This is a genomic window from Pseudomonas macauensis, from assembly GCF_047902425.1.
Classification (GTDB): Bacteria; Pseudomonadota; Gammaproteobacteria; order Pseudomonadales; family Pseudomonadaceae; genus Pseudomonas.
In genome coordinates, this window is the sequence record NZ_CP138377.1 from 3506463 (window position 1) to 3619838 (window position 113376).

A 113376-nucleotide genomic window follows, 5' to 3' on the forward strand; every position below is an offset into this window, starting at 1 on the left:
GAGATCATCGGCACCAAGGTCGACTCCAAGCGCCTGGGCAATGGCCTGCGCGCGGACATGGCCTCCAGCGTCATCGCACCGATCTTCGGTTCCTTCACCCAGAGCGCCTTCGCCCAGAACGTCGGCCTGGTGGCCGTGACCGGCGTGAAGAGCCGTTACGTGGTGGCCACCGGCGGCCTGATCCTGGTCGCCCTCGGCCTGCTGCCGGTGATGGGCCGCGTGATCGCCGCCGTGCCCACTCCGGTCCTCGGCGGCGCCGGCATCGTGCTGTTCGGCACCGTGGCGGCCAGCGGTATCCGTACCCTGTCGAGCGTGGACTACCGCAACAACATGAACCTGATCATCGTCGCCACCTCCATCGGCTTCGGCATGATCCCGATCGCAGCGCCGAGCTTCTACGAGCACTTCCCGAGCTGGTTCGCCACCATCTTCCACTCGGGCATCAGCTCTGCCGCCATCATGGCCATCGTCCTGAACCTGCTGTTCAACCACCTCAAGACCGGCAACTCGGACCAGCAGTCGGTGTTCGTCGCCGCCGAGGAGCGCACCCTGCGCTACCGCGACATCGCTGCGCTGAACGAGGGTGACTACTTCCAGAACGGCAAGCTGTTCGACTGCGACGGCAAGGAGGTCCCGCTGATCAACGACGATCACGATGACCACCACGTTCCGGGTCATAAACGACAGGTACGCGAGGCGGAAAACAGCCACGTCTGACCTGGCGACTCCCACGAAAAAGCCCCGCACCTGCGGGGCTTTTTCTTTTCCGCTCCCTCGCTACTACAGGCTGGCATTCGCACTACCGGTGATCGTACGCCGCCATTTCCTCCTCGATGGGCGCCCTCAGGGCTACCACGGTAGGAGTATCGATCGCGGTTACCGGCTCGCCGACCGGCAGCAACAAGGGTGTCGAGGGCCCGCCGCCGGGGGGCGGATTGACCACCACCACGGCCAGGGGCCCCGCCTCGACCACATCGTCAGGCAATAGCTGGAAGGCCAGGCGGGTGCTGTCGGAGATCATCGTCTCGCGGTCCTCGCCGTTTACCTGCACCCGCGCGCCACGGGCGAACCCCATGCCGCGCAGGCAGATGTAGGTGGCGCGAGTGCCGGCGACCGGCGGTTGGGCATCGCCGATGCAGGCGACGGGGTTTTCCAGCTCGTCCTTGCGCCTGATGTCGCCCGCCACTGAGCGAGTGCGGAACAGGGCGTCGAAAACCTCCGCAAGCTTGTCGGTGGCCTGCTTGGAGACCATGCCGGCCAGGCAGGCGATACCGATCACCACATGCAGGTTGACGCTACTCGCCTCGCCGGTAGTGCTGACGGTGAAAAAGGCGCCACGAATGAACAGGTAGAGGATCACCGCGAGGATCATGCCGATGAAGGGCTTGAGCACGTACCACCAGATCCAGCTGACCATGAAGCGCTCGTTGCCGACGAAGTCGCCGAAGGACTTGGCGAGGTGCACGAAGCTGCCGAGCCCGCCGGCCACCATGACCATCGCCAGCAGCCGCGCGTCCGGCCCAGGACACCAGCCGGCCAGGCACTGCACACCGGGGTCGCCCACCGAGCCCGGTGGCGGGAAATTCGGATAGAGCTGCGGCCACAGCCTGACCAGCAGGCAGGCCAGCAACAGCGCGAGGCAGACCAGCCCCGCGCCCATGGCACCGATCTGGAATGAGTTGGCACGGCGGCTCTTGCTGCGAGTGTCCATCATGCGCTCCGGGCGATGGCCCAACGGGAGGAAAGCGCCCTGCCGCGAAGAGCGTTTGCCGCCTTCGCACGACGGACAGAGAAACACACGTTAGCGCAGCGCGATGGCTCTGCAAGAGGCAATTGCGAGTATTTCGCGACTGTCTCCGCGCTGATACGTAGCGCCGCTGAAACAGCGCCCGGAAAAGCCCGTCCTCAGGCCACTTCAGCCTCGGGCCGGGTTTCGTCCAGTAGTCCGATAAAAGCACGCAGCGCCGGCGTATCGGTACCCCGCCGCCAGAACAGCCAGGTGGTGGCGTTGGCGTGGTGCGGCGCCAGGCGATGAATGGTCACGTTGCGACCTCCGGCGAGGCTGTCGAACATCGCCCGCGGGATGATCGCCACCCCACCGCCCGCCGCGATGCAGGCGAGCATGCCGTGGTAGGACTCCATCTCGACGATCTTGCCCGGCACCACCCGGTGCTCGGCGAACCAGCCTTCCAGGCGCTTGCGGTAGGAGCAGGTATCGCGGAAGGCGAACACCGTCTCCCCCGCCACGTCCCGCGCGTCGCGCACCGGCGGGTGGGACTTGGCGCTCATCAGCACCAGCTCCTCACGGTACACCGGCTGACCGTCCAGTTGCGGGTGGTTGGCCGGGCCGTCGGCGAAAGCGGCGATGAAGCGGCCGGACAGCACGCCGTCGATCATCTCGCCGGACGGGCCGGTGGACAGGTCCAGCTGCACCTTCGGGCAATGCTGGTGATAGCGCGCCAGCATCTCGGGGATGCGCACGGCGGCTGTGCTTTCCATCGAGCCCAGGGAAAAGCTGCCGTGGGGCTCAGCGCCCACCGCCACCTGCCTGGCCTCTTCCACCAGCGCGAGGATGCGTTCGGCATAGTCCAGGAAGCTGCGACCGGTCGGCGACAGGCGCAGGCGCAGCTTCTCGCGGATGAACAGCTCGGTGCCCAGCTCGGCTTCCAGCTGCTTGATCCGCGTGGTCAGGTTCGATGGCACGCGATGCAGACGGGCGGCGGCGGCGGTGATGCTGCCCTCCTGGGCAACGGCGCGGACGATTTCCAGCTGGGTGAGGTCCATGATTCTCTCCGAGAGAAAGAGTCTTTCTTGATTATTCATTTTACATGAATGAATCCGCATCTTAATTTCTGCTCCATCCCGGCGCCAGAGTGCCCGGACGAACGACCGGCCTTGCGGCCTCACAGAACAAGCAGGACTCACCATGAACCAGATCGCCGCCATCCCCGCTGCCATCTCCCGCAGCCCCGCCACCGGGCAGGAACTGGCCCGCTACACCTTCGAAGACGCCGCCCAGCTGGAAGCCTCGCTGGCCCGCACCGATGCCGCCTTCCGCCAGTGGCGTGAAACCAGCATCGCCGAGCGTGTCGCCGTGCTGCGCAAGATGGCCGAGGTGCTGCGCGCCAACGTCGAGCCGATGGCCCGCATGGAAGCCCAGGAAATGGGCATGCCGGTCACCCAGGCCCGTGGCGAGATCAACAAGTGCGCCAACCTGTGCGACTGGTACGCCGAACATGGCCCGGCCATGCTCGAAGACGAGAAGACCCCGATCGAAGGCGCGTACATCTCCTACCTGCCGCTGGGCCCGGTGCTGGCCGTGATGCCGTGGAACTTCCCCACCTGGCAGGTCATGCGTGGCGCGGTGAGCATCATCCTGGGCGGCAACACCTACGTGCTCAAGCACGCGCCGAACGTCATGGGCTGCGCCTACCAGCTGCGCGACGCCTGGCTGCAGGCCGGCCTGCCCGAGGGCGTGTTCGAAGTGCTGAACGTCGAGCCGCCGCTGGTTTCCAAGGCCATCGCCGATGACCGCATCGCCTCCATCGCCGTGACCGGCAGCGTGGGCGCGGGCGCCGCCATCGCCTCCCAGGCCGGTGCCGCGCTGAAGAAGTGCGTGCTGGAGCTGGGCGGTTCCGACGCCTTCATCGTGCTGGCCGACGCCGACCTGGACGCCGCCGTGAAAGCCGCCGTCGCCAGCCGTTTCGGCAACTGCGGCCAGGTGTGCATCGCCGCCAAGCGCATGATCCTGGAAGAATCCATCGCCCCGGCCTTCACCGAGAAGCTGCTGGCTGCGGTCAAGGCACTGAAGATCGGCGACCCGCTGGCGGACGACACCTTCGTCGGCCCCATGGCCCGCTTCGACCTGCGCGACGAGCTGGACGGCCAGGTGCAACAGGCCATCGCCGACGGCGCCACCCTCCTGTTGGGCGGCCACAAGCTCGAAGGCGAAGGCAACTACTACGCGCCGACCGTGCTGGCCGACGTGAAACCGGGCAACACCGCGTTCAAGAAGGAAATCTTCGGCCCCGTCGCTTCGCTGATCGTCGCCCGCGACGCCGAGCATGCCCTGGAGCTGGCCAACGACAGCGAGTTCGGCCTCTCCGGCGCCATCTGGACCGCCGACAAGACCAAGGCTCAGCAGATGGCTCGCCGCCTGGTCAGCGGTGGCGTGTTCATCAACGGCTTCTCCGCCTCCGACCCCCGCGTACCGATCGGCGGCGTGAAGAAGAGCGGCTTCGGTCGCGAGCTGTCGCACTTCGGCCTGCGCGAGTTCCTCAACCCGCAGACCGTCTGGGTCGACCGCAAGTAAGGCCACCTTCGCCCGTCAGCTCCACCCATCCTGCGGTCGTGCGGACTCTTCCATCCGCCGGCCGTTTGGATCGATTGGGCGTAAAGGCTTATCCTCAGCCTTTCGTCCTACGCCGCTCTCCTCGGCGCGGGCGTCGTCCGCCCCGGCACTTCGCCGGGGCGTTCCACTCAAGGAGGCTCCATGATCGAGTTGTATTACTGGCCCACTCCCAACGGCCACAAGATCACCCTGTTCCTCGAAGAAACCGGCCTCGACTACCGCATCCACCCGGTCGATATCAGCGCCGGCGACCAGTTCAAGCCCGAATTCCTCGCCTTCTCGCCGAACAACCGCATGCCGGCGATCATCGACACCGCCCCCGCCGACGGCGGTGAGCCGATTACGGTGTTCGAGTCCGGCGCCATCCTCGTCTACCTCGCGGAAAAGACCGGGCAATTCCTACCCGGCGACGTGCGCGGGCGCAAGACGGTATTGGAATGGCTGTTCTGGCAGGTCGGCGGCCTCGGCCCGATGGCCGGGCAGAACCACCACTTCGTGCAGTACGCGCCGGAGAAGCTGCCCTACGCCATGCAGCGCTACATCAACGAGACCAACCGCCTGTACGGCGTACTGGACCGGCGGCTGAAGAAGGTACCCTTCCTCGGCGGCGAGCAGTACAGCATCGCCGACATGGCCAGCTATCCGTGGGTGGTGCCGTGGCAGCGCCAGCAGCAGAACCTCGACGACTTCCCGCACCTGAAGCGCTGGTTCGAAACCATCGCCGCCCGCCCCGCCACCGTGCGGGCCTACGAGAAGGGCCAGCCGTTCCAGTCGCGGCCCTCGGTCACCGAGGAAGGCAAGAAGATCCTGTTCGGGCAGACGGCGGCCAGTCTGGGCAAGGACGACTGATCCGCGCCGGAGTGGCTCCCGTAGGGCGTATAACGCTCCGCGTTATACGCCGATTGGCCTTGGCCAGCCCCATCGAGATCGGCCTGGAAACCACCGTAAAGATTGACCACGACGCTGACGAAAGCATCGGTGTATCGGCGTACAACCGCGAACGGTTGTACGCCCTACGCTCCCGGCCGATACCCTTGCGTCAGCAACCAGCCCTGGAACGCTCGACGCCGCTCCGGCGGCAAGTCCGCCAGCACCCGGGCTTCGGGCTCCTCGCGAAGACGCCGCAGCCACGGCGCCAACTCCAGCCCATCGAGGTGCCAGATACCCAACGGCTGATCGGCGCTGACCACCACCTCCGCCTCATCGACGAAGTCCCCGCGCAGCACCGGCGCACGCTCGATGCGCAGGCTGGCGAAATCCGCCGGCGCGTGGCTGGGCTGCTCGTCCGGCCAGGCGCGACGAGCCTGCCAGAAGGGCTGGTCGGCCCAGCGCTCTTCGCTGGCGTAGAAATCACGCCCGACACGGGCGAAGCGCAGGAACAGTTGCTCAACCCGCTGCTGATGGAAGCGTTTGGCCAACTCCGCGCGCTCGGGTGCGCGCAGCAGGGTGTTGATCACCACCGGCGCCTGCAGGGCAGACGACAGCGACTGGAAGATGCCGTTGCCCGACAGCGGGTCCACCGCCATCGCCGCATCGCCGACGCGAATCCAGTTGTCGCCGCAGGCTTCCAGGCAGAGGATCGCCGTACTGCTGCGGGCGTGCAGGTCCAGTTCGCGCCCCTCGCCAGCACCGAAAAATTCCCGCACCCGTTGCGAGGCGCCACGGCGTTCGCGGCAATAATCGAGCAATTGATCACGCGGCGGCAATTGACTGCTGGCCACATCCAGGGTCATTTGCCAGTAGCAGCGGCCATCCTCCAGCCGCGCCATCCAGGCCCAGCCATCGGGCAGGCTTTCCACCGCGCTGGCCAACGGACCGGGTTCGCCCTGCCAGCGGTTGAGCAGGCTCAGGGTTTCCGGGCCGCGCCGGGCCTTTTGACCTTTCTGGTTCAGCGGCGCCTGGCGGCCACGGGCTTCGACGAGGAAGGTGCCCTGCACTTCCCGGCCCCCTTCGAGTTTCACGCGCCAGCCGGAATCCTCCGGTTCGACGGCCAGCGCCTGGGCTTCGATCAACTCGACGCCCGCTGCTTTCAGGTCCTCGCGCAGGCCGGCGTCGAAACGCGGACGGTCGAGGATGCATTCGAAGTTCTGCGCGCTTTCGTTGCCGTTCCAGTGCACGCGACGCTGCGATGGGGGCGCGGCGCAGCTCAGGGCGTAATTCAGCCCGGCACTGCGCAGCCCCTCCAGTACGCGCAGGGAGACACCCTCGACGGCGGCGAAACGCCGCCATTCGCTGATGACGGTGACGGGATGGCCGAGGCGGCACAGGCCCAGGGCAACCGCTGCACCGGCGGGGCCGGCGCCGAGGATCAGGATGGGGGCTTCGGTCATGCCTGGACGGGAAGGCGCTCGACCTTTACTCATAACCCACCTTCCGCTCGATGCCATGATAAGGAGCCCGCTCGCGCATCTGCTCGATCAGTTCCAGATTCGACAGCTCCGGTCGCTCCGTCAGCATCGACGCCAGGTGCCCACTGAACGCCGCGCATCCCAGGCTGGCCCCCGAACGCCCGGCCACGCTCACCGCTGCGCCGAAATCCGCCTGCGAACTGTCCAGCCAGGACCACTCCCGCTCACGGCAACGCGCGTCACCGGTCACCCGGATCACCCCCGGATAGCTCGCCGGAAACACCGGCTCGCCCCGCGCCGGGCTCGACGCGCAGACCAGCACGCCCGCCGCCACCAGGTCGGCCACGGCATCGTGCAGGATCGGCCGATCCTGCCGCACGCCAAGGCTCAGGTTGATCACCCGCACGCCCTGCTCGCCCAGCCAGCGCAACGCGGCGGCGAGCTGCAACGGGCTGGTCACGCCACGTTCATCGAATACCTGGGCGACGCACAGGCGCGCCTCGGGCGCCCGCGCAAGAATCGCCTCGCAGACGGCGCTGCCATGGCCGAGGCGATCATGCGTCAGTGGCAGTTCGTCCAGCCCATCATTGGACAGGCAGAAGCGTCGCCCGCCGACCACGAAATTCACCTGCCCGTCAGCATGCCCACTGTCGACCACGCCGATGCGCACCTCAGGCCTCATGTCGCTGCACCGGCCGGGCCTCACGCACGCGCATCTGTCCATCCTGCAATTCCAGATGCAGGTCGGCGGCGGCCAGCGTCGAAGTACGGTGGCTGATCAGCAGCCGCGTACGGCTGGCGAACAGTTGGTCGATGGCGGCGATCACCTCGCGCTCGGTGCTTTCGTCCACCTGCGAGGTGGCTTCGTCGAGCACCAGGATCAGCGGGTCCTGCAACAGCGCGCGGGCGATGGCGATGCGCTGCTTCTGCCCGCCGGACAGCTGCTGGCCGCGTTCGCCCAGCGGGCTGTCGAACCCCTCGGGCAGGCTGGCGACCAGGCTGTCGAGCTGCGCCGCGCGGGCGGCTTTCTCGATGGCCTCACGAGTGGATTCCGGGGCGCTGTAGGCCAGGTTGTCGGCGAGACTGCCACGGAACAGCACGATGTCCTGGCTGACCACCGCCACGCGCCGGCGCAGGGCGTGCAGGTCGAGCTCGCGCAGGTCGATGCCGTCGAGCAGGATGCGGCCCTGGTCGGGATCGTAGAAGCGTTGCAGCAGGTCGATCAGCGTGCTCTTGCCGACCCCGGACGGCCCGCTCAGCGCGACCTTGAGACCGGCAGGAATCACCGCCTGCACATTCTGCAGAACCGGCTGGGCGCGGCCCGGCCAGGCATAGTGCAGGTTCTCCAGGCGCAGCTCGCCCACCGACGGCATCGGCCGTGGCGCTACCGGCGAAGCGATACTGGCTTCCTCACCGCGCAGCTCCATCACCCGGCCGAGGCTGACGGTCATGCGCTGCAATGCCACGTACAGGCCTAGCAGGCTCTGCACAGGCCCGATGGCCATGCCCAGGTAAGTGGAAAAGGCGATCAGCGAACCCAGTTGCCAGGTGCCCTGCACCACCCAATAGCCGCCGACCAGGAAGGCGCAGGCACGGGACAGCGACATCAGCGTGCCGGGCACCGCCTGGGTGAAGAACTCGGTGAGTTGCAGGCGCAGCAGTTGACCAAGGTAGCCCTGCCCCAACCCTTCCAGGCGCCCGGCTTCACGGTTCTGCTGGCCGGCGGACTGGATGAACTTCATCGCCGGCAGCGTCTCGACGAAGAACGACGAGAGGTCCGCCGAGCGTTCACGCAGGCCGCGCGCCTCACGCTCCACCTTGCGCCGCATCCAGCGCAGCCAGAGCACGTCCAGCGGGATCAGCAGCGCCACCAGCAGCGAGAGCTTCCACGACAGGGTGAGCAGCAATACCAACGCGCCGACCAAGCCGATCACGCTGGAGACGGCGGAGAACAGCGAGTCCACGGCGAAGCGCTGGATTTCGGCGACATCGCCATCCAGCCGGGACATCAGGTCGCCGATGCGCCGGCGACCGAAGAAGCTCGGCGAGAGGGTCTGCAGGTGGCGGTACAGCGCATCACGCAGGGCGAACAGGATGCGCCCGGACAGCCGCGTGTGCAGGTAGCGGTTGAGGCCGGACAGGGCCGTACCGACGAGGCCGACGACGATCATCGCGCCGGCCACCATCACCAGTACCGGGAAGTCCTTCGCCAGCAGGCCGTCGTCGATCAGCAGCTTGGTCAGCCAGGGCTGCGCCAGTACCAGCAGGGATGCGCAGAACGACAAGCCGAGCAGGCCGGCAATCGCTGCCCGGTGCGGTCGCACAAAACCGTACAGCCAGCGCAGCGACGCCTTGAGCGCCTGGGGGTCGTCGCTCTCGATCAGGCGGGTGAAGAACATCAGCCCACCTTGAGTTGCTTGAGCTTGCGGTACAGCGTGGCGCGGCTGATGCCCAGCGCGTCGGCGGCGGCGGAGACGTTGCCCTGGTGGCGTTCCAGCGCCTGGCGGATCAGCTCCAGTTCGTTCTCGCGGATGCTGCCGCTCTGCGGGCGCTCGCCGGCGCTGAGTTCGTCCAGGGTGCTATCGGGCAGATGGTCCAGCCCGAGCACGTCCTCGCCCTCCTCGCGCATGGCCAGCGCGGTGCGCAGGACCATCTCCAGCTGGCGGATGTTGCCCGGCCAGTGGTACTCGCGCAGCAGCCCGAGCAGTTCGGCGGAAAGTTTCACCTTCGGCGCACCCATACGCGCCAGCAGGCCGGCGGCCAACTCGGCGAGGTCGTCGCGCTCGCGCAGCGCCGGCAGCTTCACGCTGATGCCGTTGACGCGGTAGTAGAGGTCCTCGCGGAACTGTTTTTCCTCCACCAGGCGCTTGAGGTCGCGGTGGGTGGCGCAGATCAGCGCAACGTCGATGTCCTGTTCCTCGCCGGCGCCCAGCGGCGCCACCTTGCGCTCCTGCAGCACGCGCAACAGGCGCGCTTGCAGGGCCAGCGGCATGTCGCCGATCTCGTCGAGGAACAGCGTGCCGCCATGGGCCTGCTGTAGCCGGCCGACCATGCCGCCACGCCGCGAGCCGGTGAAGGCGCCGTCGCGGTAGCCGAACAGTTCGGACTCGATCAGACCTTCGGGAATCGCCGCGCAGTTCACCGCGACGAAGGGCTTGTCGCTGCGCGCGCTGGCCTGGTGCAGGGCGCGGGCCACCACTTCCTTGCCGCTGCCGGTTTCGCCCAGCAGCAGCACGGGCAGTTCGTTGACCAGTCCCTGGCGCGCCATGCGCAGGGCGCGGGCGTAGCGCGGGTGGTTACCGGCGAGCGCTTCGAGTTCCGGGCCCGCAGCCGGGCGCGGCGCGCGGTTGCTGACGGGTACACCATGGCTGCGCAGCGGCGCCTGGAGGGTCTTGTAGAACAGCTCGCCCTTGGGCGTCTGCAGGCTGCCGACGCCGCCCTGGTAGAGCCGGCCCAGCAGTTGGTCGCCGCGCAGACCGAGGAGGTCTTCGCTGCGCCGGCCGACCAGGCTTTCGCGGGTGGCGCCGAGCAGCTGGCAGGCCTGGCCGCTGACGGCCAGTACCTTGCCGTCCAGCCCCAGCGCCAGCAGGCCCTGCCAGGCGGAGTCCAGGTACTGGCGGCGGTAATGGAAGGCGATCACCACCTGCCCCGGATGGCTGACGGCGAACAGCCGCGCCTCGATCTGGAACACCGCAAGGCTGAGCAGCGAGAGGCTTTCCCGCGGGCCGGAGAGCGGGCCTTCGCGGGTCATGTCGAGCACGCCGAGCAGCGTGCCCTGCGGTCCTTCGATGGGCACCGAGGTGCAGGAGAAACGGCTCAGGCGGTCAAGGAAGTGCTCACCGCAGTCGATCTGCGTGGCGCGCTTTTCCACCAGCGCGGTGCCCAGGGCGTTGGTGCCGCGCGAAGCTTCACTCCAGCAGGCGCCCTGGACGATGTCGGCCAGGCCTTTGCTCTGCATGTGATCGCGAGCGCCTTCGACGGAGAGGATGGTGGCGTCGGCGTTGGCCAGGATGATCACGCCATCGTGGCCCTGGCGCTGTTGCAGGTAGTCGAGTTCGGGAGTGGCTGCATCGAGCAGCAGGCGATTACCGGCCAGCAGCACGTCGGGTTTGACCCGCGTATCGAGGCCATGCTCGGTGCCGCTGGCGCAGTCCAGGCCATGGCCAAGGCTGCGCCGCCAGGAGGCGTCGATCTCCTCGCGGAGCACACCGCTGGGCACTTCGCCCTCCTGTTGCAGGCGTTCACGGGCCAGGTGGGCTTCGCGCAGCAGGTCGCTGCTTATTGTTCTTGTGGTCATGCATCGCTCCGGTAGGTTCCATGACTAGCTTCAGCATGGAACTCGCAGGCTGGTCAGGGCTGTGTACACCCGCGGGCGGCGTCCGTAAAGGGGAAGCCCCTGGTCGGAAAGGTCAGATACGAGCGCGAGGCAATTCCTGCGCCATCTACCCGTCCTACGCCGCCTTCGAGGTGTGTTGACAGTGACTCGAGGCAGGTTTACGTTAACGTAAAGGTAAACGACCGAGCAAGAAGATTCCCATGCCCACGACCTACACCATCTCCGAGCTGGCCCGCGAACTGGACGTCACCACCCGCGCCATCCGCTTCTACGAGGAGCAAGGCATGCTCAGCCCCGAGCGCCGCGGCCAGGAGCGCATCTACAGCCCGAAGGACCTGGTGGCCCTGAAGCTGATCCTGCGCGGCAAGCGCATCGGCTTCTCGCTGGCCGAGTGCAAGGAGCTGATCGACCTCTACGACCCCAGCAGCGGTAACCGCAAGCAGCTGGAAACCTTCATGGGCAAGATCGCCGCCCGGCGCGCCCAGCTGGAGCAGCAGATGCTCGACATCGAGCAGATGAAACTGGAACTGGACACCGCCGAGGAACGCTGCCTGGCGGCCCTGGACGAGACCGAGAAGAAGCAACGCGCCTCCGTGTGAGCGCCCTCCCCCTGATTCCAAGTACAAAAAAGGTGCAGACCATGAGCTATCCGTCCCTCAACTTCGGTCTCGGCGAGACCATCGACATGCTGCGTGATTCCGTCCATCAGTTCGCCCAGGCCGAACTGGCCCCGCGCGCAGCGCAGATCGACCGCGACAACGAGTTCCCCATGGACATGTGGCGCAAGTTCGGCGACATGGGCCTGCTGGGCATGACCGTGGAAGAGGAGTACGGCGGCACCAACATGGGCTACCTGGCCCACGTGGTGGCGATGGAGGAGATCAGCCGCGCTTCCGCCTCGGTCGGCCTGTCCTACGGCGCCCATTCCAACTTGTGCCTCAACCAGATCCGCAAGAACGGCACCCACGAGCAGAAGCAGAAGTACCTGCCCAAGCTGTGCTCTGGCGAGCACATCGGCGCCCTGGCCATGAGTGAGCCCAACGCCGGTTCCGACGTGGTGTCGATGAAGCTGCGAGCCGAAAAGAAGGGCGACCGCTACGTGCTCAACGGCAACAAGATGTGGATCACCAACGGCCCGGATGCCAATACCTACGTGATCTACGCCAAGACTGACGTCAACGCCGGCTCGCGCGGCATGACCGCGTTCATCGTCGAGCGCGACTTCAAGGGTTTCTCCCGCCACCAGAAGCTGGACAAGCTCGGCATGCGCGGCTCCAACACCTGCGAACTGGTGTTCGAAGACGTCGAAGTGCCGGAGGAGAACATCCTCGGCGCCGAAGGCCGTGGCGTGGCCGTGCTGATGAGCGGCCTGGACTACGAACGCACCGTGCTCTCCGGCGGCCCGACCGGGATCATGACCGCCTGCATGGACGTGGTGCTGCCCTACGTGCACGAACGCCAGCAGTTCAAGCAATCGATCGGCGAATTCCAGCTGGTGCAGGGCAAGCTGGCCGACATGTACGCCGGCATGAACGCCTCCAAGTCCTACCTGTACAACGTGGCCAAGGCCTGCGACCGCGGCGAGGAATCGCGCAAGGACGCCGCCGCGGTGATTCTCTACACCGCCGAAATGGCCACCAAGATGGCCCTGGACACCATTCAACTGCTCGGCGGCAACGGCTACACCAACGAGTACCCGGCCGGCCGCCTGCTGCGCGACGCCAAGCTCTACGAGATCGGCGCCGGCACCAGCGAAATCCGCCGCATGCTGATCGGCCGCGAGCTGTTCAACGAGACCCGCTGAACCTATCCGCATCCGTCCCTGTAGGAGCGAGCTTGCTCGCGAACCAGCCCCCGCAGCGGAGGTTGTTCGCGAGCAAGGGCTAGGCGCCCCCCTCGCTCCTACAAAGAATCCCGCTCGTGGAGACGCCATGACCATCCTCGGCACCCAACTCAACACCCGTTCCCCGGAATACGCCGCCAACGCCGCGGCCATGCTGGAGAACGTCCAGGACCTGCGCGCCCTGCTCGACCACGTCCACGAAGGCGGCGGCGCCGCCGCCCAGGCCAAGCACGCCGCACGCGGCAAGCTGCTGGTGCGTGAGCGCATCAACCGTCTGCTCGACGCAGGCTCGCCCTTCCTCGAAGTCTCCGCCCTGGCCGCCCATGGCGTGTACGGCGAAGATGTCGCCGCCGCTGGCGTGGTCGCCGGCATCGGCCGCGTGGAAGGCGTGGAATGCATGATCGTCGGCAACGACGCCACGGTGAAGGGCGGCAGCTACTACCCGCTGACCGTGAAGAAGCACCTGCGCGCCCAGACCATCGCCCAGCAGAACCGTCTGCCGTGCATCTACCTGGTGGACTCGGGCGGCGCCAACCTGCCGCGCCAGGACGAGGTCTTCCCCGACCGCGAGCACTTCGGCCGGATCTTCTTCAACCAGGCCAACATGAGCGCCCAGGGCATCCCGCAGATCGCAGTGGTGATGGGCTCCTGCACCGCCGGCGGCGCCTACGTGCCGGCAATGAGCGACGAGACCATCATGGTGCGCAACCAGGCCACCATCTTCCTCGCCGGCCCGCCGCTGGTGAAGGCCGCCACCGGCGAGGTGGTGAGCGCCGAGGACCTGGGCGGTGCCGACGTGCACTGCAAGACCTCGGGCGTCGCCGACCACTACGCCGAGGACGACGAGCACGCGCTGGCCATCGCCCGCCGCTGCATCGCCAACCTCAACTGGACCAAGCAGGGCAAGCTCAACACCCTCGCCCCGCGCGCGCCGCTGTATGCCAGCGAAGAGCTGTACGGCGTGATCCCGGTGGACAGCAAGCAGCCCTTCGACGTGCGCGAGATCATCGCGCGCCTGGTCGACGGCAGCGAATTCGACGAGTTCAAGGCGCTGTTCGGCACCACCCTGGTGTGCGGCTTCGCCCACCTGCACGGCTACCCGGTGGCGATCCTCGCCAACAACGGCATCCTCTTCGCCGAAGCCGCGCAGAAAGGCGCGCACTTCATCGAACTGGCCTGCCAGCGCGGCATCCCGCTGGTGTTCCTGCAGAACATCACCGGCTTCATGGTCGGCCAGAAGTACGAGGCCGGCGGCATAGCCAAGCACGGCGCCAAGCTGGTCACCGCGGTGGCCTGCGCCCAGGTGCCGAAGTTCACCGTGATCATCGGCGGCAGCTTCGGCGCCGGTAACTACGGCATGTGCGGCCGCGCCTACGACCCGCGCTTCCTGTGGATGTGGCCCAACGCGCGGATCGGCGTGATGGGCGGCGAACAGGCCGCCGGCGTGCTGGCCCAGGTCAAGCGCGAACAGGCCGAACGCGCAGGCTCTGCGCTGTCCGCCGAGGACGAGGCGAAGATCAAGGCGCCTATCCTCGAACAGTACGAGCGCCAGGGTCACCCCTACTACTCCAGCGCCCGCCTGTGGGACGACGGCGTGATCGACCCGGCGCAGACCCGCGACGTGCTCGGCCTCGCCCTCTCCGCCTCGCTCAACGCGCCCATCGAAGCGACCCGCTTCGGCGTCTTCCGCATGTAAGGCCGCCGCCATGACCGACTTCCAGAACATCCAACTCGACATCGACCCGCGCGGCGTCGCCAATCTCTGGCTGAACCGCCCGGACAAGAACAACGCCTTCAACGCCCAGACCATCGCTGAGCTGATCCTGGCGCTGGACGCCGTGGCTGCCGACGACCGCGTGCGCCTGCTGGTGCTGCGCGGACGCGGCAAGCACTTCTGCGGCGGCGCGGACCTTTCCTGGATGCAGGAATCCGTGCAGCTGGACTACCAGGGCAACCTGAACGACGCCCAGCAGCTCGCCGAACTGCTCTACAACCTGCACCAGCTGAAGAAGCCCACCCTCGCCATCGTGCAGGGCGCGGCCTTTGGCGGCGGCGTTGGGCTGGTCTCCTGCTGCGACATGGCGCTGGCCGCCGAGGACGCGCAGTTCTGCCTGTCCGAAGTGCGCATCGGCCTGATCCCGGCCACCATCGGCCCGTTCGTCACCAAGGCCATCGGCCAGCGCGCCGCCACCCGCTACGCCATGACTGCCGAGCGTTTCAGCGGCATTCGCGCCCGCGAGCTGGGCCTGGTGGACGAGCACTACCCGGCCGCCGAGCTGGACGAGAAAGCCGACGCCTGGATCGCCAACCTGCTGAACAACAGTCCGGCGGCGCTGGTGGCCTGCAAGGCGCTGTTCCATGAAATCGGCGCCGGCGAGCTCAAGCCCGAACTGCGTCGCTACACCGAAGCGGCCATCGCCCGCATCCGCATCAGCCCCGAGGGGCAGGAAGGGCTGCGCGCCTTCCTGGAAAAACGCAAACCGGCCTGGCAGGAGCAAGTCTGATGAGCAAGATCGATACCCTGCTGGTGGCCAATCGCGGCGAAATCGCCTGCCGCGTGATGCGCACCGCCAAGGCCCTGGGCCTGACCACCGTGGCCGTGCACAGCGCCACCGACCGCAACGCCCGCCACGTCGAAGAGGCCGACATCGCCATTGACCTGGGCGGCGCCAAGCCGGCTGAAAGCTACCTGCGCGCCGACGCCGTGCTGGCCGCTGCCAAGGCCGCCGGCGCCCAAGCCATCCACCCCGGCTACGGCTTCCTCTCGGAGAACGCCGGCTTCGCCCGCGCCTGCGAAGAGGCCGGGCTGGTCTTCCTCGGCCCGCCGGCCAGCGCCATCGACGCCATGGGCAGCAAGTCCGCCGCGAAAGCGCTGATGGAAACCGCCGGCGTGCCGCTGGTACCCGGCTACCACGGTGAAGCCCAGGACTACGCCACCTTCCAGCGCGAAGCCCAGCGCATCGGCTACCCGGTGCTGCTAAAAGCCGCCGCTGGCGGTGGCGGCAAGGGCATGAAGGTGGTCGAGCGCGAGGCCGAACTGGCCGAGGCGCTGGAATCCGCCCAGCGTGAGGCGCAGTCCGGTTTCGGCGACTCGCGCATGCTGGTGGAGAAGTACCTGACCAAGCCCCGCCACGTGGAAATCCAGGTCTTCGCCGATAAACACGGCAACTGCCTGTACCTCAACGAGCGCGACTGCTCGATCCAGCGCCGCCACCAGAAAGTGGTGGAAGAAGCGCCGGCGCCGGGCCTCTCCGTCGAACTGCGCCAGGGCATGGGCGAGGCCGCCGTGCGCGCCGCCCAGGCCATCGGCTACGTCGGCGCCGGCACCGTGGAGTTCCTCTACGACGAAGGCAGCGGCCAGTTCTTCTTCATGGAGATGAACACCCGCCTGCAGGTGGAGCACCCGGTCACCGAAGCCATCACCGGCCTCGACCTGGTGGCCTGGCAGATCCGCGTCGCCCGTGGCGAGCCGCTGCCGCTGACTCAGCAGCAGGTGCCGTTGATGGGCCACGCCATCGAAGTGCGCCTCTACGCCGAAGACCCCGAGGGCGGCTTCCTGCCCGCCAGCGGCCACCTCGCGCTGTACCGCGAACCCGCCGCCGGCCCCGGCCGCCGGGTGGACAGCGGCATCCGCGAGGGCGACGACATCTCGCCGTTCTACGACCCGATGCTGGCCAAGCTGATCGCCTGGGGCGAGAACCGCGAGGAAGCGCGCCAGCGCCTGCTGTCGATGCTCGGCGAAACCGCCGTTGGCGGCTTCAAGACCAACCTGGCCTTCCTGCGCCGCGTGCTGGCCCACCCGGCGTTCGCCGAGGGCGAGCTGGATACCGGCTTCATCGCCCGCTACCAGGACACCCTGCTGCCCGCCCCCAGCGCCCTGCCCGAGCGCTTCTGGCAGCTCGCCGCAGAAGCCTGGGTGCAGAGCGAAGCCGCCCGCGTGCGCGGCGACGACGCCCATTCGCCCTGGTCCGCCCGGAGCGGCTGGCGCAGCGGCCTGCCGGGGGAAACCGACCTGCACCTGCTGGCCAAGGGCGAATCCCACGTGGTGCGCCTGCGCCATGCCGACGGCCAGCGCATTGCCCAGCTCGACGGTCAGTGGCTGGATGTGAAGGATGGCGAGATTCGCCGCCGTCACCAGGTGATCCGCCGGGGCGACAGCCTCTATCTGGAATGGAACGGCGAGCTGGTGGCCGTGCAGCGTTTCGACCCCATCGCCGAGGCCGAAGCGGCCCACGCCCACCACGGCGGCCTGGGCGCGCCGATGAACGGCAGCATCGTGCGCATCCTGGTCGAACCGGGCCAGAGCGTCGAAGCCGGCGCCGCGCTGGTGGTGCTCGAAGCCATGAAGATGGAACACAGCATTCGCGCGCCGCACGCTGGCGTGGTGAAATCGCTGTATTGCAGCGAAGGCGAGCTGGTGTCGGAGGGTACGGCGCTGGTGGAGCTGGAGGAGGCGTCGGCGTAACGACCAAAAGCCCCTCTCCCCCGCCCTCTCCCTGAAGGGAGAGGGAGTATCCGTGCCACGCGGACCTTCCGTGTGAGCCGGAAACCTCCCGCCGCTCAGGACAGTCCCCTCTCCCTTCAGGGAGAGGGTTAGGGAGAGGGTGCCGAGCATTGCGCACCCTCCTCCATGGAACACTACGAGGACCGCAAATGACCCTGCCCCAATCCGTCCGCCTGGTCGAAGTCGGCCCGCGCGACGGCCTGCAGAACGAGAAGCAACCCATCGCCGTCGCCGACAAGGTACGCCTGGTGGACGACCTCACCGCCGCTGGCCTCACCTACATCGAAGTCGGCAGCTTCGTCTCGCCCAAGTGGGTGCCGCAGATGGCCGGCTCGGCGGAAGTCTTCGCCGGCATCCAGCAGAAAGCTGGCGTCACCTACGCCGCCCTGGCGCCGAACCTGAAGGGCTTCGAGGCCGCGCTGGAATCCCAGGTCAAGGAAGTCGCGGTGTTCGCCGCCGCCTCCGAGGCCTTCTCGCAGAAGAACATCAACTGCTCGATCAAGGAGAGCCTGGAACGCTTCATCCCGGTGATGGAAGCGGCGCGCCAGCACGGCGTGCGCGTGCGCGGCTACGTCTCCTGCGTGCTCGGCTGCCCGTACCAGGGCGAGGTGGACGTGGCGCAGGTCGCCGCCGTCGCCGAGGAACTGCACGCCATGGGCTGCTATGAAGTCTCCCTGGGCGACACCATCGGCGTCGGCACCGCCGGCGCCACCCGCCGCATGTTCGAAGTCGTCGGCCAACGCGTGCCCCGCGCGCAACTGGCCGGGCACTTCCACGACACCTACGGCCAGGCCACCGCGAACATCTACGCCAGCCTGCTGGAAGGCATCGCGGTGTTCGACAGCTCGGTCGCAGGCCTGGGCGGTTGCCCCTATGCCAAGGGCGCCACCGGCAACGTCGCCACCGAAGACGTGCTCTACCTCCTCAACGGCCTGGGCATCCACACCGGCATCGACCTCGACAAGCTGATCGACGCCGGCGCGCGCATCTGCGCCGTGCTCGACAAGCCCAACGGCTCGCGTGTGGCCAAGGCGCAGTTGTCCAAGCGCTAAAGCATGCCTGTACCTGCCCGATACAAGTGCGCTCGGAGCGGCCCTCACCCCAACCCTCTCCCAGAGGGAGAGGGGGCTGATTGTGCCGGCTGACACAGTAGCTTCATCCTGAACCGAACGGTCCCCTCTCCCCTTGGGAGAGGGTTAGGGTGAGGGAAAGCACAGGCACGGATTTCAGAAGCCACACACAGACCGTAGGGCGCATAAGGCGGAACGCTTTCCGCCGCCAGGCCATCGGCGCACAACGCCTGTGGCGTTATGCGCCCTACCGGCTGACGGTGAACCCGACCTGTAGGAGCGAGCTTGCTCGCGAACCGCCCCGGCTGCGGAGCCTGTTCGCGAGCAAGTTCCAGGCGTCCCCCTCGGTCCTACAAAGAGCCCTCACATCCCGGTACAGTGCGCCCTCTGCCCTCCCCGCGCACGGCCCGCCCATGACCGATACCGACAGCCTCAAGGACTACCCCAGCGTTCGCCAACTGGCGATCCGCTCGCTGTTCGAGATCTTCGAGCAGTTCAGCGAAGGCACGGTGATCGTCGACCGCGAGGCGCGCATCGTCTGGATCAACCAGCGCTACGCCCAGCGCTTCGGCCTGGACCGCGCCGAGCAGGCCATCGGCCGCCCGGTGGAACAAGTGATCCCCGGCAGCCTGATGCGCGAAGTGGTCAGCAGCGGCCGGCCGATGCTGCTGGACATTCTCGACATGGCCAAGGACCCGCTGGTGGTCATGCGCGTGCCGATCCGCGATGACTCCGGCGTTGTCATCGGCGGCATCGGCTTCGCCCTGTTCGACGAACTGCGCGCGCTGTCGCCGCTGCTCACCCGCTACCAACGCATGCAGGCCGAACTGGCCTCGACCCGTTCGCTGCTGCAGGCGCGCCAGGCCAAATACAGCTTCGGCCATTTCATCGGCACCAGCCCGGCCAGCCTGGAAGTAAAACGCCGCGCCCGCCGTGGCGCGGCCAGCGAGGCGCCGATCCTGTTGCTGGGCGAGACAGGTACCGGCAAGGAACTGCTCGCCCACGCCATCCACGCGACCTCGCCGCGCGCCGACAAACCCTTCGTCAGCCTCAACGCCGCCGCCATTCCCGAGACCTTGCTGGAGGCCGAATTCTTCGGCACCGCGCCGGGCGCCTTCACCGGCGCCGACCGCAAGGGCCGCGCCGGCAAGTTGCAGATAGCCCAGGGCGGCACGCTGTTCCTCGACGAGATCGGCGATATGCCGCTGACCCTGCAGAGCAAGCTGCTGCGCGTGCTGCAGGAAAAGGAATTCGAGCCGGTGGGCTCCAACGAGGTGCTGCGCAGCGACATCCGCCTGATCGCCGCCACCTCCATCGACCTCGACGCCGCCGTGCGCGAGGGGCGATTCCGCGCCGACCTGTTCTACCGCATCAACGTCCTGCCGATCGAGATCCCGCCGCTGCGCGAGCGCCTGGAGGATTTGCCGGCACTGTGCGAAGCCATCCTCGATGGCCTGCGCGACGACCGCCAGACACTTTACGAGCTGGACGCCGGCGGCCTCGCCCTGCTCGCCCGGCACGCCTGGCCAGGCAACGTGCGCGAGCTGCGCAACCTGCTGGAGCGCACCGTGCTGCTGGGCGACCGCCCGCAGATCGACGCCGCCGCCCTGCGCTCGGCGCTGGGCGAACTGCAACCGCTGCCGGCCACCTCGACGGCGCCAGCAGCCAAGCTGGCCGAAGGACAGGATTTCTACGCCGCGCGGGACGCCTTCGAGCGTGAACTCATCGCCAATACCCTGGCCGAACATGCCGGCAACGTCGATGCAGCCGCGCAACGCCTGGGACTGGGGCGCTCGACGCTCTACAAGAAGATGGCGGCGCTGGGTCTTCAATCCTGAAAAAGAGACGAGTCTCAAAAAAGAGACAATCACTCAGAACTCTTGATTGAAAGCCCCCAGGCGATTCAATCCGCCGCCTTGTCTCCAACTAGAGACAAACCGTTTATCCCCACTCATGAAAATCTCAAAATAAGACTTACAAATCAAATAGTTACAATCCTGGCACGGTCCTGGCTATGTCGCCTCTCGCGGCCCTCGCGCCGCACAGCCGACATAACAACAATCAGCGCTGCCCGAACGCGAACACACCCCAGCGGACACCACGGCCAGTCCCGCTTCGCACACGGCGCCGCGTCAGGAGATCACCCGATGAGCCGTTCCACGCTCAATCATGCCGCCATTCTGACCGCCCTCGGTTCCACCCTTGCCCTCTCGCCCCAGGCCTTCGCCGAATTTCTAGCAGGCAGCAAGGCCAGCGTCGAGCTGCGCAACTTCTACTTCAACCGCGATTTCCGCCAGGACAACGCCGCGCAATCCAAGCAGGAAGAGTGGGCGCAGGGCTTCCTGCTGCGCTACGAATCCGGCTACACCGAAGGCACCATCGGCGTGGGCGTAGACGCCCTCGGCCTGCTGGGCGTGAAGCTCGACTCCAGCCCCGACCGTGCCGGCTCCGGCCTGCTGCCGCGGGATAAGGAGAAGGTCAACGGCGCGCCCGATGACTACAGCGAACTGGGCCTGACCGCCAAGCTGCGCGCCTCGAAAAGCACGCTGAAGATCGGCACCCTGCTGCCGAAGCTGCCCACCGTGCTGGCCAACGATTCGCGCCTGCTGCCGCAGACCTTCGAAGGCGCCCACCTGAACTCCACCGAGTTCGCCGGCCTGACCTTCGACGGCGGCCGCCTGCGCCAGGTGAGCCAGCGCGACTCGTCCAACCGCGAGGACATGACCGTTACCAGCGGCAGCGCGCGCGGCATCGTCGCCACCGACACCAGCGACCAGTTCGACTTCGCCGGCCTGAGCTACAAGTGGACGCCGCAGCTGACCACCGGCTACAGCTACGCCAAGCTCGACGGGCTCTACGACCAGCACATCGTCAACCTGGTGCACGTGTTGCCCATCGCCGCCGGCCAGGCGCTGAAGACCGACCTGCGCTACGCCCGCTCGGACGAAGACGGCCACAGCAACGTCGACAACCGCGCCTTCGGCGCCATGCTCACCTACACCCTCGGCGGCCACGGCTTCGGCGCCGGCTACCAATCGATGAGCGGCGACACCGGCTTCGCCTACATCGGCGGCACCGATGCCTTCCTGGTCAACTTCGTGCAGATCGGCGACTTCGCCAACCGCGACGAGAAGTCCTGGCAGGCCCGCTACGACTACGACTTCGCCGCCCTCGGCATTCCCGGCCTGACCTTCATGACGCGCTACCTGTCCGGCGACAACATCGACCTGGGCGCGAACAGGCCCGAAGGCGGGGAATGGGAGCGCGACACCGACATCGGCTACGTGGTGCAGAGCGGCCCGCTGAAGAACGTCGGGGTGAAGTGGCGCAACGCGACGGTGCGTTCCAGCCATTTCGGCAACGACCTGGACGAGAACCGCCTGATCCTCAGCTACGTGCTGCCGCTGTGGTGATCATCTGATCGTCAGGCAATCCCACTACAACAAGAATGACGCGCGGCTCGGAGCCGCGCGACAACTGGAGATACTTCGATGAGCGTGGTCATCGCCCTCGCGGCCCTTGCCCTGCTGATGCTCGCGGCCTACCGCGGCTACAGCGTGATCCTCTTCGCCCCCATCGCCGCGCTGCTGGCAGTGCTGCTGACCGACCCGTCCGCCGTGGCGCCGGCCTTCACCGGCGTGTTCATGGAGAAGATGGTCGGCTTCGTCAAACTCTACTTCCCGGTGTTCCTGCTCGGCGCGGTGTTCGGCAAGCTCATCGAGCTGTCGGGCTTCTCGCGCTCCATCGTCGCCGCCGCCATCCGCCTGCTCGGCACCAGCCAGGCAATGCTGGTGATCGTGCTGGTCTGCGCCCTGCTCACCTACGGCGGCGTGTCGCTGTTCGTGGTGGTGTTCGCGGTTTACCCCTTCGCTGCCGAGATGTTCCGCCAGAGCGACATTCCCAAGCGGCTGATCCCGGCGACCATCGCCCTGGGTGCGTTCAGCTTCACCATGGACGCCCTGCCCGGCACCCCGCAGATCCAGAACATCATCCCCACTGCCTTCTTCAACACCACCGGCTGGGCCGCGCCCTGGCTGGGGCTGATCGGCAGCCTGTTCGTCTTCACCGTGGGCATGCTGTTCCTGCGCCGCCAGGCAGGCAAGGCGCGCGCCGCCGGCGAAGGTTACGGCACCGAGCTGCGCAACGAGCCGGAAACCGCCGACGACATCAAGCTGCCCAACCCACTGCTGGCGCTCTCGCCACTGGTGCTGGTGGGCGTCGCCAACCTGCTGTTCACCCACTGGATTCCCCAGGTCTACGGCAAGACCCACAGCCTGCAACTGGCCGGCATGGCCGCGCCGGTGGCCAGCGACGTGGCCAAGCTGACCGGCATCTGGGCGGTCCAGGCGGCGCTGCTGCTGGGCATCCTGCTGGTGCTGGTGAGCAGCTTCGCGGTGATTCGCAGCAAGATTGCCGAGGGCAGCAAGACCGCCGTGTCCGGCGCACTGCTGGCGGCCATGAACACGGCGTCGGAATACGGCTTCGGCGCGGTCATCGCCTCGCTGCCGGGCTTCCTGGTGCTGGCCGATGCGCTGAAGAAAATCCCCGATCCGCTGGTCAACGAAGCGATTACCGTCACCAGCCTGGCCGGCATCACCGGCTCGGCGTCGGGCGGCATGAGCATCGCCCTGGCCGCCATGTCCGAGCAGTTCATCGCCGCCGCCCACGCCGCCAACATCCCGTTGGAAGTGCTGCATCGGGTCGCCGCCATGGCCTCCGGCGGCATGGACACCTTGCCGCACAACGGCGCGGTGATCACCCTGCTCGCGGTCACCGGCCTGACCCACCGCGAAGCCTACAAGGACATCTTCGCCATCACCCTGATCAAGACCCTCGCGGTGTTCGTGGTGATAAGCACCTTCTACGCCACCGGGATCGTCTGAGAATCCGCTTGTGGCTAGCTGCGCGTCGGCATAACTGCGTCAAAAGCAGGCGATGACTGCTCATTGACTACACGTCAACTCCGCGTCCTCGCCTGCTTTTTCCTTGTTCTGCTCTAGCTCGCAAGGCCACAAACGAATTCTGGGCAGCCCTATGAATTGATAGTCGCAGCAATGCGAGCAACCCGTTCCAGAGGAGATTTGCATGACACTCAAGGGCAAGACCGCACTGGTCACCGGCTCCACCAGCGGCATCGGACTGGGCATCGCCGCGCGGCTCGCGCAGGCGGGCGCCAACGTGGTGGTCAACGGCTTTGGCGACATCGACGCGGCCGTGCGCGAACTGTCGGTACACGGCACGCGCATCGGCCACCACGGCGCGGACATGGCGCTGCCGGAACAGATCGCCGAGATGATCGCCTACGTCGAGCGCGACTTCGGCGGCCTCGACATCCTGGTCAACAACGCCGGCATCCAGCACGTCGCGGCGCTGGAGGACTTCCCCGTGGAACGCTGGAACGCGATCATCGCCATCAACCTCTCCTCGGTGTTCCACACCACGCGCCTGGCGCTGCCGGGCATGCGCCAGCGCGGCTGGGGACGCATCCTCAACATCGCCTCGACCCACGGCCTGGTCGCCTCCGCCGGCAAGAGCGCCTACGTGGCCGCCAAGCACGGGGTGATCGGGCTGACCAAGACCACCGCCCTGGAAACCGCCACTACGGCCATCACCTGCAACGCCATCTGCCCCGGCTGGGTGCTGACGCCGCTCGTCCAACAGCAGATCGATGCGCGCCTCGCCGCCGGCGCCAGCCCGGAGCAGGCGCGCCACGACCTGCTGGCGGAAAAGCAGCCGTCGCTGGAGTTCGTCACCGCCGACCAGCTCGGCGAACTGGCACTATTCTTGTGTAGTGAGGCCGCCGCGCAGGTCCGGGGCGCAGCCTGGAACATGGATGGTGGCTGGATCGCGCAATGACCTGAGGGTTCCTACGGCGCTTCGTGACATGATGCGTAGGCACCGTCCGTCGGCGGTGCCCTTCGCCCACAAGAACCAGCTGGAGTCGTAGTCGATGAACCAGGCGCTCTGGAGCCCCTCCCCCGAACGCATCGCCGCCACCCGCATGGACGCCTTCCGACGCAAGGTGGCGCAGGAGCACGGGCTGGACCTTCCCGACTACGGCGCCCTGCATGCCTGGAGCATCACCGAGCGCGAGGCGTTCTGGCTGGCCATCGTCGATACTTTCGGCGTGCAGTTCCACGAAGCGCCCAGCGCAGTGCTCGAAGAAGGTCCGGAGATGCCCGATGCGCACTGGTTCCCCGGCGCCACGCTGAACTTCGCCGAACACCTGCTGCGCCGCCGCGATCATCACCCCGCGCTGATCGCCATCAGCGAGGACGAACAGCGCGAGGTGCTCAGCCATGCCGACCTGGCCGCCCAGGTCGCCGGCCTGCAGCTGGCCCTGCGCGAGGCCGGCGTGGGCGTCGGCGACCGTGTCGCGGCCTTCATGCCCAACACCTGGCAGACGGTGGTCGGCATGCTCGCCACCACCAGCCTGGGCGCCACCTGGTCGAGCTGCTCGCCGGACTTCGGCACCCAGGGGGTCATCGACCGCTTCGGCCAGATCGAACCCAAGGTGCTGATCGCCTGTGCCGGTTACCGCTACGCCGGCAAGACCCTGGACCTGACCGCCAAGCTCAACGAAATCCTCGCCCAGCTGCACAGCCTGGAACAGCTGGTGATCGTCCCCTACGCCCGCCCCGACGCGCGGCCGGGCGACTATCTGACCCTGGCCCGGGTCGACCTCTGGCAGGACTTCTACCAACCCGGCGGCGAACCCGTGTTCACCCCGGTGCCCTTCGACCACCCGCTGTACATCCTGTACTCCTCCGGTACCACCGGCGTGCCCAAGTGCATTGTCCACGGCACCGGCGGCGTGCTGCTGCAGCACCTGAAGGAACACGGCCTGCACGCCGACCTGGGAGCGAACGACACGCTGTTCTACTACACCACCTGCGGCTGGATGATGTGGAACTGGCTGGTCTCGGGCCTGGCCCAGGGCGCAAGCCTGGTGCTCTACGATGGCTCGCCCTTCCACCCCGGCCCGGAGCGGCTGATCGACCTGATCGATGCCGAGGGCATCAGCGTCTTCGGCACCAGCGCCAAGTACATCGCCGCGCTGGAAAAAGCCAACGTGCGGCCGCGCCAGACCCATTCGCTGGAGCGCCTGAAAGCCATTCTCTCCACCGGTTCGCCCCTGGCCCACGAGAGCTTCGACTACGTCTATCGCGACATCAAACCCGACCTCTGCCTGTCGTCGATTTCCGGTGGCACCGACATCGTCTCCTGCTTCGCCCTGGGCAACCCCGCCGCGCCGGTGTGGCGTGGCGAACTGCAGTGCAAGGGGCTTGGGATGGCGGTCGAGGTCTGGGATGACGCCGGCAGGCCGGTGCGAGGCGAGAAAGGCGAGCTGGTCTGCGTGCGGCACTTCCCGTCGATCCCGGTGGGCTTCTGGAACGACGAGAACAACGAGAAGTTCCTCGATGCCTACTTCGCCACCTTCCCCGGCGTCTGGGCCCACGGCGACTATGCCGAGGAAACCGAGCACGGCGGCCTGGTGATCCACGGCCGCTCGGATGCCGTGCTCAACCCCGGCGGCGTGCGCATCGGCACCGCGGAAATCTACCGCCAGGTGGAGAAGATCGAGCAGGTGCTGGAGTCCATCGCCATCGGCCAGGACTGGCAGGGCGACGTGCGCGTGGTGCTGTTCGTGCGCCTGCGCGAAGGCGTCGTGCTGGACGATGCCTTGCAGGAACGCATCCGCCAGACCATCCGCGCCAACACCACGCCGCGCCATGTGCCGGCAAAGATTCTGGAAGTGACGGACATTCCGCGCACGTTGAGCGGCAAGATCGTCGAACTGGCGGTGCGCAACGTGGTGCACGGCCGACCGGTGAAGAACACCGATGCGCTGGCCAATCCGCAGGCGCTGGAGCTGTTCAGGGATCGGAAGGAGTTGGACAGCTAGAGGACTTCATCCAGGCCAATCGTAGGGCGTACAACCGTTCGCGGTTGTACGCCGATACACCTGTCTCATCGCTCACTTCATGGTCGAGCTTGGCCAATGGCCCCCAGCTCAACCTTGAGCGAGACAGGATCAAGGCCAATCGGCGTATAACGCGGAGCGTTATACGCCATACGGGAACAGCGCCGCCCGAATGCGTGGTCCGGGCGGCGCCTGCGCGGACGTCAGGCGTCGTCCAGCGACTCGGTGCCCAGCTCGTCCCATACCGCCTCGGCGAGGTGGAAAGTGGCATTGGCGGCCGGGATGCCGCAGTAGATTGCACTCTGCAGCAGCACTTCCTTGATCTCCTCGCGACTCACGCCGTTGTTGCGCGCAGCACGCAGGTGCAGCTTGAGTTCGCCTTCGCGGTTCATGCCGATGAGCATGGCGATGGTGATCAGGCTGCGGGTATGGCGCGGCAGGCCGGGGCGGGTCCAGATATCACCCCAGGCGTGGCGGGTGATCATTTCCTGGAATTCCTCGTTGAAGGCAGTGCGATTCTGCAGGCTGCGGTCGACGTGGGCATCGCCCAGCACCGCGCGGCGGACCTGCATGCCGGCTTCGTAGCGTTCTTTTTCGTCCATCTCAAACTCCAAATCGGAACCTTGTAGGAGCGAGCTTGCTCGCGAACGAACCCGGCTGCCGGGCCAGGTTCGCGAGCAAGCTCGCTCCTACACACAAAGCGTTCAGGCGCGCAGGAAAGTCAGCACGCGCTGGCTGAAGGCATCGCCGGCCTGCACGTTGGACAGGTGCGCGGCGCGCAGCTCCACCAGTTCCGCACCGGGAATGCGCGCCTGCAGGAAGCGGCCGTCCTCGGTAGTGGTCACCGGGTCGGCGGCGCCGCAGACCACCAGGGTCGGCGCGGTGATCGCACCGATCTCACCACGGAAATCAGCATCGCGAACGGCCGCGCAGTTGGCGGCGTAACCTTCCGGCGAAGTCTGCGCCAGCATGCCGACAATGGGCGCGACCTTGCCCGGCTGGCCTTCCGCAAAGTCAGCGGTGAACCAGCGCGAGATCGACGCATCGCGCAGGTTGCGCATGGCCTCGGCACCGCCGCTGAGCACGGTTTCGATGCGCGGGTTCCAGACTTCCGGGGTGCCGATCTTGGCGGCGGTGTTGCACAGCACCAGGCGCGAGAGGCGCTCCGGCGCATGGATGCCCAGCCACTGGCCGATCAGGCCGCCCATGGACAGGCCGCAGAAATGCGCGCGCGGGATATCCAGCGCATCCAGCAGGGCCAGCACGTCGCGGCCGTTCTGCTCGATGCTGTAGGGGCCGGGGGTGACCAGCGAGGCGCCGTGGCCGCGGGTGTCATAGCGCAGCACACGGAAGTGTTCGGTGAAGGCCGGGATCTGCGCGTCCCACATGTGCAGGTCGGTGCCCAGGGAGTTGGAGAGCACCAGCACCGGAGCGCCGGCGGGTCCTTCAAGCAGGTAATTCAGGTCGCCATCGGCGAGACGTACGGCAGGCATGCAAAGGCTCCTATCGCAAAACTTGGTTATGTTCGGCCAGCGCGCGCTCGACCCAGCGGCGCGCCTGGCCCAGGTAATGGGCGGGATCGAGCAGGCGATCCAGTTCCTCGACATCGAACTGAGCGGCAACCTCTGCGTTGGCGCCGAGCACCTCGCGCAGGTGCGCGACCTCCTTCACCGCCTGCTTGCAGCATTGCTCCACCAGATGGTGCGCGGCGTCGCGGCCGATGCGCTGGGCCAGGGCGATGCTCACAGCTTCGGCGAGCACCAGCCCGCGAGTGAGGTCGAGGTTCTCCAGCATGCGCTGGGCATCCACTTCCAGCCCCGGCACCAGCACCAGCGCCTGTTGCAGCGCGCCGGATACTAAGCAGCACAGCTCCGGCAGGCTTTCCCATTCGGCGTGCCACAGGCCGAGGCTGCGCTCATGTTCCTGGGGCATCGCGGAGAACAGGGTCGCGACCAGTCCCGGCGCGCGGGTGGCTGCGCCGATCAGCACGGCGGCACCCACCGGATTGCGCTTGTGCGGCATGGTGGACGAACCACCCTTGCCCGGTGCGGAAGGCTCGAAGACTTCGCCGGCCTCGGTCTGCATCAGCAGGCTGAGGTCGCGGCCCAGCTTGCCGAGGCTGCCGGCGATCAGGCCGAGCAGGCTGGCGAACTCCACCAGGCGGTCGCGCTGGGTGTGCCAGGGTTGCTCGGGCAGTTGCAGGTTCAGCTCCTGCGCCAGCGCTTCGGCCACGGCGAAGCCCTGGTCGCCGAGCGCGGCAAGGCTGCCGGAGGCGCCGCCGAATTGCAGGCATAGCAGGCGCGGCTTGAGTTCGTTCAGACGCTGGCGATGACGGGTGATCGCGCCCAGCCAGCCGGCGATCTTCATGCCGAGGGTGACGGGCGTGGCGTGCTGTAGCCAGGTGCGGCCGACCATGGGCGTGCCGGCGTGGGCTTTGGCTTGGGTGGCGAGTGCATCGGCCAACTGGGCGAGGTCGCTTTCCAGCACTTCGATGGCGGCGCGCAGTTGCAGGACCAATCCGCTGTCCATCGCGTCCTGGCTGGTGGCGCCCAGATGGACGTAGCGCTCGGCTTCGGCGTCTTCGCTAGCGATGCGCTTGCCCAGCGCCTTCACCAGCGGAATCGCGGAATTGCCGGCGCTGCAGATGGCCTCGGCCAGGGCGTCGAAATCGTAGAGTTCGGCTCGGCAGGCGGCGGCGATGGGCGCCACGGCGCTGGCCGGTATCACACCGACACGGGCCTCGGCACGGGCCAGCGCGGCCTCGAAGTCGAGCATGCCCTGCACCCGGCCGTGGTCGCTGAAGATCGCGCGCATGGCGGGCTGGGTGAAGTAGGCGTCGAACAGGTGGTTGGTGCTCACTGGGCGGCTCCGGAGATCGGCGGCTTGGTCGGGACAGTATGGCGTGTTGGACGGCCCTCACCCCAGCCCTCTCCCAGAGGGAGAGGGAGCCGTCTGCTGCAGCAAGATAATTCAGCGCAGGGACGGCCGGAGGTGAACCTGTAGGAGCTATACGCGCTCGACGACCAGCGCCACACCCTGCCCTACGCCCACGCACATGGTGCACAGGCCGAACTTACCGCCAGTCTTCTGCAACTGGTGCACGGCCGTCAGCACCAGGCGCGCGCCGCTGGCACCCAGCGGATGGCCGAGGGCGATGGCGCCGCCGTTGGGGTTCACCCGCGCGTCGTCATCGGCGATGCCGAGTTCGCGGGTCACCGCCAGGCCCTGTGCGGCGAAGGCTTCGTTCAGCTCGATGACGTCGAACTGATCGACCGACAGGTTCAGGCGCTCCAGCAGCTTGCGTACCGCCGGGACCGGGCCGATGCCCATCACGCGCGGGGCGACGCCGGCGCTGGCCATGCCGAGCACTTTCGCGCGCGGCGTCAGACCGTGCTTCTTCACGGCTTCGGCGCTGGCGAGGATCAGCGCGACAGCGCCGTCATTCACGCCCGAAGCGTTGCCGGCGGTGACGGTCTTGCCTTCGCCGTTGACCGGCTTCAGCTTGGCCAGCGCTTCCAGCGTGGTGTCCGGGCGCGGGTGTTCGTCGGTATCGACAACGGTCTCGCCCTTGCGCCCCTTGATCACCACCGGGACGATTTCCTCGGCGAAGTAACCGGAAGCCTGGGCGACGCCAGCGCGCTGCTGGCTGCGCAGGGAGAAGGCGTCCTGGTCGGCACGATTGACCTGGTAGTCGTCGGCCACGTTGTCGGCGGTCTGCGGCATGGCATCCACACCGTACTGGGCTTTCATCAGCGGATTGATGAAGCGCCAGCCGATGGTGGTGTCCTCGATCTTCTGGCCGCGGCCAAAGGCGCTGTCGGCCTTGCCCATCACGTAGGGCGCGCGGGACATGGACTCGACGCCGCCGGCGATGACCAGCTCGGCCTCGCCGCTGGCGATGGCGCGGAAGGCGGTGCCTACCGCGTCCAGGCCCGAGGCGCAGAGGCGGTTGAGGGTCACACCCGGCACGCTTTCCGGCAGGCCCGCCAGCAGCAGCGCCATGCGTGCCACGTTGCGGTTGTCCTCGCCAGCCTGGTTGGCGCAGCCGAGGTAGACCTCGTCCAGCGCAGCCCAGTCGACCTGCGGGTTGCGCTCCACCAGTGCCTTCACCGGCACGGCGGCGAGGTCATCGGCACGTACGCCGGAGAGCGAGCCGCCGAAGCGGCCGATGGGCGTACGTACGGCATCGCAGATGAAGACGTCGCGGCTCATTCCTCACCTCCCAATTGGCCGTGGGCGGCCGCGGTGCGAGCTTCCAGGGCGCGCAGGGCTTCGAGCTCGACGTCGGTCGGTGCGACGGTCTCGGCCACCTGCTCGGCAAAGCGGATCGCCCAGCCGGTGTTCTCGATCACCTGCTCGCGGGTCACGCCCGGGTGCAGCGAGGTGACGATGAATTCGTTGCTGCCGGCTTCCGGCTCCATGATGCAGAGGTCGGTGATGATCGCCACCGGGCCCTTGCCCGGCAGGCCAAGCTGCTGGCGGTGGTCGCCGCCCTCGCCGAAGCCAACCGAGGTGATGAAGGCCAGCTTGTCGACGAAGGTGCGGTGGGACTGCTTGAGGATGATCAGCACTTCCTTGGCGGAACCGGCGATCTCCGGCGCGCCGCCGGCGCCGGGCAGGCGAACTTTCGGCTTGTGGTAGTCGCCGATGACGGTGGTGTTGATGTTGCCGAAGCGGTCGACCTGGGCGGCGCCGAGGAAGCCGACGTCGATGCGTCCGCCCTGCAGCCAGTAGCGGAAGATCTCACCGGTGGGCACCACGGTGTCGGCGGTTTCGGCCAGCTCGCCGTCACCGATGGACAGCGGCAGCACGCTGGGCTTGGCGCCGATGGGGCCGGATTCGTAGATCAGGACCACGTCAGGCGATGCGGTCAGGCGCGCGAGGTTGGCGGCCTTGGACGGCAGGCCGATGCCGACGAAGCAGACCGCGCCGTTCTTCAGGCGGCGGGCGGCGGCCACGGTCATCATTTCATTGGTGCTGTAGGCGCTCATTATTTGCCCTCCGCGAGTTTGGCTCGGAACTCGCTGAAATCTTTCGTGCCGCGGATGTAGGTATCGATCCAGGCGTTGAAGGTGTCGCGGTCGCGGGCGATCGGGTCCCAGGCCTGGTAGAAGCGGTTGTCGCGCTCGGAGTAGCCATGGGCGTAGGACGGATGCGAACCACCGGGCACCAGGCAGACGGCGGACAGCGCCCAGGTCGGCAACACGCAGGCGTTCATCGGCGCGTTGAGGTCGTCGACGATTTCTTCCACGGTGACGATGCAGCGCTTGGCGGCCAGGGCGGCTTCCTTCTGCACGCCGAGGATGCCCCACAGCAGCACATTGCCCTTGCGGTCGGCCTTCTGCGCGTGGATCACGGTGACGTCCGGGCGCACCGAAGGCACCGCGGCCAGTTGCTCGCCGGTGAACGGACAGTTGATGAACTTGATGTTCGGGTTGACCTTCGGCAGGTCGGAGCCGGCGTAGGCGCGCAGCACGGCGAACGGCAGGCCCGAGGCGCCGGCGACGTAGGAGTTGGCGAGGTCGGCGTGGCTGTGCTCGTCGATCTCAAGCTCGCGCGGCCAGCCCTTCTCCACCGCGTCACGCAGGCGATGCAGCGAACCGACGCCGGGGTTGCCGCCCCAGGAGAAGGTCAGCTTGCGCACGCAGCCGGCGCCGATCAGCAGGTCGTAGACCAGGTCGGGCGTCATGCGCACCAGGTGCAGGTCTTTCTTGCCCTGGCGGATCAGCTCGTGGGAGGCGGCGGTGGGGATCAGGTGGGTGAAGCCTTCGAGGGCAACGGTGTCGCCATCGTGGACGAAGCGCTCGACCGCTTCGCGGAGAGTCAGGAGTTCAGCCATTTTCGGTCTCGTTCTGGTGGTCTGTGCCGATGGGAAAACACTACCGTCGGGGGGATGGGCGAACAATGCGATAATCGACTATTGGTGCGAATATCGAACACTTCTCTTAGGGGGCTAACGGACCTCCACTCGCTCGGTGGCAACCCCAAAACGTAGGAGCGGACTCCGTCCGCGATAGCCCCGAGCACAAGAGCATCGCGGACGGAGTCCGCTCCTACGGGTGTTCCGGGTGGGCGTGGCGCTATCGGCGGGCGGATCTGTTGTAGGAGCGAGCTTGCTCGCGAACCCGCCCAGCACCGGAGCGGCCGTATAGCTTGGTTCGCGAGCAAGCTCGTTACAGGGTCAGCACCGCGCGGGACTCACGCTTCCTGCAGCGCGCGGGGACGGTTGCTGCGGTCTTCGGCGTCGGCGGAAACGGCCTGCTGCAGCTGGAAGTCGAACTCGATCTCGGCAAAGTGCCCTTCCACACCGCGTTCCTTGGCGGCGGCCGCGTCCTCGACGAAACGTACCTCGCCGATCAGCCCGTCACGGGTGGCGTAGGCGAAGTCGTCCCACAGGTACTGGTCGCCGGCAAGGTTGATCTGCGTGGTCAGGTGGCGATGCCCCGGCGCGGAGATGAAGAAGTGGATGTGCGCCGGACGCTGGCCGTGACGACCGAGCTGGTTCAGCAGTTCCTGGGTCGGACCGTCCGGCGGGCAGCCGTAGCCGCTAGGCACGATGCTGCGCGCCTTGTAGCGGCCTTCGGCGTCGGTGACGATGCGGCGGCGCAGGTTGTACTCGGATTGGGTGCTGTCGAAGTACGAGTAGGTACCCTGGGTGTTGGCGTGCCAGAGGTCGACCACCGCACCCGCCAGCGGTTTGCCTTGCGGATCGAACACGCGGCCGGAGAGGAACATCACGGTGCCGGCGTCCTGGCCGTCGTCCATGCGCGCTTCGCCTTCGGACAACGGTGCGCCGGCCACGTACAGCGGGCCTTCGATGGTACGCGGGGTGCCGCCGCCGATGCCGGCGGCGGCATCCTGGGCGTCCAGCAGCAGGTCGAGGTAGTGCTCGATACCCAGGCCGGCAACGACCAGGCCGGCTTCCTGGCGGGCGCCGAGGCGGTTGAGGTAATCCACGGCTTTCCAGAACTCGTCGGGGGTGACATTCATGTCTTCGATGAGCCTGGCGGTGTCCTGCAGGATGCGCAGGACGAGGTTCTTCACGCGCGGGTTGCCCTGATCGTTCAGGGCGCCGCTGGCTTCTTCGAAGAACTTCTGGATGTCGGCAGTGTGGGAAATCTTCACGGTCATGATGCGGTCCTCAAGTCTTGTTCTTGTCGAGTCGTACGGATCGAAAATCAGCGGTCGTCAGCGTGGATCGAGGACGGATGGCGGCAGAGCCCGTCGACCTCGATGTCCATGTAGGGGAACAGCGGCAGCTGCATCAGGGTGTCGTGCAGCTCCTCGACGCTGGCGAGGTCGAACACGCTGTAGTTGGCGTAGTGCCCGGCGATGCGCCACAGGTGGCGCCACTTGCCCTCGCGCTGCAGGCGCTGGGCCAGTTCCTTCTCGTCGGCCTTGAGCTGGGCGGCCTTGGCCGGGTCCATGTCGACGGGCAATTTCACGGTCATCTTCACGTGGAACAGCATTGGGATTTTCCTCCGTTAGTGGCGGGCGAAATGCTTCAGGCGCTCCTCGTCGAGCGTCAGGCCCAGGCCGGGTGTGCGCGGCACGTGCAGCTGGAAGTCGCGGTAAACCGGCGGCTCGGTGACGATTTCTTCGGTGAGCAGCAGCGGCCCGAACAGCTCCGTGGCCCAGGTGAGTTTTTCCAGGGTGAGGAAGGCATGGGCCGAGGCCAGGGTGCCGACCGCGCCCTCGAGCATGGTGCCGCCGTAAAGCGCGATGCCGGCCGCCTCGGCGATCTGCGCAGTGCGCAGCACGGCGCGCGGGCCGCCGTTCTTGGCGATCTTCAGGGCGAAGATGCTGGCAGCGCCGTCGGCGGCGAGGCTGAAGGCATCGGCTACGCTCTCGATGGATTCGTCGGCCATGACCGGCGCCGGACTGCGCTGGTTCAGGCGCACCTGGCCGCTGCGGTTGATGCGCGAGATGGGCTGTTCGATCAGGTCGATGCCGTTCTCGCCCAGCACCTGGCAGCCACGAATGGCCTGGGATTCGTCCCAGCCCTGGTTGACGTCCACGCGCACGCTGGCGCGCTCGCCCAGGGCCTTCTTGATCGCCACCACGTGCTTGAGGTCCTGATCCAGCGGGTTGGCGCCGATCTTCAGCTTGAAGATGCGGTGACGGCGAATGTCCAGCATCTGCTCGGCTTCGGCGATGTCGCGGGCGGTGTCGCCGGAGGCCAGGGTCCAGGCCACTTCCAGGCTGTCGCGCACGCGGCCGCCAAGCAGCTCGCTGACCGGCAGGCCCAGGCGCTTGCCCTGGGCGTCGAGCAGCGCAGTTTCCACCGCCGAGCGGGCGAAGGTGTTGCCCTTGATCGCCTTGTCCAGGCGCTGCATGCAGGCGTTGATGTTGCTGGCATCCTGGCCCTTGAGCAGCGGCGCGAAGTGCGCGTCGAGGTTGGCCTTGATGCTTTCCGGGCTCTCGTTGCCGTAGGCCAGGCCGCCGATGGTGGTGGCTTCGCCGATGCCTTCGACGCCGTCGGAGCAGCGCAGGCGGAGGATCACCAGCGTCTGCTGCTGCATGGTGTGCATGGCCAGCTTGTGCGGGCGGATGGTCGGCAGGTCGACGATGATCGACTCGATGCGTTCGATGACGGGGCTACTCATGGACGGCGTTCCGTTCTGGGATTGCTGGATGAATCGGGCAGCGCACTGGCGATACCCGGAAGGTCTATTCACGGTTGAAGAAGGATTGCGCTGGGCCGTGCGGCCAGTCCAATATCGTTGCCATCTTGTTGCATACCCTGGAGGTATCATGGAGCTGAGACACCTGCGCTACTTCCGTGAAGTGGCCGGCACCCTCAACTTCACCCGCGCCGCCGAGCGCCTGCACATCGCCCAGCCGCCGCTGAGCCGGCAGATCCAGCAGCTGGAAGAACTGCTCGGCGTGCCTTTGCTGGAACGCGGTCGCCCGCTGCGCTTGACCGACGCCGGACGCTACTTCCACGAGCAGACCGGCACCCTGCTGGCACAGCTGGAGAGCATCTGCGAGAGCACCCGGCGCATCGGCCGAGGCGAGCGCCAGTGGTTCGGCATCGGCTTCGCGCCCTCGACGCTGTACGACGGCCTGCCTGAGCTGATCCGCGAGCTGCGCGGCGACGCCGGGCTGGAGCTGGGCCTGCAGGAAATGACCACGGTGCAACAGGTCGAGGCGCTGAAAAGCGGGCGCATCGACATCGGCTTCGGGCGCATCCGCATCGACGATGCGGCCATCACCCAGCAGGTCCTGCGCGAGGAACCGATGGTCGTGGTGCTGCCTGCCGGACACCGTCTGCTCGGTGCGCCGCTGAGCCTGGAGCAGTTGGCCGGCGAGGATTTCGTGCTCTACCCCGCCAACCCGCGCCCGAGCTACGCCGACCACGTGCTGGCGCTGTTCGCCAACCACGGCCTGAGCGTGCGCGTCAGCCAGTGGACCAACGAATTGCAGACCGCCATCGGCCTGGTCGCCGCCGGCCTGGGCGTGGCGCTGGTACCGGCCTCGGTGCAGCAACAGCACCGCGCCGACATCGGCTACGCCACACTGACCGACGCCGAGGCGGTCTCGCCGATCATCCTCAGCCAGCGCCGCGGCGACGTCAGCGCGCCGCTGCAACGCTGCCTGCAGCTGATCGGCGCGAGCCTGCCCTGAGCGGTTCATGGCGGCGCCTCAGCCCAGGTCGCCGCCACCCACCGGCAGGGTCACGCCGGTGATGTAGCTGGCTTCGTCGGAGGCAAGGAAGAGGATCGCGCCGACCTGTTCGTCGATGGTCCCGTAGCGCTTCATCAGGCTGCTGCTGACGGTCTGGTCGACGATCTGCTGGTACCACTCCTTCTCCTGCTCACTCTGTTGCGCGGTATTGCGCGGAATGCGCCGGGGCGGCGCCTCAGTGCCGCCGGGTGCGGTGGCGTTCACCCGTACGCCGCGCTCAGCGGTCTCGAAGGCCAGGCAGGCGGTCAGCGCGTTCACCCCGCCTTTCGCCGCGCCATAGGGCACGCGGTTCACCCCGCGGGTGGCGATGGAGGAGACGTTGACAATGGCACCGGCGCCCTGCTCCAGCATCGGCACCAGCGCCGCGCGGCAGCACCAGAGCGTGGGGAACAGCGAGCGGCGCACCTCGGCTTCGATTTCCTCTTCGGCATAGTGCTCGAAGGGTTTGGCCCAGATGGTGCCGCCGACGTTGTTGATGAGGATGTCGAGGCGGCCGAAGCGCGCGAGCGCCTGCCCGACCACGCCCTGGCAGTCGGCGAAGCGCTCCAGGTCGGCGGTCAGGGTAAGGACTTCGCCGTGCTGGCCGAGGGTGTCCTGCAGTTCATGGACGATCTCGGAGCGGTCCACGGCGATGACCTTGGCGCCCTCTTCCACCAGCCGCTCGGCGACGCGCCGGCCGATACCCTGGGCGGCGCCGGTGACGAGGGCGATCTTGTTGTCGAAACGGGACATGATGTTCTCCTTTCAATGCGCAGCCACGAGGCCGCCCGAAGGCTTCTCGCTGCCGCGTATGAGGGCCACGGCGACCAGCGCCAGCAGCAGGGGGACGGCCAATGCCAGATAGAAGCCGGCGACGCCGCCCCATTCGAGGAAGGTTCCGCCCAGGGCCGAACCGATGATGGCGCCCACGCGGCCCAGGCCGATGGCCCAGCCGGTGGCAGTGGCGCGCAGGCTGGTCGGGTACGCGGAAACCACCAGGTAGTTGAGGGCGATCTGCTGCCCGCCGATGCCCAGGCCCGCGGCGCCCGCCAGCAGGAACACCAGCGCCCAGTTGTCACCGCTCAAGGACAGGCCGAGGCTGACCAGCACGCCGAGGGCGAACAGGCCGAGCAGCACGTTGCGGGTATTCAGGCGCGGCAGCAGGATCGACAGCGGGATGGCGCAGAGGATGAACACCGCGTTGACCGTGACGGTGCCCAGCGGCGCCTGTTGCACCGGCAGGCCGGCAGTCTTCAGCACGGTGGGCAGCCAGGAGAGGAACATGAACCAGGCCACCCAATTGAACAGGTAGGTCAGCCACACGGCGAGGGTGTTGCGTGCCAGCCCCGGCCCGAACAGGGCACGTACGCTGGTGCGGGTGGCGGCTTCCGGTACGCTGAAGCGCACGTCTTCGGCGAGCGGCCGCGAACTGATGCGCGCGAGAATACGGCGTACCTGCGCCGTCTCGCCCGAGCGGGTGGCGAGGAACTGCAGCGATTCCGGCAGCGCAAAGTACAGCCCTGCCAGCAGCGCCAACGGCAGCAGCCCGCCGGCGAGGAAGATGCCCTGCCAGCCGATCAGCGGCATGACCTGGGCGGCGAGCAGCCCGCCAAGCATGGCGCCGGCCGGTAGGCCCAGTAGGATGCCGGTGACGATGGCGCCGCGCAGGCGCGCTGGGCCGTACTCGGAAGCCAGCGCCAGCAGCACGGGCGTGGCGCCGCCCATGCCGAGGCCGGCAAGGAAGCGCAGCACGAGGATCTGCTCGGCACTGGTGGCGAAGGCTGTGGCCAGCGTGGCGAGGGCGAACAGCGCCACCGCGCCCATGACGCTGGGACGACGGCCGAAGCGGTCGCCGAACAGACCCAGCGCCATGGCGCCCAGGGCCATGCCGACGATTCCGGCACTGAGGATCGGCGCCAGGCCGCCGGTGGACAGCTTCAGGGTCTCGATGATCGCCGGGCCGGTATAGGCAATGGCCTGGGTATCGAAGCCATCGAAGATGGCGACCAGGAAACACAGGACAAACACCCGCCACTGGAAGGAACTCAAAGCGGCGTGATCTATCACGTCGGGTATGTTGCACGTCTGGCTCATGGGGTCTCCGCTGCGAGGGCGATGCCTCGCTGATTGTTGTTATTCAGGCCCGGTCAGGGCCCAACCCGGAGGCTAGGGCGCGGTGGCGTGTAGGAAAAATACTTTGTCGGCATGCCTGCATACCCACCGGGTATGCAGGCGCGTTCCGGGCTCAAGCGGCGCTGGCCGCAAACTTCTCGTAATAGAAATTCGCCGGCGTGATGCCCTGCTCGCGGATGTACTGGCTCACCGCCTCGACCATCGGCGGCGGGCCGCAGAGGTAGAGGTCCACCTCGCCGTCGTTCAGGTGCGCGGGCTCGATGTGCTGGGTGACATAGCCCTTGCGCGGGTAGCTGCTCTCCGGGCTGGCCACGCAGGCGCTCCAGGTGAAGTTGGGGATGCGCGCGGCGAAGGCTTCCAGGCGATCCATTTCCACCAGGTCGAAATCGTGAGTGACGCCGTAGATCAGGTGCAGCGGATGCTCGCTGCCACGTTCGGCGATCTGTTCGAGCATCGCGGTGAAAGGCGCCAGCCCCGTACCGCCGGCCAGCAGCAACAGCGGGCGCTTGATCTCGCGCAGGTAGAAGCTGCCCAGCGGGCCGGCCAGGGTCATGGCGTCGCCGGCCTTGGCCAGGCCAGTGAGGAAGCTGCTCATCCGCCCGCCCGGCACGTTGCGGATCAGGAAGCTGACTTCGCCGTCCTTCTGCAGCGAGCTGAAGGAATAGGCGCGGGTCTGTTCGCTGCCGGGCACCTGCAGATTGACGTACTGCCCGGGCAGGAAGGCCAGCTTGCTCAGGGCTTCGCCCTTGATCGACAGCGAAATGGTGCTCTCGGACAGCTGGCGCACCGCGCTGATGCTGGCCTCGAAACTGCCCTGGGCGGTCTTGCAGACCTGCGAGGAAGCCGGCACGCGCACCACGCAGTCGCTCTGCGCGCGCATCTGGCAGGTGAGTACGTAGCCCTGCGCGGCTTCATCCTCGGTCAGCGCGTCCTCGATGTAGTCCTGGCCCAGATCGTAGCGACCGGCTTCGGCGAAGCACTTGCAGGTGCCGCAGGCGCCGTCGCGGCAATCCAGCGGGATATTGATGCCCTGGCGGTAGGCCGCATCGGCCACGGTTTCGCTGGGACTGGCGTCGATGAAGCGGGTAACGCCGTCTTCGAAGTTAAGGGCGATCTTGTGGTTCATGGCGTGCACCTCGGCGCCGCGCAGGCAGCGTCGCGCGCGGCGAATCCACGCGCGCGACGCACTGCCCTGCCGGCTTGATCAGATGTGATAGATGTCGATGACTTGCCGTACGTAGTCGTTCTTCAACACGACCTTCTTCGCCTTCACCAATGGCTGCTCGCCACGCACGTCGAGGGTGTAGAAGCTGGTGCCGAAGTAGCTGTCGACCGTCTTGTAGCGGAAGCTCAGGGTGTGCCAGTTGAAGCGCACCTGGCACAGGCCGTTTTCCTCGCCCAGCACCTCGATGTTGCTCAGGTTGTGCGAGGTGCGGGTGTCCGGGAGAGTCGCGCTGGAGCGCTCGGTCTTGATGCGGAACACGCGGTCTTCCAGGCCGCCCCGGCTGCCGTACCAGATCAGCGAGATCTCCCGCTGCGGGTCTTCGGTGAGCTGGTCGCGGTCGTCCCAGGAGGGCATCCAGAAAGTGGCGTCGGCGGCGTACAGTTCCAGCCAGGCGTCCCAGTCCTTGTCATCCAGGTAACGGGCTTCGCGATAGAGAAAGTCGCGGACGGTCTCGTAGCGGCTCATCACACGCCCTCCTCTTTCAGCGCGATGCGGTTGGCCTGCTCGGCGGCCAGCGCGTCGATCATGGTCTGCTGCCAATACTGGTGCTGCAGCACGAACAGGCCTTCGTCCTCGGTGCGCACGCCGGAGAGCGCCGGCGCCAGGTCGATTTCCCGTGCCGCATCGTCGGCGCCCTGCACCCAATGTTTCGCCCCGCGCGACATGTCGTTCCAGCCGCCGGCACTGCCCTGGTAGGCCTGCTGGCAGGAGCGGAATTCCTCCAGGTCGTCCGGCGTGGCCATGCCGCTGACGTTGAAGAAGTCCTCGTACTGGCGGATACGCTGGGCGCGCGCCTCGTCGCTCTCGCCCTTGGGCGCGATGCAGTAGATGGTGATCTCGGTGCGGTTGACGTCGATGGGCCGCGCGATGCGGATCTGCGAGCTGAACTGGTCCATCAGGTAGACGTTGGGGTACAGGCAGAGGTTGCGCGAATTGCCGATCATCCAGTCAGCGCGGGCCTGGCCGTGGTCGCGGGCCAGCTCGTCGCGGCGCTCGAACGCCGGGCGCGCCTCGGGGTTGGCCCAGCGGGTCCAGAGCAGCAGGTGGCCGTGGTCGAAGGAGTAGAAACCGCCACCCTGCTTGGCCCAGCCGCCGGCGCTCATGGTCTTCACTTCCTCGCCCGCCTCGCGCTGCTGGCGCTGGTTCTGGGTGGCGGCATAGTTCCAGTGCACGGAGCTGACGTGGTAGCCGTCGGCACCGTTCTCGGCGGTGAGCTTCCAGTTGCCTTCGTAGATGTAGCTGGAGGAACCGCGCAGCACTTCCAGGCCTTCGGGGGACTGGTCGACGATCATGTCGATGATCTTCGCCGACTCGCCCAGATGCTCCACCAGCGGCTTGACGTCGGCCTTCAGGCTGCCGAAGAGAAAGCCGCGGTAGGACTCGAAGCGCGCCACCTTGGTCAGGTCGTGGGAGCCTTCACAGTTGAAGCCTTCCGGGTAGCCGGCCTCGGCCGGGTCCTTGACCTTGAGCAGCTTGCCGGAGTTGTTGAAGGTCCAGCCATGGAACGGGCAGGTGTAGCTGGAGCGGTTGCCGGACTTGTGCCGGCAGAGCATGGCACCCTTGTGGCTGCAGGCGTTGAGGAAGGCGTTGAGCACGCCGTCCTTGTTGCGCGCGATGAAGATCGACTGGCGGCCGATCATGGTCGTCAGGAAGTCGTTCTTCTCGGGGATCTGGCTTTCATGGGCGAGGTAGACCCAGTTGCCTTCGAAGATGTGCTTCATCTCCAGGTCGAACAGGCGCGGGTCGGTGAACATCTCCCGCCGGCAGCGGTAGACGCCCTTCTCGGGGTCTTCTTCGAGCAGCGAACGCAAGTAGTCGATACCCAGGGACATGGCCGGGGCCTCCGTTGTTATTGTTCAGGCAGGCTCAGGTTAGGGCTGGGTTGGCGGGGGCAATATCCGCTTTGTGCAGAGTGCTATCCAGTTTCTGCATGCAGGAGAGCTGGCGGCCCCGAGGAGCCGCCAGGAAGGTGCTCAGAGGTGGAAGACGACGCCGTATTCACCGGCGACCTGCACCGTCTTCGGAACATCCACCGGGCCGGGCGGCACCTCGCGATCCAGGGCGCGGAACATCTCGATGGCCTGGCTGCCGGCGCCGGTGACTTCGAGCATCTCGCCACCGCCGGAGCCGAAGTTGAAGCCGTGGAGGGTACCCGCGGGGATATGGATCAGGGTGCCGGCGTGGCAGGCGGCAGTGCGCCCGGCAACGGTGAAGACCACCTCGCCCTGCAGCACGTAGAAGGACTCGTCCCAATCGTGGGTATGCAGCGGCGGACCGGCTCCTTCGCCGCCCGCCTGATAGGTGATCCGTTGCGCCGCCGAATCGGTATCGGACACCAGGACGTTGATGCGGATACCGACGACGTTGAGGGCCGGGCTCCGTTCGCCCGGGTCGAGAATGAACGGGTTGGAACTCATGGACATGGCCTCCCCTGGGGCGGCGCAAAATGCACACGCCTCTTTTCAGTAGAGTTCATCGGCGAAGGCCAGGCGGGGAATCGGAAGAACGGCAGGGGCCGATCAGGACGAACGTGGGGCTTTCGTAGGAGCGGATCTTATCCGCGATTCGCCGGCAGGGACGTTTACGCGCAAACCATGGGAGTCACCTTGAGCGCCCTATTCCGCCGCGATGGATTTCGCGGACAAGGGCTAGGCGCCCCCGTCTCTCCTACGGGGAATACCGTGCCGTGCGGTTCGCGAGCAAGCTCGCTCCTACGAAGAGCCCATATCTCCGGCTTTTGCTCTGAAGACTTCCAGTGAAACATCCGCGCACTCCGAACGGCCCCTTTCAGGAGGCCGAGCGGAGTCGGAGTTTCAGGGGTTGAGCGGCATGGATGCCGCGAGAGCGTCGTTGAGCCATGGATGGCCCGTCGACGCGGGCCCCTGAAACTTCGATGGAGCGAGGGCATTTTTCGCCTAAGCGAAAAACCGTATGACAGGGGCAAGACCTTTGCCTTCTTTGGGGCGTTTGCCAAAGAAGGTCGCCCGAGGGGGCGAAACAAAATCTCTCAGAGCACACCGACGCGGCGCAGAAACACCCAGAACCAAACGCATCGCGGACGAAGTTCGCTCCTACGGCTCCGAGTCAGACGCGACGCTTGAGCGTCTCCGACGGCAGCTCACCGAACTGCTGGCGATAGCTCTCGGAGAAGCGCCCCAGGTGCAGGAAGCCATAGTCCAGCGCCAGCTCGGTGACGCTGCGCACCGGGCACGCCGGGTCGCCCAGGCAGGCGCGGATGCGCTCCAGCTTCAGGCGGCGGATGTACTGGCGCGGAGTAGTGCCGGCCTGGCGCTCGAACAGCGCATAGAGCGATCGCAGGCTCATGGACGCCTGGTGGGCCAGGGCCTCGATGTCGATGTCCTCGCGCAGGTGCCCCTCGATGTAGGCCTCTATGCGTTCGAAGGAGGCGCTGGCGCCGGCGATGGGTTCGCGGCTGACGTTGGTCTTGAGCAGCGTCAGCAGCTTGCTGGCAACGATCTGCTGGTAGTGCTCGTCGACCCGAGCCAGGCGCTCGCTGGCCTCGGACTCCTGGCAGACCATCGACAGCAGGTTGACGAAGCCTTCCAGCTCGCCCAGCTGGTAGCGGTTCTCGGTGAAGCGCACGCCGGCGCGCGGATGGCTCCAGCGCTGCTCGGCGCAGATGGCTTCGAGCAGCGTCACCGGAATCTTCAGGATGAATTTCTCGCAGTCGTCCGAGTAGGTCAGGTCGACCGGATCGTCCGGGTTGATCAGCAGCAGCTCGCCCGGCGCGAGGTAGTGCTCCTGGCGCTGGCCGCGCCACAGGCAGTGGCCGCTGAGCAGAATCTGCAGGTGGAAGATGCTTTCCAGCGCGGGTGAAGTGACGCGCACCGCGCCGCCGTAACTGATGCGACACAGGTCGAGGTTGGCGAAGCGCCGGTGGTTGAGGCTGGCCTGCGGATGCCCATGGGCCGGCAGGCGCAGGTCATGGGTGCCCACATGCTGGTTGACGTAGCCGGACACCGCGTAGGGGTCGGCGCGTTCGAATACTCGGCTACGTTCGCTCAGCAGGCTTTGCATGCAAGGGCACCAGGGTTGTTGTCAGCGGCCACGGTCTGCGCCGCGGTCGCTCCAGTCTATGCGAGCGGCGCGGCGTTGGGACGGGGCGGAGATGAATGGCAACACACTCATGCCGCCCCGCCCCATCAGGTGGCATCGGCGTGGCTGACCAGGCCTTTGATCACCACCGCGGCGGTGGCGATGGCGGCCGGGACGATCAGCGCGGTCAGCACCTGTTCGAAGTTCCAGCCCAGGCCCAGCAGGGTCGCACCGATCCAGGCGCCAAGGATGGCACCGAAGCGGCCGATGCCGAGCATCCAGGACACCCCGGTGGCGCGCCCCTGGGTCGGGTAGAAACGTGCCGCCAGCGACGGCATGGCCGACTGCGCGCCGTTCACGCACATGCCGGCGGCCAGCACCAGCGTCGCCAGTAGCGTGACGGTGCCCAGGCTCTGCCCCACGCAATAGGCGAACACACCGGCCAGGCAGTAGAAGAGGCCGATGACCTTGTGCGGATTGAAGCGGTCCATGGCCCAGCCCACCGCCACCGAACTGAGCACTCCGCCGAGCTGGAACAGCGCGCCGATGAAGGCCGCCTGCTCCATGCTCGCCCCCGCATCACGCATCAGGGTCGGCAGCCAGCTGGTGAGCAGGTAGACGATCACCAGGCCCATGAAGTAGGTCAGCCACAGCAGCAGAGTTCCCGCGCTGTAGGTGCCGGAGAAGACCACCTTGAACACGTTGCGGCTCTGCACCGTCTTCTGCTCGGGCACGCTGAAATCACGCGCGGCGACCACCTCGGTCGGCGCGATCGGCGCCAGCACGCGCTTGACCCTTTCCGCCCCTCGGTTGCGCACCACCAGGAAACGCGCCGACTCCGGCAGCCACACCAGCAGCACCACCGCCAGTGCCAACGGCAGCACGCCGCCGAGCAGCAGCAGGCTGTGCCAGCCGTAGGCCGGGATCAGCTTGGCGGAGACGAAACCGCCTGAAGCCATGCCCAGGTTGAAACCGCAGAACATGCTGGTCACCAGCAGCGACTTGAGGCGCTCGGGGGTGTACTCGGAGAGCAGCGTGGTGGCGTTGGGCATCGCCGCGCCCAGGCCGATGCCGGTGAGCAGGCGCAGCACCAGGAGCTGGTCGAGGTTGGCGCTGAACGCCGACAACAGGCTGAACAGGCCGAACAGGAACACCGCCACCACCAGCACGCCCTTGCGTCCGAAGCGGTCGGCCAGCGGGCCGGACCCCAGGGCGCCAAACACCATGCCGATCAGCGCGGCGCTCATCACCGGGCCGAGGCTGGCGCGATCGATCCCCCACTCCTGGGTCAGCGCCGGAGCGATGAAGCCCATGGCGGCGGTGTCGAGGCCGTCGAGGAAAACGATGAGGAAGCACAGCAGCACGATGCGGCACTGGTAGAGGGATAGCGGCTGGGCATTGATGAAGGACTGGACGTCGAGGGTGCCGGCAGCGGGCACGTGAGCGGAGCTGGTCATGCGAAGTCTTCCTGCGAAGGGTTCGTCGCAGCAGTGCCGATGTCGCCGAGACTGCCTTGAACGGACAGGAATGAGGCGCCGCCGGAGGACGCATGGACCGGCAACAAGGCAGGCGCTGAAGGCCCGGGCTGACGCTCATTGTTGTTATTGCCCCGCCCGGCCGGGCGGGGTGGAGCCAACAGTACGGAGAGTCGCCGGGCGGTTCAATTCGATTACCGCCTATGCGTTCGCTTATCGAACAACTTCAGTCAGTACCGGTTCCGGCAGCCACCACGTCAGATCGACAGACGCACGACCCGCTCCGGATCGACTGCGCCCGTGCCGCGCCGCTTGTTCACCACCAGCTCACCGATGTCGATCAGCCGCGTGCGGGTGACGTTGCGGCTGAGCCCCAGCAGGCTGGCGGTATGCACCTGGTTGCAGTGGCAGAAGCGATAGGCCGCACGCAGCAAGGCATCCTCCACCCGCGCGTGCAGGTTGCCGCCCTGCTCCTCGAACAGCCGCTGGAAGGCCTGCTGAAGCATCTGCTCGGCGCCGAGGGACTCCAGGCGCGGCTCCTCGCCACGTTCGATGCGCAGGTTGGACAGGTGCAGGTCTTCGGCGCGCACCACGCCATCGCGGCAGATCAGCAACGTGTGGTGGATGACGTTCTCCAGCTCGCGGATATTGCCCGGCCAGGAGTAGCTGCGCAGCTTCTGCGCGGCCTCGGCGCTGAGCTGGCTCGGGCCGTAGCCCAGGCGCCGGCTGTATTCGGCGATGAAGTGGCGGGTCAGCGGCAGGATGTCGCCGGGCCGCTCGCGCAACGGCGACAGCTCCAGGCTGACCACGTTGAGCCGGTAGTAGAGGTCCTCGCGGAAGTGCCCGGCGTTGATCGCCTTTTCCAGTTGCACGTTGGTCGCCGCCAGCACCCGTACGTTGATCGGGATGCTCTTGCGCGAGCCCAGGCGCACCACCTCGCGCTCCTGCAATACGCGCAGCAGCTTGACCTGGATCGGCATCGGCAGGTCGCCGATCTCGTCGAGGAACAGGGTGCCGCCGTCGGCTTCTTCGAACCAGCCGGCCTTGGCCGCCAGCGCGCCGGTGAAGGCGCCCTTCTCGTGGCCGAACAGCTCGGCTTCCACCAGGGATTCGGAGAATGCTCCGCAGTTCACCGCCACGAACGGTCCGCCACGGCGCGCGCTGAGGTTGTGGATGTGCCGCGCCACCAGCTCCTTGCCGGTGCCGGTCTCGCCGATGATCAGCACGCTGGCCTCGCTGGGCGCGACCTGCTGCAGGTGATCCAGCAGCGCCTGGGATTTCGGGTCTTCGAAGACCTGCGCCGTGGCGCGGATGGAGGTGGCCAGCGCGGGCGATTTGGGCAGGGTCAACAGCCCTTCGGGTGTGGTCGCGTTCATGAGTAGAAGGTCGGTTGCGGCAGTTGCTGGTTCAGCGCCCAGTCGCCCAACTCGCGGACCTTGTAGTCCACCGGGTCGTGCAGGGTCTGGGTGCGCAGGTTGCGCCAGTAGCGGTCGATGCGCAGCGCGGCGTGGGTGGAGCGCGCGCCGGTGACCTCGAACAGGCGGTTGCAGATATCCAGGCCATTGCGGGTGGCCGCGACCTTGGCGGTGGCGATGGCCACGGCCAGGCGTCCGCGTTCCTCGGCGTCCAGCGCGGCGCCCTTGCTCCAGGCTTCGTCGAGCAACTGCGCGGCACGGCGCACCAACAGGCGGGTGCTTTCCAGGCCGACCCAGAATTCGCCGTAATGCGCGAGTACGTAGGGGTCCTCGCCGACCGTGGGAACGCTTGCGCGGAACCACGGGCGGGCTTCCTTGAGCGTGTACTGCCGCGCCTCCTCGAACGCGCCTTCGGCGATGCCGAGGAAGACGTGGGTGAAGATCAGTTGGGCGATCAGCGGACGCAGGCAGGCGAACGGCGTGCTCAGCGGCCCCGGGTCGAGCAGCAGCTCACTCTCCTCCACCCGCACGCGCTCGAAGGTGGCGCTGCCGCTGTCGGTCTGACGCTGGCCCATATTGTCCCAGTCGTGGGCGAGGCTGATGCCGCTGCGCGCGGTGGGAATGGCGGCGATCAGCAATCTGCCACCCTCGCCGTCCAGTGCCGAGGCGATGAGCATTTCCGAATCCAGCGCGCCGGAACAGAAGCTCTTGCGCCCAGAGAACTCGCGCCAGCCGGCGAAGGTACGCGACACGGTGCGGGTGTCCAGCGGGTTCAGCGCGTTGCCCCAGAACCACTGGTTGCGTGCGGTCAGCTCGAACCACGGCTGCCACTGCTCCGGCCGGGAGAACAGGCGCACGGTGGCCAGCATCAGGTGCTGGAAGCCGAACACGTGGGCAATGGAGCTGTCGACCACGGCGAACTGGCGGACGATGTCCAGCGTGGTGCTCCAGTCGGCGCCCAGGCCGCCGTACTCACTGGGAATGATCAGCGACAGCAGGCCGCTCTGGCGCAGCGCATCGCGCTCCGCCTTCGGCGTGCCGCCACGGATGTCGCGCTCGGCGGCGGTTTCGGCGAAACCGGCGGCCAGGCGCTGGGCGATCTGCCCGGGTGTTTGTGCGTCGAGCCGCGTCTTGGCGTTCACGCTCGCTTCCTCTTCCTTTCGTTGTGTGGCGCGCCGGGCACCGCCGGCGCGTCGGTTGACCGGCTCAGCCAGCCTTGCGCTCGGGCAGCACGTCATTGGCGATCATTTCGCCGAAGGGCCCGGTGAGGTTGGTCACGCCGCGCCCGGCAAGGCTGGCGTAGGGCTCGGGCAGCAGCGGGAAGACCAGTTCGGCAAAGCGATATGCCTCTTCCAGGTGCGGGTAGCCAGAGAAGATGAAGCTGTCGATGCCGAGGTCCGCGTACTCCTTGATGCGCTCGGCGACCTGCCGCGGGTCGCCCACCAGCGCGGTGCCGGCGCCGCCGCGCACCAGGCCGACGCCGGCCCAGAGGTTGGGGTAGATCTCCAGCTGGTCACGGCGCCCGCCGTGCAGCGCGGCCATGCGTCGCTGGCCTTCGGAATCGAAGCGGGCGAAGGATTTCTGCGCGTTGGCGATGGTCTCGTCGGAGATGTTGGCGATCAGCTTGTCGGCGGCCTTCCAGGCTTCCTCGGCCGTCTCGCGGACGATCACGTGCAGACGGATGCCGAACTTCACCGTGCGGCCCTGCTTTGCAGCCTTCTCGCGCACGTCGGCAATCTTCTGCGCGACCGCTTGCGGCGGCTCGCCCCAGGTCAGGTAGACATCCACCTGCTCAGCGGCCAGGTCATGGGCCTCGGCGGAAGAGCCGCCGAAGTACAGCGGCGGGTACGGTTTCTGGATCGGCGGATAGAGTGCCTTGGCGTTCTCCACCTGCAGGTGCTTGCCGGCGAAGTCCACCGACTCGCCCTGCAGCACGCGGCGCCAGATACGCAGGAATTCGTCGGTGACTTCGTAGCGCTCGGCGTGGCTGAGGTGGATGCCGTCGCCACGGTTTTCATCCGGGTCGCCGCCGGTGACCACGTTGATCAGCAGGCGGCCGCCGGACAGGCGATCCAGGGTTGCGGCCATGCGCGCGGAGACGGTCGGCGAGATGATGCCGGGACGGATCGCCACCAGGTAGCGCAGGCGTTCGGTGAGCGGCGCCAGGGCCGAGGCGACAACCCAGGAGTCTTCGCAGGAGCGGCCAGTGGGAATCAGCACGCCGTAGTAGCCGAGGGCGTCGGCAGCCTGGGCGATCTGCTTCAAATAAGGCAGCGACACGGGGCGGGCGCCCTCGCTGGTGCCGAGGAAGTGGCCGTCACCGTGGGTGGGCAGGAACCAGAAAACGTTCATCGATGACTCCTCAGGCGGATTTGCGCAGTTGCGGGCGGGCGAACAGCGGCGCGGCGCGTTCGGCGGCCAGTTGGATGCGGGCGCGCAAGGTGTCGCTGGTGATCTGGTAGTTGGCGAAGTCCGCCTCGCTGGCATACACACCGATGGGCAGCGTGATCGACTGGAAGAAGCTGAACAGCGGGCGCAACTGGTGGTCGAGGACCAGCGCATGGCGCTCGCTGCCACCGGTGGCAGCGAGCAGCACGGGGGTGTCGACCAGGGCGTTCATGTCCACCAGGTCGAACAGATGCTTGAGCAGGCCCGGGTAGGAGCCGCGATAGACCGGTGAGGCGACGATCAGCAGGTCGGCGGTCTCGATCTCGCGCAGGGTGGCTTCCAGCTCGGCAGAGAGTTCCTGGCGGGACAACGCGGCACCCAGCGGGCGGGCGATGTCGGCCAGTTCGATGAGGTGGGTCTCTACCGGCAGGCGTTCGCCGAGGGCGTCCAGCACGGCCTGGGTGAGCACCAGGGTGCGCGAGGGGCGATAGGTGCCGCCGGAAACGGCGACCACTTTGATGGGGCTGGTCATGGGTTTTCCCTGTTGACTGTTGCGCTAGGTACAGAGGCCTTGAGCAAGGGCCGTACCAACAGGGAAATGTGCGATTTCAGGGCAGTCTGGCGGGGTTTGGCCAGTGTTTGCTGTCAGTCTGGCAACAACGCTGCTGATCCGCTGCTGCCAGGGCAACACTTCACCCCATCAGTGAACGGCGAGCTCACGCAGGCCGTGGGAAATCTTCAGGCCTTCCAGTTCAGCCAGGTATTCCCCGGTGCTGATCAGGCCGATACAAGGGGTCGCCCCGCGCTGCTGCAATCGTCCGGCTGCCAGCTTGCGCGCCAGCGCAACCGCCGCCATGCAGGGAATGTTCGGGCCATGGTCGTCCTGGGCAAGTATTTCCCAGCACAATGCCAGGGGGCGGTCCTCGCCATCGACGCCCTGCAGATGCACGAACATGCCGCTGCGCCCGTCACCCAGCGGCTCCATGGCCACCGCCATGCGGTGCAGGCTGGCGCCCAGGCCGGCGGGGTTCTTCACCAGACCGGCGCGCACCAGCCAGGAAAGACCCCAGGTGCCGAACTGGGTGAGGCGCAGCCCCAGCCCGGCGGAAAAGCGCACGTCCCGCACGCCGGGGTAGCGTTGCGGGAACAGCTCCAGGTCCGGCACATCGCAGTGCGCCAGCCAACGCCGCCCCAGGGGCGCGGGAAAGCGATGGCAGTTCAGCCCCTGCCAGCCATGCACGTTCTGCCAGCGGCCCTGACGCCACTGACGCAGCGGCTTGCCGCAGTAGCCCAGCACCGCCTCGACCGTGGCATGGCCGGGAATCTTCGCCGAAGAGCTGATGCCGTGGTGGATGCTGTCCAGGCGCTGGAAACGCGGCAGCAGTTCGTCGATCACCGCGGCAGCCAGGCCGGGAACCGAGCTGGCGCCGCTGCACACCAGCACGCCGGCGCTGCGGGCGGCGCGGTCGAGTTCATGGATGCCGCAGACGAAGTGGCGCGCGTCGGCCAGGTCGATGTAATGCGCCCGCGCCCCGATGGCGGCGCGGGCAACGCGGTAATCCTGGCCCTGGAAGGGGCCGGCAGTCGAGATGACCAGGTTGACCTTGAGTTCGTGGAGACGGCCTGCGAGCGTCGGCTGGTTCATGTCCAGGCATACCGCCTCCCCGCCCACTTCGCGCGCCAGCGCGCTGGCGCGTTTCTGGTCGCGCCCGCCGACCAGCACGCGAACCCCGTCGATCCCGCTCAGGCGGCGCACGATCAGGCTGCCAAAGTTGCCGTAGCCGCCCAGCACAAGGACGCGAAATGACGATTCAACTGACACAGACATCGATACTCCCTTGAATCCGCTGGCGCGACGCCAGCTCCCTGGCCGCAGCCGCAAAGCGTTGGAGTCTAGAACAACGGCGAGAACCTTCACCTTCTCGTCGGCGATGGGCGCGAAACCGGTCTCAGGCCTCGGGGCCCCAGCCCAGCGGATAGAGCAGCTCTTCCTTGTAGCCGGCCCACACCCGCACCGCCGCCGGGAAGCTCGCGTCCAGCGCCGCGTCGCCGCTGTCCACCAGCAGCGGCCGGCCTTCCAGGGTGCCGAGCTTGCGCTTGGTGGCGATCACCCGCAGGCGGTCGATGCCGATGGCGCTCAGCACGCGCGGGCTGATCTGCTGGTTGCCGCGACCGAGGATGTGGCCCTGGCCGCCAATGGCGGTGACCAGCAGGAAGGCTGGATGACCGTCCACCAGCTCGAACAGTTGCGATTCGGTGACGTCACGGGCGATCACCTCGCCGTTCTCGATCACGTCCACGCCCAGCAGCGTGGTTTCCAGGCGCAGGTCGGCGGCCAGCCCGTGCAGGGTCGAACCCGGCCCGAAGACGTAGCGCACGCCTTCTTCCCAGCTGTCCTCCAGCCAGGCGGCGAGGTCGGCCAGCACCAGTTCCTCGGTCTCCATGCCGGCCTGCTTGACGTGCTGCATGAAGTGCCCTTCCTCGGGCACCGTCAGTTCGGCGTACCAGCGCGCGGCGACTCGGCCATCGCGCAGGGCGGCCTCATCGAGGTCGCGCACCTCGCCCTGGGTCAGGCGCACCAGCCCACCCTCCACCAGCCGCCGCGCCAGCTCCCCAGCGGCACGCGGGCTGATGGCATAAGCCCCGGAATGGATCTTCACCCCGGCGGGAATCCCCAGCACCGGCTGGCCCTCGCGTGCAACCTCGGCGACATCGCGCGCGGTGCCGTCGCCACCGGCGAAGAGGATCAGCGCGACGCCGGCGTCCTGCAGCGCCTGCACGGCATGACGGGTATCCGCCGCCGAGCTGCGTTCGCCCTCGATCGCGCCGACCAGCCGATGGGAAAAGCCCATGTCCGCCAGCAGATCGGCGCCCATCGGCCCCGGAAAGGTGAGGAACTCCAGGCGCTCGCGCACCGGCAGCAACTGCTCCAGCGCCACCCGCGTGCGCTCCGCCGCCCGAGGCTGCGCGCCGCGAGCCAGGGCCAGTTCGGCCACCCCATCGCTGCCCTTGAGCGCGGTCGGTCCGCCGATACCGGCCAGCGGATTGATGATCAGGCCTACGCGAAAGCCATCCATACTCACCTCGAGTCATACCACCGGTGCAATGCCGGGCCGAACTTCACTATAACGACAAGCAGCGAACCGGGGTCTTGCAATTGGCACGCAACCTGCGTGACATGCGAGCGTACGGTCGTCTGCCGCTGTGGGTGACGCTTCTCCGCCGCCGTCCGTGCGGCCTTTGTCACCGACGCTTCATGTGATCTGCCTAGACTGCATTCAAACGTTGTAGAGGAGACTGGCCATGAGCTTGCAACACACCCCCGCCCCCCGCCCGGTGCCCCGGGACCCACAGCAGCCGGTCGGCGGCTCGATCATCGACGCCCAGGGCCGCGAGATCCCGATCACCGAAGACATGATCCAGCGCGCCTGCCGCGAACTGGAAAAAGGCACCGAGCCGCCTCGCCGATGAGTGCGCGGGCAGTCCCACCCTACTCCCCGACCCGGTTGGCGCCCAGCGCCGTCAGCAGGTTTTCCAGCCGCGGCGCATCGCCCTGGATGTCCACCCACAGCCCGGTGATTTCCCGTCGCGGCGGGTAGTGCTTGCGCAGGGCATCGAATGCCTTGCGCCGCGCCTCGGCATCCCCCACCAGACTGCGCCGGAAAGCCGCGTCATCGCTGCGCGGGTCGTACACCGCACGGCACAGCATGGCCAGCGCCCAGTCCGGGTCGCACTCTTCCTTCAGGCTCAGTTCGGCCAGCCATTGCGCCGGCAGCAGGTCGTCCAGGCTCACTTCCGGCGCGCGCCCGAGCCAGGCGCAGAAGGCATCGTAGATCTGGGCCGTGCCGCGCAGCTTGCCGTCCAGGCTGTAGCCGGCGATGTGCGGCGTGGCGATGCGGCAGCGCGCGGCCAGTTCGACGTCCACCTGCGGCTCGCCTTCCCACACGTCCAGCGCCACGTCCAGGTCAGCGCCCGCTTCCAGATGCGCGCGCAGTGCGGCGTTGTCGACCACGCCGCCACGGCTGGCGTTGAGCAGCCAGGTGCCGGGACGCAGCGCCTTGAGGCGCTCGGCATCGAGCAGGTGACGCGTCGGGTGTTCGCCATCGCGGGTCATCGGCGTGTGCAGACTGATCACGTCGCACTCGCGCAGCACTTCTTCCAGGCTGCGGAAGTCACCTCCCTCGGAAGCGGCGCGCGGCGGATCGCAGACGCGCACATCCCAGCCCAGCCCGCGCAGTACATCGACCAGACGGCCGCCAACCTGACCGGCGCCAATCACGCCATAACGGCGCTCGGCCAGCTTCGCCCCGTGCACCTCAGCCAGCGCCAGCAAGCTGCCCAGCACCCAGTCCACCACGCCACGGGCGTTGCAGCCCGGCGCGCTGGACCAGGTGATGCCGGCCTCGGCGAAGTAGTCGAGGTCGAGATGATCGGTGCCGATGGTGCAGGTGCCGACGAATTTGACCTGGCTGCCTTCGAGCAAGGCGCGGCTGACGTCGGTCACCGAACGCACCAGCAGCACCTCGGCATCGCCCAGGACGGCGCGGTCGATGCCGCGTCCGGGCAGGCGACGGATTTCACCGTGACCGCCGAAGAAGGCTTCGACCAGGGGAATGTTTTCATCGGCAAGGATACGCATGGACTGACTCCAGAAATCGGCACCGGCTACTTTACCAGCGCGCCTGCGCGCGGTCCCGCAACTTGCAACGATGCTTTCCTGACCAGACTGACAAGTCGTAAACTGGCCGGCTTCCTTCCGCTTCCTTCCGCCAGAAAAGGACCGCCGTGACCAGCATCGCCCAGCCCGTCTCCCGTGGACGGCGCGCCCTCATCGAGTTCAAGGAACTGCTCAGCCTCGCCATGCCGATCATGATCGCCCAGCTGGCCACCACCGCCATGGGCTTCGTCGATGCGGTGATGGCCGGCAGCGTCGGTCCGCGCGACCTCGCGGCAGTGGCGCTGGGCAACTCGATCTGGATTCCGGTGTTCCTGCTGATGACCGGCACCCTGCTCGCCACCACCGCCAAGGTCGCGCAGCGCTATGGCGCCGGCGACCAGCCGGGCACCGGCCCGCTGGTGCGCCAGGCGCTGTGGCTGGCGCTGCTGGTCGGCCCGCTGGCGGCGGCGACCCTGTGGTTCCTCTCCGAGCCGGTGCTGCGGGCGATGAAGGTCGAGGAAGCACTGATCGAGCCCAGTTGCTTCTACCTGCGCGGCATCGCCTGCGGCCTGCCGGCGGTGGCGCTGTACCACGTGCTGCGCTGCTACAGCGATGGCCTGGGGCGCACCCGGCCGAGCATGGTGCTGGGCATCTGCGGGCTGATGCTGAACATTCCGATCAACTGGATGCTGATCTACGGCCACCTCGGCTTCCCGGCCCTGGGCGGCCCCGGCTGCGGCTGGGCCACCGGATCGGTAATGTGGTTCATGCTGCTGGGCATGCTGTTCTGGGTGAACTGGGCAAAGGTCTACAAGCCGAGCCAACTGTTCGCCCACTGGGAGTTGCCCAACTTCAAGGTGATCGGCAGCCTGGTGGCGGTCGGCCTGCCCATTGGCATCGCGATCTTCGCCGAATCGAGCATCTTCTCGGTGATCGCCCTGCTGATCGGCGAGCTGGGTGAGAAAGTCGTGGCGGGTCACCAGGTGGCGCTGAACTTCAGCGCGCTGGTGTTCATGATCCCCTACTCGCTGGCCATGGCCGTAACCGTCCGCGTCGGCCAGGCCCTTGGCGCCGGCACGCCGCGCGATGCGCGCTTCGCCGCAGGCGTCGGGATGGGTGCCGCGCTCGCCTACGCGTGCATTTCCGCCAGCGGCATGCTGCTGATGCGCGAGCACATCGCCGCGCTCTACACCCAGGACCCTGAAGTGCTGGCGCTGGCCGCCTCGCTGCTGGTGTTCTCCGCGCTGTTCCAGTTCTCCGACGCCGTGCAGGTCACCGCCGCCGGTGCCCTGCGCGGCTACCAGGACACCCGCGCGACCATGATCATGACCCTGTTCGCCTACTGGGGTATCGGCCTGCCGGTGGGCTACAGCCTGGGCCTGGCCCACTGGCTGCAGGAGCCCACCGGGCCACGCGGCCTGTGGGAAGGCCTGATCGTCGGCCTGACCTGCGCGGCGGTGATGCTGTGCATCCGCCTGGCCCGCAGCGCCAAGCGGCAGATTCTCCTGGGCGAGAAGCGCCTGAGCGAACGCCTCTCCAGCTGATCCTCAGTCAGCGACCGGCAGCGCCAGCGGCTCCTTGGGACGACTGCTGAGGGTGGTGCCCACCGAGGCGAAGATGATCGCGCCGATGGCCAGCCACTGGTGCGAAGTGAGCTGTTCACCGAGGAATACCAGCCCGGAGATCGCGCCGAACGCCGGCTCGATGCTCATCAGGGTGCCGAAGGTGCGCGCCGGCAGGCGTGTCAGGGCGATCATCTCCAGGGTGTAGGGCAAGGCACTGGAGAGCACGGCCACACCCAGCAGCGCCGGCAGGAGGCTCACATCCAGCAGTGCACTGCCGGCATGGGCGAAACCGATGGGGGCCACGCAGATTGCGGCGATGGTCACCCCAAGCGCCGCGCCCTGGGCACCGAGATCATTGCCGGCACGCTGGCCAAAGATGATGTACAGCCCCCAGCAGACGCCCGCCGCCAGCGCCAGCAGTGCGCCCTTGGGGTCCACGCCCTGGCCCAGGTCCCCAATCGGCAGCAGTACCCAGAGGCCGAATACCGCCATGGCGATCCACAGGAAGTCGATCGGCTTGCGCGAGAAATACAACGCCACCGCCAGCGGCCCGGTGAATTCCAGCGCCACTGCGATCCCCAGCGGCACGGTCTGCAGCGCCATGTAGAACATCAGGTTCATGCCGCCGAGGGTCACGCCGTAGGCGATCAGCGGCACCAGCGACTTGCCGTTGAGCGAAGTACGCCACGGCCGCAGGATCGCCAGCAGGAGGATCGCGGCGAACAGCAGGCGCATGGCGGTTACGCCCTCGGCTCCCACCAGCGGGAACAGGCTCTTGGCCAGGGAGGCGCCCGACTGGATCGAGGCCATGGAGACGATCAGCAGGAGAACCGGCAGGACAGTGGAGATGAAGCGAGAGCGAGGCATGATGCGGACCTGAACAGGCGTTGCAACGTTAGGGAAATCTTGGTTGACTGTTATGCGCAACATAATGCGCAAAAAGGCCAGAATGAGCAATATACTGCCCACTCCTTCCGATCGTCCCAGTGTGCTGGTGCACGTCGCCGATAACGTGAAGACCCTGCGTCGCAATAGCGGCTTCAGCCAGGATGCGTTGGCCAAGGCCTCTGGTGTCAGCCGGCGGATGCTGGTCGGCATCGAGAGCGGCGACACCAACGTCAGCCTCGCCACCCTGGACCGCATCGCCGCCGCCCTTGGCGTGACCTTCGCCGACCTGGTCCGGCCGCCGTCGACCCGCAACCTGTCCCGCGTCGACGCGGTGGCCTGGGCCGGCGCGCAAACCGACAGCCGCGGCACCCTCCTCGCCAGCACGCCGGCCACGCGCCAGGCGGAGCTCTGGCACTGGTCCCTGGCACCCGGCGACCGCTACAACGCCGAGCCGGACGCTGACGGCTGGTACGACATGGTCTATGTGATCGAGGGGCAACTGACCATCGTGCTCGCCGAGGAGACGGTGACCGTCGAGGCCGGCGGGTTCCATGTGTTCAAGAGCAGCCAGCCGTTTTCCTACCAGAACCATGGGGACGTCCTGGCGCGGTTCGTGCGCAACGTCGTCAATTGATTCTGCAGGAGCGAAGGAAGTTGCCCTCCCCCTGTGAAAAGCCGCCCCGGCCCTGGCTCTTGAAGTCGACCAGAGAGCGCACCCCGAACGACCATAAAAAAGCCCGCATCAATGCGGGCTTTTTTATGTTTGCGTAACGATCAGTCGTCGCTGCCCATGATGCCGAAGATCTGCAGCAGGCTGATGAACAGGTTGTAGATCGAGACGTACAGGCTGATGGTGGCCATGATGTAGTTGCGCTCGCCACCGTGAATGATCGCGCTGGTCTGGAACAGGATCATCGCCGAGGAGAACAGCACGAAGCCGGCGCTGATGGCCAGTTGCAGGCCGCTGATCTGGAAGAACAGCGAGACCAGTACGGCGCCCAGCAGCACGAAGAAGCCCGCGGTGATGAAGCCGGACAGGAAGCTCATGTCCTTGCGGGTAGTCAGCACGTAGGCGGACAGGCCGAAGAACACCAGGGCCGTCATGAAGAAGGCCGACGAGATCACACTCGCGCCATTGGCCATGCCCAGGTACAGGTTGAGGATCGGGCCAAGGGTGTAGCCCATGAAGCCGGTGAGGGCGAAGGTGCTGAGCAGACCCCAGGCGCTGTTGCGCAGCTTCACGGTGAGGAAGAACAGGCCGTAGAAGCCCAGCAGCACCACGAAGATGCTCGGGTAAGGCAGACGCATCTGCTGCGAGGCGAAAGCCACCAGACCGCTGAAGGCCAGCGTCAGCGCGAGCAGACCATAGGTATTGCGCAGGACGCCGCTGACCTCTTTCTGCTCCACGGCCGTGGAGTCGAGATATTGCCGTTCTTGCATGTCGAGACACTCCTGTTTAAGCGGGATACGGGTCCATGACCGTAGTGCCATTCATCATAACAGAGGCAAATGGGCCTCGAATCACCAGAGTTTGACAGTGTGTTGCGATCCGGTACTATGGCGCCCCGCTCATGCGGAAGTGTGGCCGAGTGGTTTAAGGCAGCGGTCTTGAAAACCGCCGGGTGTAACAGCCCCCAGAGTTCGAATCTCTGCGCTTCCGCCATTATTCTCTACGTCAAAAGCCCCGCCCAGCGGGGCTTTTGCGTTTCCGCTGCACGGCAAAAAACGACAGAGTGCCGTATCATCCTGCGAAAATTCGTCGCGAAGGCCCGCTCCATGAAGTTCGTCATCGCCCTCTTCTCCCCGCCGCATTCGCCGGCAGCCCGGCGCGCCCTGCGCTTCGCCGAAGCTGCGCTGGCCGGCGGCCATGAAATCACCCGGCTGTTCTTCTATCAGGATGGCGTGTACAGCGCCTCGGCCAATGCCGTGGCCAGCCAGGACGAGCTGGACGTCGCCGCCGCCTGGACCCGCTTCGTCGCCGACAACCAGCTGGACGGCGTGGTCTGCATCGCCGCCGCGCTGCGCCGTGGCGTGCTGAACGGCGAGGAAGCCAACCGCTATTCCCGCCCTGCCGCCAACCTGCAGGCACCCTGGGACCTTTCCGGCCTCGGCCAGCTGCATGAAGCGGCGCAACTGGCGGACCGCCTGGTCTGCTTCGGAGGCGACTGATGGCCAAATCCCTGTTGATCATCAGCCGTCAGGCGCCCTGGGCCGGCCCCGCCGCCCGCGAGGCGCTGGACATTGCCCTGGCCGGAGGCGCCTTCGACCTGCCGATCTCGATGCTCTTCCTCGACGACGGCGTCTTCCAGCTCGCGCCCGGCCAACGCCCGGCCAACCTCGAACAGAAGGACCTGCAGGCCAACCTGCAAGCCCTGCCGCTGTTCGGCGTGGAAGCGCTCTACGTCAGCCAGCGCAGCCTCGGCGAGCGCGGCCTGGACGCCGCCAACCTGACGCTGCCCGTACAGGCGCTGGACGCCACCGCCCTACGCGACCTGCTGCAAACCCACGACCAGGTGATCACGATCTGATGGCTACTCTCCACCTGCTCTCGCACTCCCCCTTCGACGACGGCCGACTCGCCAGTTGCCTGCACCTGCTCGGCCCGGACGACGGCCTGCTGCTGACCGGCGACGCCGTCTACGCCCTGCGCGACGGCACTGCGCCCTGCCAGGCGCTGGAGCTGATGCCCGCCGCCAACGGACTCTTCGCCCTGCTGGAAGACCTTCAGGCGCGCGGCATGGACGATGTTCCCGCCCGCGTCATCGCGGTCGACTATCCCGGCTTCGTCGAGCTCTGCACCCGCTTCGACAAGGTGAATGCCTGGCTATGAGCACCCTACTGGTCAACGGACAAGCCCTGCCGCTGGACAAGGACGGCTACCTGGCGCACCTGGACGACTGGAGCGACGCCGCCGCCGAGGCCCTGGCGCACAACGAAGGCATCCACCTGACGCCCGAGCATTGGGAAATCCTCCTGCTGCTGCGCGAGTTCTATGGCGAATTCCAGCTCTCCCCAGCGAACCGGCCGCTCATCAAGTACGTCGCCCAGCGACTGGGCACGGAAAAGGGCAGCAGCCTGCACCTCAACCTCCTGTTCAAGGGCACCCCGGCCAAGCTTGCCGCCAAGCTTGCCGGCCTGCCGAAGCCGACCAACTGCCTATGACCGCCGCCCCGCTCGTCCTGCAGACACCTGAAGAACATCCGTTCGCCCAGTTCGTTCGCATCCTCGGCAAGGGCAAGCGCGGCGCGCGCGGCCTGACCCGCGAGGAAGCCCACGAAGCACTGGGCATGATCCTCGACGACAAGGTCGAGGAGGCCCAGCTGGGCGCCTTCCTGATGCTGCTGCGGCACAAGGAGGAAAGCGCCGAGGAACTGGCCGGCTTCACCGAGGCGGTGCGCGAACGCCTGCAAGTGCCGAAGATCGCCGTGGATCTGGACTGGCCCAGCTACGCCGGCAAGAAGCGTCACCTGCCCTGGTACCTGCTGGCCGCCAAATGCCTGGCCGGCAGCGGCACCCGCATCCTGCTGCACGGCGGCGGCGCCCATACCGCGGGCCGGCTCTACACCGAACAGCTGCTGGAGCAGCTCGGCCTGCCGCTGTGCCGCGACTGGGATTCGGTCAGCAACGCACTGGACGACAAAGGCATCGCCTTCGCACCGCTGGTGGACTGGATGCCGCGTCTGCAACAGATGATCGAGCTGCGCAACACCCTCGGCCTGCGCTCGCCGATGCACTCTGCCGTGCGCCTGATCAACCCGCTGGGCGCGACCTGTGTGCTGCAGAGCATCTTCCACCCCGGCTACCAGGCGGTGCACCGCGAGGGCAGCCGCCTGCTCGGCGACTACGCCATCGTCATCAAGGGCGAAGGTGGCGAGATCGAAGTGAATCCCGACGCCAGCTCGCACCTCTATGGCTGCCGCGCTGGCGAAGCCTGGGACGAGGAATGGCCAGCACTGTCGCCGCTGCGCCACGTCAAACCGGAAACGCTGGCCCCTGCCGAACTGGTCGCCTTCTGGCACGGCGAAAGCCAGGACTCCTATGGCGAACTGGCGGTACGGGCAACGATGGCATTGGCCCTGCGCGCGATGGGATTGCCGAGAGACGAAGCCTTCGCGGAGGCCGATAAACGCTGGACCGCACGCGATAGATCGATCTGATCGATATCTGAAATCCTGTTTTTGCGCTAATCAATCGAGTCTTTATCGATAGACTGGTCCCATCTCCCCTGCTTTCTGGAGCACACACGATGGGACAGTTGATCGATGGCCGCTGGCATGACCAGTGGTATGACACCAGCAAGGACGGCCGCTTCCAGCGCGAGAACGCTCAGCGCCGCAACTGGATCACCGCCGACGGAAGCCCCGGCCCCAGCGGCGAAGGCGGCTTCCGCGCCGAGCCCGGCCGTTATCACCTTTACGTTTCCCTGGCCTGCCCCTGGGCCCACCGCACGCTGATCTTCCGCCAGCTCAAGGGCCTGGAATCACTGATCGACGTTTCGGTGGTCAGCTGGCTGATGCTGGAAAATGGCTGGACCTTCGACAAGGCGCTGGGCTCGACCGGCGACAAGCTCGACGGCCTGGACTTCCTCCACCAGCGCTATACCAAGGACGACCCGCACTACACCGGCCGCGTCACCGTACCGGTGCTGTGGGACAGGCACGAGCAGCGCATCGTCAGCAACGAGTCGGCGGAGATCATCCGCATGTTCAACTCGGCTTTCGACGACCTCACCGGCAACCGCCTGGACCTCTATCCGGAGCCGCTGCGGGCACAGATCGACGAACTGAATGAGCGTATCTACCCGGCGGTGAACAACGGCGTGTACCGCGCCGGCTTCGCCACCACCCAGGCGGCCTACGAAGAGGCGTTCAAGACCCTGTTCAACGAACTGGACTGGCTGGACGAGCGCCTGGGCAAACAGCGCTACCTGGCAGGCGAATACCTGACCGAGGCCGATGTGCGCCTGTTCACCACGCTGATCCGCTTCGATGCCGTCTACCACGGCCACTTCAAGTGCAACCTGCGGCGCCTGGCGGACTACCCCAACCTATCCGGCTGGCTGCGTGAGCTGTACCAGTGGCAGGGCGTCGCCGGCACGGTCGACTTCCAGCACATCAAGCACCACTACTACGCCAGCCACCGCACCATCAACCCGACTGGCGTCGTTCCGCTGGGACCACAGCAGGACTTCACCACGCCCCATGGGCGGGAGCATCTGCCGGGCAAAGGCATCGCGCAGAAAGGGTGAGGCTGGCGTAGGGCGTATAACGTTCGACGTTATACGCCGATACACCCATCTCCTCGTCGACTTCGTGGTTGAGCCTGGCGAAGCACAGCTCCGAGTTCAAATCCGAGCAGGTCGGCAGTGAAGGTCAAACGGCGTATAACCGCGAACGGTTATACGCCCTGCGCCGGAATCAGATCGGCTTGTCGATGCCGTCGTAGACCTTCTGCAGTGCGTCGAGGCGTTCCTGATAGCGTTGCTTCAGGCAAGCCTTCCTCGCCCCACAGGCGCGCCGCTGCTCCAGCCACGCGAGCTGAGAATCGCCCAGGTTGCCGCGCATGCCCATGGCGAACAGCCCCCGGAGCAGGCGGTAGGTGGTAGCCATCTGCACATCCAGCTCGGATAGCTGGCGATCGGCACAAATGGCTTTTTCGTCTGCCTGTTTCGCCTTGCTGCAGTCAAAGCTGGCTGCGGAAGCAGGCAGCGCGACGCAACCCAAGGCGCAAACAACGCCCAGTGTCACGCCAAGCACGGCCTTCATTGTTGCCCTTCGAACCAGGCGAGCTTGTCCCGCAACTGCACGACTTCGCCCACGATTACCAGGGTCGGCGCATGCACCTCATGCTCCGCCACCAGCGCGGGCAGATCGGCCAGCGTGCCGGTGAACACCCGCTGGTGCACGGTAGTGCCCTGCTGAACCAGCGCCGCCGGGGTATCGGCGGAACGCCCATGGCGCACCAGCTGCTCGCAGATCACCGGCAAGCCGACCAGTCCCATGTAGAACACCAGGGTCTGCCCCGGCGCCACCAGATCACCCCAGGGCAGGTCGGTGGTGCCATCCTTCAGGTGCCCGGTCACGAAGCGCACCGACTGCGCATAGTCGCGATGGGTCAGCGGAATGCCGGCATAGGCCGCGCAACCGCTGGCTGCGGTGATACCGGGCACGACCTGGAACGGGATGCCATTGGCCGCCAGCTCGTCGATCTCTTCGCCGCCACGACCGAAGATGAACGGGTCACCACCCTTCAGACGCAGCACGCGCTTGCCTTGCAGGGCCAGCTCGACCAGTTGGCGATTGATCTCGTCCTGCGGAACGGCGTGGTCCGCACGGCGCTTGCCGACATACAGTCGATCGGCATCGCGGCGGCACAGTTCGAGAATGGCCGGCGCAACGAGACGATCGTAGAGCACCACGTCGGCCTGCTGCATCAGGCGCAGGGCACGGAAGGTCAGCAGGTCGGGATCGCCCGGCCCGGCACCGACCAGATAGACCTCGCCACGGGATTCGGGCTGCGGCGAGTCCAGCTTGTCCGCCAGCAGGCGTTCGGCTTCGTTCGGCTGACCGGACAGCATGCGTTCTGCCACCGGTCCCTGGAACACCTCTTCCCAGAACTTGCGGCGCTGCTGCAGGTCCGGCAGGCGTTGCTTCACGCGCTCGCGGAAGCGGCTGGCGAGCCCGGCGAGCTGGCCGTAGGTCGCGGGAATCCAGGTTTCCAGTTTGGCCCGCAGCAGCCGCGCCAGCACCGGTGCATCGCCGCCACTGGAGACAGCCACAACCAGCGGCGAACGATCGACGATGGCCGGGAAGATCACGCTGCACAGAGCAGGCGCATCGACCACGTTGACCGGCACGCCACGCTCGTTGGCATCGCGGGAGACTTGCGCGTTGAGCGGCTCATCGTCGGTCGCGGCGATGGCCAGCACGCAGTCCTGCAGATCGCCGGAAGCGTACGGGCGCAGCAACAACTCGCCCTGCACCTGCTCGACCAGCTCACGCAGCTCGGAGTGCACCGCGGGCGCCACGACCCGCAGCACCGCGCCGGCGTCGCTCAGCAGGCGCGCCTTGCGCAGTGCGACATCACCGCCGCCGACCAGTAGCGCGCGACGTCCGCGCAGGATGTGGAACAGCGGCAGGAAGTCCATTTCAGCCGATGACCTCGATGCCGGCCATGTACGGCTTGAGCACTTCCGGTACGCGGATCGAGCCATCGGCCTGCTGGTAGTTCTCCAGCACGGCGACCAGGGTGCGGCCCACGGCCAGGCCCGAGCCGTTGAGGGTGTGGACCAGTTCCGGCTTGCCGGTTTCCGGGTTGCGGTAACGCGCCTGCATGCGGCGGGCCTGGAAGTCGCCACAGTTGGAGCAGGAGGAAATCTCGCGGTACTTGTCCTGGCTCGGCACCCAGACTTCCAGGTCATAGGTCTTGGCGGCGCCGAAGCCCATGTCGCCGGTGCACAGCGCCAGGGCGCGGTACGGCAGCTCCAGAGCCTGCAGGACTTTCTCGGCGTTGCCGACCAGGCTTTCCAGGGCTTCCCAGGATTTCGACGGCTCGACGATCTGCACCATCTCGACCTTGTCGAACTGGTGCTGGCGGATCATGCCGCGGGTATCGCGGCCGGAGGCGCCGGCTTCGCTGCGGAAGCACGGGGTGTGGGCGACGAACTTCAGCGGCAGTTCCTTCGCATCGAGGATCTGGCCGGCCACGATGTTGGTCAGCGACACTTCGGCGGTGGGGATCAGGTACAGGTCGGCTTCGTCTTCGCGCTGGATCTTGAACAGATCCTCCTCGAACTTCGGCAGCTGGCCGGTTCCCTGCAGCGCCGGAGCCTGCACCAGGTATGGGGTGTAGGCCTCTTCGTAACCATGCTCGCGGGTGTGCAGGTCGATCATGAACTGCGCCAGGGCGCGGTGCAGGCGGGCGATCGGGCCGCGCATCAGGGCGAAGCGGGCGCCGGACAGGCGGGCGGCGGTCTCGAAGTCCAGCCAGCCATGCTTCTCGCCCAAGGCGACGTGGTCCTTGATCTCGAAATCGAAGGTGCGCGGAGTGCCCCAGCGGCGGACTTCGACGTTCTGCTCTTCGTCCTCGCCGACCGGCACGGATTCGTGGGGCAGGTTCGGGATGTTCAGCAGCAGGTTGTCCAGCTCGGCCTGGATGGCGTCCAGTTCGCGCTTGCCGGATTCCAGCTCCTCGGCCATGCGGTTGACCTCGGCCTTCAGCGGCGCGACGTCTTCACCGTTCTTCATGGCCAGGCCAATCGCCTTGGAACGCGAGTTGCGCTCGGCCTGCAGGGTCTCGGTGCGGGTCTGCACGGACTTGCGCTGGCTCTCCAGCGCTTCGATGCGCGCCACGTCCAGGGTGAAGCCACGGGTGGCCAGGCGTTCCGCAACTTCCTGCGGCTGGGTACGAACCAGTTTGGAATCGAGCATGCTGTCTTCTCGTGTCTAGTGTCAGGTGGCGCTCGCGGGCGCCACTTCAGGATTTTCTGCGCTTGCGCGGACTGCTCTGGTCGAGATTCGCCAGGTGGCGCAACTTCTCGCCGATCTTCAGCTCCAGCCCGCGCGGCACGGGTTGGTAATACTGGCGCGGTTCCATGGACTCGGGGAAGTAGTCCTCCCCGGCCGCGTAGGCGTCCGGCTCATCATGGGCGTAACGATACTCGTCGCCATAGCCCAGGTTCTTCATCAATTTGGTCGGTGCGTTGCGCAAGTGCAGCGGCACTTCCAGCGAGCCGCTCTCCGCCACATCACGGCGCGCGGTGTTGTAGGCGTTGTAGACGGCATTGCTCTTCGGTGCACAGGCCAGGTAGACGATAGCCTGCGCAATGGCCAATTCACCTTCCGGACTGCCCAGGCGCTCCTGCACATCCCAGGCGTTGAGGCACAGGGTCAGCGCGCGGGGGTCGGCGTTGCCGATGTCCTCGCTGGCCATACGCACCACACGGCGGGCAATGTAGAGCGGGTCACAGCCGCCATCGAGCATGCGCGAGTACCAGTACAGCGCACCGTCCGGGCTGGAGCCGCGCACCGATTTGTGCAGCGCGCTGATCTGGTCATAGAACGCCTCGCCGCCCTTGTCGAATCGACGGCGCGAGTCGCCCAGCAGGTTCTGCAGCAACTCGGCGCTGATCTCGCCATTGTCCTCGGCGAGGTCCGAGGCGTTCTCCAGCAGGTTGAGCAGGCGCCGGCCATCGCCGTCGGCGGCGGCCATGAGGATGGCGAAGCTATCGTCGGGCAGGCTCAGGTTGCGCTTGCCCAGCCCCTTCTCTTCGGTGAGTGCGCGCTGCACCAGGCGACGCAGGGCCGCTTCGTCCAGGCTTTTCAGCACGTAGACGCGGGCGCGGGAGAGCAGCGCATTGTTCAGTTCGAAGGACGGGTTCTCGGTGGTCGCACCGATGAAGATCAGGGTGCCGTCTTCGACATAAGGCAGGAAGGCATCCTGCTGGCTCTTGTTGAAGCGGTGCACCTCGTCGACGAAGAGGATGGTGCGGCGGCCGTACTGCGCGGCGTGCTGCTTGGCCACCTCCACCGACTGGCGGATTTCCTTCACCCCCGAGAGCACCGCCGAGATGGTCTCGAAGTGCGCATCGGTGACCTGGGCCAGCAGCTTCGCCAGGGTGGTCTTGCCGACCCCGGGCGGGCCCCAGAAGATCATCGAATGCAGCGCGCCCTGCTCCAGCGCCTCGCGCAGCGGCTTGCCGCGCGCGAGCAGGTGCTCCTGGCCGACGTACTCGTCCAGGCTGGTCGCGCGCAGGCGCGCGGCCAGGGGCTGGGAAACGGGGGCGGAGCGGAACAGGTCCACGGTCTTACCTATCGATCAATCCAGCACGAGGCCGGTTATTCCTGGATGACGTCGACGCCCTTGGGCACGTCGAAGACGAACTGCTTGGCGTCCATCGCCTCGTTCATCTTCACGTCGAAGAACAGGATGTTGGTACGCTGACCGACGCTGTCGACCAGTTGCATGTCGTTCACCACACCGCTGCGGAAGGAAATCCGCAGGCTGTCGAACAGGGTGTCCTTGGCCTTGGGCTTGAGGATGAAGTCCACCACGTTGCCGCCGTCTTTGGCGGTGATGTCGAAGCTCTGGCCGATCTTCGAGACGTCGCCGGAAAGCAGCAGCGCCGGGGTCTGGGTCAGGCGCTGGTCGAGCTTCTGGATGGTCACCTGCTCCAGGTCCGGGTCGTAAAGCCAGATTTTCTCGCCATTGGAGATGAGCAGTTGCTCATTCGGCGCATCGGTGTGCCAACGGAACAGACCGGGGCGCTTGAGGCCCAGGGTGCCGGCGGTTTCCTGCAGGCGGGTGCCGCTACCGTCCAGGGTCAGCTGGGAGAAGCGCGCGGTCATGGTCTGGGCCTTGCTGAGCATACCGCTCAGGCGCTGGGCGGCGGCATCGTCAGCGTGGGCCTGCGCGCCGGCAATGGCCAGCGCAGCAACGAACAACATGCGAATCAGACGCATATATCCTCGAAGTCGAATCAATCACGAATCGGGGCCGGCGCGATGACTTCGCGCGAGCCATTGGTATTCATCGGGGTGACCACGCCAGCCATTTCCATCGCCTCGATCATCCGCGCGGCGCGGTTGTAACCGATCTTCAGCTTGCGCTGCACGGCGGAAATGGACGCACGGCGACTTTCAGTGACGAAACGCACGGCCTCGTCATAGAGCGGATCATCCTCGCTGCCCTCGCCGCCCTCGCCGCCTTCGAAGCTGCCACCGCCCGAACCGCCGCCTTCATCGGCGCCGGCGAGGATGTCTTCGATGTAGTTCGGCGCGCCACGCAGCTTCCAGGCCTCGACCACACGGTGTACTTCGTCGTCGGAGACGAAGGCGCCATGGACACGGATCGGCAGGCCGGTGCCCGGCGGCAGGTAGAGCATGTCACCGTGGCCCAGCAGCTGCTCGGCGCCACCCTGGTCGAGGATGGTGCGCGAGTCGATCTTGCTGGATACCTGGAAGGCAATACGGGTCGGGATGTTCGCCTTGATCAGGCCGGTGATCACGTCCACCGATGGACGCTGGGTCGCCAGGATCAGGTGGATACCCGCCGCACGCGCCTTCTGGGCGATACGGGCGATCAGCTCTTCCACCTTCTTGCCGACGATCATCATCATGTCGGCGAATTCGTCTACCACCACCACGATGGTCGGCAGGGTCTGCAGCAGTGGAGCTTCGTCTTCCATGCTCTCGCGGCGGTACAGCGGGTCGGTCAGCGGCGTGCCGGCCTCTTCCGCGTCCTTCACCTTGCGGTTGAAACCGGCGAGGTTACGCACGCCCATGGCCGCCATCAGCTTGTAGCGGCGCTCCATCTCCGCCACGCTCCAGCGCAGGGCGTTGGCGGCTTCCTTCATGTCGGTGACGACCGGGCAGAGCAGGTGCGGAATGCCTTCGTAGATCGACAGTTCCAGCATCTTCGGGTCGATCATGATCAGCCGCGCCTCTTCCGGCGTGGACTTGAACAGGATCGACAGCAGCATGGCGTTCACGCCCACCGACTTACCGGAACCGGTGGTACCGGCCACCAGCAGGTGCGGCATCTTCGCCAGGTCGGTGATGATCGGGTTGCCGCCGATGTCGTGGCCCAGGGCCAGTGGCACGGTGGACTTGTGCTCGTCGTACTCGGGCGTCATCAGCACTTCGGAGAAGCGCACCATCTGCCGGTCTTCGTTGGGAATCTCGATGCCCACGGTAGTCTTGCCGGGGATCACTTCCACCACGCGCACGCTGATCACCGCCAGCGAGCGCGCCAGGTCCTTGGCCAGGTTGGAGATACGGCTGACCTTCACGCCGGCGGCCGGCTGGATTTCGAAACGGGTGATCACCGGGCCCGGATGGACCGACTCGACCACCACTTCGACGCCGAACTCCTTGAGCTTGATCTCCAGCAGGCGCGACATGGCCTCCAGGGATTCCGGGGAGTAGCTCTGCTTCTTCTCGGCAGCCGGGTCGAGGATCGACAGCGGCGGCAGCGTGCCTTCCACGGCTGTGTCGACGAACAGCGGCGCCTGTTTTTCCTTCAGCACGCGCTTGCTCGGCTCGGCCGGCTTGGCGGCCGGCGGCGGCACGTCGATCTTCGGCGCCACGCGTTTCTCGCGCTCCTGCACGCTCTTGACCAGGGCTTCCTCGCGCTCGATCAGGCGCTCCTTGACCTTGGCCTGTTCGCGGCGGTCAGCAACGATGGGGGCGGCAACCTCGGCCACACGCTCGTCCACCTCACGCAGCTGGGCGACCAGTTGCTTGTGCTCGCTGCGGGCGCTCCACCAGCGGTTGGCGGCATTGTGGATCAGTTCGAAGAGATCGAGGGTGATCTTGCCGGTAACGTCCATGACCTTGAACCAGGACAGGTCGGCGAAGACGGTCATGCCAAACAGGAACAGGGCCAGGAACAGCAGCGTGCTGCCCTGCACGTTCAGCGCATTGACACCCAGTTGCCCCAGGCTCTCGCCCAGGGCGCCGCCGGCACTGGCCGGCATGTGGCTGCCGCTGGCATGGAAATGGATGTAGGCCAGCGCGGAACCGGCCAGCACCAGGAACACCAGGCCGATCAGGCGCCAGGAGAACAGCCAGCCGCTCCACTCCCAGGGCATGTGCCGCTTGCGGAAGACCTGATAGGTCTTCACCGCCAGCAACAGCGGGAACAGGTAGGCGAAATAGCCCAGCACCATGAACAGGATGTCGGCGCTCAGAGCACCCAGGCGGCCGGCGGCGTTCTGCACCTGATCGACGTGGCTGGAGTGGCTCCAGCCCGGATCGGACGGATCATAGGTGAGCAACGCCATCCACAGGTAAAGGCAGAGCGCGCCCAGCGCGATCAACGCCCCTTCCTTCAGGCGATAGTGCAGTTGCTGACGCCAGGCGGCGGCATGGCTTGCTGTGGTGGTGTCCTTCAAAACGCGTCTATTCCTGCGCTCTACGCGCGTCCGAGAGTCGTTGAGCCTCAAAACGGGCCTATTGTACGGCTTTGGCCAGCCGATGCCAGCGAGCCCGGAAGCGTCCGACGGCGCTTTTGCCGGCTTTCCGAGGTTCGGTGTAGCATAGCCCATCACCGTTTTTCGGCTGCTCAATTGGAGCATGCATTCTCTTACGTGACAAAGGCTTATGGAGTCTTTTTATGAGTGAAGTCAAGCATTCGCGCCTGATCATCCTGGGCTCCGGCCCCGCCGGCTACACCGCTGCCGTGTACGCCGCCCGCGCCAACCTCAAGCCTGTTGTCATCACCGGCATCCAGCCCGGCGGCCAGCTCACCACCACCACCGAAGTCGACAACTGGCCGGGCGACGTCGAAGGCCTGACCGGTCCCGCCCTGATGGAGCGCATGCAGCAGCACGCCCAGCGTTTCGATACCGAGATCGTCTACGACCACATCCACACCGCCGAGTTGCAGAGCAAGCCCTTCACCCTCAAGGGTGACAGCGGTACCTACACCTGCGACGCACTGATCATCGCCACCGGCGCCTCGGCCCAGTACCTGGGCATGTCCTCCGAGGAGGCCTTCATGGGCCGCGGCGTTTCCGCCTGCGCCACCTGCGATGGCTTCTTCTACCGCAACCAGGTGGTCTGCGTGGTCGGCGGCGGCAACACCGCCGTGGAAGAAGCACTCTACCTGTCCAATATTGCCAAGGAAGTGCACCTGATCCACCGCCGCGACAAGCTGCGCTCGGAGAAGATCCTGCAGGACAAGCTGTTCGAGAAAGCCCAGAACGGCAACGTGCACCTGCACTGGAACACCACCCTGGACGAAGTCCTGGGCGACGACATGGGCGTGATCGGTGTACGCCTGAAGGACGCCGAAACCGGCGCAACCCGCCAGCTGGACCTGTCCGGCGTGTTCATCGCCATCGGCCACAAGCCCAACACCGACCTGTTCACCGGCCAGTTGGCCATGCATGACGGCTACCTGAAGATCAAGGGCGGCTCCGAAGGCAACGCCACCCAGACCAGCATCGAAGGCGTGTTCGCCGCAGGCGACGTGGCCGACCACGTCTACCGCCAGGCGATCACCTCCGCCGGCGCCGGCTGCATGGCCGCGCTGGACGCCGAGAAGTTCCTCGACGACAACTGATCGGTCAAAGGGGAGGCCCGCCCTCCCCTCCTCCGCCCATGCTCAATTGGCTTTCCCGCGACAACTTCGATTTCCCGCCCCTGGACAAGGCCCTGCACGAGCCCAACGGCCTGCTCGCGGCCGGTGGCGACCTCGACCCGCGCCGCCTGATCCAGGCGTACCGTCACGGCTGTTTCCCCTGGTACCAGGACGGCCAACCGATCCTCTGGTGGTCGCCCGATCCGCGCACCGTACTCTTCCCCGACGAACTGCACGTTTCCCGCAGCCTGGCCAAATGCCTGCGCCAGCAGCGCTACCAGGTCAGCATCGACCAGGCCTTCGAGCGGGTCATCCACGGCTGCGCCAGCCCGCGTGATTACGCCGACGGAACCTGGATCACCACGCCAATGCAGCAGGCCTACTGCGAGCTGCATCGCCTGGGCGTCGCACACTCGGTGGAAGCCTGGGATGGCGACAAGCTGGTCGGCGGCCTGTACGGACTGGCCATTGGTCGGCTGTTCTTCGGCGAATCCATGTTCAGCCGTGCGGACAATGCCTCCAAGGTGGCGTTCGTCACCCTGGTGCAGCGCCTCAAGACTGCCGGTTTCGAGCTGATCGACTGCCAGATGCCAACCCAGCACCTGCACAGCTTTGGCGCGCGAGCCATTTCCCGGCGCGAATTCGCCGCTTATCTGCGCCGCCATCTCGACCAATCACCACTGCAGGACTGGACTTCCCAAGCGGACCAGCCCAGCCTGACATAAACTTGCCAGAGGGTCCTCGCAGGGGTTGAAGATGACCGAGCTTGCCCGCCTGAAGTTTTACGCCACACAGCCGCACCCATGCAGCTATCTGCCCGAGGAGCAGGCCACCACCCTGTTCCTCGATCCCAGCCAGCCCATGGACGCGCAGCTGTACGCCTCGCTTTCGGAGGTCGGCTTCCGGCGCAGCGGCGAACACCTGTACCGCCCCCACTGCCAGCACTGCACCGCCTGCATCCCGGCACGCATCCCGGCCGCCGGTTTCCAGCCCAGCCGCCAGCAGAAGCGCATCCTCAAGCGCAACGTCGACCTCGAAGTCATCCGCAAGCGACCGACCTTCACCGAGGAGTACTACGCGCTGTACATGCGCTACATCGAACAGCGCCACGCCGACGGAGACATGTACCCGCCCAGCCGCGACCAGTTCGCCACCTTCCTGGTCCGCGACCTGCCGTTCAGCTGTTTCTTCGAGTTCCGCCTGCAAGGCCGCCTGCTGGCCGTCGCGGTCACCGACGTCCTACCCAACGGACTCTCGGCGGTCTACACCTTCTACGACCCCGACGAAGAGCGCCGCAGCCTGGGGCGCTACGCCATCCTCTGGCAGATCGCCGAGACCCACCGACTGGGTCTGCACGCGGTCTATCTCGGTTACTGGATCAAGAACTGCCGGAAGATGAACTACAAGACCCAGTACCGACCAATCGAGCTGTTCGTGAACCAGCGCTGGGTCGTGCTGAACTGACTCTTTACACGCCACTTGGCGTTTTGGCGCATTTTCAGGCACAATGTGTGCCTTTTTTAATGGCCTGAAACTTCAGGCAATCATAGATACCGAGGGCTCTACTGCATGTCGAAAGAAGACAGCTTCGAAATGGAAGGCACTGTCGTCGACACCCTGCCCAACACCATGTTCCGCGTGGAGTTGGAGAACGGGCACGTCGTTACCGCGCACATCTCCGGCAAGATGCGCAAGAACTACATCCGCATCCTGACCGGCGACAAGGTTCGCGTAGAACTGACGCCCTACGACCTGTCCAAGGGTCGTATCACCTACCGCGCCCGCTGACGGACGGTAGCGCCGGAAGTCAGATCCGGCACACAGAAAAACGCCCGGCAATGCCGGGCGTTTTCGTTTGCGCCTTATTTTTTAAACCTGAGCATCGTCAGGCTGGCTCTACGGCGATCACTTCGAACTCGAAGGCCAGTTCGCCATCCTTCAGGTCCACATGGGCCACACCACCGTGCTCGGCCAGCTCGCCGAACAGGATCTCTTCGGCCAGCGGCCGCTTGATCTTGTCCTGGATCAGCCGCGCCATCGGACGCGCACCCATCTGCGGGTCGTAGCCCTTCTCCGCCAGCCAGCCGCGCGCCGCGTCGCTGACCTCGATCTGCACGTGCTTATCCTCCAACTGCGCCTGCAGCTCGGTGAGGAACTTGTCGACGATGCTCTTGATGGTCTCGAGACTGAGGCGACCGAACTGGATGATGGTGTCCAGACGGTTGCGGAACTCCGGCGTGAAGCTCTTCTTGATCACTTCCATGGCATCGGTCGAGTGATCCTGCAGCGTGAAGCCGATGGAGGCCCGCGCCGCAGTTTCCGCGCCCGCGTTGGTGGTCATGATCAAGATGACGTTGCGGAAGTCCGCCTTGCGCCCGTTGTTGTCGGTCAGGGTGCCGTGGTCCATCACCTGCAGCAGCAGGTTGAAGACTTCCGGGTGCGCCTTCTCGATCTCATCCAGCAGCAGTACGCAGTGCGGCGTCTTGGTGATCGCCTCGGTGAGCAGGCCACCCTGGTCGAAGCCAACGTAACCCGGAGGCGCACCGATCAGACGAGATACGGTGTGCCGCTCCATGTACTCGGACATGTCGAAGCGCACCAACTCCACGCCCAGCGCCTTGGCCAACTGACGAGCCACCTCGGTCTTGCCCACCCCGGTCGGACCGGAGAACAGGAAGGAACCGACCGGCTTGTCCGGCGACTTCAGACCCGCACGGGACAGTTTGATCGCAGTGGACAGCGACTCGATGGCAGCAGCCTGACCGAACACCGTCAGCTTCAGGTCGCGCTCGAGGTTGCGCAGCAGCTCTTTATCGGAGCTGGAGACGTGCTTCGGAGGAATGCGCGCGATCTTCGCGACGATATCCTCGACCTGCGGAACTTCGATGCGCTTCACGCGCTTCTCTTCCGGCTGCAGACGCTGATAGGCGCCGGCCTCGTCGATCACGTCGATGGCCTTGTCCGGCATGTGCCTGTCATTGATGTAGCGCGCGGCCAGTTCGGCGGCGGCACGCAGCGCCTCGTCGCTGTACTCGACGTGGTGGTGCTGCTCGAAGCGCGGCTTCAGGCCTTTCAGGATACCGTAGGTGTCCTCGACGGACGGCTCGGTGACATCAACCTTCTGGAAGCGACGAGCCAGCGCCCGATCCTTCTCGAAGATGCCGCGGAATTCCTGGAAGGTGGTGGAGCCGATGCAGCGGATCTCGCCGGACGACAGCAGCGGCTTGAGCAGGTTGGACGCATCCATCACACCACCCGATGCCGCGCCAGCGCCGATGATGGTGTGGATTTCGTCGATGAACAGCACGGCATGCGGACGCTTGCGCAGCTCATTGAGCAGCGCCTTGAAGCGCTTCTCGAAATCGCCGCGATACTTGGTGCCCGCCAGCAGCGCGCCCAGGTCGAGGGAATAGACGACGCTGTCGGACAGCAGGTCCGGCACCTGGCCGTCAACGATGCGCTTGGCCAGACCTTCGGCGATGGCGGTCTTGCCGACGCCAGCCTCACCCACCAGCAGCGGGTTGTTCTTGCGGCGGCGCGCGAGAATCTGCGCAACACGCTCGACTTCGGTTTCACGACCAACCAGCGGATCGATGCGCCCCTGGCGCGCCAGGTCGTTCAGGTTGCTGGCATAGGCATCCAGAGGATGACTGGAGGTAGAAGACTCGCCGCCCTCCTCGTCCTGCATGTCCTGCTCGCTTTCCTGATGCTCGGCATGGCCCGGCACCTTGGAAATGCCGTGGGCGATGTAGTTGACCACATCGATACGCGCGACGCTCTGCTGCTTGAGCAGGAACACCGCCTGGCTTTCCTGTTCGCTGAAGATGGCCACCAGCACATTGGCACCGGTCACTTCGCGCTTGCCGGAGCTCTGCACGTGGAACACCGCGCGCTGCAATACGCGCTGGAAGCCCAGGGTCGGCTGGGTCTCGCGGTCCTCATCATGCTGGGGGATCAGTGGCGTGGTGGAGTCGATGAACTCCTGCAGGTCCCGCCGCAGCTTGTCCAGATTGGCTCCACACGCTCTCAGGACCGTTGCGGCGGCTTCGTTATCCAGAAGCGCCAACAGCAAGTGCTCAACGGTCATGAACTCATGCCGCTTCGCCCGCGCCTCCTTGAAGGCGAGATTGAGGGTGACTTCGAGCTCTCGATTCAACATGACTTCACCTCGCTCCCAAACATCCGCATCAACCTTCTATCTCAATTTCGCACAACAGTGGATGTTGGCTCTCCCTCGCATATTGATTGACCTGCATGGCTTTGGTTTCAGCGACATCACGGGTAAAGGTCCCGCAGTTCGCCTTGCCTTGAGTATGCACGGTCAACATGACCTTGGTTGCCTGCTCTCGGTTCATGTTGAAGTACAACTCGAGCACCTCAACCACGAAATCCATCGGGGTGTAATCATCGTTGAACATGATGACCCGATACATGGACGGCGGCTTCAGCGCGGGCTTGGATTCCTCGACCGCGAGCCCCGTCCCTTCGTCTTCCAATGGATCCGGGCGGTCCTGATTGAATGTTAGTCGAATCTGGCTACTTGCATGCATGCTGGAATAAAAGCTTTGCGAGTGGGTGAATGAGGGGGCCGACCGGAGTTTGAAACGTCTCTCAGGCCCAGACGACGCCGCCTTGACTAACGGCAAAAGGGTGTTACAACCAAAGGATACCCCCCGGAGGGTATCAGGAGTTCCGGACGCCAGCCTCTGATAAAGGCTGTAGCGGAATCGTAGTGGATGATACTCCAGCGATGGAGTCCTTTGCAGAGGGATATCAGCATGCTCAGCGGTAAGGTCAAGTGGTTCAACAACGCCAAGGGCTATGGATTCATCCTGGCTGAAGGCCGAGATGAGGACCTGTTCGCTCATTACTCGGCGATCCAGATGGATGGCTACAAGACACTCAAGGCCGGCCAACCCGTAAGCTTCGAGATCCTGCAAGGTCCGAAGGGGTTGCATGCGGTTAACATTCAACCCATCAACGCCAGCGTATCCGCACCCTCCGCCCAGACTGCCCCGAGCAGCGAGATGCAGAACATCACGGCAGAGGCCTGATCCTCCCGGATCAGCAGAATGAAAAAAGGCCGGCATCAGCCGGCCTTTTTTATGGGTGCATCACCCAGCTTACATCTTGGCGATGATCGCGTCGCCGAACTCCGAGCAGGACAGCAGCTTGGCGCCGTCCATCAGGCGTTCGAAATCGTAGGTAACAGTTCTGGCCGCGATGGCGCCGTTCACGCCCTTGATGATCAGGTCGGCCGCTTCCGGCCAGCCCAGGTGACGCAGCATCATCTCGGCGGAAAGGATCACCGAACCCGGGTTCACCTTGTCCAACCCCGCGTACTTGGGCGCGGTGCCGTGGGTCGCCTCGAACATGGCCACCGAATCGGACAGGTTGGCCCCCGGCGCGATACCGATGCCGCCCACCTCCGCCGCCAGGGCGTCGGAGAGGTAGTCACCGTTCAGGTTCAGGGTGGCGATCACGTCGTACTCGGCCGGACGCAGCAGGATCTGCTGCAGCATGGCGTCGGCGATCACGTCCTTCACCACGATGTTCTTGCCGGTATTGGGGTTCTTGAACTGCATCCACGGGCCGCCGTCGAGCAGTTGGGCGCCGAACTCGTCGCGAGCGAGTTCGTAGCCCCAGTCCTTGAAGGCACCCTCGGTGAATTTCATGATGTTGCCTTTATGAACGATGGTCACGGAGCTGCGATCATTGTCCACGGCGTACTGCAGGGCCTTGCGCACCAGGCGCTTGGTGCCCTCCTGGGAAACCGGCTTGATGCCGATGCCACAGTTTTCGGTGAAGCGGATCTTCTTGACGCCCATTTCCTCGGTGAGGAACTTGATGACCTTCTGGGCTTCGGGGGTGCCGGCTTTCCATTCGACGCCGGCATAGATGTCTTCGGAGTTCTCCCGGAAGATCACCATGTCCACGTCGCCGGGTTTCTTCACCGGGCTGGGCACGCCTTCGAACCAGCGCACCGGGCGCAGGCAGACATAGAGGTCGAGCTGCTGGCGAAGGGCTACGTTCAGCGAACGGATGCCACCGCCGACCGGAGTGGTCAGCGGCCCCTTGATGGAGACGACGTAATCGCGAACGGCGTCCAGGGTTTCCTGGGGCAGCCAGGTGTCCTGGTCGTAGACCTGGGTGGCCTTCTCGCCGGCGTAGACTTCCATCCACGCAATCTTGCGGTCGCCCTTGTAGGCTTTCTCGACGGCTGCGTCGACGACCTTGATCATGACCGGGCTGATGTCGACGCCAATGCCATCACCCTCGATGAAGGGGATGATCGGGTTCTTCGGTACATTCAAGGACATATCGGCGTTGACGGTGATTTTGTCACCGGCCGGCACCTGGATCTTTTGGTATCCCATGCTGAACTCCGCTTTTTGGTTGAAACCCTCTTGCAGCCACTGAGGGTAGCTCACAAGTCGATGATCGAACCACATCATTCCTTAGTCTAAAAAAGGCACGCACATCACCCTGCCTTTAGGGTGGTATACTGGCGGCCATGACTTAATGGTCATCGAGGTCCGAGCAGTCTGGGACCAGACTCTCTCCTCGTAACGACGGAGTCCACACCAGGAACCCGCCGTACAACGCTCTACTGGCGCCCCAATATCCCCGCGGCAAATCTCGAAGGTCGGTCAACCACTTCGTTGAACGCAAGCGTGTACCAACGCGATTCGAGACTCTGTGCGCGCCCAGCAAAGAAGAGAGTTAGAACGAGATGTCCATCCGCTCGAAGATCACTTACACCTTCACCGACGAAGCACCCGCCCTTGCCACCTACTCGCTGCTTCCCATCGTAAAAGCCTTCGCCGCCTCCGCCGGCATCGACGTAGAAACCCGCGACATCTCTCTTGCAGGCCGTATCCTGGCCTCCTTCGCCGACAAACTCGGCGACAAGGCCATCGAAGACGACCTGGCCTACCTGGCCCAACTGGCCACCGCCCCCGAAGCCAACATCATCAAGCTGCCGAACATCTCCGCTTCGGTACCGCAGCTCAAGGGCGCCATCGCCGAGCTGCAGAAGCTGGGCTTCGCCGTTCCGGACTTCCCGGAAGACCCGCAGACCGCCGAAGAGAACGAAACCCGTGCGCGTTACGCCAAGGTCCTGGGCAGCGCCGTGAACCCGGTCCTGCGTGAAGGCAACTCCGACCGCCGCGCCCCGGCCGCCGTGAAGGCCTACGCCCGCAAGCACCCGCACAGCATGGGCAAGTGGAGCATGGCTTCGCGCTCCCACGCCGACTACATGCGTGGCGGCGACTTCTTCTCCAGCGAACAGTCGGTCACCATCCCGAAGGCCGGTGAAGTCCGCATCGAGTTCGTCGGCAAGGACGGCAAGGTCGAGACCAAGAAGACCCTGAAGATGCAGGAAGGCGAAGTCCTCGACAGCATGTTCATGAGCTGCAGCAAGCTGCGCGCCTTCTTCGAGAAGACCCTGCAGGATTGCAAGGAAACCGGCGTCATGTGGTCCCTGCACGTCAAGGCCACCATGATGAAGATCTCCCACCCGATCGTCTTCGGCCACGCCGTCACCGTCTACTACAAGGACGTGTTCGAGAAGTACGGCGAGCTGTTCGAAGAGCTGGGCGTGAACCCGAACAACGGCATCTCCAGCGTCTATGACAAGATCAAGTCGCTGCCGGCCTCGCAGCAGGAAGAAATCCTGCACGACATCCACGAGGTGTACAGCCACCGCCCGGAAATGGCGATGGTCGACTCGGTCAAGGGCATCACCAACCTGCACATCCCCAGCGACGTGATCGTCGACGCCTCCATGCCGGCCATGATCCGCAACTCGGGTCAAATGTGGGGCAAGGACGGTAAACAGAAAGACACCAAAGCGGTAATGCCGGAAAGCACCTACGCCCGCATCTACCAGGAAATGATCAACTTCTGCAAAACCAACGGCGCGTTCGACCCGACCACCATGGGCAGCGTACCGAACGTCGGCCTGATGGCGCAGAAGGCCGAGGAATACGGCTCCCACGACAAGACCTTCGAAATGGAAGCCGACGGCACCATGCGTGTAGTCGACGCCGACGGCAAGGTCCTGATGCAGCACGAAGTGCAGGCCGGTGACATCTGGCGCGCCTGCCAGACCAAGGACGCCCCGATCCGCGACTGGGTCAAGCTGGCCGTTACCCGTGCCCGCCAGTCCAACACCCCGGCCATCTTCTGGCTGGACCCGGAGCGCGCCCACGACAACGAGCTGCGCAAGAAGGTCGAGCTGTACCTGAAGGACCACGACCTGACCGGCCTGGACATCAGCATCAAGGGCTACAACGAAGCCATCCGCACCAGCATGGAGCGTCAACTGCGCGGCCAGGACACCATCTCGGTGACCGGCAACGTCCTGCGCGACTACCTGACCGACCTGTTCCCGATCATGGAACTGGGCACCTCGGCCAAGATGCTGTCCATCGTTCCGCTGATGGCGGGCGGCGGCATGTACGAAACCGGCGCCGGCGGTTCGGCTCCGAAACACGTACAGCAACTGGTGGAAGAGAACTACCTGCGCTGGGATTCCCTGGGCGAGTTCCTGGCTCTTGCCGTCTCCTTCGAAGAAGAAGGCATCAAGACCAACAACGCCAAGGCCAAGGTGCTGGGCAAGACCCTCGACATCGCCACCGGCAAGCTGCTGGACAACAACAAGTCGCCGTCGCGCAAGATCGGTGAGATCGACAACCGCGGTAGCCACTTCTACCTGGCCATGTACTGGGCCCAGGCCCTGGCCGAGCAGAATGACGACGCCGAACTGAAGGCCCACTTCAGCGCATTGGCCAAGACCCTGACCGAGAAGGAAGCGGCCATCGTCGCCGAACTGAACGGCGTACAGGGCAAGCCAGCCGACATCGGCGGCTACTACCGTTCCAACCCGGAGCTGACCTCCCAGGTCATGCGCCCGAGCGCGACCTTCAACGCCGCGATCGACGCACTGGCGTAAGGCTCTTCGCGTAATACAGAACCCCCGGGCCCTCCCGGGGGTTCTGCTTTCTGCGCCCAGCAACGTTAAACTCGCGCCTTTTCGCATTTCCCACGAGGGACCACATCCATGCGCTGGCTTGCACATGTCACCGTCGCCACCATCATCGAAGACCAGGACCGTTTCCTGCTGGTGGAGGAAATCTCCGCTGACAAAAAACAGGTCTTCAACCAGCCCGCCGGCCATCTGGAAGCCAACGAAAGCCTGCTCGAAGCCGCCGTGCGCGAAACCCTGGAAGAAACCGGCTGGGATGTGGAGCTGACCGCCGTCACCGGCATCTACCTGTACACCGCACCAAGCAATGGCGTGACCTACCAGCGCGTCTGCTTCGCCGCCCGCCCCGTGCGCCATCACCCCGAGCGCGCGCTGGACGACGGCATCCTCGGCGCCCGCTGGATGACCCGCGACGAGCTGGCCGCCCAACCCGAACGCTGGCGCAGCCACCTGGTGCTGCGCTGCATCGACGACTACCTGGAAGGCGAGCGCTTCCCGCTCAGCCTGATCCGTACCTGAGCCGGCAGCCGAGCCTGAGCCGCTCGGCTCTGGTAGAATCCCCGTCTTTACCTGTACCCGTGATGCGCCACCATGTCTGATTCCCCCTCTTCCTCGCCGAAGATCCCCCAGAACACCCGCGTTATCGTCGGCATGTCCGGCGGCGTGGACTCCTCCGTCTCCGCCCTGCTCCTCAAGGAACAGGGCTACCAGGTGGAAGGCCTGTTCATGAAGAACTGGGAAGAGGACGACGGCACCGAGTACTGCACCGCCATGACCGACCTGGCCGACGCCCAGGCCGTCTGCGACCGCATCGGCATCAAGCTGCACACCGCCAACTTCGCCGCGGAATACTGGGACAACGTCTTCGAGCACTTCCTCGAGGAATACAAGGCCGGCCGCACGCCGAACCCGGACATCCTCTGCAACCGCGAGATCAAGTTCAAAGCCTTCCTCGACTACGCCCTCGCCCTGGGTGCCGACCTGATCGCCACCGGCCACTACGTGCGCCGCCGCGACGTCGACGGCCGCAGCGAACTGCTCAAGGGCCTGGACCCGAACAAGGACCAGAGCTACTTCCTCCATGCGGTGGGCGGCGAGCAGATCGGCAAGACCCTGTTCCCGGTCGGCGAACTGGAGAAGCCCGAGGTGCGTGCCATCGCCGAGAAATACGGCCTGGCCACCGCGAAGAAGAAAGACTCGACCGGCATCTGCTTTATCGGCGAGCGCCGCTTCAGCGACTTCCTCAAGCAGTACCTGCCGGCCCAGCCGGGTGACATCGAGACCACCGACGGCACGGTCATCGGCAAGCATGTCGGCCTGATGTACCACACCATCGGCCAGCGCCAGGGCCTGGGCATCGGCGGCCTGAAGAACGCCGACGACAGCCCCTGGTACGTGTTGGAGAAGGACCTGGCGCGCAACGTCCTGGTCGTCGGCCAGGGCAATGACCACCCGTGGCTGTTCTCCCGCGCCCTGCACGCCTCGCACATCTATTGGGTCAACCCCATCGACCTGGACCAGCCCAAGGCCCTGCGCGCCAAGGTGCGCTACCGCCAGGCCGACCAGGACTGCGTGCTGGAACGCACCGGGAACGGTTACCGCGCGGTGTTCGACGAACCGCAGCGCGCTGTGACCCCCGGCCAGTCCGTGGTCTTCTACGACGGCGAAATCTGCCTCGGCGGCGGCGTCATCGAATCGGCCGAACCCGCGTTCGCTAAGGAACCTGCATGAGCGATCTGCACGACCAGATCATTGCCCTATCCGGCGTTTTCGAATCCGCAGCCCTGGTAGACCGCCTCGCCCGCACCGGGCAGATCCCCGAGGCGCCGCTGGGCTGTATGCTCGGCAGCCTGCTGGTGCGCGACCCGAAGACCACCCTGGACGTCTACGGCGGCGACACCGCCAATCTGCGCGAAGGCTTCCGCGCCCTGGTCAGCGCGCTCGAGCGCGACCCCAACAGCCTGCAGCGTGAGCCACTGCGCTACGCTCTCTCGCTGATCGGCCTGGAACGCCAGCTGAACAAGCGCGACGACATGCTCGACCTGATGGGCAGCCGCCTGGACCAGATCCAGCAGCAGGTACAGCACTTCGGCCTGATCCACGAGAACGTCATCGCCTCCTGCGCCGGCCTTTACCAGGACACCCTGAGCACCTTCCGCCAGCGCATCCAGGTACACGGCGACATGCGCTACCTGCAGATCAACGCCAACGCCGCGCGCATCCGCGCCCTACTGCTGGCCGGCATCCGCTCCGCGCGCCTGTGGCGACAGCTCGGCGGCAACCGCTGGCAGATGCTGTTCGCCCGGAAGAAAATGCTGGGTGAACTGCGCCCCCTGCTGCGCGGCTGAAACACCTTCTTCCGGTCGCCGCAAAGGCGACCGGAGCGCCGCTTTCGTGTATGATGTGCGCCCTTTTCGTTGACCTCCAGCCACGAGAACGCCCCATGCAGCTTTCCTCCCTTACCGCGGTTTCCCCAGTTGACGGCCGTTACGGCAGCAAAACCAGCGCCCTGCGTCCGATCTTCAGCGAATACGGCCTGATCCGTTTCCGCGTCCTGGTGGAGGTTCGCTGGCTGCAGCGCCTCGCCGCCCACGCCGGCATCCCCGAAGTGGCCCCCTTCTCCGCCGAAGCCAACGCTCTGCTGAATCAGCTGGCCGATGACTTCCAACTGGAGCACGCGCAGCGCATCAAGGACATCGAGCGCACCACCAACCACGATGTGAAAGCCGTGGAATACCTGCTCAAGGAACAAGCCGCCAAGCTGCCGGAACTGGCCAAGGTCAGCGAGTTCATCCACTTCGCCTGCACCTCCGAGGACATCAACAACCTGTCCCACGCCCTGATGCTGCGCGAAGGCCGCGACACCGTGCTGCTGCCGCTGATGCGCCAGATCGCCGACTCCATCCGCGAACTCGCGGTCAAGTTCGCCGACGTGCCGATGCTCTCGCGCACCCACGGCCAGCCAGCCTCCCCGACCACCCTGGGCAAGGAACTGGCCAACGTCGTCTACCGCCTGGAGCGTCAGATCAAGCAGGTTGCTTCGGTCGAACTGCTGGGCAAGATCAACGGCGCCGTGGGCAACTACAACGCCCATCTGTCGGCCTATCCGCAAGTGGATTGGGAAGCCAACGCCCGCGAATTCATCGAAGGCGACCTGGGCCTGGCGTGGAACCCCTACACCACCCAGATCGAGCCGCACGACTACATCGCCGAGCTGTTCGACGCCATCGCCCGCTTCAACACCATCCTCATAGACTTCGACCGCGACGTCTGGGGCTACATCTCCCTGGGCTACTTCAAGCAGAAGACCATCGCTGGCGAGATCGGCTCCTCGACCATGCCACACAAGGTCAACCCGATCGACTTCGAGAACTCCGAAGGCAACCTGGGCATCGCCAACGCACTGTTCCAGCACCTGGCCAGCAAGCTGCCGATCTCCCGCTGGCAGCGTGACCTGACCGACTCCACCGTACTGCGCAACCTGGGCGTCGGTTTCGCCCACAGCGTCATCGCCTACGAGGCCAGCCTCAAGGGCATCGGCAAGCTGGAACTGAACGCCGCGCGCATCGCCGAAGACCTGGACGCCTGCTGGGAAGTCCTGGCCGAGCCGGTACAGACCGTCATGCGCCGCTACGGCATCGAGAACCCCTACGAGAAGCTCAAGGAACTGACCCGCGGCAAAGGCATCAGTGCCGACGCCCTGCAGGTGTTCATCGACGGCCTCGACATGCCCGCCGAAGCCAAGGCCGAGCTGAAGAAACTGACCCCCGCGAACTACATCGGTAACGCCGCCGCCCAGGCCAAGCGCATCTGAGATTCGCCCTGACTTTGCACGCCCGGCTGTGCCGGGCGTTTTTGTTTCAAGGACTTAACCATGAATCCTGCTATTCCTCTTCAGCTTTTGGGCGGCATCAGCGCCGAAGAATTCCTCCGCGATTACTGGCAGAAAAAGCCCCTGCTGGTACGCCAGGCCATCCCGGACTTCAAGAGCCCGCTGGAGCCTGACGAGCTGGCCGGCCTCGCCCTGGAAGAGATGATCGAGTCGCGCATCGTCATCGAGCACGGCGACAGCCCCTGGGAACTGCGCCGCGGCCCGTTCAAGGAAGAGACCTTCAAGGACCTGCCCGAGCGCGACTGGACCCTGCTGGTGCAGGCCGTCGACCAATTCATCCCGGAAGTCGCCGAACTGCTGGAACACTTCAAGTTCCTGCCCAGCTGGCGCATCGACGACGTGATGATCAGCTACGCCGCACCGGGCGGCGGCGTCGGCCCGCACTTCGACAACTACGACGTGTTCCTCCTGCAGGGCCACGGCCAGCGCCGCTGGAAGATCGGCCAGACCTGCGACGCCAGCAGCCCCCTGCTGCCGCACCAGGACCTGCGCATCCTCGCCGAATTCGAAGAAAGCGCCGAATGGGTACTGGAACCGGGCGACATGCTCTACCTGCCGCCGCGCGTGGCCCACTACGGCATCGCCGAAGATGACTGCATGACCTATTCAGTCGGCTTCCGCGCCCCCAGCGCCGCCGAAGTCCTGACCCACTTCACCGACTTCCTCGCCCAGTTCCTCACCGATGAAGAGCGCTACAGCGACGCCGGCATGAGCGCGGTGAAAGCCGATGAAGACCAGCACAAGATCCAGCGCGACGCCCTCGACCGCCTGAAGAACCTGCTGCAGGAGCACATGAGCGACGAGCGACTGCTGCTCACCTGGTTCGGCCAGTTCATGACCGAGCCACGCTACCCGGAACTGGTCGCCGGTGAGGAAATCGAGGAAGACGAACTGACCAGCGCGATTGCCGACGGCGCCGTGTTAATCCGCAACCCCAGCGCACGAATGGCCTGGAGCGAAGTGGACGTCGGCCTGCTGCTGTTCGCCAGCGGCCAGACCGTGGTCCTGCCGGAAAAACTGCGCGACCTGCTCAAGCTGGTGTGCTCGGCCCAATCGCTGCACGAAGGGAATCTCGGCCAATGGCTGGCCGATGACGATGGGCGTAAGCTCATCGGAGAGCTGATCAAACAGGGCAGTCTGGAGTTTGCCGATGAGTAGCAAGATCAGGGTTCGCGTGGCGGACTGGCAGAAGGATAATGCCGATCTGCGGCGCATTCGCGAGGCGGTCTTCATCGCCGAGCAATCGGTCCCGCCGGAACTCGAATGGGACGCCGAGGATGTCGAAGCCGTGCACTTCCTGGCCTTCGAAGGCGACTACGCCATCGGCACCGCCCGCCTCCTGCCGGACGGGCACATCGGCCGCGTTTCCGTCCTCAAGGACTGGCGCGGTCTCAAGGTGGGCGACCTGCTCATGCGCGCCGCCATCGAGCAAGCCGAAAGCCAGGGCTTGAAACGCCAGTTGCTGACCGCCCAGGTCTACGCCATTCCCTTCTACGAACGGCTAGGCTTCAAGGTAGCCAGCGGTGAATTCCTCGACGCCGGCCTTCCCCACGTGGACATGGTGCGCGAAAGCGACTGAGGCAGCGAAATGGACAACGTCCCGGAACAAGACGACCTCCCGGTGGAACTGCCGGACATCGAGTTCCAGTCTCCGGGACGTTTCGCCATTCACAACCCACCCAGCGAAGCCCTGCCGCCCGAAGCGCTGGAACCCGCGCCGTTCCGCCTTGGCGAAGGCGACCAAGTGCACCGCTTCAACAAGCCTGAAGAGGCCCGCGCCCATGCCCTGGCACTGATGCAGCAGGCGCAGCGCACCCTCTACCTCTACACCCCCGACCTGGAGCCCTGGCTGTACCACCACAGCAGCATCCAGGCAGCCTGCACCCAACTGCTGCTGAGCAACCCGCGCAACCGCCTGATGATCCTGGTGCGCGACAGCGCCCGTGCAGTGAAGGACGGCCATCGCCTGCTGAATCTCAGCCGGCGCCTGTCCAGCTACTGCCAGATCCGCCGGATCAACCCGGACTACCCCAGCGAAGATCACGCCTTCCTGCTGGCCGACGACTGCGGCCTGTTGCTGCGCCCGGAGCCGGGCGACTACGCCGGCTACGCCCACTACAACCACCCCGGCCGCGCCCGCCAGCTACTGGAACAGTTCGAACAGACCTGGAACACCAGCCTCCTCGACCCGAATCTGCGGAGCTTCCTGCTTTGACCCGACGCCCTCTCGCCCTGCTCCTTGCTTGCGGATTCAGCCTGGCCGCCATCGCCGCACCCCGCACCGAGGTCATTCCGCTCAACTACCGCACCGCCGAGGACGTGCTGCCGGTGGCGCAGTCGGTATTGGGCAACGAAGGCCGGGTCACCGCCTATGGCAACCAACTGATCGTGAACGCCGAGCTGGCGAAGATCCACGAACTGCAACAGGTGCTCAGCCAACTGGACACCCGCCCCCACCAACTGCTGATCAGCGTCGACACCAGCGACGGCAGCCAGAGCGACCAGAGCGGCTACGCGGTGAATGGCTCGGTCAGCGCCGGCAACGTGGAAATCCAGGCCGGTCGCGGCGAAGTCAACGGCCGCGACCAGGTGCGCATCATCAACCGCTCCACCAACAGTCGCGGCGGTGGCACCCAGCAGGTGCGTGCCACCGAGGGCTCACCCGCATTCATCCAGGTCGGCCAGAGCCAACCGGTGACCAACGCCGGCATCGGCCCCTATGGCCAGGTCTACAGCCAGACCGAGTACCGCGATGCCAACCAGGGCATGTACGTGACCGCGAGCCTTACCGGCAACCTCGTGCACATCACCCTCAGCACCCGCAACGACCGCTTCAACGGCAACTACCAGGGCTCGATGAACACCAGCGCTACCGAAACCAGCATCAGCGGCCCGCTCGGCCAGTGGATCGACGTCGGCGGCGTCAGCGAAAGCAATCAAAGCGCCCAGAGCGGTTTCGCTCGCCACTACAGCACCCAGGGCCGCAACGACAGCAGCCTGCGGGTGAAGGTCGAAGTGCTCGACTAATCCTTCCGTAGGTGACTTGCCGGTCCTCGTTAGACCTTCGTGTAGTAGTCCAAAAAAAACACTACAAAACGTTTGACGAACGCTCGTTTGAACGTGCATGATGGCCTCGCTCCCGCTAACCAGAGGGCTTCAAAGCCCTCCGGACCGCGCCAGCGACGCACCTGTCGCGCCGGTTCGTGTTGTTAAGCCCACAAGGCGGATCGACGAGGTTGCGACTGGCAAGAGGTTGTCCTGAGGGACGGGGAAGCAAGCCTTAGTAACAGCACGAAGTGACGGATTCAGCCGTCCACCATCGCCCAACGGCTGCCACGAGCCGGCAAGCGATTCTGGATGTCACCGCTGCAGTCACCCGTCTGTACGCCGCGCCACCCCACTCCTCCAGCGTCACTCCTTCTTTCGGTCGCCCCTTCGCCATCCCGCGGCGAGCAACCCGCAGTCAGTACCGTTCAGGTGCGGTTTCATGTGGGTAGTCGGTGCTTAACCAAACACATTCTTTTGAAGGATTGGCCATGTCCGCATATCAGAACGAGATCAAAGCAGTCGCCGCGCTCAAAGAGAAGAACGGCAACAGCTGGAGCGCGATCAACCCCGAGTACGCTGCCCGCATGCGCGTCCAGAACCGCTTCAAGACCGGTCTGGAAATTGCCAAGTACACCGCAGCCATCATGCGCAAGGACATGGCTGAGTACGATGCGGACGCTTCCGTCTACACCCAGTCCCTGGGCTGCTGGCACGGCTTCATCGGTCAGCAGAAGCTGATCTCCATCAAGAAGCACCTGAAGACCACCAACAAGCGCTACCTCTACCTGTCCGGCTGGATGGTTGCCGCCCTGCGCTCCGACTTCGGCCCGCTGCCGGACCAGTCGATGCACGAGAAGACCGCGGTCGCCGGCCTGATCGAAGAGCTCTACACCTTCCTGCGCCAGGCTGACGCCCGCGAACTGGACCTGCTGTTCACCGCCCTGGACTCCGCCCGCGCTGCCGGCGACAAGGCCAAGGAAGCCGAAGTACAGGCTCAGATCGACAACTTCGAAACCCACGTGGTGCCGATCATTGCCGACATCGACGCCGGTTTCGGTAACGCCGAGGCGACCTACCTGCTGGCCAAGAAGATGATCGAAGCCGGTGCCTGCTGCATCCAGATCGAGAACCAGGTTTCCGACGAGAAGCAGTGCGGCCACCAGGACGGTAAAGTGACCGTTCCGCACGAAGACTTCCTCGCCAAGATCAACGCCGTTCGCTACGCGTTCCTCGAGCTGGGCATCGACGACGGCGTGATCGTCGCTCGTACCGACTCCCTGGGCGCCGGCCTGACCAAGCAGATCGCCGTAACCCGCGAGCCGGGCGACCTGGGCGACCAGTACAACTCCTTCCTGGACTGCGAAGAAATCTCCGCTTCCGACCTGCAGAACGGCGACGTGGTGATCAACCGCGGCGGCAAGCTGCTGCGTCCCAAGCGCCTGGCTTCCAACCTGTTCCAGTTCCGCAAGGGCACCGGCGAAGACCGTTGCGTCCTGGACTGCATCACCTCGCTGCAGAACGGCGCCGACCTGCTGTGGATCGAAACCGAGAAGCCGCACGTTGGCCAGATCAAGGGCATGGTTGACCGCATCCGTCAGGTCATCCCGAACGCCAAGCTGGTTTACAACAACAGCCCGTCGTTCAACTGGACCCTGAACTTCCGCCAGCAGGTGTTCGATGCGTTCGTCGCCGAAGGCAAGGACGTTTCCGCCTACGACCGCGCCAAGCTGATGAGCGTCGAGTACGACGAGACCGAACTGGCTCAGATCGCTGACGAGAAGATCCGTACCTTCCAGCGCGACGGTTCGGCCCACGCCGGCATCTTCCACCACCTGATCACCCTGCCGACCTACCACACCGCCGCGCTGTCCACCGACAACCTGGCCAAGGGCTACTTCGCCGACCAGGGCATGCTGGCCTACGTGAAGGGCGTGCAGCGTCAGGAGCTGCGTCAGGGCATCGCCTGCGTCAAGCACCAGAACATGGCTGGCTCGGACATCGGCGACAACCACAAAGAGTACTTCGCTGGCGAAGCCGCTCTGAAAGCCTCGGGTAAAGACAACACCATGAACCAGTTCCACTAAGAACTGGTTCACCGGCCCCTCGGGGCCGGCAGGCACCGCAAGACCCCGGCCTCAGCCGGGGTCTTGTTTTTTGTGCTTGGCCGAACCGCCAGCCACCCTCTCCCCGCCCGCCAAGGGCAGATCCGCGCCGACATGCCAGCCTCGTGCTTCCTTTATATGCACGGAAAAGCCCATGCCCAAGCGCAACCGCCTCGCCCTCGCCGCCCATCTCATCCAGCGCCTTCCGCGCCGCCTTCACGAGCCGCTGCTGAGCCGCCTGTTCTGCTCCCAGGTACGCTTCGCTGGCACCGCCAATGTGCGCATCCAGAAACTCTCAAGCGACGAAGTGCGAATGAGCCTGGCCAACCACCGCCACGTTCGCAATCACATCGGCGGCGTGCACGCGGCCGCCATGGCGCTGCTCGCCGAGTCCGCCAGCGGCTGCATGGTCGGCATGAATCTGCCCGATCACAAGCTGCCGCTGATCAAGAGCCTCACGATCGACTACCGACGCCGCGCCAACGGCGGTCTGCGCGCTATCGCCACGCTGACAGCGGAGCAACGCCGCGCAATGCGGGAGGAGGACAAGGGGGAAGCGCTGATTCAGGTGACCGTGCTGGACGACACTGGCGGCGAGCCGATCCGCTGTGAAATGCACTGGGCCTGGATCGCAAAAAATAAATGAACCATCCCGAAAGGAGAGGCGCCCAACAAAACCGGATGGGGATAATTGAATGTTGCAGAAGTGACTGAAGAAAAGGGCTCGCCGCTTATATGTAGTAAAGTTACGGATATACGACACTGCAAATGATAATATTTATCATTTAAAGAGTGCCGATTTATTGCGGCCAAATACCTCGAAAGTACCATTCGACCAAAGCCGAAGTGCCGGCACACTAGGCGCCGAGGACCGCACAGGCAGAGGGCTTACGGAAATGCAAAAGCCTTTTGCCCGATTTAGAAGCGTCTGTTTGTGTTGGAAAAATTTACTTGCTGAAGGCTTTGGGCATAAAATTGGAAAGATGACCTGAACCCTTAGCTCACTATCCTTGAGTTGTCGGGTTCGTGCAGTCGGGCCATCGCCCGGAACCCAAGACAATCGTTATTTGTAGGAAGGAGTATCGGCATGCCCAATCCAGCTGAACTTGCAGCTCAACACTGGGGACTCGCCGCCTTCCTTTTAGGAGTGCTGGGCCTGCTCGGCTTCATGCTAGGGGTTTCCAGCCTGCTTGGCAGTAAGGCATTTGGTCGCAGCAAGAACGAACCGTTCGAATCCGGGATCGTTCCTACCGGCAGCGCACGCCTGCGTCTGTCGGCAAAATTCTATCTGGTCGCGATGCTCTTCGTGATCTTCGACGTCGAAGCCCTCTTCCTCTTCGCCTGGTCCGTGTCCGTCCGTGAAAGCGGTTGGGCCGGTCTGATCGAGGCAACCATTTTCATAGCAATTCTGTTGGCAGGTCTTGTCTACCTGTGGCGTATCGGCGCGCTCGATTGGGCACCGGCGGCACGTCGCGCACGGCAGGCGAAGCTAAAACAATGAGGCTTTGGCGATGCAATACAAACTTACCCGGATCGACCCGGATGCGCCCAATGATCAGTACCCGATCGGCCAGCGCGAAACGGTAGAAGACCCGCTCATCGAAGGGCAGGTCCACAAGAACATCTTCATGGGCAAGCTGGAAGATGTTCTCAACGGTGCGGTCAACTGGGGTCGCAAGAACTCCCTGTGGCCGTACAACTTCGGTCTGTCCTGCTGCTACGTGGAGATGACCACGGCGTTCACCGCGCCGCACGACATCGCCCGCTTCGGCGCCGAAGTGATCCGTGCATCGCCGCGCCAGGCTGACTTCATGGTCATTGCCGGCACCTGCTTCATCAAGATGGCCCCGGTCATCCAGCGCCTGTACGAGCAGATGCTGGAACCCAAGTGGGTGATCTCGATGGGTTCGTGTGCCAACTCCGGCGGCATGTACGACATCTACTCGGTCGTTCAGGGGGTCGACAAGTTCCTCCCCGTGGACGTGTACATCCCCGGCTGCCCGCCCCGTCCTGAGGCGTTCCTGCAAGGCCTGATGCTGCTGCAGGAATCCATCGGCCAGGAGCGTCGCCCGTTGTCCTGGGTTGTAGGCGATCAAGGCATCTATCGTGCCGACATGCCTGCCCAGAAGGATCTCAAGCGCGAACAGCGCATTGCGGTCACCAACCTGCGCAGCCCCGACGAAGTGTGATCCGGCCCTCCACGAGAGGCCCGTATTCACTCCACCGTTGACCGAGTGTGACTTAAGACTATGAATGCAGACTCCGCTCTGTACATCCCGCCTTACAAGGCAGACGACCAAGACATCGTCGTCGAACTGAATTCCCGCTTTGGCGCCGAGACCTTCACCGTCCAGGCCACCCGCACCGGCATGCCGGTGCTCTGGGTGTCCCGTGAGCGCCTGATCGACGTCCTCACCTTCCTGCGCAACGTACCCAAGCCGTACGTCATGCTCTATGACCTGCACGGGGTCGACGAGCGCCTGCGCACCCACCGTCGCGGCCTGCCGGGCGCCGACTTCAGCGTGTTCTACCACCTGATGTCGCTCGAGCGTAATAGTGACGTGATGATCAAGGTGGCCTTGTCCGAGGGCGACCTCAACCTGCCCACAGCCACCCGTATCTGGCCGAACGCCAACTGGTACGAGCGTGAGGTCTGGGACATGTACGGGATCACCTTCAATGGTCACCCGCACCTGACCCGCATGCTGATGCCGCCGACCTGGGAAGGTCACCCGCTGCGCAAGGACTACCCGGCGCGCGCCACCGAGTTCGATCCCTACTCCCTCTCCGTCGCCAAGCAGGAGCTGGAGCAGGAAGCCCTGCGCTTCAAGCCTGAAGACTGGGGCATGAAGCGCCACGGCGAGAACGAGGACTTCATGTTCCTCAACCTCGGCCCGAACCACCCGTCCGCCCACGGTGCGTTCCGCATCATCCTGCAGCTGGACGGCGAAGAGATCCTCGACTGCGTACCGGAGATCGGCTACCACCACCGAGGCGCCGAGAAGATGGCCGAGCGCCAGTCCTGGCACAGCTTCATCCCCTACACCGACCGTATCGACTACCTCGGCGGCGTGATGAACAACCTGCCGTACGTGCTCTCGGTCGAGAAGCTCGCCGGCATCAAGGTGCCGCAGCGCGTCGACGTCATCCGCATCATGATGTCGGAGTTCTTCCGCATCCTGAACCACCTCCTCTACCTGGGTACCTACATCCAGGACGTGGGCGCGATGACCCCGGTGTTCTTCACCTTCACCGACCGCCAGCGCGCCTACAAGGTCGTCGAAGCCATCACCGGCTTCCGCCTGCACCCGGCCTGGTACCGCATCGGCGGCGTCGCCCACGACCTGCCGCGCGGCTGGGACAAGCTGGTCCGCGAATTCCTCGACTGGATGCCCAAGCGCCTGGACGAGTACGAAACCGCCGCCCTGAAGAACAGCATCCTGCGTGGCCGTACCATCGGCGTTGCCCAGTACAACACCAAGGAAGCGCTGGAATGGGGCACCACCGGCGCCGGCCTGCGCGCCACCGGTTGCGACTTCGACCTGCGTAAGGCCCGCCCCTACTCCGGCTACGAGAACTTCGAGTTCGAAGTACCGCTGGCCCACAACGGCGACGCCTACGACCGCTGCATGGTCAAGATGGGTGAGATGCGCCAGAGCCTGCGCATCATCGAGCAGTGCCTGAAGAACATGCCCGAAGGCCCGTACAAGGCCGACCACCCGCTGACCACGCCGCCGCCCAAAGAGCGCACGCTGCAGCACATCGAAACCCTGATCACCCACTTCCTGCAGGTTTCCTGGGGCCCGGTCATGCCGGCCAACGAAGCCTTCCAGATGGTGGAAGCGACCAAGGGCATCAACAGCTACTACCTGACGAGCGATGGCAGCACCATGAGCTACCGGACCCGCATCCGGACGCCCAGCTTCGCGCACCTGCAGCAGATTCCGTCGGTGATCAACGGCAGCATGATTGCCGACCTGATCGCCTATCTGGGCAGTATCGACTTCGTTATGGCCGACGTGGACCGCTGATCATGAGTACCCTTATCCAGACTGATCGTTTCGAACTCAGCGAAACCGAGCGCTCGGCCATCGAGCACGAGATGCATCACTACGAGGACTCCCGCGCGGCGTCCATCGAAGCCCTGAAGATCGTCCAGAAGCAGCGTGGCTGGGTGCCGGATGGCGCCATCCCCGCCATCGCCGAGATCCTCGGCATCCCGGACAGCGACGTCGAAGGTGTGGCTACCTTCTATAGCCAGATCTTCCGCCAGCCGGTCGGCCGCCACATCATCCGCGTCTGCGACAGCATGGTCTGCTACATCGGCGGCCACGAATCCGTGGTCGGCGAGATCCAGAAGCAGCTGGGCATCGGCCTCGGCCAGACCACCGCCGACGGCCGTTTCACTCTGCTGCCGGTGTGCTGCCTGGGCAACTGCGACAAGGCCCCGGCGATGATGATCGATGACGACACCTTCGGTGACCTGCGTCCCGACGGCGTCGCCAAACTGCTGGAGGCCTACGCATGAGTCGCCTCACCTCCTACGGCACGCCCAACCGCACGGCGCGTGCGGCCGAAACCCACCCGCTGACCTGGCGCCTGCGTGACGACGGCGCCCCGGTCTGGCTGGAGGAATACCAGTCGAAGAACGGCTACGCCGCCGCGCGCAAGGCGCTGGCGCAGATGGCCGCCGACGACATCGTCCAGACCGTCAAGGACTCCGGCCTCAAGGGCCGCGGCGGTGCGGGCTTCCCCACCGGCGTGAAGTGGGGCCTGATGCCCAAGGACGAATCCCTCAACATCCGCTACCTGCTGTGCAACGCGGACGAGATGGAACCCAACACCTGGAAGGACCGCATGCTCATGGAGCAGCTGCCACACCTGCTGGTGGAAGGCATGCTGATCTCCGCGCGCGCCCTCAAGGCCTACCGCGGCTACATCTTCCTGCGTGGCGAGTACGTCGACGCAGCGCGCAACCTGAACCGCGCCATCGAGGAAGCCAAGGCCGCAGGCCTCTTGGGCAAGAACATCCTCGGCAGCGGTTTCGATTTCGAGCTGTTCGTGCACACCGGCGCCGGCCGCTACATCTGTGGTGAAGAAACCGCGCTGATCAACTCGCTGGAAGGCCGCCGCGCCAACCCGCGCTCCAAGCCGCCCTTCCCCGCCGCCGTCGGCGTATGGGGCAAGCCCACCTGCGTGAACAACGTCGAGACCCTGTGCAACGTACCGGCGATCGTCGAGCACGGCGTGGACTGGTACAAGGGTCTGGCCCGTCCGGGCAGCGAAGACATGGGCACCAAGCTCATGGGCTTCTCCGGCAAGGTGAAGAATCCCGGCATCTGGGAACTGCCCTTCGGCCTTCCGGCCCGCGAGCTGTTCGAGGACTACGCCGGCGGCATGCGCGACGGCTACAAGCTCAAGGCCTGGCAGCCGGGCGGCGCCGGTACCGGCTTCCTCCTGCCGGAACACCTGGACGCCCTGTTCTATGCCGGCGGCGTCGCCAAGGTCGGCACCCGTATGGGTACTGGCCTGGCCATGGCGGTGGACGACAGCGTCAACATGGTTTCGCTGCTGCGCAACATGGAAGAGTTCTTCGCCCGCGAATCGTGCGGCTGGTGCACTCCATGCCGTGACGGCCTGCCGTGGAGCGTGAAGGTCCTGCGCGCGCTGGAGAAAGGCGAAGGCGCCCAGGGCGACCTGGAAACCCTCGAGCAGCTCGTCAACTTCCTCGGCCCAGGCAAGACCTTCTGTGCCCACGCACCGGGTGCCGTCGAGCCGCTGGGCAGCGCACTGAAGTATTTCCGTCCCGAGTTCGAAGCGGGCATTTCCCGCCAGGCTCAGGCCGTACAAGCACCGCGGACCGTCGGCGCTTGATGCTTTGTTCGCCGGGCGGAAGTCGCCCGGCGTTGTTTCGTTGTAGTGCCGCGGCGTGCCGCCGGCCCGATGAAACCGTGATTTCTATTAGCCACGCCCGCTGACAACGGGCCAACGAAGACTTAGACCCATGGCCACGATCCACGTAGACGGCAAGACGTTAGAAGTCGACGGAGCGGACAACCTGTTGCAGGCCTGCCTCTCCCTCGGTCTCGACATCCCCTACTTCTGCTGGCACCCGGCGCTCGGAAGCGTCGGCGCATGCCGCCAGTGCGCGGTCAAGCAGTACACCGACGAGAACGACAAACGCGGTCGTCTCGTCATGTCCTGCATGACTCCCGCCACCGACAACACCTGGATTTCCATCGAAGACGAAGAGGCCAAGCAGTTCCGCGCCAGCGTCGTCGAATGGCTGATGACCAACCACCCGCACGACTGCCCGGTCTGCGAGGAAGGCGGTCACTGCCACCTGCAGGACATGACGGTGATGACCGGCCACAACCAGCGCCGGTACCGCTTCACCAAGCGCACCCACCAGAACCAGGAGCTCGGCCCGTTCATCGCCCACGAGATGAACCGCTGCATCGCCTGCTACCGCTGCGTCCGTTACTACAAGGACTACGCCGGCGGCACCGACCTGGGCGTCTATGGCGCGCACGACAACGTCTATTTCGGCCGTATCGAGGACGGTGTACTGGAGAGCGAATTCTCCGGCAACCTGACCGAGGTCTGCCCGACCGGCGTGTTCACCGACAAGACCCACTCCGAACGCTACAACCGCAAGTGGGACATGCAGTTCGCCCCGAGCATCTGCCATGGCTGCTCCAGCGGCTGCAACATCAGCCCCGGCGAGCGTTACGGTGAAATCCGCCGCATCGAGAACCGCTACAACGGCTCGGTGAACCACTACTTCCTGTGCGACCGCGGCCGCTTCGGCTACGGCTACGTCAACCGCGAAGACCGTCCGCGCCAGCCGCAGCTGATGCTGAGCAAGCAGAAGCTCTCGCTGGACGGTGCTCTGGACCAGACCGCTGCACTGCTCAAAGGCCGCAAGGTCATCGGTATCGGTTCGCCGCGCGCCAGCCTGGAAAGCAACTACGCCCTCTCCGCCCTGGTCGGCGCGCAGAACTTCTACAGCGGCATTTCCGCTGACGAACTGCAGCGTCTGCAACTGGTGCTGAAAGTCATGCAGGACGGCCCGCTGCCGGTGCCGACCATCCGTGACATCGAAGACCACGACGCCGTGTTCGTGCTCGGCGAAGACCTGACCCAGACCGCTGCCCGTATCGCCCTGGCCCTGCGCCAGTCGGTAAAAGGCAAGGGCGAGGACATGGCCGCCGCGATGAAGATCCAGCCGTGGCTCGACGCCGCGGTGAAGACCATCGCCCAGCACGAGATGAACCCGCTGTTCATCGCCAGCCTCGATGAAACCCGCCTGGACGACGTCGCCGCCGAGTGCGTGCACGCCGCCACCGAAGACCTTGCTCGCCTGGGCTTCGCCGTGGCCCACGCGATCGATTCGAGCGCCCCGGCCGTCGCCGGCCTCGACGCCGAAGCCGCCGCCCTGGCCCAGCGCATCGCCGATGCCCTGGTCGCCGCCAAGCGTCCGCTGGTCATCTCCGGCACTTCGCTGGGCAGCAACGCCCTGATCGAAGCCGCCGCCAACATTGCCAGCGCGCTGAAGAACCGCGAGAAGAACGGCTCCCTGAGCCTGGTGGTTCCGGAAGCCAACAGCCTGGGCCTTGCCCTCTTCGGTGGTGAATCCGTCGAAGCCGCCCTGCAGCAGCTGACCTCCGGCGCAGCCGATGCCGTGGTGATCCTGGAGAACGACCTGTACCGCCGCGCGGACGCCACCGCTGTCGACGCTGCCCTGGCCGCTGCGAAGATCGTCATCGTCGCCGATCACCAGCAGACTGCCACCACCGCCAAGGCTACTGTCCTGCTGCCGGCCGCCAGCTTCGCTGAAGGCGATGGCACCCTGGTCAGCCAGGAAGGTCGCGCCCAGCGCTTCTTCCAGGTCTATGACCCGGCCTACTACAACGCCGACATCCTGGTCCGCGAAGGCTGGCGCTGGCTGCATGCCCTGCACAGCACCCTCGAAGGCAAGCGTGTCGACTGGACCCAGCTGGACCACGTGATCGACGCCGTCGTCGCCGCCAAGCCGCAACTGGCGGGCATCCGCGAAGCTGCGCCGAATGCCGCGTTCCGCATCAAGGGCCTGAAGCTGGCGCGCGAGCCGCACCGCTACTCCGGCCGTACCGCCATGCGTGCCAACATCAATGTCAGCGAGCCGCGCGCTTCGCAGGACATCGACTCGCCGTTCGCCTTCTCCATGGAAGGCTACGCCGGCAGCGCCGAACCGCGTCAGCAGATTCCGTTCGCCTGGTCCCCGGGCTGGAACTCCCCGCAGGCCTGGAACAAGTTCCAGGACGAAGTCGGCGGCCATCTGCGCGCCGGCGACCCGGGCGTGCGCCTGATCAAGGCCAAGGGCCAGGCCCTCTGGTTCAGCGAGATTCCCGCGCCGTTCCACACCGCCGCCAGCCAGTTCAAGGTGGTGCCCTTCTATCACCTGTTCGGCAGCGAGGAGAACTCCGCCAAGGCCGCACCGGTGCAGGAGCGCATCCCGCAGACCTACGTCACCCTGGCGAAATCCGAGGCTGACCGTCTGGGCGTCAACGAAGGCGCGATCATCCGCCTGACTGTCAAGGGCCAGGAACTGCGCCTGCCGCTGCGTGTGAGCGAAGAGCTCGGGGCCGGCCTGGTCGCCCTGCCGATCGGTCTGCAAGGCATTCCCGCCGGTGTCATCGGCGCTGTCGCTGAAGGTCTGCAGGAGGCTGCACAATGAGCTGGCTGACACCCGCCATCGTCGACATCCTGATCGAGGTCATCAAGGCCATCGTCATCCTGCTCGCCGTGGTCGTCTGCGGCGCGCTGCTGAGCTGGGTCGAGCGTCGTCTGCTCGGCCTCTGGCAGGACCGCTATGGTCCGAACCGGGTTGGCCCCTTCGGCGCCTTCCAGCTTGGCGCCGACATGATCAAGATGTTCTTCAAGGAAGACTGGACCCCGCCGTTCGCCGACAAGATGATCTTCACCCTCGCCCCCATGATCGCCATGGGTGCGCTGCTGGTGGCCTTCGCGATCATCCCGATCACCCCGACCTGGGGTGTGGCGGACCTGAACATCGGCATCCTGTTCTTCTTCGCCATGGCTGGCCTGACCGTGTACGCGGTGCTGTTCGCCGGCTGGTCGAGCAACAACAAGTTCGCCCTCCTCGGCAGCCTGCGCGCCTCGGCCCAGACCATCTCCTATGAGGTGTTCCTGGCCCTGTCGCTGATGGGCATCGTGGCTCAGGTCGGTTCGTTCAGCCTGCGCGACATCGTCGATTACCAGGCCGAGCACATGTGGTTCATCATTCCGCAGTTCTTTGGCTTCATGACCTTCTTCGTCGCCGGCGTCGCCGTGACTCACCGTCACCCGTTCGACCAGCCCGAAGCCGAGCAGGAACTGGCCGACGGTTACCACATCGAGTACGCCGGCATGAAATGGGGCATGTTCTTCGTTGGCGAGTACATCGGCATCGTGCTGGTGTCCGCGCTGCTGGCGACCCTGTTCTTCGGCGGCTGGCACGGTCCCTTCGGCATCCTGCCGCAGATCCCGTTCATCTGGTTCGCCCTGAAAACCGGCTTCTTCATCATGATGTTCATTCTGCTGCGGGCTTCGATCCCACGCCCGCGCTATGACCAGGTGATGGCCTTCAGCTGGAAGTTCTGCCTCCCGCTGACCCTGATCAACCTGCTGGTGACCGGCGCAGTCGTGCTGGCGGCCCAGTAAGGAGTAGGACCATGATCAAGTACATTTTCGACGTGGTGCACGGCACCTACACCCAGCTGCGCAGCCTGGTGATGATCTTCGGTCACGCCTTCCGCAAGCGTGACACCCTGCAATACCCGGAAGAACCCGTTTACCTGCCGCCGCGCTACCGTGGCCGCATCGTCCTCACCCGCGACCCCGACGGTGAGGAGCGCTGCGTTGCGTGCAACCTGTGCGCCGTGGCCTGCCCGGTCGGCTGCATCTCCCTGCAGAAGGCCGAGACCGACGATGGTCGCTGGTACCCCGAGTTCTTCCGCATCAACTTCTCCCGCTGCATCTTCTGCGGCCTGTGCGAAGAAGCCTGCCCGACCACCGCGATCCAGCTGACCCCGGATTTCGAGATGGGTGAGTTCAAGCGCCAGGACCTGGTCTACGAGAAGGAAGACCTGCTGATCTCCGGCCCCGGCAAGAACCCGGACTACAACTTCTACCGCGTTGCCGGCATGGCCATTGCCGGCAAGCCGAAAGGCGCCGCGCAGAACGAAGCCGAACCGATCAACGTCAAGAGCCTGCTGCCGTAAGGAGACGTCGCGTGGAATTCGCTTTCTACTTCGCCGCCGGCGTCGCCGTGCTGGCAACCCTGCGGGTCATCACCAACAGCAATCCGGTGCATGCCCTGCTCTACCTCATCGTTTCGCTGCTCGCCGTATCGATGACCTTCTTCAGCCTCGGCGCCCCGTTCGCCGGTGCCCTGGAGATCATCGTCTACGCCGGCGCGATCATGGTGCTGTTCGTCTTCGTGGTGATGATGCTCAACCTCGGCCCGGCGATTGCCGAACAGGAACGCAAGTGGCTCAAGCCCGGCGTCTGGATCGGCCCTGGCGCGCTCTCCCTGGTGCTGATGGTCGAGCTGCTGTGGATGTTGTCGCGCACCCCGAGCGGTGCCGGCATCGGCCACACCACCGTGGACGCCAAGGCCGTGGGCATCAGCCTGTTCGGCCCCTACCTGCTGGTCGTCGAACTGGCCTCGATGCTGCTGCTGGCGGCACTGGTCGCCGCCTACCACCTCGGCCGCCACGAAGCGAAGGAATAACACCATGAACACAATCCCTCTCGAACACGGACTGGCACTCGCCGGTGTGCTGTTCTGCTTCGGCCTGGTAGGCCTGATGGTACGACGCAACATCCTGTTCGTACTGATGAGCCTGGAAGTGATGATGAACGCCGCCGCGCTGGCCTTCGTGGTCGCCGGTAGCCGCTGGGCCCAGCCCGACGGCCAGGTGATGTTCATCCTGGTGCTCAGCCTGGCCGCGGCCGAGGCGAGCATCGGCCTGGCGATCCTGCTCCAGCTGTATCGCCGCTTCCATACCCTCGATATCGACGCTGCAAGCGAGATGCGCGGATGAACCTGCTGCCCCTTACATTCCTGTTCCCCCTGGTCGGCTTCCTGCTGCTGTCTTTCTCCCGCGGCAAGTGGTCGGAAAACTTCTCGGCACTGGTGGGTGTCGGCTCCGTGGGCCTGGCCGCCCTCTCCGCCTTCTGGGCGATCTGGAGCTTCCACAGCAACCCGCCCGAAGGTGGTGCCTACAGCCTGGTGCTGTGGCAGTGGATGAGCGTTGGTGACTTCAAGACCAACTTCACCCTGTACCTGGACGGCCTGTCGGTCACCATGCTCGGCGTGGTCACCGGCGTCGGCTTCCTGATCCACCTGTTCGCCTCCTGGTACATGCGTGGCGAAGCCGGCTATTCGCGCTTCTTCGCCTACACCAACCTGTTCATCGCCAGCATGCTGTTCCTGGTGCTCGGCGATAACCTGCTGTTCGTGTACTTCGGCTGGGAAGGCGTGGGCCTGTGCTCCTACCTGCTGATCGGCTTCTACTTCAACCACGTGCCCAACGGCAACGCGGCCCTGAAGGCCTTCATCGTGACCCGCGTGGGTGACGTGTTCTTCGCCATCGGCATGTTCATCCTGTTCCAGCACCTGGGCACGCTGAACATCCAGGAGCTGCTGGTCCTGGCTCCGCAGCACTTCGCCAAGGGCGACCTGTGGGTCAACCTGGCGGCCCTGATGCTGCTCGGCGGCGCCGTCGGCAAATCGGCCCAGCTGCCGCTGCAGACCTGGCTGGCCGATGCGATGGCCGGCCCGACTCCGGTCTCCGCGCTGATCCACGCCGCCACCATGGTGACCGCGGGCGTCTACCTGATCGCCCGCTGCCACGGCCTGTTCGAGCTGGCTCCGAACGTCCTGGAGCTGGTCGGCATCGTCGGCGCCGTGACCCTGGTGCTGGCTGGCTTCGCCGCCCTGGTGCAGACCGACATCAAGCGCATCCTCGCCTACTCGACCATGAGCCAGATCGGCTACATGTTCCTGGCCCTGGGCGTTGGCGCCTGGGGTGGCGCGATCTTCCACCTGATGACCCACGCCTTCTTCAAGGCCCTGCTGTTCCTTGCTTCGGGTGCTGTGATCGTCGCCTGCCACCACGAGCAGAACATCTTCAAGATGGGTGGTCTGTGGAAGAAGCTGCCGCTGGCCTATGCGAGCTTCGTGGTCGGTGGCGCCGCCCTGGCCGCCCTCCCCTTCCTGACCGCCGGCTTCTACTCCAAGGACGAAATCCTCTGGGAAGCCTTCGCCAGCGGTCACCAGAACCTGCTGATCGCCGGTCTGGTCGGTGCGTTCATGACCTCGCTGTACACCTTCCGCCTGATCTTCATCGCCTTCCACGGCGAAGCGAAGACCGAGGCGCACGCGGGCCACGGCATCAGCCACTGGCTGCCGCTGAGCGTACTGATCGTGCTGTCCACCTTCATCGGCGCGCTGATCACCCCGCCGCTGGCCGGCGTACTGCCGGAAAGCGCCGGTCACGCCGGTGGCGAAGCCAAGCACAGCCTGGAAATCGCCTCAGGTGCCATCGCCATCGCCGGCATCCTGCTGGCCGGCCTGCTGTTCCTTGGCAAGCGCCGCTTCGTCAGCGCCGTCGCCCAGAGCGCGCCGGGCCGCTTCTTCGGCACCTGGTGGTTCCATGCCTGGGGCTTCGACTGGGTGTACGACAAGCTGTTCGTGAAACCCTATCTGCTGATCTGCCGCCTGCTGGCCGCGGACCCGATCGACAAGTCGCTTGTCCTGGTCCCGCTCACCGCCCGCGGTGGTCACAAACTCCTCAGCCTCACCGAGAACGGCCGCCTGCGTTGGTACGCCGCTTCCCTGGTGGGTGGCGCCGCGCTGCTCCTCGGCGCGCTGCTGCTGGCTTAAAACTTCACGAATGAGATTGAGCCCGACATGATTCTGCCCTGGCTAATCCTGATCCCCTTCATCGGCGGCTTCCTTTGCTGGATCGCCGAGTACACCAGCAAGACCCTGCCCCGCTGGGTCGCGCTGGGGTCGATGACCCTCACCCTCGCCCTCAGCCTGTGGGTGTGGCACACCGGTGACTTCCAGCTGGCGCCCGCGCCGGGTGGCGAGCCGCAATGGACCCTCGAGTTCAAGCTGGCCTGGATCGAGCGCTTCGGTATCAGCGTGCACCTGGCGATGGACGGCCTGTCCCTGCTGATGGTCGCCCTGACCGGCCTGCTCGGCGTGCTGTCCGTGCTCTGCTCCTGGAACGAGATCCAGCGCCGCATCGGTTTCTTCCACCTGAACCTGCTGTGGATCCTGGGCGGTGTGATCGGCGTGTTCCTCGCCGTCGACCTTTTCCTGTTCTTCTTCTTCTGGGAAATGATGCTGGTGCCGATGTACTTCCTCATCGCGCTCTGGGGTCATAGCTCGGACGACGGCAAGAAGACCCGCATCTACGCCGCCACCAAGTTCTTCATCTTCACCCAGGCCAGCGGCCTGGTGATGCTGGTGGCGATCCTGGGCCTGGTGTTCGTGCACTACAACAGCACCGGCGTGCTGACCTTCAACTACGCCGACCTGCTCAAGACCCAGATGCCGGAGCACACCGAGTGGCTGCTGATGCTCGGCTTCTTCGTCGCCTTCGCGGTGAAGATGCCGGTGGTACCGGTGCACTCCTGGCTGCCGGACGCCCACGCCCAGGCGCCGACCGCCGGTTCCGTGGACCTGGCCGGCATCCTGCTGAAGACCGCCGCCTACGGCCTGATCCGCTTCGGCCTGCCGCTGTTCCCCAACGCTTCGGCGGAGTTCGCCCCGGTCGCCATGACCCTCGGTCTGATCGGCATCTTCTACGGCGCCTTCCTGTCGTTCGCACAGACCGACATCAAGCGCCTGGTGGCCTATTCCTCCGTGTCGCACATGGGCTTCGTCATCATCGGCATCTACTCGGGCAGCCCGCAGGCGATGCAGGGCGTGGTGATCCAGATGATCGCCCACGGCCTCTCCGCTGCCGCGCTCTTCATCCTGTGCGGCCAGCTGTACGAGCGCCTGCACACCCGTGACATGCGCAAGATGGGTGGCCTGTGGTCGCGCATCCCGTACCTGCCGGCCGTGGCCCTGTTCTTCGCCACCGCCTCGCTGGGCCTGCCGGGCACCGGTAACTTCGTCGGCGAATTCCTGATCCTGCTGGGCAGCTTCAAGGTCGTTCCGGTGATCACCGTGATCGCCACCTTCGGCCTGGTGTTCGGCTCGGTCTACTCGCTGATCATGATCCACCGCGCGTACTTCGGCCCATCCAAGTCCGAAGGTGCGATCGCCGGCCTGAACTTCCGTGAGCTCTTCATGGTACTGGGCCTCGCGGCGCTGCTGGTCCTGCTGGGTGTATACCCGCAGCCGGTCCTCGACACCTCCGCGGCAACCATGCACGGCGTCCAGCAATGGCTGGACGCTGCCCTCTCCACCCTGGCAGCACGGTAAGCGCGACATGACCTTCACGATCCAACACTTCATCGCGCTCCTGCCGCTGCTCATCACCAGCGCCACCCTGGTGGTGGTGATGCTTGCCGTGGCCTGGAAGCGTAACCACTCACTGACCGCTACCCTCTCGGTGATCGGTCTCAACCTCGCGTTGCTGTCGATCCTGCCGGTGCTGAAAGTCACCCCGATCGAAGTCACCCCGCTGATGCTGGTGGACAACTTCGCCTGCTTCTACATGGCGCTGATCCTGGTCGGCGCCCTGGCCTGCACCACGCTCGCCCATGCCTACATGGAGAGCTACCCGGGCAACCGCGAAGAACTTTACCTGCTCCTGCTGCTGTCCACCGCGGGCGGCCTGGTGCTGGTCAGCGCGCAGAACCTGGCCGGCCTGTTCATCGGCCTGGAACTGCTGTCGGTGCCGGTCTACGGCATGGTGGCCTACGCCTTCTTCAACAAGCGCACCCTGGAAGCGGGCATCAAGTACACCGTGCTGTCCGCCGCCGGTTCCGCCTTCCTGCTGTTCGGCATGGCCCTGCTCTACGCCGAATCCGGTAGCCTGGGCTTCTCGGCTATCGGCGCCTCGCTGGCCGAAGGCACCAGCCATGGTCCGCTGCTGTCCATCGGCGTCGGCATGATGGTCGTCGGCCTGGGCTTCAAGCTGTCGCTGGCGCCGTTCCACCTGTGGACCCCGGACGTCTATGAAGGCGCCCCGGCCCCGGTGGCCGCGTTCCTCGCCACCGCCAGCAAGGTCGCCGTGTTCGCCGTGCTGCTGCGCCTGTTCCAGATCGCTCCGGCGGCCCTGAACAACGGCCTGCTGCATGACGCCATCGCGGTCATCGCCATCGCCTCGATCCTGATCGGTAACCTGCTGGCGCTGACCCAGAGCAACATCAAGCGTCTGCTCGGCTACTCCTCCATCGCCCACTTCGGTTACCTGCTGATTGCCCTGGTGGCGAGCAAGGGCCTGGCCGTGGAAACCGTCGGCGTGTACCTGACCACCTACGTGGTCACCACCCTCGGCGCCTTCGGCGTGGTCACCCTGATGTCCACCCCGTACAGCGGCCGCGACGCCGATGCGCTGTTCGAGTACCGCGGCCTGTTCTGGCGCCGTCCGGTGCTGACCGCGGTGATGACCGTGATGATGCTGTCCCTGGCCGGCATCCCGCTGACCGCCGGCTTCATCGGCAAGTTCTACGTGGTCGCTACCGGCGTCGAAGCCCACCTGTGGTGGCTGGTCGGTGCCCTGGTACTGGGCAGCGCCATCGGCCTGTTCTACTACCTGCGCGTCATGGTGACCATGTTCCTGGTCGAGCCGAACATGAAGCGCCACGACGCTCCCCTGGACTGGGCCCAGCGCGCCGGCGGCATCATGCTGGTGGCCATCGCCCTGCTCGCCTTCTTCCTCGGCGTGTACCCGCAGCCGCTGCTGGACATCCTGCAGCACACGGGTCTGGCCATCGCCGGCTGAGATCGACAGGCATGAAAAACCCCGCTTCGGCGGGGTTTTTCTTTTGCGAACCAACCTGCTGGTTGACAGCGTGACAACACCGACTTAGATTTCGCCTCCCTTCCCGCCTGTGCTGCTGAGCGGAAAGACGTACAGCCCCCCGGTTTCCGGGCGGCCTGCTTTCGTCTACTCAAGTAGCACTGACATGAACAAACTTTCCCGGCTTCAAAAAGCCTTCCTGCGCAGCGGCATTCAAGTCGAACGCCAGCAGGACATCATTACGCTTACCCGTTCCACCGACAGCACATCAGCACGCGTTCTTCTTCCAGCGAGTTTTCCACTGGAAGAAAAGGCCGTACGCCAATTGCTGGACTTCGCCTCCGTGCAAGCACCCGATGCGGATGGCCACGTATGCAAGGCATGCGCAACACCTGACTTCCATCCCGGAAGCATCGCGCCAGTCGGTTCGATAGTGGCCAGCACCGAGGATTTCGTCATTCCCGCTGCCATTGGTACGGACATCAACTGTGGCATGCGCCTATTACGGACCGGCATCAGCCTGGAACAGGCCGAGTCCAACCGGCAGCGCCTGGTCGATCTGCTCACTCACTCTCTGCTACGCAACGGCCGCGATGTACCAATGAAGGTGCAAGCTTTCGAAGCACTCTTCGCCGAAGGACCAGGCCATTGCCTCGACCTCCTCAGCGAGGATGGCCTCTGGACCAATGCCGACCGCCCTCGCCTCTTCCGTGAGCTGAATAATTGCATCGGTCTACAAGAGTTCAGCGGTCAGCTACGGTACGCACCGGAAGCATTGCGTGACCGTAGACGAACGCTGATTCGCGATCCGAGTCTGGGCACCACCGGTTCGGGCAACCATTTCGTCGAGCTGCAACTGGTGGATCGAATCATCGATCGCAAGCAGGCCTACGCGTTGGGACTGAAGCCCAATGAATTGGTCATCATGATTCACAGCGGCTCCCGCGATGTTGGCTTCCATGTGGGGCAACGGTGGATGGATAGGGCACGGGACGCCTGGCCGAAAGGCCGACGCCACCCGGCATCGGGGCTCTACGCGCTGACCGGCGAGCTTGCAGGCGAGTACCTCGCAGCCATGGGAGTCGCGGCGCGATATGCCTGGCTGAATCGCGTCGTTCTCGCGGAACTGGTACGCAAGGTTCTGCGCGAAACCTTCCAGTCCGATGACAGCGCTCTGATAGTCGATGTACCGCATAACGTCGTACTGCAGGAACAGGGTCTGAACATCCACCGCAAAGGAGCGACTCCGGCCCGCGCCGGGGACCTGCTGCTGATTCCCGGTTCGATGGGCGACTACTCCTACCTGGCCAGCGGCCTGGGCAATCCGGACTGGCTATGGTCATGTAGCCATGGCGCCGGCCGCAGCCTGAGACGCCAAGCGGTTCGGGCGCTCAAGACCCCAGCCGATAGTGTACTGCCCTGGCATTGCGTGACCCTTCGCGAAGAGCGTCGTATCGAAGAAGCCCCCAGCGCATACAAGCCTGTCGGCCCGGTAATCGAGGCACAGGAAGAAGCTGGCCTTATCTCGCCTCTGGCACGCATGAGACCCTGGCTGACATTCAAGGCCTAAAGAACAAAAGCCCCGCTTCGGCGGGGCTTTTGCTTTATCAGGACGATACCGAAGTTTCCTCCCGCCCGGTGAACAGGTCCCACGAGGCGATGAACAGCGCTGCGATCAATGGGCCGATGACGAAACCGTTCAGCCCGAACAGCGACATGCCACCGAGGGTGGAGATCAGCACCACGTAGTCCGGCATCTTGGTGTCCTTGCCTACCAGGATAGGGCGCAGGATGTTGTCCACCAGACCGATCACCAGCACGCAGAACAGCGTCAGCACCACGCCCTGCCAGATCGCCCCGGTGAGCAGGAAGTAGGCGGCCACGGGCACCCAGATCAGCCCCGCACCGATGGCCGGCAGCAGCGAGAGGAACGCCATCAGCGTGCCCCACAGCAGTGAGCCCTGGATACCGAGGAACCAGAAGATCAGCCCTCCCAGCGCGCCCTGGGTCGCGGCCACGGCGATGTTGCCCTTCACCGTGGCGCGAATCACCGTGGTGAACTTGGTGAACAGGTGCTGCTTGTGCTCAACGCTCAGGGGCACCGCCTGCTTGATACGCCGCCCCAGTGCCGGTCCGTCGCGCAGGAGGAAGAACAGCAGGTAGAGCATGATGCCGAAGCTGATGACGAACTCGAAGGTGTTCTGGCCAATGCTGAAGGCTTTGGTGGCGACCAGTTGACTCGCCTGCATCGCCCCCGAAGAAAGCTTCTCCTGCAGGCTCGACAGGTCCGTCAGGTCGAAACGCTCCAGCCAGTGGTGGGCCCACCCCGGTAGCGCGGCGATCGCCTGCTGGAAGTAGGTGACGAAGTTCAGCTCGCCGGACTTCAGGCGCTGGTACACCATCGCCCCCTCCTGCACCAGCGCACCGGCGATGAAGGTGATCGGCAGGATCACGATCAACAGGCAGATCGTCAGCGATATCAGCGCCGCCAGGTTGTTGCGCCCGTTCAGGCGCACGCGCAGGCGGCGTTGCAGCGGGGCGAAGATGATCGCCAGAATGGTGCCCCAGAACACCGCGCCGTAGAACGGCAACAACAGCCAGGCGAAGGCGATGGTGACCACCGCCAGAAGGAGCAGGAACGTCCGGTATTCCAGTTTCGATTCGAGCATGAGCAGGTCCGGAAGGAGGGGGAAACCTGCCCATTAGTCAGCAGTTGGTCTGCCGAGTGCAACTTTTGCGGCGCGATTGCCGCCTTACAGCACCATCGCCGCCGCCCAGCCGAAGGCCAGCAGCGGCAGGTTGTAGTGCAGGAAGGTCGGCACTACGGTGTCCCAGATATGGTTGTGCTGGCCGTCCACGTTGAGACCCGAGGTCGGGCCCAGGGTGGAGTCCGACGCCGGCGAACCCGCATCTCCCAGCGCGCCGGCGGTACCGACGATACTGACGATGGCCAGCGGGCTGAAGCCCAGTTGCACTGCCAGCGGGACGAAGATCGCCGCGATGATCGGCACCGTGGAGAAGGACGAGCCGATGCCCATGGTCACCAGCAGCCCCACCAGCAGCATGAGGAATGCGCCCCAGGCCTTGCTGTGGCCGATCCAGGCGGCAGCCGCCTCGACCAGGGTGGCGACCTGTCCGGTTGCCTTCATCACCTCGGCGAAACCGGCGGCGGCGATCATGATGAAACCGATCATGGCCATCATCTTCATGCCCTCGGTGAACAGGTCGTCCGCCTCCTTCCAACGCACCACGCCGGACAGGGAGAACACCAGGAACCCCACCAGCGCGCCGAGGATCATCGAATCCAGCCACAGTTGCACGACGAACGCCGCCACTACCGCCACCCCGGCCACCGCCAGGCTCATCGGGCTGTAGGGGGTGCTGACCCGCTCAGCCTGCTCGATACGCTCCAGGTCATAGCTGCGCTTGCGCCGGTAGCTGAACAGCACCGCGATCAGCAGGCCGCAGACCATACCCAGGGCCGGGATGAGCATGGCCCGGCTGACGTCCACACCACTGACATCCACGCCGCTGCGTGCGACGTTGGCCAGCAGGATCTCGTTGAGGAAGATGTTGCCGAAGCCCACCGGCAGGAACATGTAGGGTGTGATCAGGCCGAAGGTGATCACGCAGGCGATCAGCCGACGGTCGATCTGCAGGCGGGTCAATACGTAGAGCAGCGGCGGCACCAGCAGCGGGATGAAGGCGATGTGGATCGGCAGCAGGTTCTGCGAGGAGATCGCCACCAGCAGCAGAAGCCCGATCAGCAGCCACTTGAAGCCAGCCGGTGCCCCGTCTTCGTGCCGTCCGAGCATCGCCAGCGCACGGTCGGCGAGCGCATGGGCCATGCCCGAGCGCGCGATGGCTACGGCGAAGGCACCCAGCATCGCGTAGGACAGCGCCACCGTCGCACCACCACCCAGGCCGGCGTTGAACGCCTTGAGCGTTCCCTCCATGCCCAGGCCGCCAAGCAGCCCGCCCGTCACCGCGCCGGCGATCAGCGCCACCACCACATGCACGCGACACAGGCTCAGCACCAGCATCAGGCCAACGGCGATCAGCACCGCATTCATCTCATCTCTCCTTCACAACCGGGCCCACTGGGTCTTGGGCGGGCAAAAGGCGCGTACTCTGCCGAACCTCACCCGGCCTGTCAAAAAGCCTGTTTAATCAAAGTCTTTCGGATAGCAGACGGCGCAATTTCGACAGGAATTTCGCCTTGGCGAGCACACTTTTTGCTGAGAAAACGCTGCCCTTGGAACAGGCACACCAGAATCGCCTGTTTTTTGGCGTTTCCTCCTGCCATCGATCAAGAAGGGGCGAAAAAGGCCGATAACCCGGCAGCCCCGAGTTTTCCTGCTCAAGGACATGACCATGCTTTTCCGCCGCCTTTCCATCCAATGGAAGATCACGCTGCTCGCTGGCCTCTGCCTGCTCGGCGTGGTGTCGCTGTTGTCCGGCCTTTCCGTGTTCCGCACCCAGCACAGCACCGCGCTGGTCAAGGAGTCCAGCGCGCGCATGCTTGACGAAGCCGCCCAGGCCCGCCTGCGCTCGCGCGGTGAAGTCCAGGCGATGCGCATCCAGCGCTACATCATGGACGCCTACCAGTACGGCAAGGGCTTCTCGCGGCAGGTGATGTTCCTGCGCGACCAGGCACAGAAGCGCTTCCTCGATGCCTATGACCTGCGCGAGGATCTCACCCGCCAGGTGAAGACCGCCCTCGAAGGCAACCCCGAACTGCTGGGGCTCTACGTAGCCTTCGAACCCAACGCACTGGACGGCAAGGACCAGCTGTTCGCCGGCCAGGCAGAGATCGGCAGCAACGACGCCGGGCGCTTCTCCCTCTACTGGTCGCAGGCCACGCCGGGCCAGCTCGAATCAGAGGCAACGAACGAAGCCATGCTCGCCGACACCACTCCCGGCCCGAGCGGCGCGCCCTACAACGCCTGGTTCACCTGCCCCAAGACCACCGGCCAGCCCTGCGTGCTCGACCCTTACTTCGACGAGGCCGGCGGCCACAAGCTGCTGATGACCAGCATTGCCTTCCCCCTGGAACTGGACGGCAAGATCGTCGGCGTGATGGGCCTGGACATCAGCCTGGAAAAGCTCCAGGAGATCAGCCGCCAGGGTAGCCAGGAGCTGTATGACGGCCAGGGCAAGGTCAGCATCATCAGCGCCGCCGGCCTGCTTGCCGGGCACAGCGCCGACGCCAGCCTACTGGGCAAGAAGCTGCAGGAGATCTATCCGCAGCAAGGCGCGCAGCTGTTGCAGTCCATTGCCAGCAACCATGAGCAGGTGCTGCGCCAGGACGCTCAACTGCGCGTCATCGAACCGCTGCAACCGATTCCCGGCTCCAAACCCTGGGCTGTCCTCCTCGAGGTGCCGGAGCAGACACTGCTCGGTCCGGCCATCACCCTGCAGCAGCAGCTCGACGAGCAGCGCACCCAGGGCACCCTCTCCCAGCTCGGCTTCGGCCTGATCGCCGTGCTGATCGGCCTCTTCGCCATGTGGCTCACCGCCCGTGGGGTGACCCGGCCGATCCTCAAGGTCGCCGCCATGCTGCGCAACATCGCCAGCGGCGAAGGCGACCTGACCAAGCGCCTGGACTACACCGGCAAGGACGAACTGGGCGAGCTGGCCGGCTGGTTCAACCGCTTCCTCGACAAGCTGCAGCCGATCATCCGCGACGTGAAATCCTCGGTGCAGGATGCCCGCGCCACTGCCGACCAGTCCTCGGAAATCGCCAGCCAGACCAGCGCCGGCATGCAGCAGCAGTTCCGTGAAGTCGACCAGGTCGCCACCGCTTCCCAGGAAATGAGCGCCACCGCCCACGACGTCGCCAACAGCGCCGCCATGGCCGCCGACGCTGCCCGCGGTGCCGACGGTGCGACCCGCGATGGCTTGAGCGTCATCGACAACACCACCCGCCTGATCGACGAGCTGGCCAGCGACATGAGCAGCGCCATGAGCCAGGTCGAAGGCCTGGCGGCGAGCAGCGAGCAGATCGGCTCGGTGCTGGAGGTGATCCGCGGCATCGCCGAGCAGACCAACCTGCTGGCCCTCAACGCGGCCATCGAAGCGGCTCGTGCCGGTGAGGCAGGACGCGGTTTCGCGGTGGTCGCCGACGAGGTGCGCAACCTGGCCCGGCGCACCCAGGACTCGGTGGAGGAAATCCGCCAGGTCATCGAAGGCCTGCAGAACGGCACCCGCGACGTGGTCGGTGCGATGAGCAACAGCCATCGCCAGGCGCAGGACAGCGTGAGTCAGGTCGAGCAGGCCGTGGCTGCGCTCAAGCGCATCGGCGAGGCGGTGAGCGTGATCACCGACATGAACCTGCAGATCGCCAGCGCCGCCGAGGAACAGAGCGCGGTGGCCGAGGAGATCAACCGCAACGTGGCGGGGATTCGTGACGTCACCGAGTCGCTGTCCAGCCAGGCGCAGGAATCGGCGCAGGTGAGCCAGTCGCTGAACAAGCTGGCCAACCATCAGCAGGGGCTGATGGATCAGTTCCGGGTTTGACGACCGGAGCCAGGCGAAAAGCCCCTCTCCCTAGCCCTCTCCCTGAAGGGAGAGGGAACCGTTCGGCGCGCTCTGACAATACTGTGCTCGCCGGTGCACGACGTACGTCGCATCACGCCATATAGCACCCTCTCCCTTCGGAGCGGGGCGCGCAGTCAGGGTTAGGGAGAGCGCAGGTCCCCGCGCAGGACTTCACGTAGGAGCAACTGTCTTGTCCCGGCTGAATCTGTGCCAGGGCTTTCCCCCTCACCCCAGCCCTCTCCCTCAGGGAGAGGGAGCCAGATCGTGCCGGCTGACAGAGTAGTTTCATCCTGCACCGGACGGTCCCCTCTCCCCCTGGGAGAGGGTTAGGGTGAGGGCCAACCCGAGCGCAGATGCATCTCGTAGGAGCGGAGCTTCTCCGCGAAATCCCGGCGCAGCCGGGACAATCGTTAGCCGGCCTGGCGGCCGGCAAGGCCGGCGCCAGATCAGGTTCGCGAGCAAGCTCGCTCCTACAGGGAAACACCGGCGCTTCTCTGTAGGAGCGAGCTTGCTTGCGAACCGCACGGCACAAAGCCCAATCGCGGACAGAGTCCACTCCTACGGAAGCCGTCTCACACCGCGCGGCGCGGTAACTCGACCACCACCCGCAATCCACCGAGCTCGCTACCTTCCAGCCTCAGGTTGCCGCCACACGCCGCCGCAATATCCCGCGCGATGCCCAACCCCAGGCCATGCCCTGCGACCTGTTCGTCCAGCCGCGTGCCACGCTCCAGCACACTTTCGCGCTGATCCTCGGCAATGCCGGGACCGTCATCATCCACGCTCAGCAGATAGCTGTCGGCGCCCTTCTCAACCGTTAGCCGGACCTGGGCATCCGCCCACTTGCAGGCGTTATCCAGCAGGTTGCCGAGCATCTCCAGCAGGTCCTCGCGATCGAACGGCAAGCGCAGGCCTGGCGACGCCTTCCACTCGATACCCAGGTGTTCGCCATGGATCAGCCTGAGCATCTCGCACAGACTGGGCAATTCCGCATCACAGTCGAAATGCGCGCCGGGCAGCGCTTCGCCTACCAGGCGCGCGCGGCCCAACTCCCGGGCCAGGCGTTGCTCGATCTGCTCCAGTTGCTCCTGCAGCACGCGGCGCAACTCCGGGTGCTCGCGCACTTCATCGCGCTCGGCGAGGCTGATCAGCACCGCCAGGGGAGTCTTCAAGGCATGTCCGAGGTTGCCCAGCGCGTTGCGCGAGCGGCGCAGGGTATCTTCGGTGTGCTGCAGCAGGTGGTTGACCTGATCCACCAGCGGCTCCAGCTCCCGTGGCACCTGCCGGTCCAGCTGACTGCGCTGCCCTTCCTGCAACTGCGCGATCTGCTGGCGCACACGCTCCAGCGGACGCAAGGCACGGCGGACGGTGAAGCCCTGGAAGACCAGGATCAGCAGCAGCGCCACGCCACCGGCTGCCAGGCCGACGTTGCGCAGACGTTTGAAGCTCTTGAGGAGCGGCGTGTAATCCTGCGCCACGACGATCTTCAACTGCTTGCCATAGCGTTTGTAGTCGCCGCGATAGACCAGCAATCGCTGCCCCTCCGGACCTTTCTCCAGCGCTCGGACCAGGCCCTTGTGCTCAGGCAGGTCCAGCTCCCGGTCCCACAGCGAACGGGAACGCCAAGTAACGTCATCGAAACGGATTACGAAATAGCGCCCGGAGAACAGGCGTTCATAGGCAGCGTCCACCCGCTGGTCATCCAGTTGCAGGCCGGCCGGGCCGCGCATGATGCCCACCAGCAGGCTTTCCGCCTCGTCCTGCAGGCCCTCGGCGAGATAGCGGCGCAGGCCCTGGTCGAACAACCAGAGCCCGGTCTGCGCCAGTACCAGACCGATCACCACCAGCACCACGCCGAGCCCGAGGCCGAGCCGGCGCTGGATCGACATCAACGGGCGGCTCCGCCGGCGGTGCCGGTGAAGCGGTAGCCCTGTCCGCGACGGGTCTCGATGATCTCCCGGCCGAGCTTGCGGCGCAGGTGATTGATGTGCACCTCGATGACGTTGGAATCGCGCTCGGTCTCGCCGTCATAGAGGTGCTCGGCAAGGTGGGATTTCGACAGCAACTGGCCGGGGTGCAGCATGAAATAGCGCAACAGGCGGAACTCGGCGGACGTCAGGTCGACATCCTTGCCGCCCTGCTGCACGCACTGCCGTGCCTCGTCCAGCGTCAGACCCGCCACTTCCAGCTGGCTCTGGTTGGCCAGCCCACGGGCTCGGCGCAGAAGCGCCTGGATGCGCAGCAGCAGCTCTTCGGGATGGAACGGCTTGGTGAGGTAGTCGTCGGCGCCGGCCTTCAGGCCGTCGATACGCTCGGCCCAGGAGCCCCGCGCAGTGAGGATCAGCACCGGCGTTGCCAACCCCATGCCGCGCCATTCGCGCAGCACGTCCAGCCCCGGACGCCCCGGCAGGCCAAGGTCAAGGATGATCAGGTCATAGGGCTCGCTGGCGCCCTGCACGGCGGCGTCGCGGCCGTCGGCCAGCCAGTCGACGGCGTAGCCCTGGCGCGTCAGGGTGGCCAGCAGCTCATCGGCCAGGGGGACGTGGTCTTCCACCAGCAACAGGCGCATCAGTCGTCTTCCTTATCCTTGAGGATGCGACCATTGCGGGCATCCAGTTCCAGTTCACGCACTACGCCATCGACGGTGAGCAGCTCCACCTCGTAAATATAGGTGTCGTGCTCCTTCTCCAGCTCGGCCTCCAGCAGCTTGGAGCCGGGATAGAGCCCCTGGGCGATGGGCAGAATTTCCTCGAACGGGCGGATCACCCCTTCACGGCTCAGCCGCAGGGCCTCGTCCTGGCTCAGGTCATGGGCCTGCGCGACACCGGCCGACAGGGCGAGCGCGATGGCCAGCAGGGCCGCGCGCGGCAAATCGATCTTCATCAGTCGTCCTGGCGATCCT

At 65.5% G+C, this 113376-nt stretch carries 101 protein-coding genes, 1 tRNA gene and 2 pseudogenes (2 of these 104 running past the window's edge); 57 read left to right on the plus strand and 47 right to left on the minus strand.

All coding sequences use genetic code 11. The features are described from left to right. Positions 1–717 carry the 3' portion of a nucleobase:cation symporter-2 family protein gene (locus SD196_RS16010; RefSeq protein WP_275611505.1) on the plus strand. Its footprint begins 825 nt before the window's first position, so 717 of the gene's 1542 nt are visible here — the last part of the coding sequence; its start codon lies beyond the left edge, outside the window; the stop codon is at positions 715–717. Between the two features lie 82 nt (positions 718–799). Here SD196_RS16010 and SD196_RS16015 read toward each other — a convergent pair whose 3' ends face one another. Together SD196_RS16015 and ptrR are read right to left on the minus strand one after the other, a co-directional pair. Next, the gene (locus SD196_RS16015; protein ID WP_416310407.1) at positions 800–1714 is read right to left on the minus strand and encodes a hypothetical protein; all 915 of its coding nucleotides are present in this window, start codon (positions 1712–1714) and stop codon (positions 800–802) included. A gap of 191 nt (positions 1715–1905) precedes the next feature. Beyond that, positions 1906–2784, minus strand: a complete 879-nt coding sequence (gene ptrR, locus SD196_RS16020; protein ID WP_370599518.1) for a putrescine utilization regulator PtrR — start codon at positions 2782–2784, stop codon at positions 1906–1908. Between the two features lie 142 nt (positions 2785–2926). On the opposite strand from ptrR, the gene SD196_RS16025 reads away from it, so the two are divergent. Both SD196_RS16025 and SD196_RS16030 read left to right on the plus strand, forming a co-directional pair. Then, positions 2927–4312 carry an NAD-dependent succinate-semialdehyde dehydrogenase gene (locus SD196_RS16025; protein WP_416310408.1) on the plus strand — a complete coding sequence of 462 codons (1386 nt, stop codon included), beginning with the start codon at positions 2927–2929 and terminating at the stop codon, positions 4310–4312. A gap of 180 nt (positions 4313–4492) precedes the next feature. Beyond that, entirely contained in the window at positions 4493–5200 is a 708-nt protein-coding gene (locus SD196_RS16030) for a glutathione binding-like protein (RefSeq protein WP_416310409.1), read from the plus strand. A gap of 164 nt (positions 5201–5364) precedes the next feature. On the opposite strand, the gene SD196_RS16035 is transcribed toward SD196_RS16030, so the two are convergent. The 4 genes from SD196_RS16035 to SD196_RS16050 are packed head-to-tail and all read right to left on the minus strand — an operon-like array spanning position 5365 to position 10996. Then, positions 5365–6681, minus strand: a complete 1317-nt coding sequence (locus tag SD196_RS16035; protein WP_416310410.1) for an NAD(P)/FAD-dependent oxidoreductase — start codon at positions 6679–6681, stop codon at positions 5365–5367. 25 nt (positions 6682–6706) lie between these two features. After that, on the minus strand, positions 6707–7381 hold the full coding sequence (locus SD196_RS16040; protein ID WP_416310411.1) for a S8 family serine peptidase: 675 nt from the start codon (positions 7379–7381) through the stop codon (positions 6707–6709). Next, a complete protein-coding gene (locus SD196_RS16045; RefSeq protein ID WP_331319762.1) occupies positions 7371–9098 on the minus strand; it encodes an ABC transporter ATP-binding protein in 1728 nt (575 codons plus the stop codon). The genes SD196_RS16040 and SD196_RS16045 overlap by 11 nt, the downstream gene beginning before the upstream one ends. Continuing rightward, positions 9098–10996 (minus strand): sigma-54-dependent Fis family transcriptional regulator, encoded by a 1899-nt coding sequence (locus tag SD196_RS16050; RefSeq protein WP_416310412.1) that lies wholly within the window; start codon positions 10994–10996, stop codon positions 9098–9100. Before SD196_RS16050 ends, SD196_RS16045 begins: the two co-directional genes overlap by 1 nt. Before the next feature lie 239 nt (positions 10997–11235). Here SD196_RS16050 and SD196_RS16055 point away from each other — a divergent pair, with 239 nt between their 5' ends. The 11 genes from SD196_RS16055 (at position 11236) to SD196_RS16105 (ending at position 26358) form a co-directional block, all read left to right on the plus strand. Beyond that, entirely contained in the window at positions 11236–11634 is a 399-nt protein-coding gene (locus SD196_RS16055; protein ID WP_275611496.1) for a MerR family transcriptional regulator, read from the plus strand. 41 nt (positions 11635–11675) lie between these two features. After that, on the plus strand, positions 11676–12839 hold the full coding sequence (locus SD196_RS16060; protein WP_275611495.1) for an isovaleryl-CoA dehydrogenase: 1164 nt from the start codon (positions 11676–11678) through the stop codon (positions 12837–12839). Positions 12840–12966: 127 nt separating this feature from the next. Then, positions 12967–14574 (plus strand): carboxyl transferase domain-containing protein, encoded by a 1608-nt coding sequence (locus SD196_RS16065; RefSeq protein ID WP_416310413.1) that lies wholly within the window; start codon positions 12967–12969, stop codon positions 14572–14574. A gap of 10 nt (positions 14575–14584) precedes the next feature. Beyond that, positions 14585–15382: a gamma-carboxygeranoyl-CoA hydratase gene (locus SD196_RS16070; protein WP_416310414.1), complete on the plus strand. Its 798-nt coding sequence runs from the start codon at positions 14585–14587 to the stop codon at positions 15380–15382. Beyond that, positions 15382–17343: an acetyl/propionyl/methylcrotonyl-CoA carboxylase subunit alpha gene (locus SD196_RS16075; protein WP_416310415.1), complete on the plus strand. Its 1962-nt coding sequence runs from the start codon at positions 15382–15384 to the stop codon at positions 17341–17343. Before SD196_RS16070 ends, SD196_RS16075 begins: the two co-directional genes overlap by 1 nt. A 188-nt stretch (positions 17344–17531) precedes the next feature. After that, positions 17532–18434, plus strand: coding sequence for a hydroxymethylglutaryl-CoA lyase (locus SD196_RS16080; RefSeq protein ID WP_275611491.1), 903 nt, complete (start codon positions 17532–17534; stop codon positions 18432–18434). A gap of 431 nt (positions 18435–18865) precedes the next feature. Beyond that, positions 18866–20290, plus strand: coding sequence for a sigma-54 interaction domain-containing protein (locus SD196_RS16085; protein ID WP_416310416.1), 1425 nt, complete (start codon positions 18866–18868; stop codon positions 20288–20290). A 309-nt stretch (positions 20291–20599) separates the two neighbouring features. Continuing rightward, positions 20600–21865: an OprD family porin gene (locus SD196_RS16090; RefSeq protein ID WP_416310417.1), complete on the plus strand. Its 1266-nt coding sequence runs from the start codon at positions 20600–20602 to the stop codon at positions 21863–21865. A gap of 78 nt (positions 21866–21943) precedes the next feature. Then, on the plus strand, positions 21944–23335 hold the full coding sequence (locus SD196_RS16095; RefSeq protein ID WP_331319770.1) for a GntP family permease: 1392 nt from the start codon (positions 21944–21946) through the stop codon (positions 23333–23335). 202 nt (positions 23336–23537) lie between these two features. Beyond that, on the plus strand, positions 23538–24308 hold the full coding sequence (locus SD196_RS16100) for a 3-hydroxybutyrate dehydrogenase (protein ID WP_416310418.1): 771 nt from the start codon (positions 23538–23540) through the stop codon (positions 24306–24308). Between the two features lie 94 nt (positions 24309–24402). Further along, positions 24403–26358 carry an acetoacetate--CoA ligase gene (locus SD196_RS16105; RefSeq protein ID WP_416310419.1) on the plus strand — a complete coding sequence of 652 codons (1956 nt, stop codon included), beginning with the start codon at positions 24403–24405 and terminating at the stop codon, positions 26356–26358. Positions 26359–26579: 221 nt separating this feature from the next. Here the strand turns inward: SD196_RS16105 and pcaC are convergent, their stop codons facing one another. From pcaC to SD196_RS16150, 9 genes are all read right to left on the minus strand, one after another. Continuing rightward, entirely contained in the window at positions 26580–26978 is a 399-nt protein-coding gene (pcaC, locus tag SD196_RS16110) for a 4-carboxymuconolactone decarboxylase (RefSeq protein WP_370599529.1), read from the minus strand. Positions 26979–27080: 102 nt separating this feature from the next. Beyond that, positions 27081–27869 carry a 3-oxoadipate enol-lactonase gene (pcaD, locus tag SD196_RS16115; RefSeq protein WP_416310420.1) on the minus strand — a complete coding sequence of 263 codons (789 nt, stop codon included), beginning with the start codon at positions 27867–27869 and terminating at the stop codon, positions 27081–27083. 10 nt (positions 27870–27879) lie between these two features. Next, on the minus strand, positions 27880–29190 hold the full coding sequence (locus SD196_RS16120; protein WP_416311750.1) for a 3-carboxy-cis,cis-muconate cycloisomerase: 1311 nt from the start codon (positions 29188–29190) through the stop codon (positions 27880–27882). Positions 29191–29382: 192 nt separating this feature from the next. Further along, entirely contained in the window at positions 29383–30588 is a 1206-nt protein-coding gene (gene pcaF, locus SD196_RS16125) for a 3-oxoadipyl-CoA thiolase (protein WP_275611483.1), read from the minus strand. Continuing rightward, on the minus strand, positions 30585–31367 hold the full coding sequence (locus tag SD196_RS16130; RefSeq protein ID WP_416310421.1) for a CoA-transferase subunit beta: 783 nt from the start codon (positions 31365–31367) through the stop codon (positions 30585–30587). The genes pcaF and SD196_RS16130 overlap by 4 nt, the downstream gene beginning before the upstream one ends. Further along, positions 31367–32215, minus strand: coding sequence for a CoA transferase subunit A (locus tag SD196_RS16135; RefSeq protein ID WP_275611481.1), 849 nt, complete (start codon positions 32213–32215; stop codon positions 31367–31369). Before SD196_RS16135 ends, SD196_RS16130 begins: the two co-directional genes overlap by 1 nt. Before the next feature lie 359 nt (positions 32216–32574). Next, positions 32575–33507 carry a catechol 1,2-dioxygenase gene (gene catA / locus SD196_RS16140; protein ID WP_416310422.1) on the minus strand — a complete coding sequence of 311 codons (933 nt, stop codon included), beginning with the start codon at positions 33505–33507 and terminating at the stop codon, positions 32575–32577. A gap of 47 nt (positions 33508–33554) precedes the next feature. Then, positions 33555–33845 carry a muconolactone Delta-isomerase gene (gene catC / locus SD196_RS16145; protein ID WP_015477003.1) on the minus strand — a complete coding sequence of 97 codons (291 nt, stop codon included), beginning with the start codon at positions 33843–33845 and terminating at the stop codon, positions 33555–33557. Between the two features lie 15 nt (positions 33846–33860). Continuing rightward, positions 33861–34982 carry a muconate cycloisomerase family protein gene (locus SD196_RS16150; RefSeq protein WP_331319777.1) on the minus strand — a complete coding sequence of 374 codons (1122 nt, stop codon included), beginning with the start codon at positions 34980–34982 and terminating at the stop codon, positions 33861–33863. A gap of 148 nt (positions 34983–35130) precedes the next feature. Here SD196_RS16150 and SD196_RS16155 point away from each other — a divergent pair, with 148 nt between their 5' ends. After that, complete coding sequence (locus tag SD196_RS16155; RefSeq protein WP_331319778.1) at positions 35131–36003, plus strand: LysR family transcriptional regulator; 873 nt, start codon at positions 35131–35133, stop codon at positions 36001–36003. A gap of 18 nt (positions 36004–36021) precedes the next feature. Here SD196_RS16155 and SD196_RS16160 read toward each other — a convergent pair whose 3' ends face one another. From SD196_RS16160 to SD196_RS16225, 14 genes are all read right to left on the minus strand, one after another. After that, positions 36022–36795 carry a 1,6-dihydroxycyclohexa-2,4-diene-1-carboxylate dehydrogenase gene (locus tag SD196_RS16160; protein WP_416310423.1) on the minus strand — a complete coding sequence of 258 codons (774 nt, stop codon included), beginning with the start codon at positions 36793–36795 and terminating at the stop codon, positions 36022–36024. 12 nt (positions 36796–36807) lie between these two features. After that, positions 36808–38136 carry an MFS transporter gene (locus SD196_RS16165; protein ID WP_416310424.1) on the minus strand — a complete coding sequence of 443 codons (1329 nt, stop codon included), beginning with the start codon at positions 38134–38136 and terminating at the stop codon, positions 36808–36810. Between the two features lie 151 nt (positions 38137–38287). Further along, complete coding sequence (gene benC / locus SD196_RS16170; protein WP_416310425.1) at positions 38288–39301, minus strand: benzoate 1,2-dioxygenase electron transfer component BenC; 1014 nt, start codon at positions 39299–39301, stop codon at positions 38288–38290. A gap of 78 nt (positions 39302–39379) precedes the next feature. Beyond that, on the minus strand, positions 39380–39865 hold the full coding sequence (benB, locus tag SD196_RS16175; protein ID WP_416310426.1) for a benzoate 1,2-dioxygenase small subunit: 486 nt from the start codon (positions 39863–39865) through the stop codon (positions 39380–39382). Beyond that, complete coding sequence (gene benA / locus SD196_RS16180; protein ID WP_416310427.1) at positions 39865–41232, minus strand: benzoate 1,2-dioxygenase large subunit; 1368 nt, start codon at positions 41230–41232, stop codon at positions 39865–39867. The genes benB and benA overlap by 1 nt, the downstream gene beginning before the upstream one ends. 141 nt (positions 41233–41373) lie before the next feature. Beyond that, positions 41374–41817: a cupin domain-containing protein gene (locus SD196_RS16185; RefSeq protein ID WP_275611473.1), complete on the minus strand. Its 444-nt coding sequence runs from the start codon at positions 41815–41817 to the stop codon at positions 41374–41376. A gap of 667 nt (positions 41818–42484) precedes the next feature. Then, positions 42485–43438: an AraC family transcriptional regulator gene (locus SD196_RS16190; RefSeq protein ID WP_275611472.1), complete on the minus strand. Its 954-nt coding sequence runs from the start codon at positions 43436–43438 to the stop codon at positions 42485–42487. A 125-nt stretch (positions 43439–43563) separates the two neighbouring features. Further along, complete coding sequence (locus tag SD196_RS16195; RefSeq protein ID WP_331319784.1) at positions 43564–44913, minus strand: MFS transporter; 1350 nt, start codon at positions 44911–44913, stop codon at positions 43564–43566. Positions 44914–45188: 275 nt separating this feature from the next. Continuing rightward, positions 45189–46307: a sigma-54 interaction domain-containing protein gene (locus SD196_RS16200; protein WP_275611470.1), complete on the minus strand. Its 1119-nt coding sequence runs from the start codon at positions 46305–46307 to the stop codon at positions 45189–45191. Then, positions 46304–47488, minus strand: coding sequence for an acyl-CoA dehydrogenase family protein (locus SD196_RS16205; protein WP_416310428.1), 1185 nt, complete (start codon positions 47486–47488; stop codon positions 46304–46306). Before SD196_RS16205 ends, SD196_RS16200 begins: the two co-directional genes overlap by 4 nt. 64 nt (positions 47489–47552) lie before the next feature. Next, positions 47553–48698: an FMNH2-dependent alkanesulfonate monooxygenase gene (gene ssuD, locus SD196_RS16210; protein WP_275611468.1), complete on the minus strand. Its 1146-nt coding sequence runs from the start codon at positions 48696–48698 to the stop codon at positions 47553–47555. A 10-nt stretch (positions 48699–48708) separates the two neighbouring features. Beyond that, on the minus strand, positions 48709–49266 hold the full coding sequence (gene msuE, locus SD196_RS16215; RefSeq protein WP_370599537.1) for an FMN reductase: 558 nt from the start codon (positions 49264–49266) through the stop codon (positions 48709–48711). Between the two features lie 168 nt (positions 49267–49434). Then, complete coding sequence (locus SD196_RS16220; RefSeq protein WP_275611466.1) at positions 49435–50562, minus strand: saccharopine dehydrogenase family protein; 1128 nt, start codon at positions 50560–50562, stop codon at positions 49435–49437. A 121-nt stretch (positions 50563–50683) separates the two neighbouring features. Continuing rightward, positions 50684–51811: an ATP-NAD kinase family protein gene (locus tag SD196_RS16225; RefSeq protein ID WP_416310429.1), complete on the minus strand. Its 1128-nt coding sequence runs from the start codon at positions 51809–51811 to the stop codon at positions 50684–50686. Between the two features lie 226 nt (positions 51812–52037). On the opposite strand from SD196_RS16225, the gene SD196_RS16230 reads away from it, so the two are divergent. Continuing rightward, positions 52038–52205 carry a PA1571 family protein gene (locus tag SD196_RS16230; RefSeq protein WP_275611464.1) on the plus strand — a complete coding sequence of 56 codons (168 nt, stop codon included), beginning with the start codon at positions 52038–52040 and terminating at the stop codon, positions 52203–52205. Between the two features lie 19 nt (positions 52206–52224). On the opposite strand, the gene pdxB is transcribed toward SD196_RS16230, so the two are convergent. Beyond that, positions 52225–53373: a 4-phosphoerythronate dehydrogenase PdxB gene (gene pdxB, locus SD196_RS16235; RefSeq protein ID WP_275611463.1), complete on the minus strand. Its 1149-nt coding sequence runs from the start codon at positions 53371–53373 to the stop codon at positions 52225–52227. 146 nt (positions 53374–53519) lie between these two features. On the opposite strand from pdxB, the gene SD196_RS16240 reads away from it, so the two are divergent. Next, entirely contained in the window at positions 53520–54935 is a 1416-nt protein-coding gene (locus tag SD196_RS16240) for an MATE family efflux transporter (protein WP_416310430.1), read from the plus strand. 3 nt (positions 54936–54938) lie between these two features. Here SD196_RS16240 and rhtA read toward each other — a convergent pair whose 3' ends face one another. Beyond that, a complete protein-coding gene (gene rhtA, locus SD196_RS16245) occupies positions 54939–55823 on the minus strand; it encodes a threonine/homoserine exporter RhtA (RefSeq protein WP_371228435.1) in 885 nt (294 codons plus the stop codon). A 52-nt stretch (positions 55824–55875) separates the two neighbouring features. Between rhtA and SD196_RS16250 the strand changes: the two genes are divergently transcribed. Then, positions 55876–56478, plus strand: coding sequence for a helix-turn-helix domain-containing protein (locus SD196_RS16250; RefSeq protein ID WP_343573366.1), 603 nt, complete (start codon positions 55876–55878; stop codon positions 56476–56478). Positions 56479–56618: 140 nt separating this feature from the next. Here the strand turns inward: SD196_RS16250 and SD196_RS16255 are convergent, their stop codons facing one another. After that, positions 56619–57284 carry a Bax inhibitor-1/YccA family protein gene (locus SD196_RS16255; RefSeq protein WP_275611459.1) on the minus strand — a complete coding sequence of 222 codons (666 nt, stop codon included), beginning with the start codon at positions 57282–57284 and terminating at the stop codon, positions 56619–56621. Positions 57285–57419: 135 nt separating this feature from the next. Between SD196_RS16255 and SD196_RS16260 the strand changes: the two genes are divergently transcribed. From SD196_RS16260 to SD196_RS16290, 7 genes are all read left to right on the plus strand, one after another. After that, positions 57420–57507: transfer RNA gene (locus SD196_RS16260), tRNA-Ser, on the plus strand. Between the two features lie 113 nt (positions 57508–57620). After that, the gene (gene tusD / locus SD196_RS16265) at positions 57621–58013 is read left to right on the plus strand and encodes a sulfurtransferase complex subunit TusD (protein ID WP_331319791.1); all 393 of its coding nucleotides are present in this window, start codon (positions 57621–57623) and stop codon (positions 58011–58013) included. Next, positions 58013–58372 (plus strand): sulfurtransferase complex subunit TusC, encoded by a 360-nt coding sequence (tusC, locus tag SD196_RS16270; RefSeq protein ID WP_275611452.1) that lies wholly within the window; start codon positions 58013–58015, stop codon positions 58370–58372. The genes tusD and tusC overlap by 1 nt, the downstream gene beginning before the upstream one ends. Continuing rightward, positions 58369–58674 carry a sulfurtransferase complex subunit TusB gene (gene tusB, locus SD196_RS16275; protein WP_207883429.1) on the plus strand — a complete coding sequence of 102 codons (306 nt, stop codon included), beginning with the start codon at positions 58369–58371 and terminating at the stop codon, positions 58672–58674. Before tusC ends, tusB begins: the two co-directional genes overlap by 4 nt. Next, entirely contained in the window at positions 58671–59006 is a 336-nt protein-coding gene (locus SD196_RS16280; protein ID WP_275611451.1) for a TusE/DsrC/DsvC family sulfur relay protein, read from the plus strand. The genes tusB and SD196_RS16280 overlap by 4 nt, the downstream gene beginning before the upstream one ends. After that, positions 59003–60001, plus strand: a complete 999-nt coding sequence (locus SD196_RS16285; protein ID WP_343573362.1) for a glycosyl transferase family protein — start codon at positions 59003–59005, stop codon at positions 59999–60001. Before SD196_RS16280 ends, SD196_RS16285 begins: the two co-directional genes overlap by 4 nt. A gap of 89 nt (positions 60002–60090) precedes the next feature. Next, the gene (locus SD196_RS16290) at positions 60091–61092 is read left to right on the plus strand and encodes a glutathione S-transferase family protein (protein WP_331319793.1); all 1002 of its coding nucleotides are present in this window, start codon (positions 60091–60093) and stop codon (positions 61090–61092) included. Between the two features lie 169 nt (positions 61093–61261). Here SD196_RS16290 and SD196_RS16295 read toward each other — a convergent pair whose 3' ends face one another. From SD196_RS16295 to ftsK, 6 genes are read right to left on the minus strand one after another with little or no spacing between them, the layout of a single operon-like run. Next, entirely contained in the window at positions 61262–61609 is a 348-nt protein-coding gene (locus SD196_RS16295; RefSeq protein WP_331319794.1) for a lysozyme inhibitor LprI family protein, read from the minus strand. Further along, positions 61606–62991, minus strand: a complete 1386-nt coding sequence (gene cysG, locus SD196_RS16300) for a siroheme synthase CysG (RefSeq protein WP_343573359.1) — start codon at positions 62989–62991, stop codon at positions 61606–61608. Before cysG ends, SD196_RS16295 begins: the two co-directional genes overlap by 4 nt. Before the next feature lies 1 nt (position 62992). Then, positions 62993–64273 carry a serine--tRNA ligase gene (gene serS / locus SD196_RS16305; RefSeq protein WP_275611446.1) on the minus strand — a complete coding sequence of 427 codons (1281 nt, stop codon included), beginning with the start codon at positions 64271–64273 and terminating at the stop codon, positions 62993–62995. Positions 64274–64319: 46 nt separating this feature from the next. After that, positions 64320–65645, minus strand: coding sequence for a replication-associated recombination protein A (locus SD196_RS16310; protein WP_275611445.1), 1326 nt, complete (start codon positions 65643–65645; stop codon positions 64320–64322). 35 nt (positions 65646–65680) lie between these two features. Further along, complete coding sequence (gene lolA, locus SD196_RS16315) at positions 65681–66304, minus strand: outer membrane lipoprotein chaperone LolA (RefSeq protein ID WP_275611444.1); 624 nt, start codon at positions 66302–66304, stop codon at positions 65681–65683. Between the two features lie 17 nt (positions 66305–66321). After that, positions 66322–68787: a DNA translocase FtsK gene (gene ftsK, locus SD196_RS16320; RefSeq protein ID WP_370599609.1), complete on the minus strand. Its 2466-nt coding sequence runs from the start codon at positions 68785–68787 to the stop codon at positions 66322–66324. 170 nt (positions 68788–68957) lie between these two features. On the opposite strand from ftsK, the gene trxB reads away from it, so the two are divergent. The 4 genes from trxB (at position 68958) to infA (ending at position 71714) form a co-directional block, all read left to right on the plus strand. After that, entirely contained in the window at positions 68958–69908 is a 951-nt protein-coding gene (gene trxB / locus SD196_RS16325) for a thioredoxin-disulfide reductase (RefSeq protein ID WP_343573356.1), read from the plus strand. A gap of 38 nt (positions 69909–69946) precedes the next feature. After that, positions 69947–70651, plus strand: coding sequence for a leucyl/phenylalanyl-tRNA--protein transferase (gene aat / locus SD196_RS16330; protein WP_275611441.1), 705 nt, complete (start codon positions 69947–69949; stop codon positions 70649–70651). A 31-nt stretch (positions 70652–70682) separates the two neighbouring features. After that, positions 70683–71390, plus strand: a complete 708-nt coding sequence (locus tag SD196_RS16335; protein ID WP_275611440.1) for an arginyltransferase — start codon at positions 70683–70685, stop codon at positions 71388–71390. Between the two features lie 105 nt (positions 71391–71495). Beyond that, entirely contained in the window at positions 71496–71714 is a 219-nt protein-coding gene (gene infA, locus SD196_RS16340; RefSeq protein WP_002553999.1) for a translation initiation factor IF-1, read from the plus strand. A gap of 97 nt (positions 71715–71811) precedes the next feature. Here the strand turns inward: infA and clpA are convergent, their stop codons facing one another. Next, complete coding sequence (gene clpA / locus SD196_RS16345) at positions 71812–74085, minus strand: ATP-dependent Clp protease ATP-binding subunit ClpA (RefSeq protein ID WP_275611439.1); 2274 nt, start codon at positions 74083–74085, stop codon at positions 71812–71814. A gap of 28 nt (positions 74086–74113) precedes the next feature. Then, positions 74114–74476, minus strand: a complete 363-nt coding sequence (gene clpS / locus SD196_RS16350; RefSeq protein WP_275611438.1) for an ATP-dependent Clp protease adapter ClpS — start codon at positions 74474–74476, stop codon at positions 74114–74116. A 228-nt stretch (positions 74477–74704) separates the two neighbouring features. Between clpS and cspD the strand changes: the two genes are divergently transcribed. Next, positions 74705–74980, plus strand: coding sequence for a cold shock domain-containing protein CspD (gene cspD / locus SD196_RS16355; RefSeq protein ID WP_275611437.1), 276 nt, complete (start codon positions 74705–74707; stop codon positions 74978–74980). Positions 74981–75049: 69 nt separating this feature from the next. Here cspD and icd read toward each other — a convergent pair whose 3' ends face one another. After that, positions 75050–76303 (minus strand): NADP-dependent isocitrate dehydrogenase, encoded by a 1254-nt coding sequence (gene icd / locus SD196_RS16360; protein WP_275611436.1) that lies wholly within the window; start codon positions 76301–76303, stop codon positions 75050–75052. A gap of 356 nt (positions 76304–76659) precedes the next feature. On the opposite strand from icd, the gene SD196_RS16365 reads away from it, so the two are divergent. From SD196_RS16365 to SD196_RS16485, 25 genes are all read left to right on the plus strand, one after another. Beyond that, entirely contained in the window at positions 76660–78882 is a 2223-nt protein-coding gene (locus tag SD196_RS16365) for an NADP-dependent isocitrate dehydrogenase (protein WP_343573349.1), read from the plus strand. 108 nt (positions 78883–78990) lie between these two features. After that, a complete protein-coding gene (locus SD196_RS16370) occupies positions 78991–79434 on the plus strand; it encodes an NUDIX hydrolase (RefSeq protein ID WP_343573347.1) in 444 nt (147 codons plus the stop codon). A gap of 72 nt (positions 79435–79506) precedes the next feature. Continuing rightward, a complete protein-coding gene (gene mnmA / locus SD196_RS16375; protein ID WP_275611433.1) occupies positions 79507–80646 on the plus strand; it encodes a tRNA 2-thiouridine(34) synthase MnmA in 1140 nt (379 codons plus the stop codon). Continuing rightward, positions 80643–81263 (plus strand): high frequency lysogenization protein HflD, encoded by a 621-nt coding sequence (gene hflD, locus SD196_RS16380; RefSeq protein ID WP_275611432.1) that lies wholly within the window; start codon positions 80643–80645, stop codon positions 81261–81263. The genes mnmA and hflD overlap by 4 nt, the downstream gene beginning before the upstream one ends. A 95-nt stretch (positions 81264–81358) precedes the next feature. Continuing rightward, positions 81359–82729: an adenylosuccinate lyase gene (purB, locus tag SD196_RS16385; RefSeq protein WP_275611431.1), complete on the plus strand. Its 1371-nt coding sequence runs from the start codon at positions 81359–81361 to the stop codon at positions 82727–82729. A gap of 60 nt (positions 82730–82789) precedes the next feature. Next, positions 82790–83965 carry a cupin domain-containing protein gene (locus SD196_RS16390; protein ID WP_331319799.1) on the plus strand — a complete coding sequence of 392 codons (1176 nt, stop codon included), beginning with the start codon at positions 82790–82792 and terminating at the stop codon, positions 83963–83965. Next, the gene (locus SD196_RS16395; RefSeq protein ID WP_152224077.1) at positions 83958–84386 is read left to right on the plus strand and encodes a GNAT family N-acetyltransferase; all 429 of its coding nucleotides are present in this window, start codon (positions 83958–83960) and stop codon (positions 84384–84386) included. Before SD196_RS16390 ends, SD196_RS16395 begins: the two co-directional genes overlap by 8 nt. A 9-nt stretch (positions 84387–84395) precedes the next feature. Then, entirely contained in the window at positions 84396–85022 is a 627-nt protein-coding gene (locus SD196_RS16400; RefSeq protein ID WP_275611429.1) for a histone acetyltransferase HPA2, read from the plus strand. Then, entirely contained in the window at positions 85019–85834 is an 816-nt protein-coding gene (locus SD196_RS16405) for a secretin N-terminal domain-containing protein (RefSeq protein WP_343573341.1), read from the plus strand. Before SD196_RS16400 ends, SD196_RS16405 begins: the two co-directional genes overlap by 4 nt. 509 nt (positions 85835–86343) lie before the next feature. Further along, a complete protein-coding gene (locus SD196_RS16410; RefSeq protein WP_275611427.1) occupies positions 86344–87939 on the plus strand; it encodes an isocitrate lyase in 1596 nt (531 codons plus the stop codon). Between the two features lie 172 nt (positions 87940–88111). Then, on the plus strand, positions 88112–88603 hold the full coding sequence (locus SD196_RS16415) for a DUF4442 domain-containing protein (RefSeq protein ID WP_343573338.1): 492 nt from the start codon (positions 88112–88114) through the stop codon (positions 88601–88603). A 441-nt stretch (positions 88604–89044) separates the two neighbouring features. Then, positions 89045–89458 carry an NADH-quinone oxidoreductase subunit A gene (gene ndhC, locus SD196_RS16420; protein WP_015477476.1) on the plus strand — a complete coding sequence of 138 codons (414 nt, stop codon included), beginning with the start codon at positions 89045–89047 and terminating at the stop codon, positions 89456–89458. A gap of 10 nt (positions 89459–89468) precedes the next feature. Next, entirely contained in the window at positions 89469–90146 is a 678-nt protein-coding gene (locus tag SD196_RS16425) for a NuoB/complex I 20 kDa subunit family protein (protein ID WP_015477477.1), read from the plus strand. Positions 90147–90206: 60 nt separating this feature from the next. Further along, complete coding sequence (gene nuoC / locus SD196_RS16430; protein ID WP_275611425.1) at positions 90207–91988, plus strand: NADH-quinone oxidoreductase subunit C/D; 1782 nt, start codon at positions 90207–90209, stop codon at positions 91986–91988. Beyond that, positions 91985–92485: an NADH-quinone oxidoreductase subunit NuoE gene (nuoE, locus tag SD196_RS16435; RefSeq protein WP_259759663.1), complete on the plus strand. Its 501-nt coding sequence runs from the start codon at positions 91985–91987 to the stop codon at positions 92483–92485. Before nuoC ends, nuoE begins: the two co-directional genes overlap by 4 nt. Further along, positions 92482–93831: an NADH-quinone oxidoreductase subunit NuoF gene (gene nuoF, locus SD196_RS16440; RefSeq protein ID WP_275611424.1), complete on the plus strand. Its 1350-nt coding sequence runs from the start codon at positions 92482–92484 to the stop codon at positions 93829–93831. The genes nuoE and nuoF overlap by 4 nt, the downstream gene beginning before the upstream one ends. A 130-nt stretch (positions 93832–93961) precedes the next feature. Further along, complete coding sequence (gene nuoG, locus SD196_RS16445) at positions 93962–96676, plus strand: NADH-quinone oxidoreductase subunit NuoG (RefSeq protein ID WP_343573334.1); 2715 nt, start codon at positions 93962–93964, stop codon at positions 96674–96676. Further along, positions 96673–97662 carry an NADH-quinone oxidoreductase subunit NuoH gene (gene nuoH / locus SD196_RS16450; protein WP_275611422.1) on the plus strand — a complete coding sequence of 330 codons (990 nt, stop codon included), beginning with the start codon at positions 96673–96675 and terminating at the stop codon, positions 97660–97662. Before nuoG ends, nuoH begins: the two co-directional genes overlap by 4 nt. Before the next feature lie 11 nt (positions 97663–97673). Continuing rightward, the gene (gene nuoI / locus SD196_RS16455) at positions 97674–98222 is read left to right on the plus strand and encodes an NADH-quinone oxidoreductase subunit NuoI (protein WP_015477483.1); all 549 of its coding nucleotides are present in this window, start codon (positions 97674–97676) and stop codon (positions 98220–98222) included. An 11-nt stretch (positions 98223–98233) separates the two neighbouring features. Beyond that, positions 98234–98734, plus strand: coding sequence for an NADH-quinone oxidoreductase subunit J (gene nuoJ / locus SD196_RS16460; RefSeq protein ID WP_275611421.1), 501 nt, complete (start codon positions 98234–98236; stop codon positions 98732–98734). Positions 98735–98738: 4 nt separating this feature from the next. Next, positions 98739–99047, plus strand: coding sequence for an NADH-quinone oxidoreductase subunit NuoK (gene nuoK / locus SD196_RS16465; protein ID WP_024765121.1), 309 nt, complete (start codon positions 98739–98741; stop codon positions 99045–99047). Further along, positions 99044–100891 (plus strand): NADH-quinone oxidoreductase subunit L, encoded by a 1848-nt coding sequence (gene nuoL, locus SD196_RS16470; RefSeq protein ID WP_275611420.1) that lies wholly within the window; start codon positions 99044–99046, stop codon positions 100889–100891. The genes nuoK and nuoL overlap by 4 nt, the downstream gene beginning before the upstream one ends. Positions 100892–100918: 27 nt before the next feature. Continuing rightward, positions 100919–102448, plus strand: coding sequence for an NADH-quinone oxidoreductase subunit M (nuoM, locus tag SD196_RS16475; RefSeq protein ID WP_275611419.1), 1530 nt, complete (start codon positions 100919–100921; stop codon positions 102446–102448). 7 nt (positions 102449–102455) lie between these two features. Further along, positions 102456–103916 (plus strand): NADH-quinone oxidoreductase subunit NuoN, encoded by a 1461-nt coding sequence (nuoN, locus tag SD196_RS16480; protein WP_275611418.1) that lies wholly within the window; start codon positions 102456–102458, stop codon positions 103914–103916. A gap of 184 nt (positions 103917–104100) precedes the next feature. Then, complete coding sequence (locus tag SD196_RS16485) at positions 104101–105504, plus strand: RtcB family protein (protein ID WP_343573326.1); 1404 nt, start codon at positions 104101–104103, stop codon at positions 105502–105504. A gap of 37 nt (positions 105505–105541) precedes the next feature. Here SD196_RS16485 and SD196_RS16490 read toward each other — a convergent pair whose 3' ends face one another. Together SD196_RS16490 and SD196_RS16495 are read right to left on the minus strand one after the other, a co-directional pair. Beyond that, the gene (locus SD196_RS16490; RefSeq protein WP_275611416.1) at positions 105542–106603 is read right to left on the minus strand and encodes an AI-2E family transporter; all 1062 of its coding nucleotides are present in this window, start codon (positions 106601–106603) and stop codon (positions 105542–105544) included. Between the two features lie 84 nt (positions 106604–106687). Beyond that, positions 106688–108007: a Na+/H+ antiporter family protein gene (locus SD196_RS16495; RefSeq protein ID WP_275611415.1), complete on the minus strand. Its 1320-nt coding sequence runs from the start codon at positions 108005–108007 to the stop codon at positions 106688–106690. 562 nt (positions 108008–108569) lie between these two features. On the opposite strand from SD196_RS16495, the pseudogene SD196_RS16500 reads away from it, so the two are divergent. Both SD196_RS16500 and SD196_RS16505 read left to right on the plus strand, forming a co-directional pair. Further along, a pseudogene (locus SD196_RS16500) lies at positions 108570–109547 on the plus strand (chemotaxis protein); the annotation flags it as partial. Positions 109548–109940: 393 nt separating this feature from the next. After that, positions 109941–110453: pseudogene (locus SD196_RS16505) on the plus strand (methyl-accepting chemotaxis protein); the annotation flags it as partial. Positions 110454–111046: 593 nt separating this feature from the next. On the opposite strand, the gene SD196_RS16510 reads toward SD196_RS16505, so the two are convergent. The 4 genes in view from SD196_RS16510 to SD196_RS16525 are tightly spaced (each overlapping or abutting the next) and all read right to left on the minus strand, a layout consistent with a single transcriptional unit that may run on beyond the window. Continuing rightward, a complete protein-coding gene (locus SD196_RS16510; protein ID WP_275611413.1) occupies positions 111047–112366 on the minus strand; it encodes a sensor histidine kinase in 1320 nt (439 codons plus the stop codon). Continuing rightward, complete coding sequence (locus SD196_RS16515) at positions 112363–113043, minus strand: response regulator transcription factor (RefSeq protein WP_275611412.1); 681 nt, start codon at positions 113041–113043, stop codon at positions 112363–112365. The genes SD196_RS16510 and SD196_RS16515 overlap by 4 nt, the downstream gene beginning before the upstream one ends. After that, positions 113043–113357: a PepSY domain-containing protein gene (locus tag SD196_RS16520; protein ID WP_275611411.1), complete on the minus strand. Its 315-nt coding sequence runs from the start codon at positions 113355–113357 to the stop codon at positions 113043–113045. The genes SD196_RS16515 and SD196_RS16520 overlap by 1 nt, the downstream gene beginning before the upstream one ends. Next, a protein-coding gene (locus SD196_RS16525) for a PepSY domain-containing protein (protein WP_275611410.1) crosses the window boundary here: on the minus strand, positions 113357–113376 show its end. It continues 289 nt past the right edge of the window; 20 of the gene's 309 nt are visible here — the last part of the coding sequence; the start codon falls outside the window, past its right edge; it ends in the stop codon at positions 113357–113359. Before SD196_RS16525 ends, SD196_RS16520 begins: the two co-directional genes overlap by 1 nt.

What these genes read in the sequence shown, in the direction of transcription:
- SD196_RS16015 (WP_416310407.1), bottom strand. Translation starts at nt 1,714, where the DNA reads ATGATGGACACTCGCAGCAAGAGCCGCCGTGCCAACTCATTCCAGATC.
- ptrR (WP_370599518.1), bottom strand. Translation starts at nt 2,784, where the DNA reads ATGGACCTCACCCAGCTGGAAATCGTCCGCGCCGTTGCCCAGGAGGGC.
- SD196_RS16025 (WP_416310408.1), top strand. Translation starts at nt 2,927, where the DNA reads ATGAACCAGATCGCCGCCATCCCCGCTGCCATCTCCCGCAGCCCCGCC.
- SD196_RS16030 (WP_416310409.1), top strand. Translation starts at nt 4,493, where the DNA reads ATGATCGAGTTGTATTACTGGCCCACTCCCAACGGCCACAAGATCACC.
- SD196_RS16035 (WP_416310410.1), bottom strand. Translation starts at nt 6,681, where the DNA reads ATGACCGAAGCCCCCATCCTGATCCTCGGCGCCGGCCCCGCCGGTGCA.
- SD196_RS16040 (WP_416310411.1), bottom strand. Translation starts at nt 7,381, where the DNA reads ATGAGGCCTGAGGTGCGCATCGGCGTGGTCGACAGTGGGCATGCTGAC.
- SD196_RS16045 (WP_331319762.1), bottom strand. Translation starts at nt 9,098, where the DNA reads ATGTTCTTCACCCGCCTGATCGAGAGCGACGACCCCCAGGCGCTCAAG.
- SD196_RS16050 (WP_416310412.1), bottom strand. Translation starts at nt 10,996, where the DNA reads ATGACCACAAGAACAATAAGCAGCGACCTGCTGCGCGAAGCCCACCTG.
- SD196_RS16055 (WP_275611496.1), top strand. Translation starts at nt 11,236, where the DNA reads ATGCCCACGACCTACACCATCTCCGAGCTGGCCCGCGAACTGGACGTC.
- SD196_RS16060 (WP_275611495.1), top strand. Translation starts at nt 11,676, where the DNA reads ATGAGCTATCCGTCCCTCAACTTCGGTCTCGGCGAGACCATCGACATG.
- SD196_RS16065 (WP_416310413.1), top strand. Translation starts at nt 12,967, where the DNA reads ATGACCATCCTCGGCACCCAACTCAACACCCGTTCCCCGGAATACGCC.
- SD196_RS16070 (WP_416310414.1), top strand. Translation starts at nt 14,585, where the DNA reads ATGACCGACTTCCAGAACATCCAACTCGACATCGACCCGCGCGGCGTC.
- SD196_RS16075 (WP_416310415.1), top strand. Translation starts at nt 15,382, where the DNA reads ATGAGCAAGATCGATACCCTGCTGGTGGCCAATCGCGGCGAAATCGCC.
- SD196_RS16080 (WP_275611491.1), top strand. Translation starts at nt 17,532, where the DNA reads ATGACCCTGCCCCAATCCGTCCGCCTGGTCGAAGTCGGCCCGCGCGAC.
- SD196_RS16085 (WP_416310416.1), top strand. Translation starts at nt 18,866, where the DNA reads ATGACCGATACCGACAGCCTCAAGGACTACCCCAGCGTTCGCCAACTG.
- SD196_RS16090 (WP_416310417.1), top strand. Translation starts at nt 20,600, where the DNA reads ATGAGCCGTTCCACGCTCAATCATGCCGCCATTCTGACCGCCCTCGGT.
- SD196_RS16095 (WP_331319770.1), top strand. Translation starts at nt 21,944, where the DNA reads ATGAGCGTGGTCATCGCCCTCGCGGCCCTTGCCCTGCTGATGCTCGCG.
- SD196_RS16100 (WP_416310418.1), top strand. Translation starts at nt 23,538, where the DNA reads ATGACACTCAAGGGCAAGACCGCACTGGTCACCGGCTCCACCAGCGGC.
- SD196_RS16105 (WP_416310419.1), top strand. Translation starts at nt 24,403, where the DNA reads ATGAACCAGGCGCTCTGGAGCCCCTCCCCCGAACGCATCGCCGCCACC.
- pcaC (WP_370599529.1), bottom strand. Translation starts at nt 26,978, where the DNA reads ATGGACGAAAAAGAACGCTACGAAGCCGGCATGCAGGTCCGCCGCGCG.
- pcaD (WP_416310420.1), bottom strand. Translation starts at nt 27,869, where the DNA reads ATGCCTGCCGTACGTCTCGCCGATGGCGACCTGAATTACCTGCTTGAA.
- SD196_RS16120 (WP_416311750.1), bottom strand. Translation starts at nt 29,190, where the DNA reads ATGCGCGCGATCTTCAGCGACCACGGCCGGGTGCAGGGCATGCTCGAC.
- pcaF (WP_275611483.1), bottom strand. Translation starts at nt 30,588, where the DNA reads ATGAGCCGCGACGTCTTCATCTGCGATGCCGTACGTACGCCCATCGGC.
- SD196_RS16130 (WP_416310421.1), bottom strand. Translation starts at nt 31,367, where the DNA reads ATGAGCGCCTACAGCACCAATGAAATGATGACCGTGGCCGCCGCCCGC.
- SD196_RS16135 (WP_275611481.1), bottom strand. Translation starts at nt 32,215, where the DNA reads ATGGCTGAACTCCTGACTCTCCGCGAAGCGGTCGAGCGCTTCGTCCAC.
- catA (WP_416310422.1), bottom strand. Translation starts at nt 33,507, where the DNA reads ATGACCGTGAAGATTTCCCACACTGCCGACATCCAGAAGTTCTTCGAA.
- catC (WP_015477003.1), bottom strand. Translation starts at nt 33,845, where the DNA reads ATGCTGTTCCACGTGAAGATGACCGTGAAATTGCCCGTCGACATGGAC.
- SD196_RS16150 (WP_331319777.1), bottom strand. Translation starts at nt 34,982, where the DNA reads ATGAGTAGCCCCGTCATCGAACGCATCGAGTCGATCATCGTCGACCTG.
- SD196_RS16155 (WP_331319778.1), top strand. Translation starts at nt 35,131, where the DNA reads ATGGAGCTGAGACACCTGCGCTACTTCCGTGAAGTGGCCGGCACCCTC.
- SD196_RS16160 (WP_416310423.1), bottom strand. Translation starts at nt 36,795, where the DNA reads ATGTCCCGTTTCGACAACAAGATCGCCCTCGTCACCGGCGCCGCCCAG.
- SD196_RS16165 (WP_416310424.1), bottom strand. Translation starts at nt 38,136, where the DNA reads ATGAGCCAGACGTGCAACATACCCGACGTGATAGATCACGCCGCTTTG.
- benC (WP_416310425.1), bottom strand. Translation starts at nt 39,301, where the DNA reads ATGAACCACAAGATCGCCCTTAACTTCGAAGACGGCGTTACCCGCTTC.
- benB (WP_416310426.1), bottom strand. Translation starts at nt 39,865, where the DNA reads ATGAGCCGCTACGAGACCGTCCGCGACTTTCTCTATCGCGAAGCCCGT.
- benA (WP_416310427.1), bottom strand. Translation starts at nt 41,232, where the DNA reads ATGTCCCTGGGTATCGACTACTTGCGTTCGCTGCTCGAAGAAGACCCC.
- SD196_RS16185 (WP_275611473.1), bottom strand. Translation starts at nt 41,817, where the DNA reads ATGAGTTCCAACCCGTTCATTCTCGACCCGGGCGAACGGAGCCCGGCC.
- SD196_RS16190 (WP_275611472.1), bottom strand. Translation starts at nt 43,438, where the DNA reads ATGCAAAGCCTGCTGAGCGAACGTAGCCGAGTATTCGAACGCGCCGAC.
- SD196_RS16195 (WP_331319784.1), bottom strand. Translation starts at nt 44,913, where the DNA reads ATGACCAGCTCCGCTCACGTGCCCGCTGCCGGCACCCTCGACGTCCAG.
- SD196_RS16200 (WP_275611470.1), bottom strand. Translation starts at nt 46,307, where the DNA reads ATGAACGCGACCACACCCGAAGGGCTGTTGACCCTGCCCAAATCGCCC.
- ssuD (WP_275611468.1), bottom strand. Translation starts at nt 48,698, where the DNA reads ATGAACGTTTTCTGGTTCCTGCCCACCCACGGTGACGGCCACTTCCTC.
- msuE (WP_370599537.1), bottom strand. Translation starts at nt 49,266, where the DNA reads ATGACCAGCCCCATCAAAGTGGTCGCCGTTTCCGGCGGCACCTATCGC.
- SD196_RS16220 (WP_275611466.1), bottom strand. Translation starts at nt 50,562, where the DNA reads ATGTCTGTGTCAGTTGAATCGTCATTTCGCGTCCTTGTGCTGGGCGGC.
- SD196_RS16225 (WP_416310429.1), bottom strand. Translation starts at nt 51,811, where the DNA reads ATGGATGGCTTTCGCGTAGGCCTGATCATCAATCCGCTGGCCGGTATC.
- SD196_RS16230 (WP_275611464.1), top strand. Translation starts at nt 52,038, where the DNA reads ATGAGCTTGCAACACACCCCCGCCCCCCGCCCGGTGCCCCGGGACCCA.
- pdxB (WP_275611463.1), bottom strand. Translation starts at nt 53,373, where the DNA reads ATGCGTATCCTTGCCGATGAAAACATTCCCCTGGTCGAAGCCTTCTTC.
- rhtA (WP_371228435.1), bottom strand. Translation starts at nt 55,823, where the DNA reads ATGCCTCGCTCTCGCTTCATCTCCACTGTCCTGCCGGTTCTCCTGCTG.
- SD196_RS16250 (WP_343573366.1), top strand. Translation starts at nt 55,876, where the DNA reads ATGCGCAACATAATGCGCAAAAAGGCCAGAATGAGCAATATACTGCCC.
- SD196_RS16255 (WP_275611459.1), bottom strand. Translation starts at nt 57,284, where the DNA reads ATGCAAGAACGGCAATATCTCGACTCCACGGCCGTGGAGCAGAAAGAG.
- tusD (WP_331319791.1), top strand. Translation starts at nt 57,621, where the DNA reads ATGAAGTTCGTCATCGCCCTCTTCTCCCCGCCGCATTCGCCGGCAGCC.
- tusC (WP_275611452.1), top strand. Translation starts at nt 58,013, where the DNA reads ATGGCCAAATCCCTGTTGATCATCAGCCGTCAGGCGCCCTGGGCCGGC.
- SD196_RS16280 (WP_275611451.1), top strand. Translation starts at nt 58,671, where the DNA reads ATGAGCACCCTACTGGTCAACGGACAAGCCCTGCCGCTGGACAAGGAC.
- SD196_RS16285 (WP_343573362.1), top strand. Translation starts at nt 59,003, where the DNA reads ATGACCGCCGCCCCGCTCGTCCTGCAGACACCTGAAGAACATCCGTTC.
- SD196_RS16290 (WP_331319793.1), top strand. Translation starts at nt 60,091, where the DNA reads ATGGGACAGTTGATCGATGGCCGCTGGCATGACCAGTGGTATGACACC.
- SD196_RS16295 (WP_331319794.1), bottom strand. Translation starts at nt 61,609, where the DNA reads ATGAAGGCCGTGCTTGGCGTGACACTGGGCGTTGTTTGCGCCTTGGGT.
- cysG (WP_343573359.1), bottom strand. Translation starts at nt 62,991, where the DNA reads ATGGACTTCCTGCCGCTGTTCCACATCCTGCGCGGACGTCGCGCGCTA.
- serS (WP_275611446.1), bottom strand. Translation starts at nt 64,273, where the DNA reads ATGCTCGATTCCAAACTGGTTCGTACCCAGCCGCAGGAAGTTGCGGAA.
- lolA (WP_275611444.1), bottom strand. Translation starts at nt 66,304, where the DNA reads ATGCGTCTGATTCGCATGTTGTTCGTTGCTGCGCTGGCCATTGCCGGC.
- trxB (WP_343573356.1), top strand. Translation starts at nt 68,958, where the DNA reads ATGAGTGAAGTCAAGCATTCGCGCCTGATCATCCTGGGCTCCGGCCCC.
- aat (WP_275611441.1), top strand. Translation starts at nt 69,947, where the DNA reads ATGCTCAATTGGCTTTCCCGCGACAACTTCGATTTCCCGCCCCTGGAC.
- SD196_RS16335 (WP_275611440.1), top strand. Translation starts at nt 70,683, where the DNA reads ATGACCGAGCTTGCCCGCCTGAAGTTTTACGCCACACAGCCGCACCCA.
- infA (WP_002553999.1), top strand. Translation starts at nt 71,496, where the DNA reads ATGTCGAAAGAAGACAGCTTCGAAATGGAAGGCACTGTCGTCGACACC.
- clpA (WP_275611439.1), bottom strand. Translation starts at nt 74,085, where the DNA reads ATGTTGAATCGAGAGCTCGAAGTCACCCTCAATCTCGCCTTCAAGGAG.
- clpS (WP_275611438.1), bottom strand. Translation starts at nt 74,476, where the DNA reads ATGCATGCAAGTAGCCAGATTCGACTAACATTCAATCAGGACCGCCCG.
- cspD (WP_275611437.1), top strand. Translation starts at nt 74,705, where the DNA reads ATGCTCAGCGGTAAGGTCAAGTGGTTCAACAACGCCAAGGGCTATGGA.
- icd (WP_275611436.1), bottom strand. Translation starts at nt 76,303, where the DNA reads ATGGGATACCAAAAGATCCAGGTGCCGGCCGGTGACAAAATCACCGTC.
- SD196_RS16365 (WP_343573349.1), top strand. Translation starts at nt 76,660, where the DNA reads ATGTCCATCCGCTCGAAGATCACTTACACCTTCACCGACGAAGCACCC.
- SD196_RS16370 (WP_343573347.1), top strand. Translation starts at nt 78,991, where the DNA reads ATGCGCTGGCTTGCACATGTCACCGTCGCCACCATCATCGAAGACCAG.
- mnmA (WP_275611433.1), top strand. Translation starts at nt 79,507, where the DNA reads ATGTCTGATTCCCCCTCTTCCTCGCCGAAGATCCCCCAGAACACCCGC.
- hflD (WP_275611432.1), top strand. Translation starts at nt 80,643, where the DNA reads ATGAGCGATCTGCACGACCAGATCATTGCCCTATCCGGCGTTTTCGAA.
- purB (WP_275611431.1), top strand. Translation starts at nt 81,359, where the DNA reads ATGCAGCTTTCCTCCCTTACCGCGGTTTCCCCAGTTGACGGCCGTTAC.
- SD196_RS16390 (WP_331319799.1), top strand. Translation starts at nt 82,790, where the DNA reads ATGAATCCTGCTATTCCTCTTCAGCTTTTGGGCGGCATCAGCGCCGAA.
- SD196_RS16395 (WP_152224077.1), top strand. Translation starts at nt 83,958, where the DNA reads ATGAGTAGCAAGATCAGGGTTCGCGTGGCGGACTGGCAGAAGGATAAT.
- SD196_RS16400 (WP_275611429.1), top strand. Translation starts at nt 84,396, where the DNA reads ATGGACAACGTCCCGGAACAAGACGACCTCCCGGTGGAACTGCCGGAC.
- SD196_RS16410 (WP_275611427.1), top strand. Translation starts at nt 86,344, where the DNA reads ATGTCCGCATATCAGAACGAGATCAAAGCAGTCGCCGCGCTCAAAGAG.
- SD196_RS16415 (WP_343573338.1), top strand. Translation starts at nt 88,112, where the DNA reads ATGCCCAAGCGCAACCGCCTCGCCCTCGCCGCCCATCTCATCCAGCGC.
- ndhC (WP_015477476.1), top strand. Translation starts at nt 89,045, where the DNA reads ATGCCCAATCCAGCTGAACTTGCAGCTCAACACTGGGGACTCGCCGCC.
- SD196_RS16425 (WP_015477477.1), top strand. Translation starts at nt 89,469, where the DNA reads ATGCAATACAAACTTACCCGGATCGACCCGGATGCGCCCAATGATCAG.
- nuoC (WP_275611425.1), top strand. Translation starts at nt 90,207, where the DNA reads ATGAATGCAGACTCCGCTCTGTACATCCCGCCTTACAAGGCAGACGAC.
- nuoF (WP_275611424.1), top strand. Translation starts at nt 92,482, where the DNA reads ATGAGTCGCCTCACCTCCTACGGCACGCCCAACCGCACGGCGCGTGCG.
- nuoG (WP_343573334.1), top strand. Translation starts at nt 93,962, where the DNA reads ATGGCCACGATCCACGTAGACGGCAAGACGTTAGAAGTCGACGGAGCG.
- nuoH (WP_275611422.1), top strand. Translation starts at nt 96,673, where the DNA reads ATGAGCTGGCTGACACCCGCCATCGTCGACATCCTGATCGAGGTCATC.
- nuoI (WP_015477483.1), top strand. Translation starts at nt 97,674, where the DNA reads ATGATCAAGTACATTTTCGACGTGGTGCACGGCACCTACACCCAGCTG.
- nuoK (WP_024765121.1), top strand. Translation starts at nt 98,739, where the DNA reads ATGAACACAATCCCTCTCGAACACGGACTGGCACTCGCCGGTGTGCTG.
- nuoL (WP_275611420.1), top strand. Translation starts at nt 99,044, where the DNA reads ATGAACCTGCTGCCCCTTACATTCCTGTTCCCCCTGGTCGGCTTCCTG.
- nuoM (WP_275611419.1), top strand. Translation starts at nt 100,919, where the DNA reads ATGATTCTGCCCTGGCTAATCCTGATCCCCTTCATCGGCGGCTTCCTT.
- nuoN (WP_275611418.1), top strand. Translation starts at nt 102,456, where the DNA reads ATGACCTTCACGATCCAACACTTCATCGCGCTCCTGCCGCTGCTCATC.
- SD196_RS16485 (WP_343573326.1), top strand. Translation starts at nt 104,101, where the DNA reads ATGAACAAACTTTCCCGGCTTCAAAAAGCCTTCCTGCGCAGCGGCATT.
- SD196_RS16490 (WP_275611416.1), bottom strand. Translation starts at nt 106,603, where the DNA reads ATGCTCGAATCGAAACTGGAATACCGGACGTTCCTGCTCCTTCTGGCG.
- SD196_RS16495 (WP_275611415.1), bottom strand. Translation starts at nt 108,007, where the DNA reads ATGAATGCGGTGCTGATCGCCGTTGGCCTGATGCTGGTGCTGAGCCTG.
- SD196_RS16515 (WP_275611412.1), bottom strand. Translation starts at nt 113,043, where the DNA reads ATGCGCCTGTTGCTGGTGGAAGACCACGTCCCCCTGGCCGATGAGCTG.
- SD196_RS16520 (WP_275611411.1), bottom strand. Translation starts at nt 113,357, where the DNA reads ATGAAGATCGATTTGCCGCGCGCGGCCCTGCTGGCCATCGCGCTCGCC.